At 60.0% G+C, this 113,459-nt stretch carries 110 protein-coding genes, 4 pseudogenes and 1 riboswitch (2 of these 115 cut by a window edge); of the genes and pseudogenes, 30 read left to right on the top strand and 84 right to left on the bottom strand.

Translation table 11 applies throughout. The annotated features are described in order from the left end of the window. Together KQ661_RS07145 and KQ661_RS07140 are read right to left on the bottom strand one after the other, a co-directional pair. A protein-coding gene (locus KQ661_RS07145) for a hypothetical protein (protein ID WP_216679987.1) crosses the window boundary here: on the bottom strand, window positions 1–343 show its start. The gene continues 386 nt to the left of window position 1, outside the view; the window shows 343 of its 729 coding nt (coding positions 1–343); it begins with the start codon at window positions 341–343; its stop codon lies off the left edge, out of view. Between the two features lie 24 nt (window positions 344–367). After that, a complete protein-coding gene (locus KQ661_RS07140; protein WP_168672096.1) occupies window positions 368–622 on the bottom strand; it encodes a hypothetical protein in 255 nt (84 codons plus the stop codon). Between the two features lie 289 nt (window positions 623–911). Here KQ661_RS07140 and KQ661_RS07135 point away from each other — a divergent pair, with 289 nt between their 5' ends. Beyond that, window positions 912–1,100, top strand: coding sequence for a hypothetical protein (locus tag KQ661_RS07135; protein WP_216679986.1), 189 nt, complete (start codon window positions 912–914; stop codon window positions 1,098–1,100). A gap of 99 nt (window positions 1,101–1,199) precedes the next feature. Here the strand turns inward: KQ661_RS07135 and KQ661_RS07130 are convergent. After that, window positions 1,200–1,607: pseudogene (locus tag KQ661_RS07130) on the bottom strand (class I SAM-dependent methyltransferase); the annotation flags it as partial. A 15-nt stretch (window positions 1,608–1,622) separates the two neighbouring features. Then, entirely contained in the window at window positions 1,623–1,853 is a 231-nt protein-coding gene (locus KQ661_RS07125) for a hypothetical protein (RefSeq protein ID WP_216686009.1), read from the bottom strand. Window positions 1,854–2,216: 363 nt separating this feature from the next. Between KQ661_RS07125 and KQ661_RS07120 the strand changes: the two genes are divergently transcribed. Further along, a complete protein-coding gene (locus tag KQ661_RS07120) occupies window positions 2,217–4,283 on the top strand; it encodes a S9 family peptidase (RefSeq protein ID WP_216686008.1) in 2,067 nt (688 codons plus the stop codon). A 227-nt stretch (window positions 4,284–4,510) separates the two neighbouring features. Here KQ661_RS07120 and KQ661_RS22515 read toward each other — a convergent pair whose 3' ends face one another. Further along, window positions 4,511–4,645 carry a hypothetical protein gene (locus tag KQ661_RS22515; RefSeq protein WP_262898295.1) on the bottom strand — a complete coding sequence of 45 codons (135 nt, stop codon included), beginning with the start codon at window positions 4,643–4,645 and terminating at the stop codon, window positions 4,511–4,513. Window positions 4,646–4,648: 3 nt separating this feature from the next. On the opposite strand from KQ661_RS22515, the gene KQ661_RS07115 reads away from it, so the two are divergent. The 3 genes from KQ661_RS07115 (at window position 4,649) to KQ661_RS07105 (ending at window position 9,788) form a co-directional block, all read left to right on the top strand. After that, window positions 4,649–7,759 (top strand): PAS domain S-box protein, encoded by a 3,111-nt coding sequence (locus tag KQ661_RS07115; RefSeq protein ID WP_216679982.1) that lies wholly within the window; start codon window positions 4,649–4,651, stop codon window positions 7,757–7,759. A 235-nt stretch (window positions 7,760–7,994) separates the two neighbouring features. Further along, complete coding sequence (locus KQ661_RS07110) at window positions 7,995–8,447, top strand: 7TMR-DISMED2 domain-containing protein (protein WP_317196148.1); 453 nt, start codon at window positions 7,995–7,997, stop codon at window positions 8,445–8,447. Beyond that, entirely contained in the window at window positions 8,448–9,788 is a 1,341-nt protein-coding gene (locus tag KQ661_RS07105) for a sensor histidine kinase (protein ID WP_317196076.1), read from the top strand. Between the two features lie 88 nt (window positions 9,789–9,876). Here the strand turns inward: KQ661_RS07105 and KQ661_RS07100 are convergent, their stop codons facing one another. The 4 genes from KQ661_RS07100 to KQ661_RS07085 all read right to left on the bottom strand — a co-directional run bounded on the left by KQ661_RS07100 (window position 9,877) and on the right by KQ661_RS07085 (window position 13,905). Further along, complete coding sequence (locus tag KQ661_RS07100) at window positions 9,877–12,030, bottom strand: FUSC family membrane protein (protein ID WP_216686006.1); 2,154 nt, start codon at window positions 12,028–12,030, stop codon at window positions 9,877–9,879. A gap of 84 nt (window positions 12,031–12,114) precedes the next feature. Beyond that, the gene (locus tag KQ661_RS07095) at window positions 12,115–12,402 is read right to left on the bottom strand and encodes a hypothetical protein (protein WP_216686005.1); all 288 of its coding nucleotides are present in this window, start codon (window positions 12,400–12,402) and stop codon (window positions 12,115–12,117) included. Window positions 12,403–12,473: 71 nt separating this feature from the next. After that, window positions 12,474–13,436, bottom strand: coding sequence for a bestrophin family protein (locus KQ661_RS07090; RefSeq protein ID WP_216686004.1), 963 nt, complete (start codon window positions 13,434–13,436; stop codon window positions 12,474–12,476). Window positions 13,437–13,494: 58 nt separating this feature from the next. Further along, complete coding sequence (locus tag KQ661_RS07085) at window positions 13,495–13,905, bottom strand: RidA family protein (protein ID WP_216679977.1); 411 nt, start codon at window positions 13,903–13,905, stop codon at window positions 13,495–13,497. A 429-nt stretch (window positions 13,906–14,334) separates the two neighbouring features. Here KQ661_RS07085 and KQ661_RS07080 point away from each other — a divergent pair, with 429 nt between their 5' ends. From KQ661_RS07080 to KQ661_RS07070, 3 genes are all read left to right on the top strand, one after another. Continuing rightward, window positions 14,335–15,150, top strand: coding sequence for an energy transducer TonB (locus tag KQ661_RS07080; protein WP_216679976.1), 816 nt, complete (start codon window positions 14,335–14,337; stop codon window positions 15,148–15,150). Window positions 15,151–15,225: 75 nt separating this feature from the next. Next, the gene (locus KQ661_RS07075) at window positions 15,226–16,752 is read left to right on the top strand and encodes a DNA integrity scanning protein DisA nucleotide-binding domain protein (protein WP_216679975.1); all 1,527 of its coding nucleotides are present in this window, start codon (window positions 15,226–15,228) and stop codon (window positions 16,750–16,752) included. A gap of 103 nt (window positions 16,753–16,855) precedes the next feature. Then, window positions 16,856–17,188, top strand: a complete 333-nt coding sequence (locus KQ661_RS07070) for a hypothetical protein (RefSeq protein ID WP_216679974.1) — start codon at window positions 16,856–16,858, stop codon at window positions 17,186–17,188. A gap of 5 nt (window positions 17,189–17,193) precedes the next feature. On the opposite strand, the gene KQ661_RS07065 is transcribed toward KQ661_RS07070, so the two are convergent. The 6 genes from KQ661_RS07065 to KQ661_RS07040 all read right to left on the bottom strand — a co-directional run bounded on the left by KQ661_RS07065 (window position 17,194) and on the right by KQ661_RS07040 (window position 30,897). Continuing rightward, the gene (locus KQ661_RS07065; RefSeq protein WP_226915749.1) at window positions 17,194–17,691 is read right to left on the bottom strand and encodes a PaaI family thioesterase; all 498 of its coding nucleotides are present in this window, start codon (window positions 17,689–17,691) and stop codon (window positions 17,194–17,196) included. Between the two features lie 56 nt (window positions 17,692–17,747). Next, on the bottom strand, window positions 17,748–18,275 hold the full coding sequence (locus tag KQ661_RS07060; RefSeq protein ID WP_216686003.1) for a PPC domain-containing DNA-binding protein: 528 nt from the start codon (window positions 18,273–18,275) through the stop codon (window positions 17,748–17,750). A 152-nt stretch (window positions 18,276–18,427) separates the two neighbouring features. Beyond that, on the bottom strand, window positions 18,428–27,712 hold the full coding sequence (locus KQ661_RS07055; RefSeq protein ID WP_216686002.1) for a beta strand repeat-containing protein: 9,285 nt from the start codon (window positions 27,710–27,712) through the stop codon (window positions 18,428–18,430). 430 nt (window positions 27,713–28,142) lie between these two features. Next, complete coding sequence (locus KQ661_RS07050) at window positions 28,143–29,414, bottom strand: hypothetical protein (protein WP_216686001.1); 1,272 nt, start codon at window positions 29,412–29,414, stop codon at window positions 28,143–28,145. Beyond that, window positions 29,411–30,190, bottom strand: coding sequence for a hypothetical protein (locus KQ661_RS07045; protein ID WP_216679970.1), 780 nt, complete (start codon window positions 30,188–30,190; stop codon window positions 29,411–29,413). Before KQ661_RS07045 ends, KQ661_RS07050 begins: the two co-directional genes overlap by 4 nt. A gap of 128 nt (window positions 30,191–30,318) precedes the next feature. Beyond that, window positions 30,319–30,897 (bottom strand): RNA polymerase sigma factor, encoded by a 579-nt coding sequence (locus KQ661_RS07040; protein ID WP_216679969.1) that lies wholly within the window; start codon window positions 30,895–30,897, stop codon window positions 30,319–30,321. 206 nt (window positions 30,898–31,103) lie between these two features. Continuing rightward, window positions 31,104–31,192, top strand: a riboswitch (SAM riboswitch). 267 nt (window positions 31,193–31,459) lie between these two features. On the opposite strand from KQ661_RS07040, the gene KQ661_RS07035 reads away from it, so the two are divergent. The 8 genes and pseudogenes from KQ661_RS07035 to KQ661_RS07000 all read left to right on the top strand — a co-directional run bounded on the left by KQ661_RS07035 (window position 31,460) and on the right by KQ661_RS07000 (window position 38,716). Beyond that, window positions 31,460–32,218 (top strand): phosphoadenylyl-sulfate reductase, encoded by a 759-nt coding sequence (locus tag KQ661_RS07035; RefSeq protein ID WP_216686000.1) that lies wholly within the window; start codon window positions 31,460–31,462, stop codon window positions 32,216–32,218. Between the two features lie 59 nt (window positions 32,219–32,277). Beyond that, entirely contained in the window at window positions 32,278–32,547 is a 270-nt protein-coding gene (locus tag KQ661_RS07030) for a transposase family protein (protein ID WP_216685999.1), read from the top strand. Window positions 32,548–32,809: 262 nt separating this feature from the next. Then, a pseudogene (locus KQ661_RS07025) lies at window positions 32,810–33,352 on the top strand (ISAs1 family transposase); the annotation flags it as partial. 74 nt (window positions 33,353–33,426) lie between these two features. Beyond that, the gene (locus KQ661_RS07020; RefSeq protein WP_216679964.1) at window positions 33,427–33,930 is read left to right on the top strand and encodes an elongation factor 1-alpha C-terminal domain-related protein; all 504 of its coding nucleotides are present in this window, start codon (window positions 33,427–33,429) and stop codon (window positions 33,928–33,930) included. 250 nt (window positions 33,931–34,180) lie between these two features. Beyond that, window positions 34,181–34,666: a flavodoxin domain-containing protein gene (locus KQ661_RS07015; RefSeq protein ID WP_216685998.1), complete on the top strand. Its 486-nt coding sequence runs from the start codon at window positions 34,181–34,183 to the stop codon at window positions 34,664–34,666. Between the two features lie 191 nt (window positions 34,667–34,857). Further along, a complete protein-coding gene (locus tag KQ661_RS07010) occupies window positions 34,858–36,564 on the top strand; it encodes an NADPH-dependent assimilatory sulfite reductase hemoprotein subunit (protein ID WP_216685997.1) in 1,707 nt (568 codons plus the stop codon). A 20-nt stretch (window positions 36,565–36,584) separates the two neighbouring features. Then, window positions 36,585–38,117, top strand: coding sequence for a TSUP family transporter (locus tag KQ661_RS22750; RefSeq protein WP_216685996.1), 1,533 nt, complete (start codon window positions 36,585–36,587; stop codon window positions 38,115–38,117). Between the two features lie 131 nt (window positions 38,118–38,248). Beyond that, on the top strand, window positions 38,249–38,716 hold the full coding sequence (locus KQ661_RS07000) for a hypothetical protein (RefSeq protein WP_216685995.1): 468 nt from the start codon (window positions 38,249–38,251) through the stop codon (window positions 38,714–38,716). 87 nt (window positions 38,717–38,803) lie between these two features. Here KQ661_RS07000 and amaB read toward each other — a convergent pair whose 3' ends face one another. The 10 genes from amaB to deoC all read right to left on the bottom strand — a co-directional run bounded on the left by amaB (window position 38,804) and on the right by deoC (window position 50,045). Further along, on the bottom strand, window positions 38,804–40,408 hold the full coding sequence (amaB, locus tag KQ661_RS06995) for an L-piperidine-6-carboxylate dehydrogenase (RefSeq protein WP_216679958.1): 1,605 nt from the start codon (window positions 40,406–40,408) through the stop codon (window positions 38,804–38,806). 142 nt (window positions 40,409–40,550) lie between these two features. After that, complete coding sequence (locus tag KQ661_RS06990; protein WP_216685994.1) at window positions 40,551–41,276, bottom strand: OLD family protein; 726 nt, start codon at window positions 41,274–41,276, stop codon at window positions 40,551–40,553. A gap of 39 nt (window positions 41,277–41,315) precedes the next feature. After that, a complete protein-coding gene (locus KQ661_RS06985) occupies window positions 41,316–41,729 on the bottom strand; it encodes an AAA family ATPase (protein WP_216685993.1) in 414 nt (137 codons plus the stop codon). Between the two features lie 347 nt (window positions 41,730–42,076). Beyond that, window positions 42,077–43,537 carry an IS4 family transposase gene (locus KQ661_RS06980; protein WP_216685992.1) on the bottom strand — a complete coding sequence of 487 codons (1,461 nt, stop codon included), beginning with the start codon at window positions 43,535–43,537 and terminating at the stop codon, window positions 42,077–42,079. 129 nt (window positions 43,538–43,666) lie between these two features. Next, window positions 43,667–45,175, bottom strand: a complete 1,509-nt coding sequence (locus KQ661_RS06975; protein ID WP_226915747.1) for a S1C family serine protease — start codon at window positions 45,173–45,175, stop codon at window positions 43,667–43,669. Between the two features lie 246 nt (window positions 45,176–45,421). After that, window positions 45,422–45,886: an Hsp20/alpha crystallin family protein gene (locus KQ661_RS06970; protein ID WP_216685991.1), complete on the bottom strand. Its 465-nt coding sequence runs from the start codon at window positions 45,884–45,886 to the stop codon at window positions 45,422–45,424. 623 nt (window positions 45,887–46,509) lie between these two features. Further along, a complete protein-coding gene (locus KQ661_RS06965) occupies window positions 46,510–47,328 on the bottom strand; it encodes a hypothetical protein (protein WP_216679954.1) in 819 nt (272 codons plus the stop codon). 93 nt (window positions 47,329–47,421) lie between these two features. Beyond that, window positions 47,422–48,612, bottom strand: a complete 1,191-nt coding sequence (locus tag KQ661_RS06960) for a M20 metallopeptidase family protein (protein WP_216679953.1) — start codon at window positions 48,610–48,612, stop codon at window positions 47,422–47,424. Window positions 48,613–48,838: 226 nt separating this feature from the next. Further along, window positions 48,839–49,375 carry a sporulation protein gene (locus KQ661_RS06955; RefSeq protein ID WP_216679952.1) on the bottom strand — a complete coding sequence of 179 codons (537 nt, stop codon included), beginning with the start codon at window positions 49,373–49,375 and terminating at the stop codon, window positions 48,839–48,841. Window position 49,376: 1 nt separating this feature from the next. After that, window positions 49,377–50,045 (bottom strand): deoxyribose-phosphate aldolase, encoded by a 669-nt coding sequence (gene deoC, locus KQ661_RS06950; RefSeq protein ID WP_216679951.1) that lies wholly within the window; start codon window positions 50,043–50,045, stop codon window positions 49,377–49,379. Between the two features lie 85 nt (window positions 50,046–50,130). Here deoC and KQ661_RS06945 point away from each other — a divergent pair, with 85 nt between their 5' ends. Both KQ661_RS06945 and KQ661_RS06940 read left to right on the top strand, forming a co-directional pair. Continuing rightward, entirely contained in the window at window positions 50,131–51,312 is a 1,182-nt protein-coding gene (locus tag KQ661_RS06945) for an AAA family ATPase (RefSeq protein WP_216685990.1), read from the top strand. After that, complete coding sequence (locus tag KQ661_RS06940; RefSeq protein ID WP_216685989.1) at window positions 51,305–51,862, top strand: hypothetical protein; 558 nt, start codon at window positions 51,305–51,307, stop codon at window positions 51,860–51,862. The genes KQ661_RS06945 and KQ661_RS06940 overlap by 8 nt, the downstream gene beginning before the upstream one ends. Before the next feature lie 70 nt (window positions 51,863–51,932). On the opposite strand, the gene secA is transcribed toward KQ661_RS06940, so the two are convergent. The 4 genes from secA to KQ661_RS06920 form a co-directional block, all read right to left on the bottom strand. Beyond that, window positions 51,933–55,343 carry a preprotein translocase subunit SecA gene (gene secA, locus KQ661_RS06935; protein WP_216685988.1) on the bottom strand — a complete coding sequence of 1,137 codons (3,411 nt, stop codon included), beginning with the start codon at window positions 55,341–55,343 and terminating at the stop codon, window positions 51,933–51,935. A 240-nt stretch (window positions 55,344–55,583) separates the two neighbouring features. Then, window positions 55,584–56,762 carry a UDP-galactopyranose mutase gene (gene glf / locus KQ661_RS06930; protein ID WP_216679946.1) on the bottom strand — a complete coding sequence of 393 codons (1,179 nt, stop codon included), beginning with the start codon at window positions 56,760–56,762 and terminating at the stop codon, window positions 55,584–55,586. Window positions 56,763–56,905: 143 nt separating this feature from the next. Beyond that, the gene (locus tag KQ661_RS06925) at window positions 56,906–58,198 is read right to left on the bottom strand and encodes a glycosyltransferase family 1 protein (RefSeq protein ID WP_216685987.1); all 1,293 of its coding nucleotides are present in this window, start codon (window positions 58,196–58,198) and stop codon (window positions 56,906–56,908) included. 175 nt (window positions 58,199–58,373) lie between these two features. Further along, on the bottom strand, window positions 58,374–58,889 hold the full coding sequence (locus KQ661_RS06920; protein WP_216685986.1) for a GNAT family N-acetyltransferase: 516 nt from the start codon (window positions 58,887–58,889) through the stop codon (window positions 58,374–58,376). Between the two features lie 123 nt (window positions 58,890–59,012). Here KQ661_RS06920 and KQ661_RS06915 point away from each other — a divergent pair, with 123 nt between their 5' ends. From KQ661_RS06915 to KQ661_RS06895, 5 genes are all read left to right on the top strand, one after another. Next, window positions 59,013–59,465, top strand: coding sequence for a MarR family winged helix-turn-helix transcriptional regulator (locus KQ661_RS06915; RefSeq protein WP_216679943.1), 453 nt, complete (start codon window positions 59,013–59,015; stop codon window positions 59,463–59,465). 35 nt (window positions 59,466–59,500) lie between these two features. Continuing rightward, complete coding sequence (locus KQ661_RS06910) at window positions 59,501–59,935, top strand: organic hydroperoxide resistance protein (RefSeq protein ID WP_216685985.1); 435 nt, start codon at window positions 59,501–59,503, stop codon at window positions 59,933–59,935. Window positions 59,936–60,031: 96 nt separating this feature from the next. Continuing rightward, window positions 60,032–61,030 carry an NADP-dependent oxidoreductase gene (locus tag KQ661_RS06905; protein WP_216679941.1) on the top strand — a complete coding sequence of 333 codons (999 nt, stop codon included), beginning with the start codon at window positions 60,032–60,034 and terminating at the stop codon, window positions 61,028–61,030. A gap of 185 nt (window positions 61,031–61,215) precedes the next feature. Beyond that, complete coding sequence (locus KQ661_RS06900; RefSeq protein WP_216679940.1) at window positions 61,216–61,524, top strand: putative quinol monooxygenase; 309 nt, start codon at window positions 61,216–61,218, stop codon at window positions 61,522–61,524. 44 nt (window positions 61,525–61,568) lie between these two features. Further along, window positions 61,569–62,249 carry a type 1 glutamine amidotransferase domain-containing protein gene (locus KQ661_RS06895; RefSeq protein ID WP_216679939.1) on the top strand — a complete coding sequence of 227 codons (681 nt, stop codon included), beginning with the start codon at window positions 61,569–61,571 and terminating at the stop codon, window positions 62,247–62,249. Between the two features lie 188 nt (window positions 62,250–62,437). On the opposite strand, the gene dapF is transcribed toward KQ661_RS06895, so the two are convergent. Both dapF and KQ661_RS06885 read right to left on the bottom strand, forming a co-directional pair. Further along, on the bottom strand, window positions 62,438–63,235 hold the full coding sequence (dapF, locus tag KQ661_RS06890; protein WP_216685984.1) for a diaminopimelate epimerase: 798 nt from the start codon (window positions 63,233–63,235) through the stop codon (window positions 62,438–62,440). A gap of 84 nt (window positions 63,236–63,319) precedes the next feature. Further along, entirely contained in the window at window positions 63,320–65,134 is a 1,815-nt protein-coding gene (locus tag KQ661_RS06885; RefSeq protein ID WP_216679937.1) for a peptidoglycan D,D-transpeptidase FtsI family protein, read from the bottom strand. A 463-nt stretch (window positions 65,135–65,597) separates the two neighbouring features. On the opposite strand from KQ661_RS06885, the gene KQ661_RS06880 reads away from it, so the two are divergent. Next, entirely contained in the window at window positions 65,598–66,482 is an 885-nt protein-coding gene (locus tag KQ661_RS06880) for a class I SAM-dependent methyltransferase (protein WP_216679936.1), read from the top strand. Between the two features lie 58 nt (window positions 66,483–66,540). On the opposite strand, the gene KQ661_RS06875 is transcribed toward KQ661_RS06880, so the two are convergent. Beyond that, window positions 66,541–66,891: a hypothetical protein gene (locus KQ661_RS06875; protein ID WP_216685983.1), complete on the bottom strand. Its 351-nt coding sequence runs from the start codon at window positions 66,889–66,891 to the stop codon at window positions 66,541–66,543. 16 nt (window positions 66,892–66,907) lie between these two features. After that, on the bottom strand, window positions 66,908–67,210 hold the full coding sequence (locus tag KQ661_RS06870) for a hypothetical protein (RefSeq protein ID WP_216685982.1): 303 nt from the start codon (window positions 67,208–67,210) through the stop codon (window positions 66,908–66,910). 94 nt (window positions 67,211–67,304) lie between these two features. On the opposite strand from KQ661_RS06870, the gene KQ661_RS06865 reads away from it, so the two are divergent. Then, a complete protein-coding gene (locus KQ661_RS06865; RefSeq protein WP_216679933.1) occupies window positions 67,305–68,261 on the top strand; it encodes a Ppx/GppA phosphatase family protein in 957 nt (318 codons plus the stop codon). Between the two features lie 137 nt (window positions 68,262–68,398). Then, window positions 68,399–69,460, top strand: coding sequence for an Ldh family oxidoreductase (locus KQ661_RS06860; protein WP_216685981.1), 1,062 nt, complete (start codon window positions 68,399–68,401; stop codon window positions 69,458–69,460). 92 nt (window positions 69,461–69,552) lie between these two features. On the opposite strand, the gene KQ661_RS06855 is transcribed toward KQ661_RS06860, so the two are convergent. Both KQ661_RS06855 and KQ661_RS06850 read right to left on the bottom strand, forming a co-directional pair. Beyond that, the gene (locus tag KQ661_RS06855; protein ID WP_216679931.1) at window positions 69,553–70,401 is read right to left on the bottom strand and encodes a murein L,D-transpeptidase catalytic domain family protein; all 849 of its coding nucleotides are present in this window, start codon (window positions 70,399–70,401) and stop codon (window positions 69,553–69,555) included. Between the two features lie 150 nt (window positions 70,402–70,551). Next, a complete protein-coding gene (locus KQ661_RS06850; RefSeq protein ID WP_216685980.1) occupies window positions 70,552–71,430 on the bottom strand; it encodes a murein L,D-transpeptidase catalytic domain family protein in 879 nt (292 codons plus the stop codon). 326 nt (window positions 71,431–71,756) lie between these two features. On the opposite strand from KQ661_RS06850, the pseudogene KQ661_RS23020 reads away from it, so the two are divergent. Both KQ661_RS23020 and KQ661_RS23015 read left to right on the top strand, forming a co-directional pair. Further along, a pseudogene (locus tag KQ661_RS23020) lies at window positions 71,757–72,896 on the top strand (alpha-amylase family glycosyl hydrolase); the annotation flags it as partial. Continuing rightward, entirely contained in the window at window positions 72,888–74,144 is a 1,257-nt protein-coding gene (locus tag KQ661_RS23015) for a T9SS type A sorting domain-containing protein (protein ID WP_394369643.1), read from the top strand. The pseudogene KQ661_RS23020 and the gene KQ661_RS23015, both read left to right, overlap by 9 nt. Before the next feature lie 125 nt (window positions 74,145–74,269). Here KQ661_RS23015 and KQ661_RS06840 read toward each other — a convergent pair whose 3' ends face one another. From KQ661_RS06840 to KQ661_RS06815, 6 genes are all read right to left on the bottom strand, one after another. After that, entirely contained in the window at window positions 74,270–76,582 is a 2,313-nt protein-coding gene (locus tag KQ661_RS06840; protein ID WP_216685978.1) for a TonB-dependent receptor, read from the bottom strand. Window positions 76,583–76,668: 86 nt separating this feature from the next. Further along, window positions 76,669–76,908: a hypothetical protein gene (locus tag KQ661_RS06835; protein WP_216679927.1), complete on the bottom strand. Its 240-nt coding sequence runs from the start codon at window positions 76,906–76,908 to the stop codon at window positions 76,669–76,671. Between the two features lie 146 nt (window positions 76,909–77,054). Then, complete coding sequence (locus KQ661_RS06830) at window positions 77,055–77,444, bottom strand: hypothetical protein (RefSeq protein ID WP_216685977.1); 390 nt, start codon at window positions 77,442–77,444, stop codon at window positions 77,055–77,057. A 71-nt stretch (window positions 77,445–77,515) separates the two neighbouring features. Further along, a complete protein-coding gene (locus KQ661_RS06825) occupies window positions 77,516–78,202 on the bottom strand; it encodes a HupE/UreJ family protein (protein ID WP_226930024.1) in 687 nt (228 codons plus the stop codon). An 83-nt stretch (window positions 78,203–78,285) separates the two neighbouring features. Next, window positions 78,286–79,614 (bottom strand): tetratricopeptide repeat protein, encoded by a 1,329-nt coding sequence (locus KQ661_RS06820; RefSeq protein ID WP_216685976.1) that lies wholly within the window; start codon window positions 79,612–79,614, stop codon window positions 78,286–78,288. Window positions 79,615–79,732: 118 nt separating this feature from the next. Beyond that, window positions 79,733–81,904: a DUF4331 family protein gene (locus KQ661_RS06815; RefSeq protein ID WP_216685975.1), complete on the bottom strand. Its 2,172-nt coding sequence runs from the start codon at window positions 81,902–81,904 to the stop codon at window positions 79,733–79,735. Window positions 81,905–82,234: 330 nt separating this feature from the next. On the opposite strand from KQ661_RS06815, the gene hscA reads away from it, so the two are divergent. Continuing rightward, complete coding sequence (gene hscA / locus KQ661_RS06810; RefSeq protein WP_216685974.1) at window positions 82,235–84,106, top strand: Fe-S protein assembly chaperone HscA; 1,872 nt, start codon at window positions 82,235–82,237, stop codon at window positions 84,104–84,106. A 71-nt stretch (window positions 84,107–84,177) separates the two neighbouring features. Further along, window positions 84,178–85,350 carry an anhydro-N-acetylmuramic acid kinase gene (locus KQ661_RS06805; protein WP_226930025.1) on the top strand — a complete coding sequence of 391 codons (1,173 nt, stop codon included), beginning with the start codon at window positions 84,178–84,180 and terminating at the stop codon, window positions 85,348–85,350. Window positions 85,351–85,397: 47 nt separating this feature from the next. Here the strand turns inward: KQ661_RS06805 and KQ661_RS06800 are convergent, their stop codons facing one another. The 43 genes and pseudogenes from KQ661_RS06800 to fusA all read right to left on the bottom strand — a co-directional run. Beyond that, window positions 85,398–85,898, bottom strand: coding sequence for a hypothetical protein (locus KQ661_RS06800; RefSeq protein ID WP_216685973.1), 501 nt, complete (start codon window positions 85,896–85,898; stop codon window positions 85,398–85,400). 83 nt (window positions 85,899–85,981) lie between these two features. After that, a pseudogene (locus KQ661_RS22005) lies at window positions 85,982–87,604 on the bottom strand (CARDB domain-containing protein). Between the two features lie 82 nt (window positions 87,605–87,686). Continuing rightward, entirely contained in the window at window positions 87,687–88,088 is a 402-nt protein-coding gene (locus KQ661_RS06785) for a CARDB domain-containing protein (RefSeq protein WP_216679920.1), read from the bottom strand. Further along, the gene (locus KQ661_RS22510; RefSeq protein ID WP_216685970.1) at window positions 88,085–88,393 is read right to left on the bottom strand and encodes a CARDB domain-containing protein; all 309 of its coding nucleotides are present in this window, start codon (window positions 88,391–88,393) and stop codon (window positions 88,085–88,087) included. The genes KQ661_RS06785 and KQ661_RS22510 overlap by 4 nt, the downstream gene beginning before the upstream one ends. Next, window positions 88,386–88,961, bottom strand: coding sequence for a CARDB domain-containing protein (locus tag KQ661_RS22505; protein ID WP_216685969.1), 576 nt, complete (start codon window positions 88,959–88,961; stop codon window positions 88,386–88,388). The genes KQ661_RS22510 and KQ661_RS22505 overlap by 8 nt, the downstream gene beginning before the upstream one ends. Beyond that, window positions 88,939–89,181 (bottom strand): CUB domain-containing protein, encoded by a 243-nt coding sequence (locus tag KQ661_RS06770; RefSeq protein ID WP_216685968.1) that lies wholly within the window; start codon window positions 89,179–89,181, stop codon window positions 88,939–88,941. Before KQ661_RS06770 ends, KQ661_RS22505 begins: the two co-directional genes overlap by 23 nt. Then, window positions 89,135–89,368 carry a hypothetical protein gene (locus KQ661_RS06765; protein WP_216685967.1) on the bottom strand — a complete coding sequence of 78 codons (234 nt, stop codon included), beginning with the start codon at window positions 89,366–89,368 and terminating at the stop codon, window positions 89,135–89,137. The genes KQ661_RS06770 and KQ661_RS06765 overlap by 47 nt, the downstream gene beginning before the upstream one ends. Before the next feature lie 110 nt (window positions 89,369–89,478). Further along, window positions 89,479–89,796 carry an FtsB family cell division protein gene (locus KQ661_RS06760; RefSeq protein WP_216679916.1) on the bottom strand — a complete coding sequence of 106 codons (318 nt, stop codon included), beginning with the start codon at window positions 89,794–89,796 and terminating at the stop codon, window positions 89,479–89,481. A gap of 75 nt (window positions 89,797–89,871) precedes the next feature. Next, the gene (gene eno, locus KQ661_RS06755; protein ID WP_168672163.1) at window positions 89,872–91,143 is read right to left on the bottom strand and encodes a phosphopyruvate hydratase; all 1,272 of its coding nucleotides are present in this window, start codon (window positions 91,141–91,143) and stop codon (window positions 89,872–89,874) included. 243 nt (window positions 91,144–91,386) lie between these two features. Continuing rightward, on the bottom strand, window positions 91,387–91,989 hold the full coding sequence (gene rplQ, locus KQ661_RS06750) for a 50S ribosomal protein L17 (RefSeq protein ID WP_216679915.1): 603 nt from the start codon (window positions 91,987–91,989) through the stop codon (window positions 91,387–91,389). A 186-nt stretch (window positions 91,990–92,175) separates the two neighbouring features. Continuing rightward, window positions 92,176–93,165, bottom strand: a complete 990-nt coding sequence (locus KQ661_RS06745; protein WP_168672165.1) for a DNA-directed RNA polymerase subunit alpha — start codon at window positions 93,163–93,165, stop codon at window positions 92,176–92,178. A gap of 90 nt (window positions 93,166–93,255) precedes the next feature. Next, entirely contained in the window at window positions 93,256–93,861 is a 606-nt protein-coding gene (gene rpsD / locus KQ661_RS06740; protein ID WP_168672166.1) for a 30S ribosomal protein S4, read from the bottom strand. A 26-nt stretch (window positions 93,862–93,887) separates the two neighbouring features. Beyond that, window positions 93,888–94,280 carry a 30S ribosomal protein S11 gene (gene rpsK, locus KQ661_RS06735; protein ID WP_035567868.1) on the bottom strand — a complete coding sequence of 131 codons (393 nt, stop codon included), beginning with the start codon at window positions 94,278–94,280 and terminating at the stop codon, window positions 93,888–93,890. A 133-nt stretch (window positions 94,281–94,413) separates the two neighbouring features. Next, window positions 94,414–94,791 carry a 30S ribosomal protein S13 gene (gene rpsM, locus KQ661_RS06730; protein ID WP_035567870.1) on the bottom strand — a complete coding sequence of 126 codons (378 nt, stop codon included), beginning with the start codon at window positions 94,789–94,791 and terminating at the stop codon, window positions 94,414–94,416. 111 nt (window positions 94,792–94,902) lie between these two features. Beyond that, window positions 94,903–95,019 (bottom strand): type B 50S ribosomal protein L36, encoded by a 117-nt coding sequence (gene ykgO, locus KQ661_RS06725; protein WP_035567872.1) that lies wholly within the window; start codon window positions 95,017–95,019, stop codon window positions 94,903–94,905. A 175-nt stretch (window positions 95,020–95,194) separates the two neighbouring features. Continuing rightward, complete coding sequence (gene infA / locus KQ661_RS06720; RefSeq protein WP_035567874.1) at window positions 95,195–95,413, bottom strand: translation initiation factor IF-1; 219 nt, start codon at window positions 95,411–95,413, stop codon at window positions 95,195–95,197. Between the two features lie 5 nt (window positions 95,414–95,418). Beyond that, window positions 95,419–96,204: a type I methionyl aminopeptidase gene (gene map, locus KQ661_RS06715; protein ID WP_168672167.1), complete on the bottom strand. Its 786-nt coding sequence runs from the start codon at window positions 96,202–96,204 to the stop codon at window positions 95,419–95,421. Between the two features lie 9 nt (window positions 96,205–96,213). After that, on the bottom strand, window positions 96,214–97,533 hold the full coding sequence (gene secY / locus KQ661_RS06710) for a preprotein translocase subunit SecY (RefSeq protein ID WP_216679913.1): 1,320 nt from the start codon (window positions 97,531–97,533) through the stop codon (window positions 96,214–96,216). Between the two features lie 16 nt (window positions 97,534–97,549). After that, window positions 97,550–97,999 (bottom strand): 50S ribosomal protein L15, encoded by a 450-nt coding sequence (gene rplO / locus KQ661_RS06705; protein ID WP_168672169.1) that lies wholly within the window; start codon window positions 97,997–97,999, stop codon window positions 97,550–97,552. A 12-nt stretch (window positions 98,000–98,011) separates the two neighbouring features. Then, on the bottom strand, window positions 98,012–98,191 hold the full coding sequence (rpmD, locus tag KQ661_RS06700; protein WP_168672170.1) for a 50S ribosomal protein L30: 180 nt from the start codon (window positions 98,189–98,191) through the stop codon (window positions 98,012–98,014). Between the two features lie 5 nt (window positions 98,192–98,196). Continuing rightward, window positions 98,197–98,688, bottom strand: a complete 492-nt coding sequence (rpsE, locus tag KQ661_RS06695) for a 30S ribosomal protein S5 (protein ID WP_035567955.1) — start codon at window positions 98,686–98,688, stop codon at window positions 98,197–98,199. A gap of 90 nt (window positions 98,689–98,778) precedes the next feature. Beyond that, a complete protein-coding gene (gene rplR, locus KQ661_RS06690) occupies window positions 98,779–99,129 on the bottom strand; it encodes a 50S ribosomal protein L18 (protein ID WP_168672171.1) in 351 nt (116 codons plus the stop codon). Between the two features lie 9 nt (window positions 99,130–99,138). Next, window positions 99,139–99,693, bottom strand: a complete 555-nt coding sequence (rplF, locus tag KQ661_RS06685) for a 50S ribosomal protein L6 (protein WP_168672172.1) — start codon at window positions 99,691–99,693, stop codon at window positions 99,139–99,141. A gap of 27 nt (window positions 99,694–99,720) precedes the next feature. Continuing rightward, the gene (gene rpsH, locus KQ661_RS06680) at window positions 99,721–100,119 is read right to left on the bottom strand and encodes a 30S ribosomal protein S8 (protein WP_168672173.1); all 399 of its coding nucleotides are present in this window, start codon (window positions 100,117–100,119) and stop codon (window positions 99,721–99,723) included. A gap of 370 nt (window positions 100,120–100,489) precedes the next feature. Further along, complete coding sequence (locus KQ661_RS06675; RefSeq protein WP_216685966.1) at window positions 100,490–102,034, bottom strand: aldehyde dehydrogenase family protein; 1,545 nt, start codon at window positions 102,032–102,034, stop codon at window positions 100,490–100,492. 433 nt (window positions 102,035–102,467) lie between these two features. After that, the gene (locus KQ661_RS06670; protein WP_216685965.1) at window positions 102,468–102,902 is read right to left on the bottom strand and encodes a hypothetical protein; all 435 of its coding nucleotides are present in this window, start codon (window positions 102,900–102,902) and stop codon (window positions 102,468–102,470) included. A 94-nt stretch (window positions 102,903–102,996) separates the two neighbouring features. Then, window positions 102,997–103,266, bottom strand: a complete 270-nt coding sequence (gene rpsN, locus KQ661_RS06665) for a 30S ribosomal protein S14 (RefSeq protein WP_035567891.1) — start codon at window positions 103,264–103,266, stop codon at window positions 102,997–102,999. A gap of 12 nt (window positions 103,267–103,278) precedes the next feature. Further along, on the bottom strand, window positions 103,279–103,833 hold the full coding sequence (gene rplE, locus KQ661_RS06660; RefSeq protein WP_216679910.1) for a 50S ribosomal protein L5: 555 nt from the start codon (window positions 103,831–103,833) through the stop codon (window positions 103,279–103,281). A 15-nt stretch (window positions 103,834–103,848) separates the two neighbouring features. Then, the gene (rplX, locus tag KQ661_RS06655) at window positions 103,849–104,193 is read right to left on the bottom strand and encodes a 50S ribosomal protein L24 (protein WP_216679909.1); all 345 of its coding nucleotides are present in this window, start codon (window positions 104,191–104,193) and stop codon (window positions 103,849–103,851) included. 3 nt (window positions 104,194–104,196) lie between these two features. Then, window positions 104,197–104,565: a 50S ribosomal protein L14 gene (rplN, locus tag KQ661_RS06650; protein WP_188561967.1), complete on the bottom strand. Its 369-nt coding sequence runs from the start codon at window positions 104,563–104,565 to the stop codon at window positions 104,197–104,199. 9 nt (window positions 104,566–104,574) lie between these two features. Beyond that, the gene (gene rpsQ / locus KQ661_RS06645; RefSeq protein ID WP_168672178.1) at window positions 104,575–104,874 is read right to left on the bottom strand and encodes a 30S ribosomal protein S17; all 300 of its coding nucleotides are present in this window, start codon (window positions 104,872–104,874) and stop codon (window positions 104,575–104,577) included. Between the two features lie 5 nt (window positions 104,875–104,879). After that, window positions 104,880–105,092, bottom strand: a complete 213-nt coding sequence (gene rpmC / locus KQ661_RS06640; RefSeq protein WP_035567897.1) for a 50S ribosomal protein L29 — start codon at window positions 105,090–105,092, stop codon at window positions 104,880–104,882. A 3-nt stretch (window positions 105,093–105,095) separates the two neighbouring features. Beyond that, window positions 105,096–105,521, bottom strand: coding sequence for a 50S ribosomal protein L16 (gene rplP, locus KQ661_RS06635; RefSeq protein WP_035567899.1), 426 nt, complete (start codon window positions 105,519–105,521; stop codon window positions 105,096–105,098). A gap of 106 nt (window positions 105,522–105,627) precedes the next feature. After that, the gene (rpsC, locus tag KQ661_RS06630) at window positions 105,628–106,518 is read right to left on the bottom strand and encodes a 30S ribosomal protein S3 (RefSeq protein WP_092676431.1); all 891 of its coding nucleotides are present in this window, start codon (window positions 106,516–106,518) and stop codon (window positions 105,628–105,630) included. A 6-nt stretch (window positions 106,519–106,524) separates the two neighbouring features. After that, complete coding sequence (gene rplV, locus KQ661_RS06625) at window positions 106,525–106,971, bottom strand: 50S ribosomal protein L22 (RefSeq protein WP_216685964.1); 447 nt, start codon at window positions 106,969–106,971, stop codon at window positions 106,525–106,527. Window position 106,972: 1 nt separating this feature from the next. Next, window positions 106,973–107,251 (bottom strand): 30S ribosomal protein S19, encoded by a 279-nt coding sequence (rpsS, locus tag KQ661_RS06620; protein WP_068191730.1) that lies wholly within the window; start codon window positions 107,249–107,251, stop codon window positions 106,973–106,975. 3 nt (window positions 107,252–107,254) lie between these two features. Next, window positions 107,255–108,082, bottom strand: coding sequence for a 50S ribosomal protein L2 (gene rplB, locus KQ661_RS06615; protein ID WP_168672182.1), 828 nt, complete (start codon window positions 108,080–108,082; stop codon window positions 107,255–107,257). A 51-nt stretch (window positions 108,083–108,133) separates the two neighbouring features. After that, window positions 108,134–108,421, bottom strand: coding sequence for a 50S ribosomal protein L23 (rplW, locus tag KQ661_RS06610; protein WP_216679907.1), 288 nt, complete (start codon window positions 108,419–108,421; stop codon window positions 108,134–108,136). Beyond that, window positions 108,421–109,059, bottom strand: a complete 639-nt coding sequence (gene rplD / locus KQ661_RS06605) for a 50S ribosomal protein L4 (protein WP_168672184.1) — start codon at window positions 109,057–109,059, stop codon at window positions 108,421–108,423. Before rplD ends, rplW begins: the two co-directional genes overlap by 1 nt. A gap of 8 nt (window positions 109,060–109,067) precedes the next feature. Then, window positions 109,068–109,688, bottom strand: a complete 621-nt coding sequence (gene rplC / locus KQ661_RS06600) for a 50S ribosomal protein L3 (protein WP_216679906.1) — start codon at window positions 109,686–109,688, stop codon at window positions 109,068–109,070. A gap of 187 nt (window positions 109,689–109,875) precedes the next feature. Then, the gene (locus KQ661_RS06595; RefSeq protein ID WP_216679905.1) at window positions 109,876–111,144 is read right to left on the bottom strand and encodes an O-antigen ligase family protein; all 1,269 of its coding nucleotides are present in this window, start codon (window positions 111,142–111,144) and stop codon (window positions 109,876–109,878) included. Between the two features lie 96 nt (window positions 111,145–111,240). Next, the gene (gene rpsJ / locus KQ661_RS06590) at window positions 111,241–111,546 is read right to left on the bottom strand and encodes a 30S ribosomal protein S10 (RefSeq protein ID WP_035567915.1); all 306 of its coding nucleotides are present in this window, start codon (window positions 111,544–111,546) and stop codon (window positions 111,241–111,243) included. Window positions 111,547–111,585: 39 nt separating this feature from the next. Beyond that, a protein-coding gene (gene fusA, locus KQ661_RS06585) for an elongation factor G (RefSeq protein WP_216679904.1) crosses the window boundary here: on the bottom strand, window positions 111,586–113,459 show its 3' portion. It continues 265 nt past the right edge of the window; only the last 1,874 of its 2,139 coding nucleotides appear in the window; the start codon falls outside the window, past its right edge; it ends in the stop codon at window positions 111,586–111,588.

Here is a 113,459-nt window from a genome sequence, read left to right as displayed (position 1 = left end):
CCACCTCCGCCACCGAATCCGACGGGGCGATGATGGTGGCGTAAAGGTCCACCAGCTTGCCCGAAATGGTGCTGGCGGGGGTTTGGCGGGCCACCAGCACGTCGCTTTTATTGAACCCCAGTACGCCGCCGGCCTTGAACTTCACGTTGTAGCTGCTCTTCATCCAATCCTGGAAAAACGCGCGCACATCGGTGGCCTTGCCATCAACCTGTACTTTGAGCGCGGCACGGGGCTTTTTGTTGTAGTTCACGTCGCCGGGGCGCACGTCGTAGAGCTGAGCCGAAGCCGGGGTGCCCGCCAGCAGGCTGGCCAGCATCAGCAGCAGAAAGCAAATTTTAGACATAACGCAGGGGGTAAAAAACGGCGGTTAGCGCAGCTCGTGGCGGTCGAAGGCGGCCTGCAAATCGGCGCGCATAGCCTGGAAACGGGCAATGGCGGCGGCCAGAAATTCGTCGTCAAGCAGCTCGCGGGCCTCGGCATCGGTGCCGGTGAGCAGGTCGAGCTCGGCCACTTTATAGGTCTGTTCCAGGTTGCCCTGCTCCAGTTTCAGCAGGAACTTGCCGTTCCAGGCCAGGAGCGTGATTTTGACGGCGGGATGGGGGATGTCGGCAACGTGACGCACAGGACCACAGATTTATCGGATTTTAACGAATGGGAACAGTTTTTTTGGGGTTCGCCACCCAACAGACTACCTCCAAAAGCTGGTCGAATCTAGCCCTTATTTTTGGGATGAAAGGCGATTCCGACTTAAATACACTTGAATCGGAACTCCAAAAAACCCGTTCCCATCCGTTAAAATCCGATAAATCTGTGGTCTAAGCTCGACCTAACACCTCTCCGCTGCCGTGCGTAAAAAGCCCGGTGGTCCGGTGCTACGGACCGGGTTTTTTCACTTTTATTTCACTACTGCCATGCCTCAGGGAGATAAATCGAAGTACACCGACAAGCAGAAGCGCCAGGCCGAGCACATTGAAGACGGCTACGAGAAGAAAGGCGTTTCGGAGAAGGAAGCCGAGGCCCGCGCCTGGGCCACGGTGAATAAAAACGACGGCGGCGGGAAACAACCCGGCGGCTCGGACCGTAAGAAAGCCGACAAATGATTTCTTGGTCAGTTCCAACGATGCCAAGTGGCTGTCACCCCACAAAAACAGCGCCTCCCGCAAACGATTACGGGAGGCGCTGTTTTGATATACCGACGGCTACAGTGGTTTCCGGGCCACCATTTTCACCAGCCGCAGCTGCTGCCAGGTAAAGTCGGCAGTGCCGATGAGCTCTTCGTAGCGCACTATTTTCAGGCCGGCGGCTTTGTATAAGGTAGGCAGCTCGTTGGTTTGGAAAAACACGCGGTAGTCGCCGCCCACTACCTGCAGCTTTTCGGTGGCATCCATGTGGAAGGCTTCGAGCACGACCAGGCCGCCGGGTTTCGGAGCGCGCCTGATGCGGGCGGCGTAGTCGTGGCCGCCGGCGTAGCTCAGCACAATGAGGTCCCATTTATTGGTACCCCAGTCGTACTGGGCCATGTCGGCTACTTCGGTGGTGATTTTGACGCCGAGGCTGGCAGCTCTTTTTTGCGCGTAATCCAGAGCTTTTTCGGCCACGTCAGCCCCCGTTACCTGCCAGCCCTACTGGGCCAGGTAAATGGCGTTGCGGCCTTCGCCCATGTCGGCGTCGAAGGCAGTACCGGGCCTGAGGTTTCTCACGGTTTCGACCAGCAGGGCATCGGGCTGCTCGTTGAGCACGCGGGCCCGCATCAGCGAATCGATGAGCAGGTAGTTCCAGCGCTGGCGGGTGCGCTCGGCCATTTCACGGTTGTAGGCGGCTTGCTGGGCGGCGGTGGGGCTGGCGGGCAGCACGGGGTCGGGGCCCAGCCCGGGGATAGGCGGTAGGCTGCGCTTGGCGGGCGCGGCGGGGGCAGGCTGCTACGCCCGGGCCGGGCTCAGTATCAGGAACAGGGCCATGCTCAGCAACAAGCTGGCCGGCAGAAGCCGCAGCAAGGAAGATGATTTCATAGTGCGTTCGAATTAAGTGGATTAGCCTAAAATTATTCATTAAATAGCGAATAATATATATTTAAGCTGTTTAGAAAGTCCCCGAACGGTCATGCAGAGCGCAGCGAAGCATGACCGTTCGGGGACATTTTGTAACTTTCTAAACAACTCCATTACCTCGCTCAGCGCTTTCACGCGCCATCCAGCCGGAGGCTGTAATTTTCGGGCATGAACAAGCTCTTTCTTGGCGCGCTGGCCTTGCTCCCACTCGCGGCGGCCGCCCAAACCCCTCCCCCATCCGCCGTGCTCACGCCCGAAAAGCTCTGGCAGTTGGGCCGACTGGGCGAAATGCAGGTGTCGCCCGATAGCAAAACAGTGGCTTACACCGTCACCAAATACAACCTGGCCGAGAACAAAGGCAACGCCGACATCTGGACCGTGCCCGTGGCCGGTGGCACGCCAAAGAAACTCACCGACACGCCCGGCTCGGAAAACACCCTGAACTGGCGGCCTGATGGCAAGCTGACCTTCATTTCGGGCGAAGGCGGCACCGACCAGCTCTACGTGATGAGTGCCGATGGCAGCGGCAAACAGAAGCTCAGCGACTTCCCCGACCAGGGCCTGAGCAACCTGAAATACGCACCAAAGGCCAATTTCATCCTCTACACGCAGGATGTGAAATCGAGCCCGACCACGCTCGACCTGTTCCCGGACCTGCCCAAGGCCGACGCCAAAATTATCGACGACCTGAACTACCGCCACTGGAACGTGTGGGACGACCACCTCGCCAGCCACGTCTTCTTTCAGCCCCTGAACGCCGACGGCAAGCCCGAAGGCTACGGCAAGGACCTGATGCCCGGCGAGAAATTCGACTCGCCGCTGATGCCCGACGGCGGCTCAGAGCAGCTGGCCTTTTCGCCCGACGGCTACCGCATTGCCTACACCAGCCGCAAGCTGACTGGCAAGGCCGAGGCCGAGAGCACCAACGCCGACATTTACCTCTACGATATTCACAACCAGCAAACCGTGAACCTGAGCGAGGGCCTGGGTGGCTACGACACCGAGCCCAGCTTCTCGCCCGATGGCAAGCAGGTGGCCTGGCTGAGTATGGCCACGCCCGGCTTCGAGAGCGACCGCAACGGCATTGTGGTGTATGATTTCGCCAGCAAAAAGCGCGTTGACATCACCAAAGGCTCGGAGCTGAGCGCGGGCAACGTACGCTGGAGCGCCGACGGTAAAACCCTCTACTTCCTGGCCGTGGTGACGGGCGCGGAGCAGCTGTTTGCGGTGCCCGGCAAAGGCGGCAAAATCCGTCAGCTCACCACCGGCGCGCAGAATTACAACGCGTTTGAGCTGGTGGGCCGGGACCAGGCCGTGGCCAACCGCACCACCCTTTCGGCCTTCGCCGACATCGTGCGGCTGGATTTGAAAACGGGCAAGGAAACGCCACTTACCACCATTAACCAGCAGGAGCTGGCGGGCATCAAATTCGGCAAGGTGGAGGACCGCCGCGTGACCACCACCGACGGCAAGCAGATGCAGGTGTATGTGATTTACCCGCCCGATTTCGACCCGGCCAAAAAGTACCCCACCCTGCTCTACTGCCAGGGCGGGCCGCAGGCCCCCATCACCCAGAGCCAGAGCTACCGCTGGAATTTCCAGCTGATGGCGGCCAATGGCTACATCGTGGTGGCGCCCAACCGGCGCGGCCTGCCCGGCTTCGGGCGCGAGTGGAACGACGCTATTTCGGGCGACTGGGGCGGCCAAGCTATCCGCGACTATTTCTCGGCGATTGATGCCATCAGCAAGGAGCCGTTTGTGGACAAGGACCGCCGCGGCTGCGTGGGTGCCAGCTACGGTGGTTTCGCGGTGTATTACATGGCCGGCCACCACGAAGGCCGCTTCAAAACCTTTATTTCGCACGACGGCCTCTACAACCTCACCAGCTGGTACCCCAGCACCGAGGAAATGTTTTTCGCCAAGCACGACATGGGCGGCGCGCCCTGGGACGCCACGCCCAGCAAATCCTACCAGGAATTCAACCCCCAGATGTTCGTCAAAAACTGGGATACGCCCATTCTGGTCATCCAGGGCGGCAAGGATTTTCGGGTGCCCGAGGGGCAGGCGATGGAGGCCTTCGGCACGGCGCAGCTGCGCGGTATTCCGAGCCGGTTTCTGTACCTGCCCAACGAGGGGCACTGGGTGACGAAGCCGCAAAACTCGGTACTCTGGCAGCGGGTGTTTTTTGAGTGGCTGGGCCGCACGCTGAAGCCCGGCGGGCAGGCGGGCAAGTAAGTTGGCTCAATCGTTTTTAGAAAGTCCATCCGGTCGTCCGGATGGACTTTCTGGCGTTGGGACTTGGGGGCGGGCGGCTTTCGGCGCGGGCACGCATTTTATCCGTTGGCTCAAACCAGATAGCCATCAAGGCGATGGCCGGGGCGGAACGGCAGATGAAGAGGCATTCAGCTATTGCCGGGCGAAAAATCGGTACCTTTCAAGCAGGTTGTTTTTCTGAAAAACAATTATTTATACCCCACGCCGTATACACCGGCATTATGCTGGTTTTTAGGGTGCGGCAGCGGTTTGCCGCGGATTTCAGGCCCGCCCGTATCATTATAAAAATAGCGAAAACTTGCCTGCCGGGCCAGTTCAACCACTCCATGAAGGAAAGCGAAAAGCGTTACCGCCGGCTTATTGAAGCCAGCCAGGATTTATTGGTCACCATCGACTTGCAGGGCAATATTACCGACACCAACGAGGCAGCAGTCAAGATGACGGGCGTGAACCGCGACGCGCTGATGGGCTCCAATTTCTTCACCTATTTCACGGAGCCGGCCGCGCTGGAGCAGGTGTACCAGCAGGTGCTGGCCACCGGGGCCGTCACCAACGTGGCCTGCACCCTGCGCCACGCCAATGGCACGCCCACGCAGGTGCTGTTCGACGGAACGGTGAACAAGGACGACCACGGCCTGGTGCTGGGCGGCGTGCTGGTGGCCCGCGAAGTGGCCGGTAAAAACTGGGCCGACGAGCTGAGCATTGCCAACGAAGAATTGGCTTTCCAGAACGATGAGAAGGGAAAACGCGCCGCTGAGCTGGTGATTGCCAACAAAGAGCTGGCGTTTCAGAACGACGAGAAGGAGAAGCGGGCGCAGGAGCTGAGCATCGCCAACACGGAGCTGGCGTTTCAGAATGACGAGAAGGAAAAGCGCGCCCAGGAGCTGAGCATTGCCAACGAAGAGTTGGCTTTCCAGAACGACGAGAAGGAAAAGCGGGCCCAGGAACTGAGCGTAGCCAACACCGAGCTGGCCTTTCAGAACGACGAGAAGGAGAAGCGGGCGCAGGAGCTGAGCATCGCCAACACGGAGCTGGCGTTTCAGAATGACGAGAAGGAAAAGCGCGCCCAGGAGCTGAGCGTGGCCAATACCGAGCTGGCTTTCCAGAACGACGAGAAGGAAAAGCGGGCGCAGGAATTGAGCGTGGCCAACACCGAGCTGGCCTTTCAGAACGACGAGAAGGAGAAGCGGGCGCAGGAGCTCATCATCGCCAACACCGAGCTGGCGTTTCAGAACGACGAGAAGGAGAAGCGTGCCGCCGAACTGGGCATTGCCAACATTGAGCTGGCGTTTCAGAATGACGAGAAGGAAAAGCGGGCGCAGGAGCTGGTGATTGCCAACAAGGAGCTGGCCTTCCAGAACGATGAGAAGGTGAAGCGGGCGGCCGAGCTGCGCATTGCCAACTACGCCCGCAGCCTGATTGAGGCCAGCCGCGACCCGCTGGTCACCATCAGCCCGGAGGGCAAGATTACGGACACGAACCTGGCCACGGTGTACATCACGGGCATTGAGCGCGAGCAGCTGATTGGGTCCGATTTCTTTGCCTATTTCACGGAGCCGCAAATGGCCCGCGAGGTATACCAGAAGGTGTTTGCCGAGGGCACCGTGGCCGATTCGCCGCTCACGCTGCGGCACAAAGACGGCAAGCTGACCGACGTGCTGTTCAACGGCTCGGTGTATAAGAACGACGAAGGGCTGGTGCTGGGCGTGGTGATTGTGGCCCGCGACGTGACCGACCAGAAGCGCATTGCCACCGAGCTGACGGAGGCCAAAATTGCGGCCGAGCGCGCCACCGTGCTGGCCGAGGAAGCCCAGGCCAAAGCCGAAAGCGCCACCCAGACGGCCGAGGATGCCGTGAAAGCCAAGCAGCAGTTCCTCAGCAACATGAGCCACGAAATTCGCACGCCCATGAATGCCATCATCGGCTTCACGAAGGTGGTGCTGAAAACGGAGCTCACCGACAAGCAGCGCGAATACCTGACGGCCATCAAGATAAGCGGCGACACGCTGATTGTGCTCATCAACGACATTCTGGACCTGGCCAAGGTGGATGCCGGCCGGATGACCTTCGAGCAGATTCCGTTCAAGCTCTCGGCTTCGGTGTCGGCCATGGTGCACTTGTTCGAAACCAAGATTCAGGAGAAAAATCTGGAGCTGGTGATGGAATACGACGAGAAAATCCCGGAAGTGCTGGTGGGCGACCCCGTGCGCCTGCACCAGATTATTCTGAACCTGGTGAGCAATGCCGTGAAATTTACCAGCGAAGGCAGCATCACGGTGGGCGTGCGGATGCTGGTGCAGGATGCGGAAAAGGTTATCCTGGAGTTTGCCGTGACGGATACCGGCATCGGCATCGAGCAGGCCAAGCTGGGCACAGTGTTCGACAATTTTCAGCAGGCCACCAGCGGCACCAGCCGCCTGTACGGCGGCACGGGCCTGGGCCTGGCCATTGTGAAAAACCTGGTGGAGCCGCAGGGGGGCACCATCAGCGTGCGGAGCAAGGTGGGCAAGGGCTCCACGTTCAGCTTCATTCTGAGCTTTACGAAAACGCTGGAAAAGGCCGAAATAGAAACCGGCCTGAACATCGAGCTGGAAGCCGGCTTTAAGGACGTTAAAATACTGGTAGTGGAAGATATTGCCCTCAACCAGCTGCTGATGAAGACCTTGTTGGAGGATTTTGGCTTTGAGATGGAAGTGGCCGGCAACGGGCAGATTGCCATCGAAAAACTGAGAACTACGCCCTTCGACATCGTGCTGATGGACCTGCAAATGCCCGTCATGAATGGCTTCGACGCCACCGAATACATCCGCAAGGAGCTGAAGCTCAAGGTGCCCATCATCGCCCTCACCGCTGACGTGACCACCGTGGATGTGGAAAAATGCAAGGCTGTGGGCATGAACGACTACATCTCGAAGCCCATCGACGATAAGCTGCTCTACAGCAAAATCATCAAGTACCTGAAAAGCTCGGGCTACAGCAAGCCCGCCGCCGCGCCGGGCCACCCGCCCGAGGCCGCGCTGCAGCCCCCACTCACCTGCGTCAACTTCGACTACCTGCGCCGCATCACCAAGAGCGACGCGCGCATGGCCGAGATGATTTACCTATATCTGCAGGAGATTCCGCAGCTGGTGCAAACCATGAAAAACGCCATTGAGCAGCAGCAGTGGCAAGCCCTGAAATCGGCCACGCATTCCATCATTCCCACCTTCGCCACCATTGGCATCAACCAGGAATTTGAGGACCACGCCAAAGACCTGCAAGCCCTGGCCGCCGTCCTGATTGCCCCCGAAGCCGCAGCCGACAGCACCGAAATCGTGGTCCAGGTGCACGCCCTGTTCTCCAAAATTGAAGCCGTGTGCGCGCTGGCCGCCCAGGAGCTGGAAGAGAAGCTGCAACGGCTTTCGCAAACGCTGCACCCAGCGCGGGCACAGAACTAAGCCGAATCAGCCGGATTTTTTCTTTTTAAATAAATGAATATTAAATGAATTAATTGTTATTTGCCGATTCAGCAGCCTGTTAGCATCGGCCTATGCGGTTTTGTCTATTCTTGGTACTGATACTGAGCTGCTGGCAGCCTGGGGCGGCCCAGGACGCGCCGCCCCAGGCCCTGCGCGACACGGCTGCTGCTGAAAGACCCCAAGGGCGCGCACCTCTCGGAAGCCTACCACTACTATACCGAGCCCTTCGGGCCCCGCGCACGACCCCGAGCGGACCGAGGCCGCGTGGCGCGCCGGCCGGTTCCGGCCCGGCCCCTGGCACAAGCCGCTCAACCTGGGCCTGATGCACCGCCGCGTGTGGATGCGCTTGCCCGTGCGCAACACCGAACCCCTGCGCCTGCGCTTCCTGTGGAGCATTTTCAACTTCACCAACAGTGCGGCGCTGTATTGCCGGCGGGCGGGCAAGGCGAAGTTTACCCGCCCGGCGGCCAGCTGCTGGGTGCCGGCCGCCGGGCGGGCCTTTCCGGCGCGGTCGCTCAGCTTCCCATTTGCGCTGGACCCCGGCGAGGCGGTCGTGCTCTACCTGCGCGTGGATGCCCACACGGACAGCATCTACCTGCCCACCCACATCGAAACCACCGAATATTTCCTGGCTTGGGAAATGGGCTTTCCGTTTGAGCGGCACTGAGTGTGGTTGCTGGGCTTTCACTTAAGCAGCGCCTTATTCAACCTGGTGCTTTTTGCGTTTCTGCGCGACCGTATTCACCTCTGGTACGTGGCCTACATGGTGGGTGTGACGCTGTTTCTGATGATGGAAGACGGGCTGGATGCCCTGCTGCTCCCGGCCGGACCGTACCGGCTGCTGTGGTCGGTGGGGCAGTATAATTTTATGCTGCTGGCGGCAGCGGCGGGTATTCGCATCATGCAGCTGTTTTTGCGGCTGCGGGCCAGCTGGCCGCGCCTGCACCGGGCCGGCAACTGGCTGGCGGGCGTGGTGGTAGGGTTTGTGGCGGGCTACGCCGGGCTGTTTCCATGGGCGGTGCGCCACAGCCTACCCACCGTGGAAGTGCTGAACGGGGTGCGCGAGGTACTGATGGTGCTGGTGTTCGGCTACGGCTGGACGGTGCTGCTGGCCCTGCTGCGGCACCGGCGCTGGCGGCGGCTGGCGGCATACTACGCCCTCACCTTCTTCTTCTTCTTCTTTGTGGGCTACGGCATCTTCTGGCTCAATCATCTGGGCCTCAACAGCTTCAACCCCATCCACCCCAATACCCTGGCTTGGGGCCTCATGCTGGAGCTGCTGATACTGAGCGCCCTGCTCACTGGCCGCTTCCGGCATACGCTACGCCACAATGCCCGGCTGCGCGTGCAGCACCTGCGCCAGCGCGAGCGCGACGTACACAGCGCCCGCCTCATCGCGGCGCAGGACGATGAGCGCGAGCAGTTGGCCCGCGAGTTGCACGACGCCCTGGGTCCCAACATCGCCGCCCTGCACATGGCCTGGCAAAGCGAGGCCATGCGCGCCGCCCTGGCTTCGGCCCCCGCCGCCGCTGCCGTGGGCCAGCTCAACGAGGATATGCTGCGCGAGCTCTACAACCAGGCGCGGCAAATCAGCCACGTCCTGCTGCCGGCCGAATCGGTTACCAACCGCCTCACCACCTCCATCACCACGCTGCGCGACATGCTCAACCTGCACGGCACGCCGCAGGTACACACCGATTTCGGCCCCGGCCTCAACGAGCTGCCGCCGGCCGTGCAGTCGGCCGCCTTCCGCATCATGGCCGAGCTGGTGAACAACGCCGTGCGCCACGCCCAGGCCCGTCAGGTGCACGTGCACCTACACCGCCTCCCCACCGCCCTGGAGCTGTGCGTGGCCGACGACGGCCGCGGCTTCGGCCGGGGCGAAGACACGCCACTGACGGGCATTGGCCTGCGCGGGGTGCGCACCCGGGCGGCCTACCTGGGCGGCAGCGTGAGCATTGAGGTGCCAAAGGTGGGCACGCGGGTAATAGTGCGCCTACCGTGCTGAATTACTGTAGGGGCGAAGCGGTGCTTCGCCCGTCGTTCGCGCCAAGACAACGATTCCGTGCACCCAGGGGCGAAGCACCGCTTCGCCCCTACCCCGCCAAAACCTCCGTCACTTTGCCGATATCTCCGCTTACTTTTTGCAGAAACGTGAGCTGCTCCAGCAGCAGCTTGTCGTCGGCGGCTTCGACGGAGATATTGGGCTCGGGAGCAGCCAGCTCCTCAACGGGCGCGGCGGTGGCGGGCGCAATGCGAGCCAGGCTTTTGCTGAGGGCCGCCACGGCGCTGGTGAGGGCGCGGCGGCTGTCGGGCGGGAAGGGCGGCACGGCGGGCGCGGCCTCGCGCAGGGTGCCGGTGAGGGCCGCGATGTTGGAGGAGAGAATGTGGTTCAGCACCACAAATTCGTGGGTTTCGGTGGGGCGGTGCTGCTTGCTTTTGGGCTCGGTGAGCATGCGCTGGAATGCCGCCGCGAGATTGGCCCCGCTCACGTACACGTTTTTGCGCAGCAAGCGGTAGTCGTTGGGCGTGAGGGGGCGGCCGGCGAGGCGGTCAGCCAGCTGGCGCAAGTAGGCGAGGTTGGCGCGCAGGGCGGCGGCCATGTAGTCGGTCAATTGCTCCGATTCCCAGCTGGGAAACAGCAAGTAACCCGCCGAAAACGCAATGGCGCAGCCCATGAGCGTATCGGTGATGCGCTCCTGCGCCACGCCCAGGTAGCTCAGCCCCAGAAACCGGAACATGATGAGCAGATAAGCCGTCAGAAACACCACCGTAACCAGGTACACGGTGCGCTGAAAGCTGTAGGCCACCACCATAAACACCACCAGCACGGCAAACCGGGCCTCGGGCCACGGCACGGCCCACAGCACGAGGCCACCCAGCGCCCCGCCCGCCAGCGTGCCGATGATGCGCTCGGTATTGCGCTGCCGCGTGAGGCTGAACCCGGGCTTGAGCATGATGGTCACCGTCATCAGAATCCAGTAGTTGTGCTGGCCGTGCCACAGGGTTTCGGCCACGGCATAGGCCACCAGGCAGGCCACGGTCATGCGCACGGCGTGGCGGAACACGGCCGATTTCATGGTAAAATTCTGGCTCAGGGCGCGCAGCTCGATTTCCTGGCGAGCCACAAACTGGGTATGGTCGGCGGCACGGCTGGCGGCGGGCGCGGCGGCCGAAAGGGCCTCATCAAAATAGCGACGGATGTTGCCCACGCGCTGGATGATGTCGCGCAGGTTCACCAGTATTTTCTTCAATACCAGCGCATTGGCACCGGAATCCGCATCGGTGTCGAGGGCACTGATGCGGGCCTGCAGGCGGTCCCACTCGGCCGTGAGCACGGGGCCGGTGCCGGGGTGCGCGTGGTTGGTCTGGATGGCCACGCCGAGGTGGTCCAATTCGGTGGCGACGTGCCGGATGAGCCGGGCCACGTCTTCCAGCACGCCGGTGTGGCCAAATGCTTCGCGCACGGCCGAGTAGTCGTAATACCCCACCGTGATGCGCTCGTACAGGTCCACCGTTTCCACGAAGGTGAGCACCAGGCGACGGCCGGTGCTGGTGGTTTCATTCACAATCTGGCGGGTGCGGAAGATGAGGTCGCGCACGGCTTCCTGCTTTTCATTCACCACCACTTGCTGGGCCACCAGCTGGCGGTAGTCCTCCTCCAGGGCCGTGGCGGGGTTGTAGAACTTGGCTTTGAGGTCCAGAAACCGCGCCAGGGCGTGAATACACTCACCCAGCGCCTGTTGGGCCGGGCGGTAGGGCCGCACCTGGTAGGCCACCAGGGCCAGCCCCGCGTACCAGATGCCGCCCAGCAGCAGCAGGCCCGCGTGGGCCGGCGCGGCGGCCAGGGCAGGTGGGTGGGCCAGCAGCAGCACCACGCTCAGCAAAGTAGCGGTGCCCACGGCCCCCGCACGCGCTCCCCAGACAAGCAGCATGGTCAACCCGAAACTCAGCGCCCCGATTTCGAGGGCCAGCGTCCAAACGTTGAGGGCGGCCGCGCCCGTGAGCAGGGCCGTGAGGCCCACCAGCACCAGGGCGGCCAGCATGCCGTTGCGGCGGTGCGCGGCCGGGCCGGGCGTGTCGGTCACGCTCACGCACACGGCCCCGGTCGCGATGCTCAGGCCCGCCTCGAAATGCCCCCACTGCCCCAGCAGCACCGCCGGCAACAGAATGGACACCGTGACCCGTACCCCATCGGAAAAATTCTGGCCGGAAAAGAAGTATCGGAGGCGGCGCGTCTGGTGGTTCATGCGGCGGGAGCGGGTAATACCGCAAGTAACGCGAAGAACGACCAAATGGGTTAGCAGGCCGGCGCGTGCACGCAGTATTTCGCGCTACAACTGCTGCAGCGACGGGCGTTCAGGCTCGTCGTAGGCCGTCGAGTCGCCGTCTTCATATACGACGCTTTCCAGGTCGTCGACGCAGGTTTCGAGCTCGGCTACTTCTTCTTCCTTGTCGGCCAGCTGCTGGCGCAGGCGGGCCAGCTCGCGGGTTTGCTGCTGCTGCCCGGCTTCGAGGCGGGCCAGGCGCTGCTGGTCGGCCTGGCATGCGGGCAGCGCAAGGGCCAACGCAGCCAACAGCGCGGCGCGGCGGCCGTGGGCCAAAGTCAATGGAAATTTCATTGCCCCAAAATTACGCCCCGCCGGGTGTAGCCCATTGGCTTTGGCCCACGGCCGCCCCCGCTCCATATAGACTAATACATCACATCATTCACCGCCTCGACTTTGGGCGGCAGCTCGGTTTCTTCGAGCAGCTCGCGCAGGTCGATTTCGATGCTGCGGCAGATGGCCGTCATTGGCACGTCGTAGATGTCATTTTCGAAGGGGTTTTCGCTGGTGTGGCCCGCCACTTCAATCACGTTAAATACCCACGATACGAGCACCGAAAACGGCACCATCAGCCAGACGTGGTACTGGCCCAGGGCCTGACGGCTATCAAACTCCTCCACCAAACCCAGCGGCAGAATGGCCGCGAACACCCACACAAACACAAAGCTGAAGTAGGCAAACTGGCGCGGAAACGGCGTATTCTTGATGCGCTCGCAGCCGCCCTGCGCGTTTAGCAGGTCCTGAATGGTCTGCATCATGGCCACCTGGCGGAACTCGGTGAGCAGGCCGCGCTTATAGAGCTCGCGCAGCTCCACGCTCTGGCGGCGCAGCAGGTGAGTGGGCGGGTTGCTGAGCATTTTGGCCATCTGGGCTTCGGCCGGGGGCAGGAACGGGGCTACTTCGGTGTCCCAGAGGGCGGCGGTCTGGCGGCGCAGGTGCAGGCACAGGGCGTTGCACCAGGCAATCTGGCGGTAGAGCAGGCGGCGGTGCAGCTCGGTGATGTAGCGCGGGTCGGGGCCCACGCCGTCGGGCATGGCCTGCACATAATCGAAGGAGCGGATGGCCCACACGCGGCTCGTGTTCACGATGCTGCCCCACAACTGCCGGCCTTCCCAGAACCGGTCGTAGGAGCCGTTGCTTTTGAAACCAATGTAGAAGGCCACCGCCGTACCGAGCAGCGCCACGGGCTGCCACGGAATATCGAGAACGTGCACGTTGAGTGGCCCGTAGAGCAGGCAAATCAGCGTGTTATAAACGGTAAAAATGAGCAGGCTGCGGCGTGTGAGCTGCCACACTACTTCCCAGCGGAGGTTTTTGCGAACGTACATGAGGGGGCAATAACTATTAATTTTCCCGGGGTGTTACGCCGCTGGCATTAAATCCCGATTAATTCCGCAGCGCGGCAATACACTTCAGCTCGATGGCGATGGGCGTGGGCAGGCAGTTTATTTCGAGGGTGGTACGGCAGGGCTGGGCCGTGGCGAAGTACTCAGCATAGAGGCGGTTATAGGTCGGGAAGTCGTCCCTCATATTGGTCAGGAACACGGTCACGTCCACCAAATCGTCCCACTCGGCCCCGGCTTCTTCCAGAATGTAGCGCACGTTCTGAAACACGGCGTGACACTGGCTCTCAAAGTCATAGCGCAGAATGTTGCCATCCTCGTCCACTTCCACTCCGGGAATGGCTTTCTGGCCGCGCTGGCGCGGGCCCACGCCGGACAGAAACAACAGGTTGCCCACGCGGCGGGTGTAGGGGTAGGCACCCACGGGCTCGGGGGCGCGGCTTTCGGTAGTCATAACGCTTCGCTTAATGAGGAATGAGAAGATGGTCAGCCCCAGCGGGGTCGTACCCGGAGGGCAACGTATCGGCAGCAATATCGGCCCAGATGGCACGTTGAGCCCCAGCGGGGTCGTACCCGGAGGGCGACACTCGTCGAACGAGTGCCGCCCAGATGGTACGACCCCGCTGGGGATTTGACGTTTTATCAAAGCGACCGATACTACCGACATACCGCACTCCGGGTACGACCCCGCTGGGGCTCCGTTTTTCGGTGTCGGGGTATGAGGTATTTCGCTTCAAAGTACATCATGCAACAGGGAAGGCGAAACCACGCGGGGCGCGGGCTGCCGTTCTTTGCAGAGCGCGCCAGCACTATCTTGGCAGGTATGGCCTTTGCGGTTCAACCGTCTTTTCTCATTACCCCTCCTCTGCTCCCTTTTCTACGCATGAAAACCTCGATGCTCCTGCTGCTTGGCGGCCTTAGTTTCTTCAGCCTGTCGGCCCACGCCCAGAAGCGCAAGATGCCACCCAAGCCCACGGCCAATGCCGTGTACGACTCGGTGCAGCAGCCCGCCGTGCCCCTGGGTGGCACCGAGCGCTACGCCCAGTTCCTAGCCGCGCACCAGAAATACCCCGCCACGGCCATGCAAAAAGGCATTCAGGGCACCGTGAAGGTGAGCTTTGTGGTGGAAAAAACCGGCACCGTGAATGAGGTGAAAGTCGAAACGCCCGTGGCCCCCGAACTTGATGCCGAAGCCATACGCCTCATCAAAAGCGGCCCAAAATGGACGCCCGCCAAGCACCGCAACCAGGTGGTGCGCCAGCGCGTGGTGGTGCCGGTATCGTTCGTGATGTCGCCGGGCAGCACCGTCACCATCGGCGGGCCGGCCAAGGAGCGGCCCATCACCACCTCCGCCGCCGACATTGCCGCCTCAGCCAATCCCGACCGCCCCGCCGTGGTGGCCCCCGACCGCCCCACCCAGCCCGTGGGCGGCAACCAGGCTTTTTTCGACTGGATTGAAAAAAATCAGCAGTACCCCGGCCTGGCCCGCAAACGCAATATTCAGGGCAAAGTCATGGTCGAATTTATGGTGCAACGCGATGGCAGTCTGACAGATGCTCGTGTTATTAAGAAGATGGGCTCCGGACTGGACGAAGAGGCTTTGCGGCTGATAAAGGCCGCCCCGAAATGGGAGCCAGCCATGTTTCAGGGCAAGCCCATGAAGCAAAAGATGGTGTTGCCGGTTCTATTCCAACTGTAAATTCAACCAAACGACAAACATCCCCTCCTTAAAATAAAAAGGAGGGGCGTTTTTTTAGTCTCTGCTGCCCCACCCATGCTCTCTTCCTGCTCCTTAGCTGCCTCAAAGTCGCCTGCCATCATCGTTCCGCCGGCCCAAATCTGGCCCTACCAGGTGCGCTACCGCGAGGGAGCCCAGGCGCTGGCCCAGGACTTGTTCGATGCCCTAGATGACGACCTGAAGCCGTTTGTGCTGCTGCTCGCCCTGCCCGCCGACGACACCCTGCCCGCCCGCTGCCTGGAGCCCGTCGACAGCGACCTGCCCGCCGCCGCATTTTCCGACGTGGTAGCGCGGGGCCGCGTGCGCCAGCTCACCACGCCCTGGCCCTTTCCCGACCGCGACGACGTGACGGCCGCCGCCATCCGGCGCAAGCACCAGGGCATCGGCATCCGCGATGCCGTGCAGGAAACCCTCAATGCCCTTGATGGGCAGGGCCAGTACCAGCACTTTGCCGGCTGGCCGGTAGAGATAAACGGATACTTTGTGACTACGGTGCTGCGCTTGCTGCGCAAGCCGCTGCGGGCCTACCCTTCACTGCAGCCCGCCCGCTACTACACCGATGGCAAGCCGCTGGCCCCGTCGCTGCTGCTGGCCGCCATGTACCGCTTCAACGAGGAAGGCGTGAAAGCCCTGAGCGAGCCCGAGCCGGGGGCCAGCATCTTCATGCGGCCCCGCGAAAGTGAGGAGCTACTGCGCGCCGCCGGCAAAACCTTCCTCGACACGCCCGCCCAGGCCCTGGGCCTCGACCCGGCTACTATCAAGCTGTTTGCCACCTGCAACACCATCAGCAGCCTGCGCTACGAGGGCGCCGAGGGCGTGGGCAACCTGCTGCTGGCCCGGCGCGGCCACCCCAACATCGAAGAGGTATTCGCCCTCACCTGCCCCACCGAGCTCACTGACTACCGCGCCGTGCGCAAGCTGCTGGAAATGGCCACGCCCGACGTGCACCTGCTCGCCGACGGCGAAAACGTGTACGCCCTGGGCCGCCAAATTGGCCACTACGATGCCGTGCGCGAGGATTTGTTCGTTATCAGCTTCGTGACGCACTACGCCTGGGAGCTTCAGCATGCCGGGCATATCCTCATGCGCTCGCACTACGGCCTGCCCGGCCTGCCGCGCCCGCGCCTCAGCCGGCCGGCCTTCCGCAAGGCCCTCAAGCGCACCTTCGCCCTCACCGACGCGCCCAAAGTAGAACGCCTCTGGGACGTGGTGCTCGAAGCCAGCCGCCAGAAGCACGGCACACTCCTGGTCATCACCACCGAGGCCCTGGCCGAAGCCGACCGCCTCAAGCTACAATGCATGCTCATCGAGCCCGTGCCGCTCACGCCGCTCATCACCCGCCTCGTCACCAGCATCGACGGCGCGGTGCTCCTCGACCCCGAGGGCTACTGCTATTCCATTGGGGTCATTCTCGACGGCCGCGCCTCGGGCCGGGGCGACGGTACGCGGGGCGCGCGCTACAACTCGGCCCTTCGCTACGTGGAAAGCTCCGACTATCCCTGCATCGCCATCGTGGTGAGCGAGGACGGAATGGTGGACGTGATTACTTCGGTGAAGGAATAAGAAAACAACACCCGTCGGGCGATATTCTTACGACAACTTACGTAACTTTATTGCCTCCTGCCCCCAAACTCACCAGGCACTTTTCCCTAGCCTTTCATATCCGATGACTGCCGACGACCGCCTCAATCAACTCGAACCGCTGCTTTCCGAAACGATGAGCATCCTGGACAGGCACACTGCTCAGCTCAAGCAATTGAGCTTTGCCATAAGCCAGGTAAGCACGGCAGTCGTTCAGCAAGGCGAAAACATCAGTTTCTTATTGCGTGAGCAACTGACGATGAAAGCGCAGCAGAATGACCTGAAAACCCAGCAGGATGTGATGAAAACCCAGCAGGACGTGATGAAAACCCAACTAGATGGGGTAGAAACCCAGCTGGATGGAGTAACTGGTAAGCTCGACCACATTCTGCAATTGCTGCAGAAGCCGGGCCAATAACCCGCCTACCGCTTTGCCCGAAACGACCAGGTGAGCTTGAACACCGCCACCACGTCGCCAGCCTCGTCTACGCCAGTGCTGGTACAGACTACGGTGCGGCCCTCGCCGGTGGCACGGCTCTCGGCCACGGCCTGAGCAATGAGCGGGCCATCAGGGCAGGTGAAGGCAATGAGGCCCACGGCTTTCTTCGTGAAGTCGCCCTGAATGCTTGTCACCAGCATCGAAACCGGCCCGCCCGCCTGCACCTGCATCATGCCCTGGATGCCGCTGGCAAACTCCCCTGCCATGGCCAGGCAGGCGAAATAGAGACTACGGAACGGATTCTGGGTGAGGAATTTGTAGCGAATGGTGACCGTGGCCGTTTCTGGCGTGAGCTGCGTGAGACGCAGGCCCGCCAGCCACGCCATGGGCAGCTTGCGCATCATGAACAGCCGCAGCTTCGTGGGGCTTAGCACCTGGCGGCGAAAGGCGGCGGCTTGCGGGGTATCGGTGGCAGTAGTCATGGGGCGAAGGTACGTTTTCGGGCCGTTGCTATTGCCCCGGCCGGCCAGAATATCGGCTAGTATTTGCGTGCTTTATCTTTTGCATCGGCCGGACTGGGAGCCGACCGCACCACCAGCTCCTGGTAGCCAAACGTGTCGTCCTTTTCGCGCCGGAACTCCAGCTGCGGCAGCTCGCCCAGCACAATTTCGGCGGTGGTGTACACCCGGCAGCCATCCAGCAAATGCCCGCCGATGGTGCGGCCCGTGCTGTCCGAAACCGCCAGGTGCAAATGCGAGCCATTGGCAGAAAGCGTACCCACCAGCGACACAATCTCAAAATGGCCTTTGTACACGCTGGGTCCTTCCTGGTTGGCCAGCCGCAGCGTGGCCACCGTGAGGCTGCCCACGCAGGTAATCATCGTGCCGGCCAGAATATGATTTTGCTGCGCGAAGGCCGTGAGCTGCTGGCGCAAATCATCGCCGGGGCGCAGGCGCAGGGCGTAGGTTTTGAGGGCGGAGGATTGGGCGGCGGGAAGCACGGGGCTGACAGATTGGGCCAGCGCGGGGCCGGCTGACAGAAGCAGGAGCAGAAGTCGTGGAAACATCGCCCAAAGAACGGCATACCCGGCTTACCAAAGCCTGCCGGACATGTTGGTTTCTGGTTACTGATTTCTGGTTGCTTGACGAATCAGAAACGAGCAAAAAAAAGCCTCCCGGTAAACTACCGGGAGGCTTTCCAAACACCGCGATGGCGGGGCTATTCCTTCACCACTTTCAGGTGCTGCACGGGCTGGCCGGGCACGGCCAGGTGCACGAAGTACACGCCGCTGGCCAACGGGGCCAGGTCGGGCAGCTCCAGCTGGCTGGTGCCGGCCGGCAGGGCAGGCGTGCGCTGCGTGAGCAGGCTGCGCCCGGCGGCATCGGTCAGGCTCAGTAGTGCCGGGGCGGCCACCAGGCCGGCGGGCAGCTCCACGGTCAGCGTCAGGCGCTCACGGAAGGGGTTGGGCGCGGCCGTGAAGGACCGGGCATCCTTGCCTTCGAAGCGCAGGATGCGGACCGGCGAGAAAGTAGCCGTACCGTCGAGGTCGAGCTGGCGCAGGCGGTAGTAGCGCAGGCCGGCTTTGCTGGCCTCCCGGTCGAGGTAGGCGTACTCGCGCGGGCTGGTGCTGGCCGCCGTGGGGCTGGCCACGAAACTCAGCACGCGGTAGCTGCGGCCGTCGGTGCTCACCTGCACCTCGAAGCCCCGGCTGTTTTTCTCACTGGCCGTGTTCCAGGCCAGAGCGGCATCGCTGCCAGCGCGGGTGGCCTCAAAGCGGGTCAGCTCCACGGGCAGCGGCGCGGCCTGATCGGTGATGGCAAGCAGGCCGAAGGCCGTCAGGTTCGCGGCGGCGTTCAGCGTGCGAGCGCCCGTATTCACCACCGTGCTGAAGTAGGTACCGTAACCGGTGGCTGTTTGCTGGGCAACTTTCTGGGCATTTTCCGAGGGAATGGTGCCGAGCAGGGCCGGGTCGTAGCTCAGGGTGGGCACGTAGCTGAAGCCGGTGCCATCGCCCGAGTCACTGAAGGTGAAGTAGGCGTTGTAGAACCGCGCCCCGGCTACGTAGGGAGCCGGCGGGTTGGTACCGGAGTAGTAGCGGGCCGTGAGCGTGGCGGGCAGCGTGCCGGTGTTGCCGTAGGTGAGGCTGGCTATCGTCCGGCCGTTGAAGCTGAACGTCTGGGTACCGCCCAGTGCATAAGTGCCGGTTGCTTCCAGGGGGTTGGGCGCAACCGTGGGGGTCACTTCGTAAGCGCCCAGGTCGGGAGCCCCGGCGGCGGCCGTCGTCGAGCGCGTAGCGCCGTTCAGGTCCTGCGTCACGCTGGCAATCTGCACACCCGTACCATTCACACTGTAGCTGCTGGGGCTGGCGGGGTTAGGCGTGAGGTCGGTAGCCGAGGTGAAGCCGGCCGTATTGAGCCCGGAAGTCATCATCGAGCTCCGGTCCTGCCCGGTGGCGGTTTGCCAGGTAGCCAGGGTGGCATAGTCAGCGCCCGTCAGGCGGCCCACAAACTGCGGTGCCACGGCCGCGATGCGGGAAGCAGCCCCCGAGCGCAGGTCGTACAGGTTGTAGTCGATGGTCGTGAACGGGTTGCCGGTGGGGGCCTGCGCGTACACCGCGTAGTTAGTACCCGTACCCGTCGCATCGGGGTCCGAAGTTGTCTGGACGTTGCTCAGTACGTTGTTCCGCAGGTCGATGCCCGTCACGGCCGTCGCCACGAATACCGGGGCCGATACCTTGTTGGTATAGGTGTTATCGGGCCTGTCGCCGCTCATCTGCACCGAGTTGTTGTACACATTATAGCCCGTGCCGCTGATGAATCCCATGCCCGCGATGATGTAGTTCAGGCTGTTGCTCGGGTTGTCGCCGTCGCTCAGAGTACCGCTCACAGCGTTGTTACGCAGCGTGATGTTGGCCGTGCCCGTGCCGGGGTCCAGCGAGATGCCCCGCGCCCCGTAGCCACCAGTAGTGGAGTTGTAAGTACCACGCACCGTATTACGGTTCACCAATGCCCCGGCCGTGCCGGTACTCAACGCAATGCCCCGTAAGCTTCCGCTCAGCGCGGCGGTTACGTTCTGCACCGTGTTGTGCGTTATCTGCACGCCGGGAGTCTGCACCGTGAAGATGCCCGTGCCCGTCACGTTGCTGGCCGCCGTGCTGGTAGCCAAGCCCACCACGTTGTCCACAATGAGCAGGTTATCGTAGGCCTCCGTGCTGGTTGCCTCCGCATCAATACCCACCGTCACCTTGCTGATGGCGTTGTTCTGAAGGGTATTGTTGTCGTTGTTCTGGCCAGCCGCCGTCACAGTAGTACCCGCCAGGGCAATGCCGCGCGACACGCTCAGGGTCGAGGTCGAGGTGGTGTTGCTGCCGCCGGTTAGGTTCAGGTTTTTCACCACGTCGAAGGTGGCCCCGTCGGTGGCGCTCACACTGGCCAGCCATATCACAACGGCACTGGTGCCCGTGCTGGTGTTGGTCACGCTCAAATCGCGGGTGGTACCACCGGTGGTATTCGAACCATCGATGGTCACGTAGTCAGCCCCGTTCAGTTTGAGGATGGCCGTAGTGCTGCTGCCCGAGATGATGGGGCTCACACCCGAAGCCGGCTTAATGGTCACCGTGTTGGTAGTGCTGCCGCCCAGCACGGTATTCACCGTGATGGGGAATGTTTCGGCCGTGGTGTAGGAAGCATCCGTGAGCGAGAACGTGACAGCCCCGGCCACGCCGGCCGAGTTCAGCGTGTTCACAGCACTGGTCAGGGTTGTGAACTGCTGGCCCGCGCCCACGGTGTAGGTGCCGATAAGAGCCGGCACCACCGTGCGGGTAAACGAGTCGTTGGCCGTGTTGATGTCGGTACTGCCGTTGGGCTGGCTCGTGGTGGCCACGATGACGAATGAGGGCCCACCCACCGAGAAGTCGAACGTGCCGAGCACCAGGTCCGTCGACGTAGCGCCGGGGGCCAGGTTCAGCGGCGTACCAGTACCGAAGGTGACCGGCGTCTGCGCCACGCCGTTGACGGTGTAGCTTACCGTCACCGTATTCAGCACGGCCCCGCCAAAGTTTTTCACCTGCACAGCGATGTTTTGCACGCTGGGGTTGAAAGGGGCAATGGGCTGGGTAATGGCGACTACGCCCGCGTCATTGGTGGGGGGAGGCGTGAACTCCAAGGCACCGATATCGGGCGGCGAAGTGCGCGTCGTACCAGCGTAGTCCAGCGTGATGCCGGCCAGCGTAACACCCGCCGCGTTGAGGAATGGCGCGGTCGGTGTCAGGTTGAAAGGCACCGTGCTGGTCTGCGTGAACTGCGGGTCCACCTGGAGCGAATGGGCCTCTTGCCCCGAAGCCGTCTGCCAGTTGGCCAGCGTGGTGTAAGGGGTGCTGTTGAAATAGGCTGTTCTAAACGTCGCGCTGCCGGTACCGTTCAGAAAATAGTCGTTGTAGTCGAACGTGGCTCCCGTCAGACTGGTGGCCGTGGTGTAAAAGCCGTAGTAGGTGGCGGTGGTCGACACGTTGGCCGTGAGGGCGAAGATGTTGTTGCGCACATCCAGCGCCGACGTGGCCGTGGAATTGTTCGTATCGCCGTTTGACAAAGCCGCCGACATGCCGGTGCCCGCCGTCTGGGCCACGTTCATCAGCAACGTGTTGAAGTAAATCTTGTCGCCATAGCCGCCGTTGCAGGCAATACCTATCGCGTTGGGGAACGAACCAGTGGAAGACACCGGAGCCGAGATGTTGTAGACGATGTTGTTGCTAATTTGGTTGGCGCTGGCATTGCCCGTCGTCGTATGCGTGGCATTAGCCACTTCAATACCGATGCCAGGGTAGCCCGAAGAAGTAGTGCCCGACTGCACGTCGTGAATCAAGTTGCGGTCAATAATTGCTCCTTTCACGGTTTGCAGGTTCAGCCCGAAGTGGTAAGCAGCCACCGTGTTGGTGACGTTCTGAACCTCGTTGCTCTGCACCGTGAGGCCCTGTTGGTAAACGGCGCGCAGGCCTTCCAGGCCAAAGCCGTTGCTGGTGCCGCTCTGCCCAATCTGGTTACCGCTGAACGTATTGTTCTGGTCCAGCACCGTGGTCGATACCCCGAACACGAACACCCCGTAATAGCCTTTCGAGATGACGTTGTTGGTGAACGTATTGTTGGAGTTGGCCGCAGGGGTGGCGGTGGTAGTGCCGGGGGTAGTGCTGGTGCTGCCCACAAACACCGTGAACTGCGGGAAGCCCGTGCCCGAGTTGCCGGTAATGAGCGTGTTCTTTACCGTGTTGAAGCTGGAGCCGGCCGAAGCCGAGGCGGCCGCCACCCACAGCACCGCATTGCCCGAGCCCGTGGCGCTGGTGTTGGTCAGCGTCAGGTTCTGGCTGGTGGTGCCATTGTTCGAGCCGTCGATGGTCACGTACTGCACGCCGTTGAGCTTGAGGATGGCCCCCGTCGCTACGCTGCCCGTAATGGTTGAGCTGATGCCCACAGCCGGCTTAATGGTGAGCGTGTTGGTGCTGCTGTTGCCGGGATACTGGTTGATGGTGATGCCACTGGTGGCCGGGTAAGTGGCATCCGTCAGCGTGAAGGTCACGGCGCAAGAGGCCCCACCAGCGTTCAGGGCAGTGACGGCCGCGTCCAGCGTAGTGAACTGCTGGCCTGTGCCCACGGTGTAGGTGCCACACAGGGCCGGGGTCACGGTGCGGGTGAAGGAGTCGTTGGCCGTGTTGGTGTCGGTGTTGCCGTTGGGCAGGCTGGTGGTGGCCACGATGGTGAACGAAGGGCCGCCCACCGAGAAGTCGAATGTGCCGAGCACCAGGTCCGCCGACGTAGCGCCGGGAGCCAGGTTCAGGCCCGTGAGGTTCTGCGGGGTTTGGGCCACGCCGTTCACCGTATAGCTTACCGTCACCGTGTTCAGGGTAGCCACGCCGAAGTTTTTCACTTGCACCGCGATGTTCTGCACCGACGCGCTGAACGGCGCAACCGGCTGGGTGATGGCCACGACGCCCGCGTCATCCGTGGGGGGCGTGAACTCGTCGGCCCCGATGTCGGGCGTGGTCGCGTCGCGGGTCTGTCCGTCAAAGTCGGTCGTGATGCCCGCGATGGGCGCGCCGGCCGCATTCAGGGCCGTGGAGCTGGTGTGCAGGTCGTTGGCCGCCGTGAAGGCCGGAGCGGCGGGGATGGAAGCCCCATCCTGGGTGGTGGCGGTTCTCAGCGCCAGCATGGTGGTGCCGTTAGTACCGTTTATGCGGAAGATGACCGGGTCCGTGGCCTGGGTACCGGAAGAATAGTAGTCGTTGTTATTAATCACTGTGTAGGCCGTGGCCGGGGCGTTGCTGAACAGCGAGAAAGGCAGCGAACCCGTAGTCGAGCCCACCAGCGAATTGGCCAGCACGTTGTTCTGCACCGTCAGGCCCGTCGAGCCGGTTTCCACAGCCAGCGCCGCCGTGTTTACGGCGCTGCTATAGGTCGAGGTGCCGTACATATTCACCGAGTTGTACACCAGGCTGATGCCGCTCTGCGTCCCGCTCAGGTAGATACCTGCGCTGGAGCTGTTGGTGAAGCCACTGAAGTTCGAGCCGTTGATGTCCGACACCATGTTGTTCGACAGCACGTCGCCGGTGCTGGCCGCACCCGTGTTCACGTAGAGGCCGTAGCCGCCGTAGCCGCCGGTGTTGGTGGTTTTAATGTTCGTAACCAGGTTGGCGTTCACCGTGGCCGAGGTCACGGCCGTGCCCACCCGGATGCCGGACAGTGGCGAAGTATTGAGGCTGCTGCCCGAAGTCAGCAGGTCGCGCACGGTGTTGTTGGCCACCGTGGCCGTGGTAATGTTGCTGGTCAGGTCAATGCCAATCAGCGTGGAAGCGCTGATGAGTGCCGTGCCGGTGGTCGAGTTGGCCCCGGCCGCGACAATTACGGGGTTGCGCACCACGTTGCCCGTTACGGTCAGCATGTTCTGGTTCGAGGCCGCGATGCCCAGGGCCGTGGCACCGCCGAAGCCGGCGGCGGCTGTGGTGGAGCCAATCTGGTTGCCCGTGATGCTGGTGTTAGCGTCACGCACCGTGTTCGACAGGCCCACGACCGAAATGCCGGTCTGGACCTTGGTAATGGCATTGTTCTGGAACGTATTGTTGCTGGCCCCCGTGGTGGCCGGCGAGGCCACCGCCATTTGGATGCCGTAGCCGGTGGTGAATGTGGTGGCGGAGGCCGCACCGGTCAGCACCATGTTTTTCACCGTGTTGTTGGCCGGGGCCAGACCCGCAGTGTTGCTGATGAGCTGCACCAGTTGGGTGCCGGTGCCGGTGTTGGTGTTGGTAATGGTCCAATTCTGCGAAGTGGTACCGGCATTCGAGCCATCCAGCGTGACGTACTGTGCCCCGTTGAATTGCAGCATTGCCCCCGAAGCCACGCTGCCGGACAGCACGGGGCTGATGCCCGACCCTGGCTTGATGGTGAGCGTGTTGGTGGAGCTGGCACTGGCCACCGCGTTGAGCACAATCGGGAAGGTTTCGCTGCCGCTGTATGTGGCATCAAGCAGCACGAAGCTCACCGCGCTGCTCACCCCCAGGGTGCTGTAGGCGTTGGCCGCCGCCGTGAGGGTCGGGAACTCTTTGGCCGGGTTGGGCGAGCTGCCCACGGTGGCCGTCACGTAGTACGTGCCGCTGAGTGGCCCTATGATGGTGCGGGACCCGGCAGGTCCGCTCAACGTGGCCGAATACGTGGCACTCGAAATGGTTACGCCGTTGGCCGCCACGGTCGAACTCACCGTATTGCCCGGCGTGGCTGTGGATGTGATGTCGTAGGTTAGCCAGAAGTAGTTATTGCCCGAGGCCAGCGTGGCCGGCGTGGTCAGCGTCAGGGTGTAGGTGGCGGCAATGGTACTGGTGCTGGGCAGCAGCATAGCCGAGGCCAGCATAAAGGTGCTGCCGCTGGTCGAGTACAGCTTGGCGTTGGTAATGTCGGCCACGCTGGTGCTGCCCAGGTTAAATGTGATACTGCTCAATGTGAGTGGGTTAAGACTACCCGTCGTCGCCACGTTCACGCCCGTTACCTGCTGGTTGGTGGCACTCTGGCCAGTATTAGTCGCGTTCTGAGTGTAGGTGATGCCCGACACGGTCATGTTGGCGGCCGGCGTGAAGGTGCCTTCATCAGCCCCGATGTCGGGCGTGGTGGCGTTGCGCGTGTCGCCGTCGTAGTCGGTGGTAATGCCGCTGACGGGCTTACCCCCACTCTCAACCTGCGTGGGCGAACCCGTGGCAATGTGCAGGAAGGTAGATGCCGAGCCAGTGGTGCTGGCAAAGGGCGAGTTCTCCGATACCGAGGCCTGGTCGCGGGTAGCCATGAAGGTCTTGTAGGCCGCGAACGTAGGATAAGTAGTGGCGCCGTCGTAGTAGATGGGCCGCGTAGCCGAAGGCGAGGACGCGGTGTAGAACAGGTTGTTGTTCGACGAGGCGCTGTAGGTGGTCAGCGTGGTGCTGCTGCGCTGGTAGGCTGACGCGATGCCAGCCCCGGTGGGTGTCGTGGCGTTCACCACGATGTTGTCGGTTAGGGTGAGAGTGGGCGTGGTGCTGGCGTAGATGCCCGCGCTGTTGCCGGCCGCCGTGTTGGTGGCGCTCAGGTACACCGTGTTGTAGTAGAGGGTAACGGTGGTGGCCCCGCCAACCCCAATCCCGGCCGCCGCCGTGCCGCTGGTCGAAGCGGTGGCGCTGACGTTGCCAATCAGGTTATTGTAAGCGTTGAGCGTAGTGCCTGATGATAAGTTCAGCCCGTAGGCCAACCCGGTAGCGCCCGACGTGGAGATGCTGTATATTTTGTTGGTGTAGCAGTTCAGGGGGCTGGCACCGCTGCCAATGTACATGCCAGCAACCGTGGACGAAGCCCCCGAAGAAGAGACGTTGCCCACGGTGTTGCCAAACACGTTGCCGCCCACAAATGCAATGCCTGTATATATCCCATACACCGTGCCCCCACCGCTCAGGTTGGTAACGGTGTTGCCCGAAATCACCGAGCCGTTAAATCCGTACGCACCGTATATGCCAGCGGTGGTGCCGGAGCCACTCGTGATGTTATTCAGAGTATTGTTGGTGATGTTCTGTAGCTGCGACGATGAGGTCAGCACGTTGAACCCGTAGAACGTGGTGCTGCCCGCCAACGTAATGTTGGAGAAGGTATTACCGCTAAAGTTGTGCGTACCCGTGGGGCTGCTGACGTTGTAGTAGCCGTACACCGTGCCGCTGGCCGCCGTGCGGTTCAGCGTCCACTGGTTGTTCTGGAAGTTAATGGCTCCCGTATTACTGTTCGAATTATAAAGAAATGCCAAATTCCCTATGCTGGCTACGCTATTGCCTGCATTCAGGAAGGTATTGCCATTCACCGTCAACGCTCCCGACAACACCGCACTGCTGTACACCGCGTAGTAAGTATGAGTACTGCCCGCGCTCACGAAGGTGAAGATGTTGTTGCTGATACTCACGGCTCCCGTGCCACTGGTGGCGTTGGCAATGCCATACACCGAGCTGCTTACCGCCGATTGCGACAATGCCACCGTATTATTGGTAGTGGTCGAGTTAGCATTGACGCTACTCGCCAATTGAATGCCGTACAACGTATTGGCGCTGGCCACTCCACCGCCAGCGGTATTGTTGATGTTGTTGTAGCTGGTCGTAACCCCGTTTTGGTAATACAGCCGGATGCCATAGGCATTGTTGGCAGTTCCTCCGAAATTCTGCACCGTATTGCCCAAGCCGCTGCTGTTGCCGCCCACTGCGTTATTTTGGTCGTAGTTAGTATAGGGCGAGGCATCGGTCAAGCCCAGCAGGTAAATGCCGGTGTTCACGTTGGTAAGCGTGTTGCTTGTAAACACGTTGTTAGAGCTCTGCCCCGCCGCAGTGGCGCTGGCAGGGCTTAGGGCCGTGAAGGGGGCGGTGGCCGTGCCCGAGGCGCTGCAAATACCGGCTGGCGTGTAGTTGGTGGTGTTCACCAGCGCCCGTTGCAGCGTTACGGTGCAGTTAGTAATCGTGTTGTTGTTGGCCCCGTTGAGGGTGGCACCAGTACCGGTGCGCCCCAGCAGGTAGCCTATCTCCATTGCCGTTGTGGCGGTGGTGTTCGTAGTTGGGTCGGTCAGATTGATACCATTGAAGGTCACATAGTCCGAGCCGGCCAGCGAAATAATGGCATCGCTGGTTGTACTACCGCCCACGCCGGCCGTGATTATCGGGTTGGCCCCACTGCCCGACTTCTGAAATACAATCGGGTTGGCACTCGTGCCGGTAGCCGTAATAGCCCCCGCTGTAGGGCTGGCAAACGTTTCGGTATAGCCCGCCGGTACATTGAAGGTAACACCACCGCTGCCCACGCCCTGCCCATTAAGCGCCGTAATAGCCGCCGCCAACGTAACGTAATCGGTACCAATATTTTTGGGGCCCGTGAGCTGCGCCCAGGCCTGCCCGGAACTCAATAGCAGCAATAGCGCCAGGCAAAGCCCGACCAGCCAACTGCCCCGTGAAGGAAGTAGTAAATTTTTTATCATGCTGTAAAAAAAAGGGGGGGGGGGGTAAAGAAGCGGAAGAATCCAAAAATGCCAAATCAGGCGGCCAGACATTTTGCCGCATATTTTGACATGATGCAAGCTACCCTGCTATCTCACGAACACAATCCCACTTTTCTGTCAATGGCTGTTTTACTACTAGATGGCTAATTTTACTGTCCAGAAGACTGCTATTTGTCGGCAGATGAATATTCAGGATTTTGTTCGAATCCCTATTAATTAACTAATGGCAATAAATTATAAAATAATTTCATACTAACGTAATCATACAATAACAGGCCAACGATTACCTGTCCCGGCTCTATCTCGGGTCGCGGCCATAATCCCCGCATGACAAAACAGCTTACCCGGCAAAAATGCCGGGTAAGCTGTCGCTGTGCTTTCCCCAAAAAAACCTATTTATGCCCCGCTCCTACTTGCTAAACCTAACCGTACCGTAGCGCACCTTAATATTCACATTGCCAGCCCGGCGGGTGGGGGCTACGGACCCGAAGGTGCCCAGCACGTCGCTGGTGCGGGGGCCGTTTTCCTGCGAGAGCACGCGCACCAGGTCTTTGTCAACCAGCAGCTGCCCCTGCTCCGTGCTCACGTCGAACCGGAAGGCCGGGGCCTCGGCAAAGCCCAGCCGGATGGTGCTGAAACCGCCGTCGAGGTTCACTTGGCGGAAATTGGCGCCCATATCGCGCACCACGAAATCGGGGCAGTAGCGCAGGGCCATATCGAGGGCCTCATCCAGCTTATCGATGGTGAAGCGCGAGTAACCCGACGAGCCGCGCAGGTTGCGCACGGTGCCCAGAGCCACGTCGCCGTACTTGCTATGCACGGTCAGGTCCTCCACCGTGCCGATGTCCACGTCGGAATAGTTGTTGCGCAGGTCCACGGTCGTGCCCGTATCGAGGCGCAGCTGGGCGTAGCTGGCGTCGATGCTGGCGCGGGCCACGAAGGCAATACGGCAGTCGCCGTTGACGATGCGGATGAGGTTGCGCGGGCCTTCGAGGCGGGCGGTGCGCAGGGTGCCGTATTCCATGGCCAGCTCGGTGGGGCCGCTTACATCGCCGGCCACGGTCACTTCACCAAAGCTATTGTAGATTTTCAGGGCCGTGGTGCGGGGCAGCCACACGGTGTAGTTCACCTCGTAACGGCAGCCGCCGGCCCGGCCGCGCAACGCGGGGCCAAACTGCGTGCTCACGGCCACGCCACCGGTTTTGGCGTCGTAATCGAGCCACTGCACGCCCAGCGCGTCGAGAATCTGGCGGGCCCCGGCGTCGCTTTCCGAGCGCGCTACCAACTCGGCATCCACCTTGATTTCCTTCTTATTCCAGGTATTGATTTGCACCCGGCCGTAGCGCGTATCGAGCGAAAACGGGCGACCGGATTTCGGTACCGCGTAGCTGCGCACCAAGTGGCGGCGCTGCTCTACCTGCAGGCTGGCACTGCCCTGGTCGTCGGTCTGGGCTATCAACGGGTTCTGCTGATGCTGCTGGGGCTCCTGTTCCTCGCCAAAAAGCGCGGCCTCGGCATGGCGCGCATCGGGCGTCAGAATATGAATGGCTACGCCGTGGCCCACTGCCAACCAGCGGGTTTGGCCATCCTGCGCCCGGGTGGGCTGCGGGGCCAGCAGGCTCAGCAGCCCGCCGCACAGCGCCACCCATCGGCTTACCCGCAAAGCCAGGGGCGGGTTCATTCGGCCTGGCGCCGGCTATCGGCCAGCACGTAAGAATTGTTGTTGGGAACTGCCTGGGCCGTATTGCCCAGGTTCAGCTGCCGGTCGAGAATGTCGAGGCGGATTTGCAGGTTGCGGTTCATGGCCGTGAGCACGGCATCGGGCTGCGGATGGTGCAGCAGCTGCTGCTTAAGCTCGCGGTAGCTGGAGTCGAGCGACACCAGCTCATGCTGCCAGTCGGCGTTCATGGCGGCCATGCCGGGGCCGCTGAGCTGGCTCAGCTCGGTTTGGCGGCGGGCCAGCTGGTTGGTGTAGTAGGTTTCCATGCCGCGCACGGCGCGCACCAGCTGGCTGTCGGCCCCGGTGGTGTGCTCGGCGGCGGTGAGGGAGAGCGGGTTGCCGCCCTGGTACAGGGCCGCATCGGGTTCGGTAGCAACGGTGCCAGGAGTAGCAGCGGCCGGCGCGGCCACCACGGCCGTTTCGGGCGCGGCCCGGTTGGCTTTCCAGGCCTCGCTGGCCCCGGCGGCAAATACGAGCAGGGCCAGCGCCGCCGCCACGCCGTAGCGCTGAAACCAGCCGGCGCGGGCCTTCGGTTGGGTTCCTGCTGCTACGGGCGCAATAAATGGCACCTCCGGCGCATCGGCCAGGCGCATAACCGGGGTTTGGGGCGCGGTGGCAGGGGCACCGAGCTGTTCCTCCAGCGCGGCCCAGAGGTCGGGGCGCGGCTCGTGGGTGTCGAAATCGGCGCGGTGCCGCTCAACGAAGGTTTCGAGGGAATTAATTTTCTTGGTATCCATGAATGAGTAGCAGACGCACGGTTCGTCCAGGTTCAGGGCGGGCCACGGGGCTATACGAAAACCGCGGCCGGGCGAAAACGGATGAAGGGTAGTGAAACGATTATATAATGATTGATAAGGGATAAATTTTAACTCAGGCCCCGTTGGGCGGCCAGCTCGCGCAGCCGGACCCGCGCCCGGCTGTACTGTGATTTGGAAGTCGATTCGGAAATACCCAGGATGCCCGCGATTTCGAGGTGGTCGTAGCCTTCGAGCAGGTAGAGGCTGAGCACCACGCGGTAGCCGTCGGGCAACTCCTGGATGCAGCGGCGCAGCACGTCGGCGCGGTAGTGGGTATCGGCCTCGTCCTCGGGCGAGAGGGCGGCGGCTTCGGCGGGCTCCTCGTGGTGCTGCTCGCCCAGAGGCACTAGTGCCAGCCGCCGCTGCCGCAGGCAATTGATACTTTTGTTCACCACAATGCGCTTGAGCCAGGCCCCGAACGATGAGTCACCCTTGTAGCCGCTCAGCTCGCGAAAGGCGCTCAGGAATGATTCCTGGAGTACATCTTCGGCCTCGGCATAGTCGCCGGTGATGCGCAGGGCCGCGTTGAACATGGCCTTGGAGTAGCGCCGGTAAATCTCGGCCTGGGCCTGGCGGTCGTTGAGGCGGCAGCGCTCCACCAGCGGGGCGTTGATGTCGACGTAGGCGGAAAGGGACAGGGCTTCCATGCAGAAAACGAGGTCTTAAAGGTGCTTAAGCAATCCATAGACCACGCGGCGGGTTCAGGGGTTGCATCGCCAAATTACGCAGTTTCCGGGCGCCGCCAAACGGTTGGAGCAGGTAACCAGCTGCACCACAGCAACATAAAATTTTGGCATTTCGCAATTTCATCCTTTACATTTGCGCCAACAACCCCCGTTTGGGACGCTACCCATTTTTATACAGAGGCGCGGAGAGACAGGCTCGACGAAACGCCGGCAACCCCCACTAGTTGGAACGGTGCCAAGTCCTGACATATAAAAACTGCCGTGAGCACATTGCTCAATTCCCGCCTGTAATCCACCACCCGCGCCGCGCCGAATGTGTTGTTGCATTGGCTGTTCCCTGGCCGCTATGCCGGGGAAGATTGCTGGTTGTTGAGCTAGGGCCACTCTTCCGGCGGCTGCTGCGGCAGCCACCCCGCTACTACCCTTTTGTGGTGATTGATTCATTGCGCGACGCGTAGCGGGTTTTTGCAGCCTTCGCGGCCCATTTCGATTTTTTCTGCGGAGAAAAACGCCCTCTTTCATCATGGCATTCCCCCTTGAAAGCCAGGTCGCGGACCTGCGCCGCTACTTGCCCGAGTGCTCGGCACCCGAAACGCTGGCCCTTCTGGCCGACCACTTCCCCGGCCGCGTCTCGTTCTCCACATCCTTCGGGCTGGAGGACCAGATTATCACCCACTTCATCTTCGAAAACGACATACCCATCCGGGTATTTACCCTCGACACGGGCCGCAATTTTCAGGAAACCTACTCCACTTGGCACAAGACCCTGCTGCGCTACCAGAAGTCCATCGAAGTCTTCGCCCCCAAAACTGCCGCGCTCGAAAAATTAGTCGCCCAGAAAGGCCCCAACAGCCTCTACGAGAGCATAGCGAACCGGAAGGAGTGCTGCAACATCCGCAAGGTGGAGCCGCTGAGCCGGACCCTGGCCGGCCAGCAGGTGTGGGTGACGGGCATCCGTGCCGAACAGTCGCAGAACCGCCAGACCATGCACCCGGCCGAGTGGGATGCCGGCCACGGGCTCATCAAAGTGCACCCGCTATTTGATTGGACCTGGGCCGAGTGCGAAGCCTTCGCGCAGGCCAACGGCATTCCGGTTAACCCGCTTCATCGGCAAGGTTTCGTGAGCGTCGGCTGTGCGCCCTGCACCCGGGCCATTGCGCTGGGCGAGGACTTCCGCGCCGGCCGCTGGTGGTGGGAAGACGCGGCGGCCAAGGAGTGCGGCCTGCACGCCACCGCCGCCCACCAGGGCCTCGACCCGGTGGTGGAACGAATGCCGGGCTAGGCCTCTCTCAGAGTTGATAGGTTCTGTTAGAATCGGTAGATTTGCTGGTAAAAAACGCAATGGAGCTAGCGGAATTTTTTCAGCAGGTGCGCGACCCGCGCCGCCCGCAGGGGCAACGATTCTCGCTGTCCGCCTTGCTGTGGATGACGTTTCTGGCCATTACCAGCGGGTACACGGGGCCGCAAAAAATGGCCCAGTTTGGTCGCAGCAACGCGGCTTTTTTTACCGCTTATTTCGGATTGCGCCACGGCCTGCCCAGCTACGGGGCCTTTCGGGACCTGTTGCAGGCGTTGGACAAAGACGCGCTGGCCCAGGCCTTTGACCGCTGATTCACGTCGCAGACGCAGGCTGGGGATTGGGTGGCCGGCGACGGGCAAAGCCTGCGCTCCACCGTGCAGGGGGCCCAGCAGGCTAGCCAAAGCGTTGTCTCGGTTGTGAGCCTGTATTGTCAGCGCACGGGCCTGACCCTGGCCCTGCAGGACTACACGGACCAGAAAACGGGGGAGATGAGCGTCATCCGCGACCTACTCGCCGGCTTGCAGGACCGGGGCGTGGTGCTGACGCTCGACGCGCTGCACGCCCAAAAAAACGGCCGATGCCATCGTGACCAGCGGCAACGAGTACGTGCTGCAAGTCAAAGGCAACCAACCTAAGCTGCGGGCCGCTATCGCCGCTTTACACGCCGCCGACCCCACGCCCGCCGGGGCGACCCACCGCCATGACGAGCGCCGCGACGGCCGCCCGTTGTGCTGGCAGACCAGCGTATACCCTGCGGCCCCACACTGGCAGGCCGACTGGGCCGGGGTGGCGCGCTGCGTGGTCGTCGTCAAAACCGTGGTGGGCCCGCACGCCACCACACGGCAAACGCGCTACTACCTCACCAGCCTGCGTAACCGTTCAGCCGCCGACTTCGCCGTCGGCATTCGCGGGCATTGGGGCATCGAAAACAAGCTCCACCGCACCCGTGACGTGCATTTTAATCAAGACACCAACGGTATCCGCCACCGCGTCGCGGCCGTCAACGCGGCCCTCTTCAATACCCTGGCCCTGAATTTCCTACTCACTAACGTCGATGCCTCCATCAGCTACGCCCAACTTTTCTTCGCCCAGAACTTTAAATATTTCATGCCCTGACAGAGAACGTATCAACTCTGGGGACCTACCGCCAGGGCGACCGGGTCCGCATCTGGCCCTCGGGGCTGGAAACGGTGCTTGAGGCCATCGAAGTGAACCAGCGCGAAGTGGCCACGGCCACGGCCCCGCAGGGCGTAATCCTGCGTCTGCGCGACAATGTGGACGTGAGCCGGGGCGATACCATCGTGCCCGTCACGGCCCACCCGGCCGTGGTGCGCGAATTCGAAGCCACGCTTTGCTGGATGGATGAGCGGCCCCTGCGCGCCGGCCGCAAGCTGCTGGTGCAGCACCATGCCGCTACCGTGACAGCAGCCGTGACCACCATCCTCCAAAAGACCAACATCGAAACCTTCGAAAGCCAAGGCACCGACGAGGCCCGGCTGAACGACATCGTACGGGTGCGCCTGAAAACCGCCCTGCCGCTGGTGGTGGACGAATACCGCCAGAACCGCGCGACGGGCGCTTTTATCTTGGTGGATGAGCAGACCGGGGCCACCCTGGCCGCCGGCCTCGTGGCCGCCACCGACCCGAAATATTTCACCGAAGAAGTACCGGCGGAGGCGGCGTTTTCCATCTGATGCCGTCCGCCGGTCTGACCGCCCTGGGCAGTCTGACAGGTTGAAGCACCACCGATTGCCCGCGCGCCACTCTGACGCGACGCCCTCCCCGACGACCGGTCAGACCGCCCAGGGCGGTCAGACCGGCGGACGGCCCCTCCCCTTCAACCTTCCATTAATCAGACGCAAATAACCATGCCTGATTTCCCCCTTTTTATCCCCCGCCTGACCGTAGTAGGCGCGGGCCCACCCCGACGAGGTGCGGGTGTTCGTGGAGCACAACGAGTACTTCAAGCTGCCGGCGAATTTTGAAACCGATATCATCATGGTGGGCGCGGGCGCGGGCATCGCGCCGTTCCGAGCCTTCGTGGTGGAGCGGGTGGAGCGGGAGGCCACCGGCCATAACTGGCTACTGTTCGGCAACCCGCACTTCACCACCGGTTTCCTGTACCAGGCCGAGTGGCAGCAGCACCTTAAAAAAGGTAGTCTGACGAAGCTCGACGTGGCTTTCTCCCGCGACCAGGCCGAGAAAACCTACCTGCAGGACCACCTGCTGGAGAACAGCAGCGACGTGTTTGGCTGGCTCGAAAACGGCGCGCAATTCTACGTGTGCGGCGACAAAAACCGCCTCGGCGGAGCCGTACTGACGGCCCTCACGCAGGTAGTGCAAAAGGAAGCCAGCCTCTCGGCCGAGGACGCGGCGGCCTACGTGAAGAACCTGCGCAAGCAGCGCCGCTACCTGGAGGACGTGTACTAACGTCGGTGCCGTATCCTCTCCGGCGGAGCGGGCAGCCTGATGCCTTGTAGCACATGCTTCAGCTTGTGCCTTTATCACCCTGACTTAACCCAACGCCACACAAGCTAAAGCATGTGCTACATATCCGCGCCGCCGTGGCTCCCCTCTCCTTTTCGGAGAGGGGCCGGGGGTGAGGCGAGCGCCACAACATCATGTCCACAACCCCACCACAACTCTCCGAAGTCGAGCACGTCAAAACTGCCAACCGCTACCTGCGCGGCACCATCGCCGAGAGTCTCAACAACCGCCTCGCCGGCGCGCTGAACCCCGACGACACCCACATCATCAAGTTTCACGGCTCCTACCAGCAAACCGACCGCGACCGCGATTCCGAGCGCAAGCGGCAGAAGCTGGAGCCGCTGTTTTCCTTCATGATTCGGGTGCGGGTGCCGGGCGGCGTGGCCACCGCGCCCCAGTGGCAGCGCATGGATGCCCTGGCCGACGCCTACGGCAACGGCACCCTCAAGCTCACCACCCGCCAGACCTTCCAGCTGCACGGCGTGCTGAAGCGCGACCTGCGCCCCACCATCCAGGGCTTTAACGATTCGCTGCTGGACAGCATTGCCGGCTGCGGCAACGTGAACCGCAACGTGATGTGCAACGTGAACCCGCACGAGTCCCGGGGGCACGGCGAGGTGCAGGCCCTGGCGGCCGCCATCAGCGCCCACCTCACGCCGCGCACCACGGCCTACCACGAAATCTGGCTCGATGGCGAGCTACAAAACACCACCGAAGCCACCGACGACGCGGAACCTGTGTACGGCAAAACCTACCTGCCGCGCAAGTTCAAAATCGCCCTGACCCTGCCGCCCTACAACGATTCCGATATTTTCTCGAACGACATCGGCCTCATCGCCATCGAGGAAAATGGTCAGCTGCTGGGCTTCAACGTGGCCGTGGGCGGCGGGCTGGGCATGACCTTCAATCAGCCCGAAACCTACCCCCGCCTGGCCGACCTCATCGGCTTCGTGCCCACGGAGAAAGTGGTGGATGTGTGCGAGAAAATCGTGACCATTCAGCGCGACTGGGGCAACCGCGCCAACCGCAAGCTCTCGCGCCTCAAGTACACCATCGACCGCGCCGGCCTGCCCGCCTTCGTAGCCGAGCTGCATCAGCGCCTGGGCTATGCGCTGGCCGGAACCCGCCCCTACCAGTTCCACAGCTCCAGCGACGCCTTCGGCTGGACCGGCAACGCCGATGGCCTTTCGCACCTGGTTTTGTTTGTGGAAGGCGGCCAGGTATTAGACTGCCCCGGCTACGGCCTCAAGTCGGCACTGCACAAAATTAGCGCCTTCCACACCGGCGAATTCCGCCTCACCGGCAACCAGAACCTAATTCTGGCCAACATCGAGCCCGCCCATCGCATCCGTATCCAGGCCATCCTCGAAGCCCACGGCGCGGGCCCAAAAGCGGAGCAGCTCACTGCTCTGCGCCGCAATGCGCTGGCCTGCGTGGCCCTGCCCACCTGCTCGCAGGCTTTCGCCGAGGCCGAGCGATACCTGCCCCAATTGCTCGACAAGCTCGATGCCATCATCCGCGCCCACGGGCTGGCCGAGGCGGGCATTCTGGTTCGGATGACGGGCTGCCCCAACCGCTGCGCCCGGCCCTACCTGGGCGAAATAGCGCTGGTGGGCAAAGCCCCCGGCCGCTACAATCTTTACCTCGGAGCCAACCACGCTGGCGAGCGCCTCAACAAGCTGTACCGCGAAATGCTCGACGAGGACGGCATTCTGCGCGAGCTCGTGCCCCTGCTGGCCGCCTACGCCGTCGAGCGCCAGCCCGGCGAAGGCTTTGGCGATTTCGTAGTGCGCACCGGCGTGGTGAAAGCCACGCTGTTTGGGCTGGATTTTCACGCTTAATTCCAGTATCTTTCTGAGCTATGGATTCTGACTCCTCCGACCCGACCGGCCCGGCGGTGGCTCCGCTGCCACCCGATACCGACCCGCCAGCCCTGCCGGCTAACAACCTGTTTCCCATCTTCCTGAAGCTGGAAAACATGCGGGTACTGCTGGTGGGTGGCGGCAACGTGGGCCTGGAAAAGCTGGGGGCCATCCTGCGCAACAGCCCCGCCACGGCCGTGACGGTGGTAGCCCCGCTCCTGCTGCCCGAGCTGCGCGAGCTGGCCGCCCGCCACCCCAAGGTGCAGCTGCACCAGCGCCCCTACCAGGATTCCGACCTCGACGGGGCCGACATTCTGTTCCTGGCCACCGACGACGTGGCGCTGCACCGCTACATCGGCAGCGCCGCCGCCGCCCGCCACCTGCTCACCAACGTGGCCGATACGCCCGCCCTGTGCGACTTCTACCTCTCGTCGGTGCTGCAAAAAGGGGATTTGAAGATTGCCATTTCCACCAACGGCAAGTCGCCCACCATTGGCAAGCGCCTGCGCGAGGTGCTGGCCGAAGTGCTGCCCGCCGAACTGTCCAACGTGCTCAGCCAGATGACCGTCATCCGCAGCCGGCTACAGGGCGACTTTGCCAACAAGGTAAAGTCGCTGAACGCCGTGACCGCCGAGCTGGCCAACGGCCCCGCTTACGAAACGCCCGCCACCACCTACTGGCGGCGCGTGGCCACAGCCGCGCTGTTCACCTTCGCGGTTTTCATCCTCCTCAACATTATCTCCTACTACTTCACCCCGGCGCAGGTCTGGCAGCTGGCGCGCTCGTCGGGCATGTTCTACACCTTCGTGGCCGTGGGCTTCGTGGCTCAAATGGTGGACGGCGTGCTGGGCATGGGCTACGGCGTGGTGTCGGCCATCAGTCTCATGTCGCTGGGGATGAGCCCGGTATCGGTGAGTGCCAGCATCCATACGGCCGAAGTGTTTGCCAGCGGCGCATCGGGCTACCACCACTACCGGTTTGGCAACGTGAACAAGCGCCTGTTTCGGGTGCTGCTGCTGCCTGGCATCGCGGGCTCCGTGAGCGGGGCCTTTTTGTTGGTGCATTTCGGCGAAACCTACGCCGGCTACATCAAGCCGGTACTGGCCGTGTACCTGCTCCTGCTGGGCTTGCGCATCATTGCCAAGGCTTTCCGCACAGCCTCGCAGCAGCGCAAAAAGGTGAAGAATGCCGGCTGGCTGGCCGGGGCCGGCGGCTTCCTCGATTCTTTCGGCGGAGGCGGCTGGGGGCCGCTGGTGACCAGCACGCTCATTGCCAACGGCCGCACGCCACAATTCGTCATCGGCACCGTGAGCCTGGTCGAGTTTTTCGTCACGTTTGCCAGCGCGTTCACGTTTTTCACCATGCGCGGGCTCTCGCACTGGCAGATTGTGGCCGGCCTCATCGTGGGCGGGGTGGCCGCCGCGCCCATTGCCGCCAAGCTGGCCGGCCGCCTGCCCACCCGCTGGATGTTCGTGGGCGTGGGCCTGATGGTCATCATCTGGAGCCTCTGGGCGCTGCGCAAATTGCTGTAGGCGCAAGCCGATTTCGGCTTTTACCTTTGACGCTTTCGCACCATCAATTCCTTTCCATGCGCCAGCGTTTTTTACCCATTCTGCTCCTCGCCACCCTGCTAGGGTGAAGCAAGTCCGACTCCAACCCCATCATGGATTTTGGGGAAGGCGAAGGCATTACCTATCGCACCAGCAATAACATGGCCGGTGGCCCTGCCGACCTTACTGACTGGACTTCCGACGGCGAGTGGAACAAGCAGGAGCGCGCTCTTTTCGCTGACCTTGGCCTCGACCTCAACGGGCCGCAGCAAGGCGCCACATCCTGCCACACCGGCCTTTTCCCCAACCCTGCGAGCAGCGCAGTCAATTGGACGATGCAGACCTATGCACCAACCAGTGGAGCGGGCGGCTACACCGTCAGCGCTACGTTGGTCGACCGCAACTACCACATTCGGCAACGAATTGACCATCAGAGTGTCATCAACGGCATCACTTATATACTCAATCTCACCCGAATTGGCCTTAGCCCCAACGAGCTATACCGTCTTTATTATGTGGCATCAAATACTAACGGCTTGGTATACAAGGGCCACGGCGACATACGCTGCACTCCTCAATAAAACAGTTGAGTCCAGACACAAAGAGGCCCCGCCGAGAGATTCGACGGGGCCTTTGCTTTGGGGTTACGGCGCAAGCTAAAGCAGGCGCTACACGTCAAACTTAATGCCCTGCGCCAACGGCAATTCAGTGGAATAGTTAATCGTATTCGTCTGGCGGCGCATGTACACTTTCCAGGCGTCGGAGCCCGATTCACGGCCGCCGCCGGTTTCCTTCTCGCCGCCAAACGCGCCGCCGATTTCGGCTCCGCTCGTGCCAATGTTCACGTTGGCAATGCCGCAATCTGAGCCGCTGGCGGACAGAAAGGCTTCAGCCTCGCGCATGTTCAGCGTGAAGATACTGCTGCTCAGGCCCTGACGCACGTCGTTTTGCAGCTCAATGGCGTTTTCCACGTCACCGCTGTACTTGATGAGGTAGAGAATGGGCGCGAAGGTTTCCTCCTGCACCGTGTGGTAGTGGTTTTCCACTTCCACCAGGGCCGGGGTCACGTAGTGGCCGCCGTCCAGCTCGGGGCGGCTCAGCACCTCGCCGCCGGCCAGCAGCTTGCCGCCTTCAGCCTGCACCGCTACTAATGCTTTTTCGAACATTTTCACCGCGTCAGCATCAATGAGCGGGCCGACCAGCGTACCGGTTTGCAGCGGGTGGCCGATGGGCAGCTTGGGATAAATGGCCAGCAGGCGGCTTTTCACGTCCTCAAACATGCTCTCTTCGATAATCACGCGGCGGGTGCTGGTGCAGCGCTGCCCGGCCGTGCCCACCGCCCCAAACACAATGGCCGGAATGGCGATTTTGAGGTCGGCGTTTTTGGTTACGATGATGGCGTTGTTGCCGCCCAGCTCCAGCAGGGCGCGGCCCAGGCGCGCGCCCACTACCTCGCCCACCTTGCGACCCATACGGGTGCTGCCGGTGGCCGAAATCAGCGGCAGACGTTTATCGGCGGCCATGGCGGCCCCGATTTTCGCATCGCCGATAATTACGCTGAACACGCCTTCGGCAATGTCATTCTCGGCCAGCACGTCCTTGATGATGTGCTGCACGGCCACGGCCGTGAGGGGCGTTTTCTCGGAGGGCTTCCAGATGCTCACGTCGCCGCACACGGCGGCCAGCATGGCGTTCCAACTCCACACGGCCACCGGGAAATTGAAGGCCGAAATGATGCCCACAATGCCGAGCGGCTGGTACTGGTCGTACATCCGGTGCGCGGGGCGCTCCGAGTGCATGGTGAAGCCGTGCAGCTGCCGGCTAAGGCCCACCGCAAAGTCGCAGATGTCAATCATCTCCTGCACTTCGCCCAGGCCTTCCTGGAGGATTTTGCCCATCTCGGCGCTCACCAGCTTGCCCAACGGCTCCTTGAACTCGCGCAGCTTATTACCAATCTGGCGTACGATTTCGCCACGCTTCGGGGCCGGTACCAGCCGCCAGGTTTTGTAGGCTTCCTGCGCGGCTTTCACCACCGCTTCGTAGTCGTCGGTAGTGGCGAAGGCGACGCTGGCAATGCGGCGGCCATCGGCGGGGGCGTTGATGACGCGGCGGTCGGCATTCTGGGCACCGCCCCAGGTGCGGCCGGTGCTGTAGGCGGCGTTGTCGGGCTGCACGCCCAGCTGGCGCAGCACGTCCTGAATGCCGTGGGGGTCGTGGTGAGGATGCGGAACGGTAACGTCGGCGGCGGTAGCTTCTTCGAGGGCCTGTTTCATGGGGCGGTTGGGGGTGGGATGTTGCTGCGGCAAAGCTACGGTTTGCCGGGGAGTTAGCCGGGACCGAGCCCCATTCTCGGGCATCCTCTGCCAACGCCTGTCATCTTGAGCATTCTGCGATTAAAGCAGAAGCGAAGCCCTTCTACACCTTGCGTGGCTCCTGGGCCAGCAGGTGCAGATTGTTGAACACGTCGATGCTATTGCGGCGCATTCCCCGCACCTCCTCGTCCGACAGCTGCCGGATTTTAGTATGGAAGTCCTTGTAATACACCACAAGTACAGCCAGCTCCGTCACCCGATTCTCATAAGGCACCATGTTTTCAAGCACCGAATCGAAAAAGGCGGGGCTGTGCGTGGTCACGAAATACTGGTTGTTCTGCTGGGTAGCAATGCGCTCGGCCAGCTGCGAAACGTAGAGCGGACAGGAGTGCACCTCGGGCTCTTCCAGCAAAATCACGGTGTTGCGGTTCGACTCCATGGCCGCCAAATGGAAGCCGTAGCGCTGCAACGTGTCGCCGCTGCTCGAATACGGATAGGCGAAGCTCAGGCCGTCCAGCTCCTTCATCACCTCGAAGCGGTTGGCATCGGGGCGCACGCGCAGGTTGTGGTCGGCAAAGAGGGCGGCAAATTCGTGGCGCAGGTCGGCATTGGCCTCCAGCACCTGCACCAGGTTGTTGCCGTGCGGCGGGTGCAGGGTGGCATCGGCGTAGCGCCGGTCGAGGTGGGCGTTGCGCTTGAAGCGGTAGGATTTCACGACCCGGGGCTGCCAGGCCGGCCGCGACGCCAGGTAGCGCCCGCCGGTACCCGGCCGGTCGGTCCGGCCATCGCGGTCGAACTCGGTGTAGATAAAGCCGGGCTCGGGCAGCACGGCGGCGCTGGCCAGGTGGCCGTGCAGGCGGGCCAGCAGCTAGGCGTCGTCGCTGGTGCGGGTGCGGCCCCGGCCTTCCAGCAGGGGCAGGCCCAGCTGAGCGCGCAGCAGCAGGTAGGCCGTCTGGCTGAATACTCCGTACTGGAAGCGCTTGCTCTCGCCCTGACCCACGCGGCCCAGCAGGCACACATCACGGTCGGTTTCGACGCGGATGGGAGCCGTCATCAGGCTGTCGTGGAACAGCTGCGCGGGCTTTTCATACCGAATAAAGCTGCGCATAAACCGCTTCTTCTGCTCAATCGGAAAGCTCCCCAGCAGGCTCATGGCCTCCAGTACCGTCGACTTGCCCACGTTGGGCTGCCCAATGATAAGGTTGACCCGCCGCGGGTGCAGCACGGCATTCCGAATCGACTTAAAATTCTGAATATAAAGGGTGTTGATTACGTTTTCCATTAACAGGGGAAAGCTGGGCACGCAACAGAAGGAATTCTGAATTCACAGTTATCCTGCTCCCGACTTGGGATAATACATACGTTAAAATGACCCGGTTCGGATTAGCCAAATACGCTAAAACCATTCATTTCAGCTCATTATTTTCCCTGACCATCAGCCTACTACCTTCTTTCGCACGCAGCAAACTGCCCCCTATGACTTCCCATTCCAACAGGCCCAAATCAGTCCCATAATGGAACAGCGCTACCATCCGCCCAACACCCACAAAAAAAGCCCCTACCGAGGCGGTCTTGTCCTTACCCAAAACTCAAAAAGCGCCGGCCGACAGGTCGGCGCTTTTTTGTCTGTTATTCGTCAAGTAGTTGCGCCGCCATGTTCACGCCCTCCACGAGCAGGCGCAGGCTCCGGCGGCCGAGCCAGAGGGTTTGCCAACCGGGTGGGCCGTCCCCTTTGCGGCCCAGGTGCCCACCCAGCGCGGCCAAGGCCAGGTAGACGGCGCGCACCGTGTCCAGGGGGCGGCGGCTTTGGTGGCGCAGCACCCGCAACTCGGTGGCCGTCAGGCCGGCCGCCTGGGCCGGCAAGTCCGGTTCGAGCCGGCTTTTCTCGCGTAAATCCACCAGGGCCAGGGCCACTACGCTCAGCAGGGCCACGGCGGCGAAGAGGCGGGCCGCCGTTTGCAGCTGCAGCTTTTCGGCTCCCAGCCCCGTTTTCAGGGCCTTGTGAAAGTCCTCAATGAGCCAGCGGCTGGCGTACTGCCGGGCGCACACCAGGGCCTGGGCGAAGTCGGTGACGGGCTGGTCGCAGAGCAGCAGCCACTCCAGGCCGGGTCCCGGGGCATCCGGCCCCTGTTCTTCCCAGACCCGCACCAGGCCGACGGGCACGGGCGCTCCCTTTCCCGTGGCCCCGCCCGGCCGCTGCGGGGCCCGCAGGGCCAGGGCCGGGCTGAAACTTACCTGCAACACCACCGCACGTGCCGGCTGGCGGGGCCGCCCGCGCAGGGCCAGGGAAAACGTGCCGGCGCTGCGCTGCGCCCGCGCCTGCTCGAAGAGGCGGCCGGCGGCCGTTTTGTCCGCCCCGGCCACCAGGGCCCGGTTTTGGGCGGCCCGCACCACGAAGCCCAGCCCCTGGGCCTGGCACTGCTGCAAGTGCTCGTAGATGTCGGCCCCGCGGTCGGCCACCACCACCCAGCGCGTACCGGCCGGTGGGCACCCGACGGCCCGCAGGCTCTGGGCCCACAGGGCTGACTCGCGGGGCCGCCCCTGGCGGGGGCGGGAGCCGCCGTGGGGGTGGGCCTTCTCGGCGTCGGGCACGGGTTGGCGCACGTGAAACTGCTGGTCGAGCAGGCCCAGCAGCGGCAGGGCCGGCCGTTTGGCCGCCGGGTCGGGGTCGGTGGCGGGCCAGGCGGCGGCCACCAGCGAGTGCAGCAGCACGCCCTGGCTATAGGCTTTGCCCGGCCCCACCGGCCCGAGGCCCGCCCGGCGCTCGGCCGCTTCGGGCCAGCTCAGCTCGGTCGTATCTTCGACCAGCAGGTAGGTGCCGGGCGCCTGCAGTTGCTGGCCCACGTGTTGGCGGTGAGGGGCTTGCAGCGCGTCCGGGGTCGTCTGCGCGTGGCCCAGCAACTGGTAGGCGGCTTTGCCGGCGTAGGCCTGCCCCTGGCTCAGGCACGGAATCGTCGCTCCCGGCTCCCGCGCCCAGCCGGCCGCCAGCGTCACCACGCGTCGGTTGCGGCGCACGTCGCCCAGTCCTACCCCACTAAAGTGCGTGTGTGCCCACTGCGGTGCGTTCCCAAAGTCCGTCGAAATACTCATGCGCGCAAGCTACCCGCTAAGCGCAAAAAAAGCGCCGGCTTACCGGCCGGCGCTTTGCAAAAGTTTTGGGTAAGGACAAGACCGAGGCGGTAGAGGCTTTTTCAGGGGTTAACTGTTAACTACGCCGGGCTATTCCTGCCCGATGGGGTAGTACGCCTTGCGGCCGTCGGGGTACACGCCCTCTACCAGCGCGCCCGAGCTTTCGCGGGCCTGGTCGAGGAAGTTTTTCACGTCGGCAGGCTTAGTTACCTGGTTTTTGTCGATGCGGGTGATGATAAAGCCATCGGCCATGCCCGTCTCGCGGAAATTGCTACCCTTAATGCCGCTGATTTTGGCTCCACCCTCCAGGCCCAGCTTGGCCAGGTCGCGGGGCTCCACGGCCGCAATGGTAGCGCCCTCGTACTTGATGGAGGCCGCCATGGCATCCTCGCGCACAATGCCCGTGGTGCCCGTGGCGTTGCGCAGCACAGCCTCGGCCAGGCCGGCGGTGCCACCCCGCAGGTAGCTCACCTTAATCTTGTCGCCAGGCCGGAAACGGGCCACCTGCTCCTGCAGCTGCGACGAAGTATTCACGGCCACGCCGTTGATTTGGGTAATGATGTCGTCCTTTTTTAGGCCGGCCTGGGCAGCGGCGCTGCCGGCCGTCAGGCCCTGCACGTACACGCCGTTCAGAGTGTTCAGCTTCTTCTCGGAAGCCAGCTTGGCATCCACTTCCTGAATCTGCACGCCGAGCAGAGCGCGCTGCACCACTTTGTATTTCAGCAGGTCATCGACCACCTTGCTAGCCAGCGAGCTGGGAATGGCGAAGGAGTAGCCCTCGTAGCTGCCCGTGTGCGAGGCAATGGCCGAGTTGATGCCAATCAGGTCACCGTTGAGGTTCACCAGGGCCCCGCCCGAGTTGCCGGGATTCACCACGGCATCGGTCTGGATGAACGACTCGATGCCCATGTTGTCCTTGCGGCGCAGAATGTCGATGTTCCGGCCCTTGGCCGAAATGATGCCGGCCGTCACGGTCGAGTTCAGGTTGAAGGGGTTGCCCACGGCAAGCACCCACTGGCCCACTTTCACGTCGTCGGAATTGCCGTACTTGATGAAGGGCAGGTTGTCAGCCTTCACTTTCAGCACGGCCAGGTCGGTGTTAGGGTCGGCGCCCACCAGCTCCGCTTCAAACTTGCGCTTGTCGTCCAGCACTACCTCAATCTTGGAGGCTTTGTCGATAACGTGGTTGTTGGTCACGATGTAGCCGTTGGCGGCGATAATCACGCCCGAGCCTGAGCCCTGGCCCCCACCCTGCGGCTGCTGGCCATGAAACTGCTCCAGCTGGTCGCCAAAAAACTGGCGCAGAAAAGGGTCCATCTGCTGCTGCTGCTGGCGCCGGTCGACAGCCGGTGCGGCATATTCGGTCATTACGTGCACCACGGCCGGAGTTGCAGCGGCGGCGGCGGCCACAAAGTTCAGGCCCTCGGGCACGGCGTAGGGCGTGCTCTTCATCTCGGAAGTATAACGCACCTGGGGGTCGGCGGCTACGGACTGAGGTGCCACGGGGGCGGGCTCGAGCAGCTTGTATCCCCCCACGGCCACGCCCCCGCCAAGAATGGCGGAACCGAGCAGGCCGAGCATCATTTGTTTTGCTTGCATGGGTAAGGGAAAAAATTGAAAAAAGGTTGAATGGGTGAACTGGAGAACTAGTCTAACATCAGCCGAATGAAAACCGAATGAGTCCGGCAAGGTTATTTTCGGCTTAACGCGGAAAAGATTCGCTTTCGCGTGACAAGGTTGCTTTTAGCAGAAAACAGGCCAAACCAAGCTTATCAGCAGCACAACGCTGGCGGCGGCAAAAAAGGCACCCCGAGAGGTACCTTTTTTTCATATATCATCCCGCGCTTAGCGAATTGCGATGTGCTGGGTGGTCACTTTTTCCATGTCGAAGGGCAGCGTTATGCGTAGAATGCCGTCGGTCAGCTCGGCGGCAATGGCCTTCACATTCACCGTTTCGGGCAGGCGGAAGGTGCGCAAGAATTGGCCGTAGCTGGTTTCGATGCGGCGGAATTTAGGCGTGGCCGGAGCCTCGGGAGCTGCCTCGGCGGGCGTGGCTTCGTTATCGTTGGCTGCAGCTTCCGTAGCGGGAGCAGCGGCTGCTTTAGCAGCAGCGGCCGGGCTAGGCCGGGTGCCAGACACCACAAGCTGACCGTCGAGGAAGTCGAGGGTGACGGCTTCTTTTTTCACGCCGGGCAGGGCCAGGTGCAGTTCAAAGCCAGCAGCGGTTTCGAGGATGTCGGCGGCGGGTACGAAGGCGGGGGTGGCCGGCGCGGCGGCCGTTTGCGGCTCGCGGAGCATGTCGGCCAGCATAGCGCTCAAAACGCGGCTGGGACGTAGGGAAGGGCGGTTGTTATAAAGCAGCGTTGCTATTGATATTAGGACTTACGCAGTTGAAACACTAACAAACTGAAAAACAGCAATATAACAAATATGCGTCTTGAATGCAAGTCGTTGATTTTCAGGTTACATAGCTTTTGAAGTGCGTAAGTCCTAGATATATAGAATGTTATAGGGAAGTGATAAAATCACAGCCGCCAGGCGGCACACCTTACTTCCCTTAAATTCTATACCAACCAGTTTATGCGCAATTTTTAAGACAATTTGTCTTATTATGATATATTATGAAATTATTAAATAATTATGTTAATGACAAAATCATCCAATAAAGCTATTCAGAACACTATTTAGCCCGAGTTGAAGCCTAAAATTTTGTCATCATCGCTGGGTTATTATTCCGGTACCGGCGGAATCTGAGCGGAACCGTTAGGCATATTCCATCATACTTCTCCAGTATCGGAATGACCGTTCTGGCTTAGGCTAAAAAGCACGTCATGCAGAGCGGAGCGAAGCATCTTTACCGCAGTAGCAACTGATTACTGTTGCGGTAAAGATGCTTCGCTCCGCTCTGCATGACGTGCTTTCTGGATAGGTTCTTAGTGCTGCGTGGGCAGTTGCTGGCGGGTTTCGGCGCTTTGGCCCTGAATGATGGTGAAGCGTAAATCGAGGCCCAGCACCGGGGTTACGGCATTAAGCTTGCCGCCGGAGGTCTGGACGCCCTGCGCGTTGTACTGGGGCAGCGTGACCAGGTAGTTGGTCTGATAGGCAAACCAAGGCGTGAAATCGAACAAGCCCGCCACGCGGAAGCCCACCTCGCCGCGCAGGCTGGTGAACTGGATAAACCGCTCGTCGGGGTCGGTGTCGGCTTTGAGGAGGCGAACGTGGGTGTCGGCCTCATAGCTCAGGCGGGGGCGCAGGGCAAAGCCGCCGGTGCCGACGGGCAGCAGCTTTTCGAGGTCGACACGGAGGCGGGCGTTGGTTTGGCTTTTGGCCCCGGTGGCGCTGGGAAAAACGCGCTCCAGGCTCAGGCGCTGGCCGAAGGTGAGTGGGCCGAGGGGGCTCCGGTGGCGCAGCAGCACTTCGGGTATCAGCAGGTAGTCTTTGCTGCTGGCGGTGAAGTAGCCGAGGGTGCCGCCCAGACTCCAGTGCTCGCTCAGAAAATGCTCGTAGGCCAGGTTCAGGCGCTGCTCATCGAAGCCCAGCACGCGCTTAGGTTCGGCCCCGAGCAGGTGGTTGTTATCGGTATTTTGCTGGCCGTGCGCGGTCAGGAGCAGGTAGTCGTTGCCGGGCAGGGCCAACTCGGCCTGCACTTCGGGCCAGAGCTGCAGGCCGGAGATGGAGCGGCGCGTTTGGGCGGCGGCGGGCTGGGCCAGCAGGGCGGCCAGCAGCAGGAAGCAGGAGAGAAATCGATTCATGAGGGAGAGGTACCGTGGACGCTGCGAGTCCGCGAATGGTGTATCGAGGATGGAGCAACCGACGCGCGGACTCGCAGCGTCCACGGTACGAGTCTACTGCCCCAACTCCTTTATTGCCAGCCAGGCCATGAGGCCGGGGCCGGTGGTGAGCGCCTGCTCGTCGATGTCGAAGGTGGGCGTGTGCACGGAGGCGGCGAAGCGGCCATCGGCGTGGCGTGTGCCAAGGCGGTAGAAGCAGGCCGGTGCGGCCTGCGAGAAGTAGGCGAAGTCCTCGGCGGCCATCCACTGGTCGAGCTCCACTACGTTTTCGGGGCCGAGGTACTCTTCGGCGGCGGCGCGTACGCGGGCCGTGAGGGCGGGCTCGTTTTCCAGGTACGGGTAGCCCACCCGGATTTCGAGCTCGCACACCGCGCCCATGCTGTCGGCCAGGCCTTCGCAGAGCTTGCGCAGGTGCTGGTGGGCCTCGGCGCGCCATTCCTCATTCAGGGTACGGAAGGTGCCTTCGATGTACACTTCGTTGGGAATAACGTTGGTGGCGCCGTTGGCAATGACCTTGCCGAAGCTCAGCACCGAGGGGATTTTGGGGTTGGCGCGGCGGCTCACAATCTGCTGGGCGGCCACGATGATGTGGGCGGCCACCAGCACGGGGTCAAGGTTCATTTCGGGCATGGCGCCGTGGCCACCCTTGCCCTTGATGGTGAGGTAGAGCTCATCGGTGCTGGCCATGTAGCGGCCGGGGCGCAGGCCAATTTTACCGGCCGGCAGGTGCGGAAATACATGCTGCCCAAGGACGTGGCCCACGGCCGGATTCTCCAGGACCCCCTCCTTTATCATCAGCGACGCGCCCCCGGGCAGGCGCTCCTCGCCGGGCTGAAACATGAGCTTCACAGTGCCTTTAAACTCGCCTTTCAGCTCATTGAGGATGCGGGCCGCGCCCAGCAGCGAGGCCGTGTGCACGTCGTGCCCGCAGGCGTGCATCACGCCGGGGTTGGTCGATTTGTAAGGCACGTCGCTGGCTTCGGTGATGGGCAGCGCATCCATATCGGCCCGCAGGGCAATGGTGGGGCCGCCAGGCAAGCCTTCGATGAGGGCCACCACGCCGGTATTGGCAATGGGCTGCGGCGTGAGGCCCAGCTTCGTCAGCTCCCGTGTAACGAAGGCGGCGGTGTTCACTTCCTCAAAGGAAAGCTCGGGGTGCGCGTGCAGGTGCTGGCGCAGGGCTACGGTATCGGCAGCGTGGGCAACGGCGAGCTGCTGGATGCGGGGGATGAGGGTGTCGGACATGGGCGAGATGGACGTTGGGCGGGCAAACTCCCCTCCTTACCAAGGAGGGGATGTTCGAGCCAAAAGCTCGGACGGGGGTGGTTAGGGGCGTTGGACGAATTGCATCGGTATTGTTTGGGCTGGCTGTCCGGATATCATCCAACGCCATAACCACCCCAATTTCAGCTTCGCTGAAATATCCCCTCCTTGGTAAGGAGGGGAGTTTTTGTTCTTTCCTCTACCTCCCCTACGGGGTCTTGTTCAGAAGCACTTGCGTGGTTTCGAGCTCCAGCTTGGGGGTGAGACCACGCAGGCGGGCCATGGCGCGGGCAGCCTCCAGCTTGGTGAGGTAGTCGCCGATATAAAGACGGTAGACCGGCGATTTGAAGGTAATGTAGTCCGTCTCATCGGGGTAGCGGCCGATAATGGCGCGCCGAATGGCCATCACCTGGTCGCGCTCCAGGCCGAGGTACACCAGCAAGCGGTAGCCCTGAGCATACTTCACGTTCTGGTTGGTGAAGGCCTGGTCGCGCAGGCGCTGCTCTACCGGGGCGTTGACGTGGTTGGTGGGCAGCACGGTTGTTTTGGCGGGCGCGATGGCCGCGATGGGCGTGACTTTGGGCGCGGCAAACGCGGGGCGATACTTCGTCACGTCCTCGGCGGGTAGAGCGGGCGCGGCAGCGGTTTTTTTGAGCGTGGTATCGACGGGCGCGCTGGCGCGGGGGGCCTGCGGGGTAGTGCCGGCGCAGGCCGTAAGCCCGAAAAGCAGGGAGGCAACGAGCATCTTAGGCAGCATTCGGTTCATCGGTTTCAGCAATCATGGCCAGGCTATTGGATGCGCCGATGCGGTCGGCCCCGGCCGCCACCAGGGCCAGCGCGGCTTCGCGGGTGCGGATGCCCCCGGCGGCCTTGATGCGTACGGTATCGGGCAGTACGCGGCGCAGAAGCGCAGTATCGGCCACCGACGCGCCCCGGCTGGCAAAGCCGGTGGAGGTTTTCACGAAGTCGGCCTCGCCTTCCACGCACAGGCGGCAGGCCAGTATAATCTCCTCCTCCGTGAGCAAGGCCGTTTCGATGATAACCTTGAGCAGGGCCTGATGGACGTGGCACAAATCGGCCAAATCCAGAATTTCGGCCTGAATGGCGTCAGCCTTGCCCGATTTCAGGGCCGAGATGTTGATAACCATGTCGAGCTCCGTGGCCCCGTCATAGAGCGCCACTTCGGCTTCCTTGAACTTCACAGCCGAGGTGGCGTAGCCCAGCGGAAACCCCACCACAGTGCAGATGCCCACCGCCGTACCTTCCAGCTTAGCCGTAGCCAGGGCCACGTAGCAGGGCGGTACGCACACCGTGGCGAAGCCGTGGGCGGCGGCCTCTTCGCAGAGCTGAATGATTTGCGCTTCCGTGCAATCGGGGCGCAGCAGGGTGTGGTCGATTCGGGCAGCGAGGGTCATGGGGCAAAGGTACGGCGGGCAGTAGTGCTGGCGTTGGCCTACACCTTACGCTTTGCCCGTACTTTTGGCCAAAGCTCCGCTCCTCATGGAAAACGACATCAAGTTCCTGCGCATCCAGAATTTCAAGTCCATCAAGGACGTCACGCTCCACCCCCGCCGCGTGAACCTTATTATCGGCGAGCCGAATGTGGGCAAATCAAACCTGCTGGAAGCTATGACGCTGCTGGGCGGCATCACCTACGAGCAGACCGAGAAGTTTATGGGCAGCTTCATACGATACGAGGAGCCCCGGCAGCTGTTTTATGATAATCTGGTGGGGAATACAATTAAGGTGGAGACGGATAGGGATGTGGCAGTTTTGCTGTTTGAAAGTAAGAGTAAACAGTTTGAATATTTGTTTTGCGATAAGGAACTTCATAACGAACTGCTTAAACGTTTCCCTCCCACAACTAGCAATAGAAGCACTTTGGCTAGTCATGCCAGTGTATTATCCAAGATTCCTTTTGAGCATATAAAACTGGAAATGCATAATGGGTTTGCTGCTAAAAACATCCTTTATACAACATTCAATAACGCAAGCTTTTCCAGCGTTAAAATCAAATCAGACTTTACTGATTTTGGTGCCAATCTCAATACAGGCTCACTTCCGCGCAATTACGCATTTATAAAAAACACTTTCATTAACCAAGAGACAGGTGATGCTTATCTAAACCCGCCTAGTGGCAATAATTTAATCGAAATCATCCAAGCTTACACCCTGTTACGGGCAGAAATTGCGCAAATGTTCGAGCGCTACGGCCAGAAGCTCCAGCTTCGCATGGACGAGCGCCGCCTCGAAATCATCAAGGACCAGGACGGCATTATCTACTCCTACCCCTATTCCAGCGTAGCCGATACCCTGCAACGCATCATATTCTACCTCGCGGCCATCGAGAGCAACGACGACGCAGTATTGCTGTTCGAGGAGCCCGAGGCCCACTCCTTCCCGGTGTATGTATCGAAGCTGGGCCGGCGCATCGTGGAGAGCACCAATAATCAGTTTTTCATCGACACGCATAGCCCCTACCTCATCACTGAGATACTGGAAACGATGCTCACCGACGACGCGCAGGCCGGCGAGCTGGCCATGTTTGCGGCCTACTACGAGGACCACCAGACCAAGGTGCATCAGCTCAGCGACGAGGAAATTCGCAGCATCCGCGCCGATGGCATCGATGTATTCTACAACATGAAGCGGTTCACGACCGGCGCGGCCTCCAATGCCTGAAAACGTCCTGTTCGTACCCGAGTGCCACGTCGATACCGCCCTCACCCGCATCCTCCTCGCCGACCGGCTCACCTTCATCAATCACCAGCACGGCATCTCCAAAGTAGCCAACGTGCTAAGCCAGCAAGCCGAGTCGGGCCGCGGGCGCTTCGTAGTGGGCATAGTGGATAAGGACAAGAAGTTCGCCGACGTGAAGTATCTGCGCCCGTTTGCCAACTCTCGGCCCGTGGCCGCCCGCCTCGGCCCCGACTGCCGCTATTGCATCTACCAGCACCCGGCGCACGCCAATCATTACCTCATCGTGATGGAGCCGGCCTGCGATACCTGGATATTCGAAGCCGCCCACGCCGCCGGCCTGTCCCCGGCTGACTTCGGTCTGCCCCCCACCCTATCGGCTTTCATCGAGCTAATGAAAGACGAAGACGCCGAAGACAACCCGCGGCTGATTCGCCTGCTCTGGGCCATTCAGCTAGCCCAGCCCGCTGCCTACCGCGAGCTGGCCGAGTTCGTGGCCGACATCATGGACCAGAACAGCAGGCTCTGGCAGTAGCGCTAACCGAAAAAAAGGCGGCCTCCCCAGTGGGAAGGCCGCCTTTTTCAATTTAGAACCGGACTGGGAACTAGTCCACCAGCACGGCGCGGCCGCTTTCCACGTCCTGCTCCACAGACTTGTATTTCACGTCGCGCTTCACGGTGCCGTCCATGTATTGCACGTTCACTTTATCGTTGCGATTGGCTATTTTTTGGCTGCGCACAGGCACTTGCTTCTCGGCTACCTGGGGCGATTGGTAATCGGGGCCGATATCTTCGGGGCCGGCCCCGAGCGAGTCGAGGTTGCTCTCGTGCTCCACGGTGAGCTGGGGCTGGGGCTCCTCGTCTTCGAGGTAGTAGTCCTGCTCCTCGTTCGTGCCCACGGCACCTTGCTGTACCGGCACGTCGGCGTGGAAGAGGAAGGCCGTCGTCTCCTCGTTCACCTTGCCAATCATGCGCTTAAACAGCTCGAAGCTCTCGAACTTATACACCAGCAGCGGGTCTTTCTGCTCGTACACCGCGTTTTGCACCACCTGTTTCAGGTCGTCCATCTGGCGCAGGTGCTGGGTCCAAGCAGTGTCAATTACGCTTAGCACCACCACTTTCTCCATCTGGCGGAGGATGTCGTGGCCGCCGGTAGCCTGGGCGCGGCGCAGGTTGGCAATGGCCTGAATCTGCTTCTTGCCGTCAGTGAAGGGCACGGCGATGTTCTCGTAGGGCGCGCCATTGCTCAGCAAGTCGTTCACCAGCGGCAGCGAGTTACTGGCGATGTGCTCGTTCTTGCTCTGGAAGTAGCCCAGGGCCTCGTCGTACAGCTTCTGGGTCAGGGCCGGCACCTGCAGGCTGGTCAAATCCTGCGCCGAGAGGTAAGTATCGTAGCCGAATACCTTAATAACGTTCAGCTTGAAATCCTCGAAGTCGCCCGTGATTTTGTGGCCGGCGGCGATGTCCTCGCTCACGTCGTAAATCATGTTGAGGATATCGACTTCCATGCGGTCGCCGTGCAGGGCGTTGCGGCGGCGCTTATACACCACTTCGCGCTGGGCGTTCATCACGTCATCGTACTCCAGCAGGCGCTTACGCGTGCCGAAGTTGTTCTCCTCCACTTTCTTCTGGGCGCGCTCGATGGAGTTAGTAATCATCGAGTGCTGAATCACTTCGCCCTCTTCCATGCCCATGCGATCCATCAGCTTGGCAATACGGTCAGAGCCGAACAGGCGCATTAGGTTGTCCTCCAGGCTCACGAAGAACTGCGAGGTGCCGGGGTCGCCCTGGCGGCCGGCACGGCCCCGCAGCTGGCGGTCTACCCGGCGACTTTCGTGGCGCTCGGTGCCGATGATGGCCAGGCCACCCGACGCCTTAGAGGTTTCGCGCAGCTTAATGTCAGTACCCCGGCCGGCCATGTTCGTGGCGATGGTTACGGTGCCAGGGTAGCCGGCGGCGGCCACAATCTCGGCCTCGCGCTGGTTTTGCTTGGCATTGAGCACCTGGTGCTGGATACCGCGCAGCTTCAGCATGCGCGACATCAGCTCGGAAATTTCTACCGACGTGGTACCTACCAGCACGGGGCGGCCGGCTTCTACCAACTTCTGAATTTCTAGGGCCACGGCATTGTATTTCTCACGCACCGTTTTGTACACCTGGTCGTCGGAGTCCTGGCGCGAAATCACCCGGTTGGTGGGAATCACCACCACGTCGAGCTTGTAGATTTCCCAGAATTCGCCGGCTTCGGTTTCGGCCGTACCAGTCATGCCGCACAGCTTGTGGTACATGCGGAAGTAGTTCTGCAGCGTCACGGTAGCGTAGGTCTGGGTGGCGTCTTCCACGCGCACATTTTCCTTGGCCTCGATGGCTTGGTGCAGGCCGTCGGAATAGCGGCGGCCTTCCATGACGCGGCCGGTCTGCTCGTCCACGATTTTCACCTTGCCGTCGTCGGTCAGGATGTACTGGTCGTCTTTCTCAAACAGCGTATAGGCTTTCAGCAGCTGGTTCACGGTGTGCACCCGCTCGCTTTTTTCGTTGTAGTCGCTCATCAGCTTTTCCTTCTGCTGGAGCTTGTCTTCGGCGCTGAGGCCGGTGTTCTTCTCGATGTCGGCAATGGCCATGCCGATGTCGGGCATGATGAACAGCTGCGGGTCTTCGCCCTGCGCCGTAATCAAATCCAGGCCTTTTTCGGTCAGTTCAATCTGGTTGTTCTTCTCGTCAATGGTGAAGAACAGCGTTTCATCAGCCTTGGGCATCTGGCGCGAGTTGTCGGCCAGGTAGTGGTTCTCGGTAGCCAGCAATATGGCGCGGATGCCGGGCTCCGAGAGGTACTTGATGAGGGGCTTGCTCTTGGGCAGGCCGCGGTGGGCGCGGAACAGCATGAGGCCACCCTCGCCGTTTTTGTCGCCCGGCTCCACCCCGGTTTTACCGGCTGCAATCTGCTTGCGGGCTTCCACGAGGTAGGCCTGCACCACCTTTTTCTGCTCATCCACGATGCGCTGGATGCGCGGCTTGAGCTGGTAGAACTCGTGCACATCGCCGCGCGGCACCGGACCCGAGATGATGAGCGGCGTCCGCGCATCGTCAATCAGCACGGAGTCCACTTCGTCGACCATCGCGAAATGGTGCTTGCGCTGCACCAATTCTTCGGGGTCGCGCGCCATGTTATCGCGCAGGTAGTCGAAGCCGAACTCGTTGTTGGTGCCGTAGGTAATGTCGGCTTGATAGGCGGCGCGGCGCTCCGGCGTGTTGGGCTGGTGCTTGTCGATGCAGTCCACGGTGATACCGTGGAATTCGAACAGCGGCGCGTTCCATTCGGAGTCCCGCTTGGCCAGGTAGTCGTTGACAGTAACAAGGTGCACCCCGCGCTTCGACAGCGCATTTAGGAACGAAGGCAACGTTGAAACCAGCGTTTTACCCTCACCCGTGGCCATTTCCGAGATTTTACCCTGATGCAGCACCACGCCGCCAATCAGCTGCACGTCGTAGTGCACCATGTCCCAGACGATTTCGGCGCCAGCAGCCAGCCATTTGTTACTCCAGATGGCCTTATCGCCCTCGAAGGTCACATTGCCGTGCGTGGTGGCATATTCGCGGTCGCGGTCATTGGCGGTTACCACGAGCTGGCCGTTGTCTTTGTAGCGGCGGGCGGTATCCTTCACAATGGCGAAGGCCGTCGGCAGCACCTCCAGCAGCACCGCTTCGAGGTCCTTGTTGCGCTGCTTTTCCAGCGCGTCAATCTGCTCGAATAATACTTCCTTCTGCGCCACGTCCAGCTGCGGCTGGGTGTCGATTTGCTGATGCAAGCCGGCAATCTGCCCGTCGAGACCGGCGAGGCGCTCGGCAATGCGAGCGCGCACAACATCGGTCTGGTCGCGCAGCTGGTCATCGGTCAAACCGGCCAGTTTGGCATATTCGGCATTAATCAGCGCCACGTAGGGCACGATTTCCTTTAAATCACGCTCCGACTTGGAGCCGAATATTTTGGCGACGGTCTTGCCTAGGAAGTCAAACATCAGGTAGTTTTTATAGCGAAATGCGTTTGCGCGCACCTCAAATTTACGGAGCGTTCTGCTAAAACCATCCCAAAACAAAAAGCCCCGCCAAATTGACGGGGCTCGCTCAGTAGCGTGGACTCTGCGAGTCCGCTTCTTGCCGCCATGCGGCGAATGGTCGTTGTAGGGATTTGCGCGACGGTTGGAGTCCGCATTCGCCGCTGCGCGGCGAGACGCGGACTCGCAGAGTCCACGCTACGGCTACTCTTGCTTCGGCGAGCGGCTTATCAGCTTCTCGACCAGCGCGGTGCTGCCGGAAATGGCGGGCAGGACGGGCTTGCTGACGTTTTCCTTCTCGGTCAGTTTCTTGTAGAGCGTTAGGGCCTGGGCCACCACCTGGTCCATGTTGTAATACTTATAGGTGGCGAGGCGACCGACAAAATGCACGCCCGACGTTTCGTCGGCCAGCTTCTTGTACTTGCTGTACAGCTCGGCATTTTCGGGCATCGGGATGGGGTAGTACGGGTCGCCTTCGGCCTGCGGGTATTCGTACACAATGGCCGTTTTGGGGTGCTCCTGGCCGGTGAGGGCCTTGAACTCGGTGATGCGCGTATAGAGGTTGTCGTTGGGGTAGTTCACCACGGGCGCGGCGAGGTGTTTCTCCTTGTTCAAGGTTTCGTGCCGGAATTCGAGGGAGCGGTAGGGCAGCTTGCCGAACTTGAAGTCGAAATACTCATCTACCGGACCGGTGAAAATCATTTCCTTAAAAGGAATGAAGTCCATGATTTCGTGGTAATCCGTGTTCAGCATCACCTTGATATTTGGGTGGTTGAGCATGTTCTCAAACATCCGGGTGTAGCCGTGCAGGGGCATGGCCTGATAGGTGTCGGTGAAGTACCGGTCGTCGCGGTTAGTACGGGTGGGCACGCGGCTGGTCACGGACTTATCGAGCTGCGAGGGGTCGAGGCCCCACTGCTTATTGGTGTAGTTCTTAAAGAATTTGTTGTATAGCTCGCGGCCTACTTTGCTCACCACCACGTCTTCCGACGTCTTGATGACATCGACCTGCTCGGCTACGGAGGCGAAGAATTCTTCCACCTCGAAGCTGGTCAGGTTCAGGCCGTAGAGCTTGTTGATGGTGTCGAGGTTGATGGGCATCGGCACGTGCTGGCCATCCACGGAGGCGAGCACGCGGTGCTCGTAGGGACGCCAGTCGGTGAAGTTGCCCAGGTACTCGAACACGTCTTTTGAATTGGTGTGAAAGATGTGCGGGCCATACTTGTGCACCAGAATACCGTCCTCGTTGTAATGGTCGTAGGCGTTGCCGGCAATGTGGCTGCGCTTGTCAATTATAAGGACTTTTTTGTTGCTGCGGGTGGCCAGCCGCTCGGCCAGCACGCTACCGGCAAAACCGGCTCCAACGATGAGGTAATCAAACATAGTGCAGGGTATGGAAAGCAGTAAGAAGGGAGCGTTATATATTTTTATTTTAACTAACTGATAATCAGAATTTATGCGTGTTTCGGAGGCACGCTACGCCAGCTTGCGGCGGCTTGGATCCGTCCATTATGACTACCAACAGGCTAGACGATGGGCGGCAGCGTTACTTCCGATACTTTGGTGGGCATGAGCGGCACACCGGTCATGGTGGTGGAAGCATCGGGCTTTTTGGCACCCAGGCGCGCCTGCATCAGTTTCACCATCTGCTGCCAGGTCTGGTCCCAGGAAATGGTGGCCAGGTAATCATCGGTGCGCTGCCGCCAGTCGGCGTCGGTGCGCTGGGTGAGGGCCTTGGCGATGGCGGCGCCGAAATCGGCGGCGTTATCGGCAATGTGCACCAGCTTGAGGTCGCCGTAGGGCCGCACCACGTCGCGGATGGGCGTGCTCACTACGGGGTTGCCGGCGGCGAGGTATTCGGGCGTTTTGGTAGGCGAAATAAACTTCGTGCTTTCGTTATCAGCAAACAGCAGAGTGGCTACGTCCCAACCCTTTAAATAGGCAGGCAGTTCCTTATAATCCTTGCCGCCGAGGTAATGCACGTTGGGCGTGCGCGGCAGGGTAGCCGGGTCAATCTTCACCACCGGGCCGATGATGACAAACTGCCACTCGGCGTGGTTCTGCGCCAGCTCGCGCAGCAGCTCAATATCCAGCCGCTCGTCCACCACGCCGAAAAAGCCGATGCGCGGGTGCGCAATGCCGGCCTGGTCGACGGGCTCGGCCATGGGGCCCCGCGCCTGGCCAAAATGGGCTTTGTCGATGCTGCTCGGGAAGGGGTGCGCGTCGGGGTGCTGCTTGCGCTTGGCTTCGTAGAGCGTGTGCCCGCCGGTGAACACCAGGTCGGCTTTGGCGAAGAGCTCCTGCTCGCGCTTTTTGAGCTCGGGCGGGGCAAACTTGAAGGCCGCCAGCTCGTCCATGCAGTCATACACGGTGAGCTTGGGCGTGAACTGGCGCGACTTGCCCAGGGCCATGGGCGTGTAGTACCAGAACACGTAGTTCGTGACGCTCTGCTCGGCAAAATAGTGACTCAGGACTTCGAACTGGGCCTGGTCGGCGGCGGCTTCGTCTTCGCGCAGGCGCGCGGGCAGGTGCACCACCACCACTTTCACGCCGTTGTCGCGAAGCTTGATTTCAACGTGCGGCTCAACCAGGTTGTCGTTGTGACAGAAAGCGTCTTCGACATAAAACACCCGGCCGTATTGGGCAAAGCGCGACAGCAAGTGCTGGGGGCGCTGCCACACGAAATCCCAATGCAAGTGCGCAAAGCACACCAGGTCGGGCAACGTATAAGGGGCGTTATTTTCGGCAGCTGATTCGCTGGGCCGGGCAGCGGTGGCAGAGGCGCGCAAAAGCACTTCCACCGTCGAAGAAGGGGGCATGAAACTTAGCAGGAAAAGGGGTTTCGCGCCGCGCCGGAGGGACTCTCTACCTACGCAGCCGCAACGCTTGCAAGCGTATACGTAGCCCTTCGGCCAAAGGATATACCCCGGCTTACTTTGCTAAGCACCTACTAACGCTACACGCTATCAGGCTAATATAAGTTTATCATATATTTTATATCCCGGCATAAAGCTGGAGCAGGCACTGCCATTCCACGGCATCCTGCCAGCCGGTGGCGGTGCGCAGCCAGCCGTGCCGAATGCCCACGCGCCGAAAGCCAGCGGCCCGAAACAGCTTCAAACTCGCGGTATTATCAGTGCCTACAGTCGCGTAAATCTGGTGCAGGCGCAGCAGCTGGCGGGCGTAGTTTTTCAGCAGCTCCAGGGCCTGGCGGGCATAGCCGTGGCGGCGCTCGCTGGCCAGAATGGTGATGCCCACACCCGCCCGCAGGTGCAGCGGGTCGAAGTCAAAAAGGTCCACCACACCCACGGCAAGGCTACCTATCTCAGTAGTAATCACCAGCCGCAGCTGGCGCACTACGTAGAAATCCGCGCCGGCATGCGCCAGGTATTCGCGCAGGGCGTGGCGCGACACCGGCGCCAGCGTATCCGACACGCCCCAGATGTCGGGGTCGTTTTCGAGGGCGTAGAGGAATTCGAGGTCGTCGGGTTCGAGGGCGCGCAGGTGCATGGTGGGGCAAAGGTATTGGGCGGTGGGGTTGTGGCGGGACGTTCTCGCGTTTAAGATTAAAAAAATAAATTGCACACAATCAAACATTACACAACCGTTATCCGTTTACCTATTCGAAACCCCATGGCAACTCCTCCTGAACCGTCCGCTAAGAACTCACTGCTGAAGCTAGAAAACCAGCTGTGCTTCCCGTTCTATGCCGTTTCGCGGCTGCTCACCAAGGCCTATCAGCCGCTGTTGCAGGCTCTCGACCTTACCTACCCGCAGTATCTCGTGTTTCTGCTGCTATGGGAGCACGAGAAGCTCACGGTGAAGGAGTTGGGTGAAAAGCTGCTGCTCGACTCGGGCACGCTCACACCGCTACTCAAGCGCATGGAGCAGAAGCAGTGGCTCAGCCGCCGCCGCGACCCGCGCGACGAGCGGTCGGTTATCATCGCGCTGCTGCCGGCAGGCCGGGCCCTCGAAGCCCGGGCCGACCAGATTCCGCTGCTCATGCTCGACAAGATGCAGATGTCGGAAGGCGAGATAACGGCCCTGCGCACCCACCTAACCCATTTACTTACCCAGTTGGCTTAGCGGCTAGCGCTTAACTTTTTTTCTTACCCAATCCGATGAAAATCGAAAAAATCTTCACTGCCCAGGCTTTGGCCAAAGGCGGCCGCGACGGCCACATTAGCTCCAACAACAACGTTCTTAACCTGACCCTGAGCACGCCCAAAGAGATGGGCGGCCCCGGCAAAACCGGCGCTACCAACCCCGAGCAGCTGTTTGCCGCCGGCTACGCAGCCTGCTTCGAAGGCGCGCTGGGCGTGGCCGCCCGCCAGGCCAAAGTGCGCCTGGAAAACGTGACCGTGGAAGCCCTCATTGGCTTCGGCCAAGCGGAGGACGGCGGCTACGGCATCTCGGCCGATTTGCACGTAAACCTGCCCGGCTTCGAACAGAAGCAGGCCGAGGAGCTGGTGGAAGCCGCTCACGGCATCTGCCCCTATTCGCGCGCTACCAAAGGCAACATTGAGGTGAGCCTTACCACCACGACCAACGCCTAAGCACGCTGGCTTTCGGGCCGGCCAGATTGAAATAGCCGTGCCGCCACCACGCTGGCACGGCTATTTTTTATTCGCTGAACTCACTACCTTATTCCTATGAAAACGCAAGCCATTCTGCTCGCCAGCCGCCCCCAGGGCGAGCCCACGGCCGAGCAATTCCAGTTCGAAACCCGCGAAACGCCTGCCCTTGCCGCCGGCCAGGTGCTGCTGAAAACGCGGTATGTGTCCGTCGACCCCTACATGCGGGGCCGGATGAGCGCGGCAAAATCGTACGTGGCACCGTTTGAAGTGGGCCAGCCGATTGCGGGCGGTGTAGTAGCCGAGGTCATTGAAAGCCAAAGCCCGGACTTGGCCGTAGGCACCACCGTAGTGGGCAACCTGCTTTGGCAGGAATTCAGCGTGGCCGATGCCAAAACACTGAACCCCGTGCCGGTAGATAAAGCCCCTGCCAGCTACTTCCTGGGCCTGCTGGGCATGCCCGGCCTCACGGCCTATTTTGGCCTGCTCGACATCTGCCAGCCCAAGGCCGGCGAAACGGTGGTGGTATCCGGCGCGGCCGGGGCCGTGGGCCTGATTGTGGGCCAGCTGGCCAAAATTCAGGGCTGCCGGGTGGTTGGCACGGCGGGCTCCGACGAAAAGGTGGCCCACCTCAAAGCCCTGGGCTTTGACGAAGCCATCAACTATAAAACCACGCCCGACATTGCCAAAGCCCTGGCCGCCGCCGCCCCCAACGGCGTGGACTGCTACTTCGACAACGTGGGCGGGGCCATCACCGACGCCGTGTACGACCTGCTGAACAAGCACGCCCGCATTGCCCTATGCGGTCAGATTTCGACCTACAACGCTACCGAAACGCCCACCGGCCCCCGCCCCGAAGGCAAGCTCCTGAAAACCAGCACCAAGCTGCAGGGCTTCATCGTGAGCGACTACTACAGCCGCTGGCCCGAGGGCGTGGCCAAGCTCACGGAGTGGTACGCCGCCGGCCAGCTGAAAGGCGAGGAAACCATTACGGAAGGCTTCGACCAGATTCCGGCCGCTTTCATGGGCTTATTTAAGGGTGAGAACACCGGCAAGGCCGTGGTAAAAGTGGCGTAATCAGCACATAGCCTAATAGGCGGTCATGCTGAGCATTCTGCGCATCAAGCAGAGACCGAAGCATCTCGCGTGCCACCACTAATCCTTTTCTCGCGAGTGAGTTACTGCCACACGCGAGATGCCTCGGCTGCGCTCGGCATGACGTTCTCAAAGCGTTTCAACATCATCCAATCCCCCACTATCCCATGTCCTCCAACAAATCCATTATCTGCGTAGCGGCCCACTTCCAGGCCCAGGCCGGCCAGGAAGAAACCGTGCGCCAGCTGCTGTTACAAGCCGCCGCCGCCGTGCGGGCCGATGAGCCCGGCAACCTGGTGTACACCGCGCACCAGGACCCGAAAGAGCCCACTAAGTTCTTCATCTACGAGCAATACGCCGACCAGGCGGCCCTCGAAGCCCACCGCGACTCGGCCCACTACCAAGAGCTGGTGGTGAAGCAGATAGGGCCGCTGCTGGCCGAGCGCGCCGTCACTTTTTACCAGCTGCTGGACTAACGCCGGCCGCTCTTTTTTTTCATTACCACTAAAACCCAGATACCATGAAAATTGCAATGATTTTGACCTCGCACGACGAGCTCGGCAACACCGGCCACAAAACCGGTTTCTGGCTCGAAGAATTCGCCGCGCCTTACTACACCTTCATCGATGCCGGCGCTGATGTTACGCTCGCTTCGCCCAAAGGCGGCCAGCCGCCCCTCGACCCCAAAAGCGACGACCCCAGCGCCCAGACCGATGCCACCAAGCGCTTCAAGGCCGACACCGCCGCCCAGCAAGCCCTGGCCAGCACGGTGACGCTCGACACCATCAAGGCCGAAGATTTTGACGCCGTGTTCTACCCCGGCGGCCACGGCCCCCTGTGGGATTTGGCCGAAGACAAGAAGTCCATTGCCTTCATCGAAGCCATGTACAACGCCGGCAAGCCGGTAGCCGCCGTGTGCCACGCCCCCGGCGTGCTGCGCCACGTGAAAGCCGCCAACGGCGAGCCGCTGGTGAAAGGCAAGTCGGTAGCCGGCTTCACCAACACTGAAGAAGAGGCCGTGCAGCTGACCAACGTAGTGCCTTTCCTGGTGGAAGACATGCTGAAAGAAAACGGCGGCCAGTACTCGAAAGGCGCCGACTGGCAGCCCTACGTCGTATCGGCCGGCAACCTGATTACGGGCCAGAACCCCGCCTCGTCGGAGAAAGCCGCTGAAGAGCTGCTGGCGATGCTGAAGAAGTAGCCTCACGGTTAACCTCACCCCTGCCCCCCTCTCCCGCAGAGAGGGGGCACCGGTTCGGAGCAGGAATAAAACGAAAATAGCCCGGCGCATTGCGCTGGGCTATTTTCATTAACGGCTTCATCTGTCTGGAGCAAAGCCGGTGCCCCCTCTTTTTTGGAGAGGGAGGTCAGGGGGTGAGGTGACCCGCCTTACACCTCCCCGCCGAAAACCCGCACCGCCGGGCCACTCAGCCACACGTTTTCGAAGCCACCATCGGGACGCTGCTCGAAGCTTACTTCCAGTTCGCCGCCCATGGTTTGCAGGCGCACGGGCGAGGCCGCGCCGCGTTGCGAGGCGGCCAGGGCCACGGCCGTTACGCCGGTACCGCAGCTCAGGGTTTCGTCTTCCACGCCGCGCTCGTAGGTACGCACGGGCCAGGGCTGGGCGGGGTCGACGGGAATTTCCACGAAGTTGACGTTGGTGCCGGCCGGGTCGTAGGCCGAGTCGTGGCGGATGTCGTGGCCGATGCCGTACACGTCGAAATCTACCAGTTTTTGACCGCCTTCAGGGTCGAGGAAATGAATGTGGTGGGGCGAGCCGGTGTGCAGGAAAACGTCGGCCTCCCCTACCCCGGCTTTCTGGGCAGCGGCTACATCAATCATGCGCAGGCGCACAGTGCCGTCGGGCTCCACGCGGGCTTCGTGGGGGCCATCCACGGCCAGAAAATGGGTTTCGTCGCCGATGAGGCCGAGGTATTTGGCAAAGGCCACGGTGCAGCGGCCGCCGTTGCCGCACATGGAGCTGGGGCGGCCATCGGCGTTGAAGTACACCATTTCGAAATCGAAATCAGGCTTGTTGCGCAGCAGAATCAGGCCATCGGCCCCAATGCCGAAGCGGCGGTCGCAGAGCTGGGCAATCAGCGGCTGGTCGGTTTCATTGAAAGCATGGACACGGTCGTCAATCATGACGAAGTCATTGCCGGTGCCCTGGTATTTATGGAATTGCATGATGCAAAAGTAATGAATGGCCCTGGCGTCGTCGCCCCCCGTGTGCGCCTCATGGGACCCCTGTGGGGCACGGCCCGCGTCGCCCTAATCCTCAATCTTAGCGCGGCGCTTGATGCGCGACTCCCAACGCTTGCGCTTGGGCGCGATGCTGCCCCTCAGGTATTTCTCCATCACCATCACGGCGCAGGGGGCGGCGGCGGTGGCCCCGAAACCGGCATTTTCGAGGTACACGGCCACGGCAATGCGCGGGTTGTTGGCGGGGGCGAAGCCGACGAAGGTGGCGTGGTCGTCGCCTTCGTCGTTTTGCACGGTGCCAGTTTTGCCGGCCACGGTGATGCCTACATCAGCCAGACTGGAGGTTTCGGCGGTGCCACCACGCTGCATCACGGCAATCATGCCGGGGACGAGGGCGGCCAGGTTGGCGCTATCGACCAGGGTGTAGTGCTTTTTGGTGAAGCGGGGCAGCGGGCCGCTGTCGCCCACGCTGCGCACCAGGTGCGGCCGGATGTACCAGCCCCGGTTGGCGATGATGGCGGCCATATTGGCCATTTGCAGGCCGGTGAGATTGATTTCGCCCTGCCCGATGCTGAGCGAATAAATGGAACGGTAGGTCCAGTGCGTGGTGCGGCGGACCTTGTCGTAGTAGGCCGGGGTGGGCAGGAAGCCGGGGGCTTCGTGCGGCACATCCACGCCCAGCACGGAGTCGAGCCCGAAGGACCGCACGTAGCGGCGCCACTGGGCCAAGTTGGCGTGGCGGGCGGCCACGGTGTCGGTGGCCAGACTGTCGGGCACGCGGCTGATGATATTGCGCATCACCTGGTAGAAATAGGGATTGCAGCTGTACTGCAGGCCTAGGGTGAGGTTTTTACCGGCCGGGTGGTGGTGCACGCAGCTGATGAGCGACTGGTCGCAGCGAAAGCCGGTTTGGGGCGTGATAGCTCCCAGCTGCAGGGCCACGGCGGCATTCACGAGCTTAAAAACCGAGCCCGGCGGGTTGGCCAGCATGGCGGGCCGGTTCATCAGGGGCATGTCTTCGCTTTCCAGCAGCTTGGCGCGCACGCCGGCCTGGTCGGGCGCGGTGAGGGTGCGGGCCGAAAACGTGGGGCCTGATACGAAGCAGAGAATTTCGCCGGTGCGCGGGTCGAGGGCTACGAGGTAGCCCTTGCGGCCGCCAATCAGGCTTTCGGCATAGGCCTGCAGCCGGGCATCGAGGCTCAGATGGAGGTCCTGGCCTTGCTGAAACGCGGTGTCGGCGGCCCAGTTGCCGCGCTCCTGGCCCGTGGAGTCGAGGAGCGGGTGCCGAATGCCGCGGCGGCCGTTGAGCAGGCCGTTGTAGTAGCTCTCGACGCCACCGTTGCGCAGGCGGTAGAACCGGCCCCGACGGTAACGTTGGGCCGAGCGCAGGAAAGCCTGCGCCTGGTCAGCGGCGTAGCCAAGCACGGGTGCTCCCGTGCTCGTGGTATAGGTGCGCATGGTTTGCTGCGTGAGCCTGAGCATGGGCCACTCCTTCTGGCGCTTGCGTATTTTTTCGGCTTCCGCGTTGGTAAGCAGCAATTTCACGCCTCCCTTGGGGCGGGCGCCTTCGTAGGGCAGAGCTGCGCTAATGCGGTGCCACAAGGCACTGTCGCGCCAGCCCAGCAGGCGGTTGAGGCCGGCGGAGTCGAGCGGCGGGCGCACCGGCAGGGTGAGCAGGTACACCGGCCGGGTGGCCACCAGCACGGAATCGTTGCGGTCGAGCACGCGGCCCCGCCAGGGCGCTTCCGATACGTCGCGGCGCGGGGTGAGGGGCCCCAGGGAGGAATCCGGCACCAGCACCTCGGCCTGCTGCGCCGGCGATGAACAGGCCGTCAGCATCAGCACGCAGGCAACGAGGCAGGTTTTCCAGGGGGCAAGAGTCATTAACATCTGCTAAAACTAGGCGGTACTCGCAAGGTGGGTCGCTACTTTTCGATGAACACTGCCAACGGCCTTTCAGAAGAGGGGTAATTGCCAAGTATCCACCTTTGGGTATTCATAATGTTCACGAAGTGGCCTGCGCCTGTTGAGACGCAAAATGTCGCGCGCAGATTTTAGTACCCGCTGCATTTAACAACCACGGCGGCTACCACGGCCACGGCGAGCAGCGAGCCCAGCCGCAGGGCCAGGAATACCCAAGCCGGTAATTCAGGGTCTTTACGAATTTTAAACATCTGATTTTACGCTGAAGTAGTTTGCTTATGAATCACTGCTTAACAACGAACAACCGACAACTAGCCGGAAGCTGGTTGTACCCCTATACGGCCCCAAACCCCAAAAGGCTCGGAGCGGGTTACTACCCAATTAGCCGACCCTGCCGGGCACGGCCCCTACCTTTGCGCGCTCTATGTACGATTTCCTCACCACCTCGCCCTGGCCCGACTACGAGCTAATTGATTCCGGCAACTTCCAGAAGCTCGAACGCTTTGGCCAATACATCCTGGCCCGCCCCGAGCCGCAAGCCATCTGGGACCCGCACTTGCCCCTCAAGGAATGGGAAAAGGCCGATGCGGCCTTCGCCCGTGCGCCCGGCTCCACCGAAAAGGGCCAGTGGCGCCTCAAGCCCGACATGCCCGAGCAGTGGGTCATTGCCTACGAGCGGCCCGATGGCCTGAAGCTGAAATTCCGCCTCGGCCTGTCGTCGTTCAAGCACGTCGGCCTGTTTCCGGAGCAGGACCCCAACTGGCAGTTCATCTATAATCAGACGAAAAAGCGCCGCGCCAAATTGCCGCGCGTGCTCAACCTGTTTGCCTACACGGGCGCGGCCACGCTGGCCGCCCGCGCCGCCGGCGCCGATGTCACGCACCTCGATTCGGTGAAGCAGGTGAACTTCTGGGCCCGCGACAACATGGAAGCCAGCCAGCTCGACGGCGTGCGCTGGCTCGTGGAAGACGCCATGAAGTACGTGCGGCGCGAAGTGAAGCGCGGCAGCAAGTATCAGGGCCTCATCCTCGACCCGCCCGCCTACGGCCGGGGCCCCAACGGTGAGAAATGGCAGCTCGAAGACGAGTTGAACGAAATGCTCAAGCTCAGCCAGCAGCTCCTCGACCCAGAGGACCATTTCTTTGTGGTGAACCTGTACTCGCTGGGCTTCTCAGCCCTGATTCTCGATAATCTGACTACCGCCATTTTCCCCGGCGAGAAGGCCGTGCGCGAGCTGGGCGAGATTTACCTGCACGATGCCGGGCAGCGCAAGCTGCCGCTGGGCACGTTCTGCCGGTTTGCCGTGTGAGGCAAACTTTAGCTTGCCGTTTTGGAAAAAAAGATGTTAAAACACGGCAGGCTAAAGCTTACCTCACGCGCTTATTCATCCACAGCTGAAAAATGAGCGCCCCGGCCGCGTAGGCCAACACGTCTGCCGGGTCGGCCACGGCCTGGGCCGACCAGAGCGGCAGCAGGCCTTCGAACCACAGCGCTACGCCGGCCCAGGCGGCCAGCACCCAGGTGCCGGGCAGCGTGGCCCCACGGCCGTACACGGTTTGGTGTGCGGCCAGGGCCAGGCTGAGCATTAGGGGGAGAAAAAGCACATCGTTCAAGTACGACGCCAGCCCGGCCGGCAGCGCCAAGTGCAGCCAGTGCTTGTTTAGCTGGTAGCCGCCGTAGAGCAGGGCGCTGCCTAAAAACAAAGGGTGGCGAAGCACGGCCGGCACCCGCATATCAGGCCGCCAAGGCGGTTACCAGCCACACAATAAACCCCAGAATGGCCACGAATAGCAGCTGCCCGCCCCGCACAATAGTCTTGAAAAACCGCACCAGGCCGCCATCTTCGGGGTATATTTCCACGAGCTGAATGCCCCCGCGCAGGTGCTCCGTAGCCGCGCGCTGCCGGGTTTCCTCGTGCGTGCGTGGGTCCAGCAGCTTGCCGCAGTGTTCGCAGCGGTCGGTGGCTTGCTGCTGCCAGTGCGACCACTGCTGGCAGACCGGACACTTCTTCGTTGAAATAAAATTTTTATCAGCCATCGCTCTTTCTTTACGTAGGAAGCAAGCGCATGTTTAGGGTGCTTCGGCACAGGCCCGTCGTACCCTTCGTTGCCATTGCCATATTTTCTTCTCAATGCATCACGCCCATCCTCACCCCCGCCGCCTTGCCCTGATTGATATGGGCACCAACACTTTCCACCTGCTTATTGTGGAAATACCCACCACGCCCGGCCAGAAACCGGTGGTCGTGCTGCGCACCAAAGCGGGCGTACGCCTGGGCGAGGGCGGCATCAGCCAGGGCATCATCGCCCCGGCGGCCTACGACCGCGCCCTGCACACGCTGGCCGGCTTCAAGGAGGAAATGGAGCTGCACTCCGTGACGGAGGTGCGTGCCACCGCCACCAGCGCCATGCGCGTCACGAAAAATGGTCCCGATTTGGTGCGCGACATTTTCGAGCAAACCGGCATTCAGGTCAACGTCATTTCTGGCGAGCGCGAGGCGGAGCTCATCTGCCAGGGGGTGCGCCAGGCCGTGGATTTGGGGAAGGAATCGCAGCTGATAATGGACATCGGCGGCGGCTCGGTGGAGTTCATCATTGCCAACCAGACTACCATTTTCTGGAAGCAGAGCTTCGAAATCGGGGCTCAGCGCCTGCTGGATATGTTCTTTCCCGACCCCAGCGGCGTATTTCCCGCCGCCGCCGTCGAGGCCGAGCAGCAGTACCTCGGCACAATGCTCACGCCGCTCATCGAAGCCGTGCGGCAGTACCGGCCGGTGGGCATCGTCGGCGCATCCGGCAGCTTCGACAGCCTGGCCGACATGCAAGCTGGCCAGTTGCGTACTGAGGCCGAGCTGCCGCCCTGCACCGAGCTGGCGCTGGAATCCTTCCAAAGCAGCTACCGCCACCTGCTCGGCGGCAACCACGAGCAGCGCAAGGCCCTGCCCGGCATCCTGCCCATGCGGGCCAATATGATGGTGGTAGCCACCGTGCTAATTGATTTCGTGCTGGGCATCACGGAAATTACGCGGATTCGTGCGTCGGCTTTCGCACTGAAGGAAGGGGTTTTGGCGGAGATACTGGCCGTATAATTTACTTTGAGCGTCATACCGAGCGCAGCGAAGCATCTTTACCGCCACCACTAAACCAATCGAATGGATTAGTGGTGGCGGTAAAGATGCTTCGCTGCGCTCGGTATGACGTTCCCATTTCTCCGATTCCTCAAGACATGACCTTCTCCTACAGCCAGCTTTTCACCTTCACCGAAAGCGTTTTTCTCGCCATGGGCTGCCCGGCCGAGGATGCCACCCTCGCCACCGAAACCCTGCTTTCGGCCGACCTGCGCGGCGTAGATTCCCACGGTGTGGCCCGCCTCGTGGGCTACGTGCGCCTGTGGGAGGCCGGCCGCATCAACGCCACGCCCCGCGTGGGCGTCACCTACGAAACGCCTAGTACCGCCGTGGTAGATGGTGACGGCGGCCTGGGCCTGGTGGTGGGCCCCCGGGCCATGCGCGTGGCCATTGAGAAAGCCCGGCAGGCAGGTACCGGCTGGGTTTCAGTGAAGAACTCCAACCACTTCGGCATTGCCGGCTACCACGCCATGCTACCGCTGGCGCACGACATGATTGGCATTGCCATGACCAACGCCTCGCCGCTCGTCGCGCCCACCTTCTCGCTCGACCGCCTGCTTGGCACCAACCCCATTGCCGTAGCCGTGCCCGCCGGCGAGCAGTCTGATTTCGTGCTCGACATGGCCACCACCACCGCCGCCAACGGCAAGCTCGAAATTGCCCAGCGCAAGGGCCTGCCCCTGCCCGAAGGCTGGGCCCAAACCGCCGACGGCCAACCCAGCACCGATGCCAACGCGGTGAAAAACGGCGGCGCGCTGCTGCCCCTGGGCGGGGCCACCGGCTCGCACAAGGGCTACGGCTTGGGCGCGGTGGTCGATATTTTCTCGGCCGTGCTCTCCGGCGCGAACTATGGGCCGTGGGTGCCGCCCTTCGTGGCCTTCCTACAGCCCTCGGCCAACCCCGTGGGGCAGGGCCTGGGCCACTTTTTCGGCGCCATGCGCGTCGATGCCTTCCGGCCTGCCGACGAGTTTAAGGCGCACATGGATAACTGGATTTCAACTTTCCGCCAAGCGCAGGCAGTGGAAGGCAAAAAAGTCCTCATCCCTGGCGACCCCGAGCGCGAAATGGCCGCCCATCGATTGCTGGACGGCATTCCGCTGCTCGATGCCGTGGTTAAGGATTTGGAAGGCGTGGGCGCGAAGTTTGGCGTGAAGCTGTAGCACTTCGTCTTTATTCCGACAGCCAGCCAAAAACAAAAAGGCTCCCTGCTTGCGCGGGGAGCCTTTTCCAATAATATCAGCAGTGCTGAAACCTACGAGATGCCGTGGGCCGTGGCGTGGGGCGCCATAGCAGCCATGGCCACTTGCTGGTTCAAAAACTGCGACGAGTAACCCGCGTCCGACTTGTTGAGGAACAGGCAAGTGCCACCGTTCACAACGTCGATAATCTGCGAATACTGGTCCATGGGCAGCGCCGGGCAGCCAAGGCTACGACCCAGGCGGCCATTCTGCTTAATGAAGTCTTCGCTGACATAATCGGCGCCGTGCATCACGATGGAACGGGCAGCGGCGTTGCTGTTCACGCCTTCGTCCATGCCTTCGAGGCGCAGCGAATGGCCGTGCTTGCCTTCGTATTCGCTGCCGGTGACATAAAAGCCCAGGCTGCTCATATTGCTTTGGTCGGTGTTGGAAAAGCTGCTGGCTTCATTCTCGCCCGAGTTGTGGCCGTGAGCCACGAGGGTATGAAAGAGGACTTCTTTCTTGCCCAAATCGAGCACCCAGAGGCGTTTTTCGGTACTGGGCAGGTCGAAGTCAATAACCGTCAGCACCTGCTTGTCCTCGGCCAGCTTGCCGGCCTGGCGCAGGTTGAGGTAGCCGGTCATGGCCTTGGCGAACGTTTCAAAGCGCAGCCCTTCCTGCTCGGCCCCGAGGGCATTGTAGGTGGTGCGCAGCTCCTGGTCGAACTGGGCTTTGGGCGAAAATTCTATTTTGGGCATCCGCAGCTCGTTGCGCGAGCTGCCCGCCACCGACTGCTGAATATTGCCGGCCATGGGCGTAGCCAAAAACAACGAGGCCAAAAACGGCAGAACGCGGCGCGCCATGCGCTGACGACGCAGGCCTTGGCGTTTGCGCTGAACGATGCTGGGCTGATGCGAATGCATAATCGAAGTGGCTGGTTGGAGAAGCAAAATCAGCCGGCGCACGGGCGACAGCTGTTTCGGATGCTTTATACGGAGTGGGAATTCCGGCGGCTACTTTAAACACGATTTGCCGAGCTAAATGATTCCGTTGCTTCTCCGGATGCAACCCGGCTAGCGCCAGCCGCGCTGCAAAAACCGGCGGCCGGCGGCCGGCCCATCCAGCCAGCGCGAGGCCAGGCCGGGGCCGCTCATGAGCAGCATGCTGCCCACCCGCAACGTGGCAATAATGGCCTTGAACTGCGCGGGCGGCAGCGCCGGACAGCCCCGGCTGTAGCCCAGGTGGCCGTATTGGCGCACGTATTTCGGGCTGACGTAATCGGCGGCGTGCAGCACCACGTAGCGGTCGAAGGCATTCGCATTTTGCCCTTTATCCAATCCTTCGATGCGGCGCGAGTAGCCATGAACACCATCGTAAGTACCCGCCGTGCGGTAGAAGCCCAGCGAGGTGCAGGCCGACGAATCTTTATCGGAAAAGCGGCGGGCGCGCAGGTGGCCCGAGCCTTCGCCGTGGGCCACCAGGCTGCGGTGCAGCACTTTCGCTTCCTTTAGGTCGATGACCCAGAGGCGTTCGGAGGTGTTGGGCAGGTCCATATCGGCCACGGCCAGCAGACCGGCGCGCTCGATGCGGCCGGTGGGGTGCAGTGTGAGGTAGCCAATGCAGGCCTGCTCCAGCACTTCGGGGCGTAGCGCGGCGGCGGCAGGACCAAGGGCGGCGTGCAGCTGCTCGATGGCCTGGCGCAGGGTATCGGGCACGGCGGCCAGCGCGGGCACCGGGGTCAGGCGCAGCGAATCGGGGACCGGGACGGCCACCGCCGGCACAGCGGCCGATGTGAGGGCAGCAGCAGTGACGCGTTTTTTGGCGGGCGTTTGCGCCTCCTCGGCGCGCAGCTGGCAGCCGGCGGTGAGCAGCGTGGCGGCCAGGCAACCAATGATGTGCGCCTTACCGGCAGACGCTCTGACAAACTCCCCTACTTCTCTCAACCTAACCATGGGCCAAAACTACGGCGCGCTGCTGCAGCAACCACTCGCCAACCGGCACTTTTACCAAAACGAACCAAGCCGGAGCCTGAGCGAAACCAAGGCCCGGAGCACAACGCCAGCACTCCTCCACGACCTGGTGAACAATAATTATTGACATAGCACAATTATTCAAAAAATGCAATCGAATGCACAAATAATATTTTGTCATTTCAAGGTTATACGAACCATTTTTTATACCTTGATTCACTTTAATAGCAGCAAAATCGCTGTTTTTGCGCTACTACTGATTGACAAGCCGTACTTCATTTTTTCCTCACAAAACCCAATTCCCACACATGATGCACTTTTCCCCGCGTTTTCCGTTCCGCAAACGATTCCGGTTTGCTTTAGCTCTGGCCATCGCGTTGCTGGGGGTCGGCAACCAAGCTGCCCACGCCCAAAAAGTAGTCATGCAGGGCTTCTGGTGGGATTTCTGGAACTCGAACTATCCTAATGGCTGGGCCAACTACCTCGCCGACCTGGCCCCGCGCCTGAAAAGCATGGGCGTGGATGCCGTCTGGATTCCGCCGACCATCAAAAACGCCAACCAGGGCAACGGCTACTCCCCTTTCGACAACTACGACCTGGGCGATAAGTGGCAGAAAGGCTTCCTGGCTACCCGTATGGGCACGAAGGATGAGCTGCTGCGCGCCGTGGCCGTGCTGCACGCCAACGGCGTGGAGGTAATTCAGGACCTGGTGTTGAACCACAACGACGGGGCCGGCTCATCGAACGGCGCAGGCGGACAGGACCCCGGGGCCTGGGAAGACGGCACGACCAGCAAGTACAAGAACTTCCGCTACGTGAGCTACGCTAAGCCGGTGACCGACGAGAGCGCCGCAGATTATTTCAGCCGCTCGGGCCGCTTCTCGAAAAACTGGGAGAATTTCAACCCCAACCAGGGAAATAATTCCACCACCGGCGACTGGAACGCCCCCTTGTTTGGGCCCGACATCAGCTACTACACCGGCTCCTACGGCCAAAGCTCCAACGCCACTACCTATAACCCCGTGCAGGCCAGCGACTACATGCGTACCGGCAACCGCAACTGGCTGATTTGGTACAAGAAGCAGGTCGGTTTCGATGGTGTGCGAATGGACGCGGTGAAGCACTTCCCCGACTTCGCCTCCGAAGACTTTCTGTATAATATGCAGAGCAACGCCGGCTGGGCCAACGGCGGGGCCACCATGTACGCCGTGGGTGAATGGGTGGGCTCGTCGAGCCAGATGGATGGCTGGGTAGCCAACGTGAACAACCGCTCGGGCACGTTCGACTTCTCGCTGCGCAACGGCCTGTACAACGTTGTGAGCCAGGGCGGCAGCTTCGACATCGGCACGCTGCCCAGCTACCAGCAAGGCACGCGGGTGGTGAACATCAACGGGACGTATGTGCACCGTACGGTGCCCTTCGTGAACAACCACGACACGATGCGGCCCCAGGTAGATGCCAACGGCAACTACACCGGCTGGAATACCGGCTCGGAGCTGGCCCCGCACATCGACCCGTTCGACCCGCGCCTCTCGGCCGTGTATGCTGCCGCGCTGGCCATGGATGGCTCGCCGATGCTGTTTTTTGAGGACGTGTTCAACGTGGGCAACACCAGCAAGCGCTACGTGCACAGCCCCAAAAGCACCGTGGACCTGCCCACCCGCGACGACCTCGTGAACCTGGTGTGGTGCCACCAGAACCTGCATTTCAAGGACGGCGCGTACAGAGTGCGCTACCAAGCCGCCGACCACCTCGTGATTGAGCGCAGCACCAAGGCCATCATCGGCATCAACGACAACTTCACCACCTGGCAGAACAACACGGTGAGCTGCGATTTCGCGCCCGGTACCGTGCTGAAGGACTATTCCGGGGCCAATGGCACTGCCACCGTCACGGTGAGCAGCACCCAGACCGTGGCCATCAACACCCCGCCGTGCAACGGCACGGCCGCCAGCGGCCGCCGGGGCTACTCGGTGTGGGCGCCCACCAACGCCGTGACCGACTACACCCGCCCCGCCCTGACCACCACCCAGGAGTGGGAGCTGGCCAACGACCTCGGCGACTCCGACAGCCGCAGCCTGATGCAGGGTGGTGAGCTGCCGGCCGCCTCCACGGCCTACCGCACGGCCGGCCGCATCTACGTGGCCGCCAACAAAGGCGTCACCTACACCCTTTTCCCCGTCGATGCCACGCGCAGCCTGACGGTGGCCGTGCTCAACAGCGCTGGCACCGTAGTGAGCAGCCAAACCGGCACCGGTACCCTCACGGGCACCTACACGCCCACCACCGAAGGCTGGTACACGCTGAAAGCCAAAAACGCCAGCACCGCCAACCCCAGCCAGGGCGCGTTCGTGAAGGCCACCTACACTGCTCCCACCGTGGTAACCGGCGCCATGACTGGCCGCCGCGATGCCGCCGTGCTGGCTAACACTAAGGAAGTACCCACCGCCGAGGTACTGGTGTACCCCAACCCCACCGCCGCCGACCGCATCGATATGGTGATTACCGCCAACCGCGAGCAGGCCGCCACCGTGCAGCTGCACGACCTGACGGGCCGCCTGGTGCACCAGGAAACTGTGCGCCTCTACAACGGCACGAACGAGCTGCGCCTCGGCGTGAAGAAGACGCTGCCGGCCGGTATTTACCAGCTGAGCGTACCCGAGTTTCATGTGAGCCAGAAGGTGGCAGTGCAGTAACGACCAGCCATTTTCAATCAAAAAAAAGCCGCTCCGATGAATCGGAGCGGCTTTTTTTTGATTGAAAGAGTCCCGCTGCCCGCTGGCGCGCGTCTGCGACGCGCGCCAGCGGGCAGCGGGACGACCTAAAAAAACACGCTCACATTCAGCTTCGCATAAAATGGCGTGCCGGGCGTGAAGTGCAGCTCATCAACGCCAACGGCAGGCTCGGCGGGCAGGCGGGTCTGGGTGGCGAACTGGGCCTGGTTCCACTCCACGTTCAACAGGTTTTCGGCCGAAGTCCCAATCTGGAAGCGCGGCGTGGTGTAGGCCAGCACAGCATCGAGCAGGAAGTAGCCTTTGGCGCGGATGCTGCCGTCGTCGTTGGCCGGGCGGGAGTCGATGTGGCGGTAGCGCAGGCTGCCGCTCCAGCCTTTCGGGACTTTGTAGGTGAGGCCGCCGGTACTGGTGAAGGTGGGCGCAAGCGGAATGTAGTTGGCCTTTTCGGGCGCGTCGAGCTGGCGGCCGTGGTTGTAGTTGAAGTCGCCATCGAGGAACAACCGGCTTCCCAGCTGGTAGCGCACCGACAAATCGAGGCCGTAGCGCTGGGTGGGGCCGGTACTTTCCACCACGGCATCATCGCCCACGTACACCAGCTCGTCCTGCAAATACAGGCTCCAGAGGGCGGCATTCACTACCAGACTGGGCAGCGGTTTAAACGTGCTCCCGATTTCGGAGCCGATGGCGCGGGGCAGCACATTGGCATTCACGCCCTGAATCACGCCCCGCGCATCATTCGAGTGGAAGCCGAAACCCGAACGGGCAAACAGCTGCACGGCCGGCGACAGCTGGTAGTAGAGGTTGAGCTTGGGCGACACGCGGGCCCGGGCCACGCGGCCCGCCAGCGGCGCGGTTAGGCCGGTGGCCTCATCAGTCCGCCGGCCCCGGAAATCGAAGGTGAAAAAGTCGGCCCGCACCGCCGCGTTCACCGTGAGGCGGTCGGTCAGGGTCAGGATTTCATCGAGGTATACGTTGATGTTCTGCTCGAACAGCCGGCCCGTGCTGATGGTATCAAGCGTTTCGCGCCGCACGGTGTGGCGCAGGCCCAGCGTCGAGAAATCGTTGCGGGTGCCCACGCCCAGCGTGCTGTGCAGCGCGCGCGCCCCAAGCTGGTCGTCGCGCTCATACGTGGCCGTGTAGCCGAAGAGGTTCCGGTCGTCGGTCTGGTTGATTTCGTCGCCGTTTATCGAGTCGTGCAGGAAGAAAGTAAAGTTGGAAAACAGGCTGAAATCGTACTTCGAATAATACGCCTGCTGGCGCAACACGGCATCGTGCGGCAGCGCGGTGGTGAGCACCACGCTGGCGTTGGTGCGGCTGGTGCGGCCGCCCTCGGTGGGGTCGATGCTGCCGTAGCGCGAGATAATGCCCTGCTCGATGCCGCGCTCCGGAATCTGCCCGCTGGCGTCCCAGTTCGAGGTGAAGTGCGAGCCCAGCACCGTGAGCGCCGTTTTGTCGGAGAGCTGGCCGGTGTATTTAGCCATGCCATTGAAGCGCTTGAAGTGCTGCGGCTGGTCGAAATACGAGTTGGTGAAGTTGTACTCGGCCGCCACGTAGGCGCTTTCAGGGCGCTTGCTGAGCAGGTGGTGGTCCGGCCCCAGCAGGTCCAGCATCACCAGCGCCCGGCGGGTAGCAAACTGGCCCACTTCGAGCTTCACCTGGCTGTGCTCCAGTCGGGTTTTGGTGCTGAACTCGCCCGCGCCAGCCGTGGCAAAATCGCCGAACCGGGCCGTATAAGGACCCTTGTACACCTTCAATTGCTCCACCGTTTCGGGAATTACGAAGTGAAAATCGGCGTAGCCCTGGCCGTGGGCGTGGCTCACCATGTTCACCGGCAGCCCGTCCACGCTCACCGCGAAATCGGTGCCGTGGTCGCAGTCGAAGCCGCGCAGGAAAATTTGCTCGGCCTTGCCGCCGCCCGCGTGCTGCGCAATAAACAGGCCCGGCACGAGGCGCAACAAGTCCTGCGCCGAGTTCACGGGCCGCAGCAGCTGGTCGATGTGCAAGATGGCGGCCAGGCTCTGGTTGGGGTCGCGGGGCTGGCTCACGGTCACCTCGGCCAGGCTGAGCGTGGTGGTGGCCACGCGCACGTTGAGGCGCTGGGTTTCGCCGGCTTTCAGCATCACGGGCACGGCCTGGGCGCGGTAGCCGAGGGCCCCCACCCGCAACGTGTAGGCTGCGGGCTTGAGGTCGCTCAGCCGAAAATTGCCCAGCGCATCGGTGGCTGTGCTGCCGGGCTGGCCTTGCAGCCCTACGCTCACGCCCGCCAGCGGCTGGCCCGAGAGGGAGTCGGCCACGGTGCCGCGCAGCGTGGCGGTGCCCTGCGCCCGCGCCGGGCAGGTCAATAAAAACAGCCCGAGAACAAGCCCCCAGGCCGATAAAGCAGTAAGAAGTTGTTTCATCTAGTCGGAAATCAAGGCGGCTGGCTGGCGGCGCCGAAGCACCGCCCACCAGCAGCTCATTTGAATAAAAGGGAAGAATAGGCCGACTAGAAATTGGCCTTGCTCATGCAGTTGGCGCGGCACTGCGCCCGGTGCTGTGCCTGCTGCTGCGCCAGGTGGCCGCGCTGCTGGTCGCGCAGGGCCGTCTCACTGATGGCTGGCAGTGTCCGGCTGTTGCCCGCATCAAACAACGAGCTGGCAATGCGGCCCGCCGAGGGCAGCTGCACGCGGGAGATAACGCCCGTAGCGCCCGCTACGGGTTGGAGAGAATTGGCCCGGAAAATCATGGAATGAGGAGTTGAACGCGCCCGGGCACGGTAGCCCGGCAGGCTGCGTCGGATTATTGGATAAGAGGAAGTGGCACGACCAGCTAATAGCAGCCGCGCCCGGTGGCAACAGCTGGAATCGAACCCAACCGCAGCCAAAACTCAACTTATCCCCGACGGGGCGGCAACTCAATCTGGCCCCGATAGCCCACGGGCACGGCCACTACGCGGGCTGCCCACCGGGCCCCGGCAGCAGTAAAAACCGGCCGTACAAACGCCACCCGCAGCTCCGTGAGGCAGTGCGTATCCAGGCCTTTGAGGGAGGTAAGCAGCTGTTGCAAAGGCGGCCGCTCGCCGGTTTTTTTCACGGTGTATTGCACGCCGTTGCAATCATCGAAACAGCCCAGACGCAGGGTGTGGCGCAGTTGGCAATCGTGGCTGTGCACGTAGGCAAAGGGCCGGTCAATCACCCGCGCCGGGCGCTCCACGAGGCCCGCTCCCACTACCAGCAGGTAGTTGAGCAGCAGCAGCAGCGTGAAGTACGGGCGGAGGGCCATGAGTGTGGGGTGGGCTTGCGCTATCTACGGCGAAAAGGCCCGGCGAGGGTGTGCGAATTTCAATTTATTATTCAGGCAAAAAACACCCGCTCTACGGTCCAGTAAGCCGCTATCAGGCCGATAACCACCGACACCGGAATCACGACCCGCTGCTTGTACCAGCTCTTATCGGCCACCCAGCGGCCTACCAGCGCCCAGCACAGCAATATCACCGAAACCTGGCCCAGCTCCACGCCCACATTGAAGGAAATGAGCGAGCCGAAATAGTCTTTCTGCGGCAGCCCCAAGCCCGTGAGGGCGCTGGCAAAGCCCATGCCGTGCACCAGCCCAAAGCCAAACACAATGACAAGCCGCCACGGGTTGAGCTTGTCGGTAATAATGTTCTCAATGGCCACAAACAGGATGGACAGCGCAATAATCGGCTCGATAACCGACGACGGTGGCTGAATAAACCCGTACATGGCCAGCCCCAGCGTGATGGAGTGCGCCACCGTAAACGCCGTGGCCTGCATGAGCACCGGCTTCAGGCGCGGCTCCAGAATGTAGAGACTGATGATGAAGAGAATATGGTCGAACCCGAGCGGAATGATATGCGTGAAGCCTAGCTGCAGGTAAGTCCAGAAAATCTCGGTGCGCGAGAGCTTGCTCAGGTCCGTGTTGAGGACGTGCGCGGCGGCTGGCAACGCCACCAGCAGCGGCAGGGCCACCAGGGCGCGGCGCGGCAGACGCATTCCTCGCAACGGGAAAAGGGTTGTCATAGGTAGGGTGCGGGGCTTGCCCCCGCCCGTCGTTGAACGGAATTATTATGGAGCGAACGGCGGGCGGGGGCAAGCCCCGCACCCTACCGCGCCGCCAGCAGCTTCTTGCCTTCCGCTTCTACTTCAGGATTGAGGTAAGGCGCGGTTTTCAGCGAGTTCTCAATCAGCGCCTGGCCCTCGGCCATCTTACCCATCTTACTCATAATGAGGCCCGCGCGGCACAGCAGCACCGGGTTTTTCGAGCCCGTGCGGCGGGCCACCTGCATGTACTTCTGGGCTTCGGCGTACTGCCCGCGCTTGTAGAGCACCCAAGCCATAGTTTCGTTCACATCGATGTTGTCGGGGCGGCGGGCGTACTCTATTTTAGCGTGCTCCAGGGCCTTGTCCAACTCATTGGTTTTCAGGTAGGCGTAAGCCAACTCGCGATCAGCATAGTGGCCCATCTCCTCGTTGCTGTCGGCCTCCTTGGCGGCATTGGCCAACATATCGATGGACTCCTTGGCCATTTTATCAGCTTCGTCGGGCTGGCCGTTCTGGCGGTACAGGTCGGTCAGCTCATCGGCAAAAGCATAGTCTTTCACCGTGATACGGGCTTCCTGATACAGCTTGATGGCACGCGGGTAATCCTTGCGGGCCGCCGCCATGCGGCCAAGGCCGGCCAGCGCATACGCGTAGCCGGGGCGGGCCGCCAGGGCCATGAGGTAGTAGCCCCGGGCACGAGCCGTGTCGCCGCTCACTTCGTAGAGGTGGCCGAGGGCCACGCGAGTCCATTCGGTTTGCTCCAGGCCAATGTAGCCGGCTTTGGCGGCCATATCCATAGCCTGAATGGCCCCGGGCACGTCGCCGTAAATCTCGCGCAGGTAGCTCACCCGGGCGTAGGCCGGCAGGTCGGGGCGCACCTGGTTCATCTTGTCGGCCATTTTAATGGCTTCCTCGTAATGGCCCATTTCCACATTGGCGTCGGTCAGCAGGCCATACACGAAGCCGCTGTTGGGGTTGAGCTTCTGGGCCTGCTCGGCAATGCCGAGGCCCTGGGCGAAGTGGTGCTGCGTGAGGCAGAGCGAGGCTTTGCAGCACAGGGCCTCAAAGTTTTCGGGCTCGGCGGCCAGCACCTGCTCCAGCAGGTTCATGGCGGCGCCGTCGTAATACGGGTGGTCGCCGGTCACGCGGCCCTCCTGCATGTAGGCCTGGGCCAGCAGCAGGCGGCTCTTCTGGTCCTTGGGGTTAGTGCGCAGCTTAGCCAGCAGGCCCTCAATGGCCGCTTTGGTGTTCAGCCATTCGTTGCCAACCGACAGGCTACCGCGCCGGTCTTTCAGCTCCGGCGTGCGAACCTCCGGCTTTTTAAAGAAAAAAATGGCGGCCGCCATTACGCCGAAAACGACTAATAGACTGGGGTATAAGTACTTTTTCAAGACAGAGAAAGATGACAGAGTGGAGGAGTAGCCGTAAAAATAACGCCTAAAGAAAGAGCCGCCGCCAGTCCAGACAAGGACTAAACGACGGCTCTTTTCAATTAGCTTCTAGTGCCGATTACTGGCGCTCGATGCGTACCGATTGTACCACGGTGCTACCGTTGTACAGCGTCGCGATGTACTGGCCGGGAGCCACATCGCGGCCCGGCGTCCATACCAACTCGTTGGCACCTGCGCCGAAGGATTTGTCCTTGGCAATAGTAGCCACCTTGCGGCCAGCCACGTCGCTGATAACAATGCTCATCGTGCCTTTGGTAGGCAGCTCAAAGCGCAGCGTGGTGCGGTCGGCGAAGGGGTTGGGGTAGGCCTGAGCCACGGTCAGATTAGGCGACAGGCCGAGGCCCGAAGCACGCTGAGCCAGAGCTATGCGCTGAGCATTGGTGCCGCTCCAGGGCGTCTGCGAGTACGGGAACGCAGCTTTGAACGTCGTATCGTTGGCAGTTACGCCAGCGTTGAAGGTCAGCACGTTGCCCAACTGTGGGGTAACGGGGTTAGCGGAGCCAGCAGCGTAGTCGTCGTACCACAGGCCGATGGCGGCCAGTACCACACCACCCACGGCTTGCAGCTCGATGCGGGTCACGTCATCCTCGAGGCGACGACCGTTCGGGAAGCCGTCCATGTTGGGGATGTTCTGCACGGCCGTGCTGCCGTTGTAGGTCGTGTTCGTCAGGCCCAGTACAGCGGCGGCCAGCAGGCCTTCCGAGCTGAAGTTAGCCGAGTTACGAGCCGTAGGCGGTACGGCCATGTTCAGGCGCAGCATGTCGCCACCGGGGTTGCTTGCCGAGCCACCCACCAACAGGAAGTTGTTGATGAAGGGCTTGCCAGCGGCCAGCGGGTTACCGTTTTTGCCGGTTGCCAGCTGATAAGGAGGGTAATTGGGTACACCAGTATGGAAAATCGGCAGGATATCGACCGAGCGCGGCTTGCCGGCACGTAGCAGGTACGCGCCATAAGGAGCAGGACCAGTAGTGGCCAGCGCCGTGCCGTTCAGGACAGCCTGGCCAGCCAGGCCGCTCAGGCCGGCAGCACCGTTGCGGAAGTCGAAACCAGCAGGGGGCAGACCGGCGGTGCCGGCCAGCGACTTGCTCTGAATACGCAGCGGGCCGAGGCCCGGTACCGCCTCCCCGTAGTAAGTCTGGCCAGCCGGCTTGGGAGCCGTCGTAGCCGAAGGCGTGTTATCGGCCATGTACAGGCCCAGCTCCGGGTTCGACAGGTATTCGTCCGTAGCGGCAACCTCGGCGTAAGGAGTGCCCGCGTTCCAGGCATCCTTAGCTCCGATGGGGTTGATTACTTCGTTCAGCAAAGGCATGCCGATGCGCGATACCTGCACATAGTTGCCCGATACGGTAGACGCAGCACCCGTGGCCGAAAGTACCCGGGTAGCCGGACGGCTGGCCGAAGCCCACACACCGATGATGTAGTTGGAATCGAGAATGTTGGTTGCGCTGGTCAGGGCAGCAGTGCCCGTCTTGGCCAGCACCGTTACCGGAATTTGCAGCGCAATGGCGTGGGTGTTCTTGCGAGCGAGGCCATCGCGGGCTGCGCCGGGGGCACGAATGCCGCCCAGGTCGAAGATGCCGCCCAGGTCAGCAAAGAACGGGTCGTCGGTGGCACCGCAGAAGATTTTGGTACCGTCCGGCAGCGTCATGATGGCGTTGTTCATCAACGTAGCATACGTGGCCGCCTGATTCAAGCCAGCAGCACCATTGATGGAGCGCGGGCCGACGTTGGGGGGAGGTACGATGCCTGTACCCACGGTTACGTTGGTGAAAGCACCACCACCTACGCTTTTTTCGACGATGTAAGTAGTCTTCAGGTTCTGCATACCCAGACGGATATTGAAGAACGTGGTGGGGTCCTGGTTGGCACGGGTGAACGTGAAACGGTACGTGATGTCGTCGCCGGCCGTAGCCGAGTTGTTTTTCACGTGAATTTCGTAGCGGATGTTCTCGCCGAAGGTGTTGTAGTTAGGTCCGCCCTGGGGCAGCTCCAACGGAATGTAGTTGGCAATGATGGTTACGCTGGCGGCACCGTCGTTGTTAGGCGAGTCGGGGCTACGGAAGGCGTACAGGTCGGTGTTATCAGCCAACGGGTCGTCGGCGATGAGCGGAGCTTCGCGGTGGCTGGAGGCCTCCAGCGTGTTGTGCTGGCTGCTTAGGGCCACCACACCTCCTGCCGCGGTTGCGAGCAGAGCAGCCTGGAACAGAGGACGAGTAAGTAAATTTTTCATAAAAAACTTTTGGGAAATGGGTTGGAGGTGTGGTGTAAGGAAACCTGAAATGAATTGTAAGCTAGACTGTACAACCATCAAAACCTTATGTCATGTGGCCTTTTCGAGCTTGACTACACAGCTGTTCTTTCTCTACGTTCAGACTCGCAACTTCGGTTTTGATTTTTCTAATAATAGTTCAATAAGATTTTGGCAAGTCCTGTTCATATGCTTTGAGGCCCTTTACCATCCCACAGGAGGGCGGGCTTTACCCCGTACTTTTGCAACGCGCTTTTTGGCACCTTTTATTTTCATTTTTCGGGTTACCGGTAGTGGTAGCCCCTCGTTTATATGGCTACAGTATCAATCAATCTGGCCACCGGCAGCTTTCAGCAGGAAGAAATCATTGTCGGCATCGACCTGGGCACCACCAATAGCCTTGTGGCCTACGTGCACCCCGAAAGCCGCCAGCCCGCCGCCATCAATGATTTGGGCCGGGGCACCATTGTGCCATCGGTGGTACATTTTCCCGCCGATGGGGCCGACCCCATCATCGGGGCTGCGGCGCGTGAGTACCTCCTCACCGACCCGCAGCGCACCATCTACTCCGTGAAGCGCCTGCTGGGCAAAAGCTACCGCGACCTGGGCCAGCACGCCAGCCAGCTCGGCTACAAGGTTATCGACGATAATTCCGAAGGCTTGGTAAAAATCCGGGTCGATGACCGGTTCTTCTCCCCTATTGAGCTTTCGGCGGATATCCTGCGGGAGCTGCGGGCCCGCGCCGAGCACGCCCTCAAAACCCCGGTAAACCGCGCCGTTATCACCGTGCCGGCTTATTTCAACGACTCGCAGCGCCAGGCCACGCGTGATGCGGGCCGTCTGGCCGGCCTCGAAGTGCTGCGCATCGTGAACGAGCCTACGGCGGCGGCCCTGGCCTACGGCATCGGCCTCGACCCCGACGAGGAGAAAACCGTGGCCGTGTACGACCTCGGCGGCGGCACCTTCGATATCAGCATTCTGCGCATTCAGCAGGGCATTTTTGAGGTACTGAGCACCAACGGCGACACCTACCTCGGGGGCGACGACCTCGACCGCGCCGTGGTGGACCATTGGACGGCCACCTTCGGCCTTTCGGATACCTTCCACACCAACCCGCACCTGCAGCAGCAGCTGCGCCTGGCCGCCGAGATAGCCAAGAAATACCTCAGCCAGCACGACGATTTTACGACCCACCTCACCGATGAGGCCGGCCGCAACATCCCCGTTACGCTTACCCGCACGCAATTCGATGCGCTGATTCGCCCGCTGGTGGACCGCACCATTGCCGCCTGCCGCCAGGCCCTGGCCGATGCTAAGCTCGAAACCAAACTGGATGCCGTACTGCTGGTAGGCGGCTCCACCCGCGTGCCGCTGGTGTACGACGCGGTTTCGGAGTTCTTCGGACAGCCGGCTAATAACTCGCTGAATCCGGATGAGGTGGTGGCCCTGGGCGCAGCCATTCAGGCCGATATTTTGGCCGGCAACCGGCGCGACGTGCTGCTGCTCGATGTGACGCCGCTCACGCTGGGCATCGAAACGCTGGGCGGCCTGCTGGACCCAATTATCCCGCGCAACTCGAAAATCCCAACCAAGGCCGGCCGCCAGTACACCACCAGCGTGGATGGGCAGGTGAACCTGAAAATCGCCGTGTACCAAGGCGAGCGCGACCTCGTGAGCCAGAACCGCAAGCTGGGCGAATTCATCCTCACTGGCATCCCGGCCATGCCCGCCGGCCTGCCCAAGGTCGATGTGAACTTCCTGCTGAACGCCGATGGCATCCTGCAAGTGGAAGCCATCGAGCTGCGCTCCAACACGCGCCAGCAGGTGGAAATAAAGCCCCAGTACGGCCTCACCGATGAGCAAGTGGAGCAGATGCTGATGGATTCGCTGGTGAATGCCAAGGACGATGTAGCCGCGCGCTTGCTCATCGAAGCCCGCACCGCCGCCGAGCAGCTGTTGTACCAGGTGAGTAATTTCACCCGCAAAAACCGCCAGCACCTCACCGAAACTGAGCTGACTGCCACCGCAGCCCAGGTAGCCATCGTGCAAGCCGCGCTGGCCAGCACTGAGCGCGACCCCATTCTGAAAACCATGGACGAGCTCGATGAGCTGACCCGCCCCTATGCCGAGCGCGTGATGAACATTTCCATTCAGCAAGCCATGGCGGGCAAGAAAATCGGTTAGCCCCCGGCCAATCGGCACAACGGGACACAAACTGCTTTTTATACTCTCGCAAAATTCTCAAAGGCCTACCCGTGAATCCCTACCTCGCTCGTCTTGTCGCCGTGGCGCAGCAGCCCAGCCGCCGCATCATCGGCCTCATGTCGGGCACTTCGCTCGATGGGCTGGACGTGGCCCTGTGCCACTGCGAAGGCCATGGTGCGGGGCTACAGACCACACTGGAGCATTTTACCACCCTGCCCTATTCTGCGGAATTCCGGCAGCGGCTGCGGGCCATCTCGCAGCCCACGGTGGCGTTGCAGGACGTGGCCATCCTAAACGCTGAGGTGGCTCGGCAACACGCGGAAATGGTGCTGGTCTGCCTGCAATCGTGGCAGGTGGCGGTGGCCGAGGTCGACCTCATTGCCAGCCACGGCCAAACCATCTGGCACGCCCCGCACCATCAGCATCAGCATGCTGAATTTCCATACCATGCCACGCTGCAAATCGGCGATGGCGACCACCTGGCGGCGCTCACCGGCATCAGCACCGTGGCCGATTTCCGGCAAAAACACGTAGCCCACGGCTTTGAGGGTGCCCCGCTGGCCGGCTACGCCGACCAGCTGTTATTTGCTTCGCCCACCGAAAACCGCCTGCTGCTCAACCTGGGCGGCATTGCCAACTTCACCTACCTGCCGGCCCAGCCCGCCGCCGGCCTGCCCCTCACCACCGACACCGGCCCCGGCAATACCCTGCTCGATGCCGTGACGCGGCAGCATTTCCCGGGCCGCGAGTACGATGAGAACGGTGCCATTGCGGCCAGTGGCACCGTTCATGCAGCCCTGCTGCGGGAGCTGCTGAACCATCCGTTCTTCGCCGCGCCACTGCCCAAAACCACCGGCCCCGAGCTGTTTGCCCCCGCCTACCTGCACGAGGCGCAGATTACAACCGGTACTTCCTCCCTCCCACCCGCCGATGTGTTGGCCACCCTGGTCGAGCTAACGGCTACCGGCGTAGCCACTGCCGTTCACCAGTGCTTCCCGGCCACCGAACAGCCCGACGCGACCTGCTACGTAAGCGGCGGCGGCAGCCACAATAGCGCGCTGCTTCAGGCCCTGCAACGGCACCTGCCCGCCGTCCGCATTGCACCCATCGACGCACTGGGCATCCCCGCCGATGCCAAAGAAGCCGTGCTATTCGCCGTGCTGGCTAACGAAACCATTGCGGGCAACCCCGACATCAGCCTGGGCAAAATATGCCTGCCATAAACTGCTTAGATTAGCAAACGCCCGCGCAGAGCCTGAATCACCAGCTGCTACCGGCCGTGCGGTTTTGTGCCGGTTGGCTTGTTTGGCACCGCTACGCCGTTGGGGCGCAGGCTAAAGCCCAGCACTGCCCGGCTGGCCGTGTCCCGAAACGTAACTTCCAGCAACTCCGATGGGATTCGCAGGCTCGAATCAGCCGCGAAGGAAAAGCTGTAGAACAGCCGCGAGCTGCCCTTATCGCCCAGCCGCATTCCCAGCTTGTATAGTTCGATGGCCGTGCCGCGACCGGGCCGCTGGCCGCTTTTCCAGAGTGGCCAGGCAGCAGCAACAAACCTCGGCAGGCTAATCCCCTGCCGCACTTCCGGTGCCAACCGGCCATAAGCCCCCGAATAATTGGCGCGCAATACTGCCCGCAGGAACTGGCCCGCTGCCTGGCTCTGGCTGGGCCGCCGTGCGTTATGCTGCATGCCTTTCAAGCCACTGCGGCCCATTCCCACGGCCGTGAGACTCAGCAGCAGCAAGCCTGCGCTGGCGGCGGGAAGCCACTGCATTCGGTTAGGGGTTGGGGGTGCTTGCATGGCCAAAAATAAGCGGGGGCGGCGGCCCACGGGTGAGGCCGGTTCGCTTGTGCAGGTTATTCGATTACCACGCGCCGGGTCACGTTCAGGTTTGGGCCGGTGAGGTGCAGCACATACACCCCAGTAGCCAGGCCACGCATCGAAATCTCAGCCTGATTGGCACGGCCGGTACCCAACTGCAGCTGCTGCGAGCTCACGCGCTGCCCCAGGGCATTGAACAGGTCCACCGAAGCCGTGCAGGTAGCGCCCACTCCGGTCATTTGCACGCGCAGGGCATTGCCATTGGCCACGGGATTGGGTGCCACGGCCACGCTGTAGCCAGCCGTTTGCTCGCGGGCAGCCAGGCCGGTGGTTACCGTCACGGCCAGCGATGCCAGGTTGTTAGTTTCGTTCGATTCAGCCACCACGTTCAGCGGGTCGGCCATAAATAGCACGTAGTACGCCCCGGGCGTCACGCTGGCCGGCACTGCGGCCACCAGCTGGTGGGTGGCGCTCGCGCTGACCGCCAGGGAAGTGCCGGCGCTGCTGCCCAGCAGAATGTCGCTGGCATCCAGCGTCTGGTTGGTGGAGAGGTAGTACCCCACGGCCGAGTTGGCCGCCGAGCCGCCGCCCTGGTTGGCCACTGTGGCACTCAGCGAGAGGTTGCCCCCGGCGGGTACCGACGAAGGCGAAGCGCCAATCTGCGTCAGCAGTAGGTCGGGCAGCACCACGGGAGCGGTTACGCAGGTCACGGCGGCATCAAAGCCCGCGTACGTCACGCTGCCATCGCTCGTGAACACCAGCGTTAGGACACCGGTCGAGTTGGTAGCCATGATGGGCAGCGACGGCATGGCCGTGAGCGTGGCCAGCAGCGGCGACTGGGCATTCGGGCCATCGTAAATCATTAATCGGTCGCAGCAGCCTTCCACCACAAATGAGTTGAACGAAAGCTGGATGCGGCTGTTGGCCGTGCCGGGGTTAATGGTCAGCGTACCGTTGGCATTGTCCGAGTAGTTGCCAAATCCACCGTGGTCATACACCGTCGTGTTGCAGGTGGTCACGGTATTGCTGCCGCTGTAAGGCACGATAATGCCCGTGAAGGGACCTGTCACCGTAAACTGGTAATAGCCCACGTTGTTATTTTCGTTGGTTTCACTCACCACGTTCGTGGGGTCGGCTACGGCCAGCAGGTAGTAGTTGCCGGCGGCAGTACCCGTGGGAACGGTTACGCTGCTATACGAGGTCGACGACTGGTTGGCCCCCAGCTAGCCGCCGGTGGTGGTGCTCATCAGCACATCGTTGGCATCCAAGGTGGTGTTGCTCGACAGGTAGTAGCCCACGTTGCTGCTCGGCGAGGCGGTGTTGCCCGAATTATAGATGTAGAACGTCACCCCAACCGAAGTGCCCGGGGCCACCGACGTGAGGTTCATGAACACCTGCGAAATCTGCAGGTCGATGCCCGGAGCCACTACCTGAATGGTGGTGCTGGCCACGTTGTTGTTCTTGTTGGTTTCGGCCACCAGGTTGGCCGGGTCGGCCACAAACAGCACGTAGTACGTGCCCGTAGCCGTGCCGGTCGGCACCGTAATATTCGAGTAGATGCTCAGATAGCCACCGCCGTACAGCGTGGTATTCGGCTGGCTGCCCACCAGCACATCGTTCGCGCTGAACACGTTGTCAGTCGACAAATAAAAGCCAATGTTAAGTGCAGAACCATTAGCTTTTAGCTGATAGCCTTTCTCTTTCTTGTTTGCTATCAGTTAGTTATGCCAAATGCATCAACTATTTAATTTGGAACAAGCACTTAGCCGGGCTGGCTACCGCATTGCCCAGGTTGTTGAGGTAGCACGAAGCATTGGCGCTGGCCCCTGCCGCCACCGTAGTCGGCGATACATATGGATAAGTCACCGACAGGTCCACCGTCGGCGCAATTACCGTCAGGGCCAGGCTGCTTACGTTGTTGGTCTCGTTGGTTTCCGTCACGGCGTTGGCCGGGTCGGCCACGAACAGCACGTAGTAACTACCCGCCGCCGTACCTACTGGCACCGTCAGGTTAGCCGAGCGGTACGACGACAAGTTGGCAGCCAATGCACCGCCCGTCACGGTCGACAGCAACACGTCGCTGACATCCAGCGTAGTATTGGTTGAAAGGTAAAAGCCCAGCGTGCTGCTCGTAGCAGTCACGTTGCCTTGGTAAATACCGATGCCGAGGCCTGCACCGTACCACCCGGCACGGTCGAGCTGTAGTAGAGCGAGGGCTGCTGCACTATCAAATCCACGCCGGGAGGGGCCACCGTAATTACCACAGAAGCAACGTTGTTGTTCTCATTCGTCTCCGCTACCTGGCCCTGATAATCCGCCACAAACAAAATGTAGTACGTCCCGGGCGTCAGGCCCGTCGGAATGGCCGCCGTGCCGTAGCGCGACGACAAATACGTCGTCGTGAGCGGCCCACTGTATTGCGAAGTCAGCAGGATGTCATTAAGCATCCAGCGTATTGTTCGTCGAGATGTAGAAGCCCACGCTGCTACTGGGTGCCACGGCATTGCCCGTGTTCAGAATGGAGCAGCTCATGGATATCGGCGTACCCACGGCCGTAGTCGTTGGCGTCACCGAAGGCTGCAGAATGGTCAGGTCAATGCTGGGCGCTACCACTGTCACGTTCACCGAAGCCACATTATTATTTTCGTTGCTCTCACTCACCTGGTTCAGGTAGTCGCCAGCAAACAGGATGTAATAGCTGCCCGGGGCAGTCGTAGCCGGAATGGTAACCGAAGCGTAACGGCTGCTCGACAAGCCCGGATTCAGCGCGTAGCCCGTCGAATTGCCCAGCAGCACGTCGCTGGCATCCAGTATAGCATCAGTCGAGAAATAATACCCTACGTTGCTGCTGGTAGCCACGCCCGCCCCAATGTTATAGATGGAGCAGCTCAGCGACACCGTGTTGCCGGCCACCGTGCTCAGCGGACTAACCGACGCCCCCTGCACGGCCAAATCGGCCAGCGGCATCGTCGTCACGCACGAAGTAACTGCTTCAATGCCGCTCAGGTAGTTCACTTTGGAGTACGACCGTCAGGCTGCCCGTGGCGTTGGTGGCATATACCGAAGCCGGGGGCAGGTTGTAGTTGGTGTACTCCCCAATGAGCGGGGCCGAAGTCGAGCTGCCGTAATAAATCCGCACCACATCGTAGTAAGGGTCAATGTTGAACTGGCTGAATTGCAGCCGGATTTTATTGCCGGCCGTGGCGGGCACCATCGTAGCCCCCCCCCAACGCATTGGCCGAATAAGGCCCCGCCGCCCCGCCATCGTCGTAGAGCGTACCCGCGCAGGTCGTTACAGTGGTAATGCCCGAAACCGGCAAAAGGTAGGTCTGCGCATTCGCCAGCTGGCTCCAGAGCAGCGCGGCCACCAATACGCACCAGCGCACAGGTTTCCGGGGAATCGCGTCGTAGGGTTGCTTCATGTGGAAAGGATTAAAAATAAAAGGAGAATTAGTAGAAATTCCAGCAATTCATAGGGACACAGATTTTACGCAACAATATTGCCATATCACTACACTTCCTGCGTTTCCCGTTATTGATTATCGCTTTGGGGCACCAACACGAATACGTCCTCACCGGGGCGTTTCATCAGGTATTTCTCCCGCGCAAATTTTTCCAGCAATGCTGGCGAGCTCATCAGTTCGGCCCGGTCTTTTTTCACCACCTCAATGTTGTCGAGGTAGTATTGCTTCTCATTGCGCAACTCCGTCCATTTCTGGTAGATGTCGAACTGCTTGCCCACGTCGTTGGCATCGAACACCAGCATCCAGACTAAAAAGCCCACGCCGGTCAGAAAATAGAAGCTGCGCACTACCCGAAGTATCGGGCTAATGAAGGAAGGTAGATTCATCGCTATAAAGGTAATACAAACGACCAATTCCGCTAATGCGAAATTGGCCGTTTGGTATCCTAACTAGGTGATTACTTACATCTTCTTGCCAGGGAAGTACGCCACCTCACCAAGTTCCTCCTCAATGCGGAGCAACTGGTTGTACTTCGCCATCCGGTCCGAGCGCGAAGCCGAGCCCGTCTTAATCTGGCCGGTATTCAGCGCCACGGCCAAATCGGCAATTGTGCTGTCCTCCGTCTCACCCGAGCGATGGCTCATGATGCTCTTGTAGCCATTGCGACGGCCCAGGTTCACGGCGGCGATGGTTTCCGTCAGCGTGCCAATCTGGTTCACCTTGATGAGAATGGCATTGGCAATATTCTCGTCGATGCCGCGCTGCAGGCGGTCCACATTGGTCACGAACAGGTCGTCGCCCACCAGCTGGGTCTGCTTGCCCACGCGCTCCGTCAGGCTCTTCCAGCCGCTCCAGTCATCCTCATCCATGCCATCTTCCAAGCTGATGATGGGGTATTTCTTAACCCAGTCAGCCCAGTAGTCCACCATCTGGCTCGAAGTCAGCTTGTCGCCGGTGCTCTTCTTGAAGTGGTACACACCATCCTCGTAGAATTCCGACACGGCCGCATCCATGGCAATGAACACGTCCTCGCCGGGGCGGTAGCCAGCCGTTTCAATGGCCTGCAACACAATTTTAATAGCGTCCTCGTTCGATTTGATGTTCGGCGCAAAGCCGCCCTCGTCACCCACGTTGGTGCTAAAGCCCTGCTTTTTCAGCACGTCTTTCAGGTGGTGGAAAATCTCCGTACCCCAGCGCAATGCTTCCGAGAACGACGAAGCGCCCGTGGGCATAATCATGAACTCCTGGAAGTCAATCGAGTTGTCGGCGTGCGAGCCGCCGTTCAGGATGTTCATCATCGGCACCGGCAGCGTCGAAGCCCCTACCCCACCGATGTAGCGGTATAGCGGCATGCCCGCATCCTGCGCCGCAGCACGGGCAGCAGCCAGGCTCACGCCCAGAATGGCATTAGCCCCCAGGTTAGCTTTATTAGGCGTGCCGTCCAGCTCAATCATTATTTTATCGAGCAAGGCTTGCTCATACACCGAGAAGCCCACCAGTTCCTCCGCAATGCGCGAATTCACGTTCTCCACGGCTTTCAGCACGCCTTTGCCCATGTACATCGACTTATCGTTGTCGCGCATTTCCACCGCCTCATGTTTGCCGGTGCTGGCACCCGAAGGAACGGCGGCGCGGCCTACCACGCCCGAGTCGAGCGTAACATCAACTTCTACCGTCGGATTACCGCGGGAATCAAAAATCTGGCGAGCGTGAATTTGCGAGATGAAGCTCATAGCAAGTCGTTTTGTTAACAGTTAAATATGCTGCAAACGTACGCGAATCAGCCGGCATAAGCACAATTCACCCGGTAAAAGAGCATATCAAAGCCTTCGCAAACGCGTCATCCCTTGCCTGTGCTAACGATTGAATCAGCCCCGACAAGCCGTAGGGTTTAGTCTGGCCACGGCAAAATTTCGCACAAAAAAAGGGACGCCCTTACGGAGCGTCCCTTTTCACTTTATAGCAATTGCTACGAATTAAGCACCAGCTTCGTCAGCCTTAGCCTCTTCGCGGCTCTCGCCATCCTTAACGGTTTCAGTAGCAGTGTCAGCCGGAGCCGAGTGCTCAACTACAGCGGCAGGAGCTACAGCTTCGCCGGTTACTTCGGTAGCCGAAGTAGCGTCGTCGCCAGCAGCTTTCTTACCACCACGGCTGCGCGAACGACGGGTCGTAGCAGTAGCCTTTTCAGCAGCAGCCGTCTTAGCGTCCATCAACGTTTCGTTGAAGTCCACCAGCTCGATGATGCACATCTCGGCGTTGTCACCCAAACGGGTATCGCTCAGCTTCAGAATGCGGGTATAGCCACCGGGACGGTTAGCAATTTTGCCCGAAATATTACCAAACAACTCCTTAATCGACTCCTTGTCCTGCAACGCAGCGAACACCATGCGACGCGAGTGCGTCGTATCGTCTTTAGACTTGGTCAGCAGCGGCTCGATGTACTTGCGCAGGGCCTTGGCCTTAGCTACCGTCGTGGTAACGCGCTTGTACAGGATGAGCGAAGACGACATGTTCGACAACATGGCGTGACGGTGGGCGGTAGTCCGGCCCAAATGGTTAATCTTTCTTCCGTGTCGCATTGGACGTTTGAAAAAGTGTGTGCTTGCGGGCGGCGACCACGGCGGGCCAAAAAGGCCTCATTAGAACCGCTGCCCCTTGGGCACACTGTGGATAAAATGTGAAAATAAAAAATGTGGAGATGTGAAAGTTGTGGGCTGAGCACGAAGCTCACATTTCCACATTATCACATCTCCACACTATAAAACCTAGTCTTCCTCCAGGCGATACTTGCCCAGGTCCATCCCAAACTCCAAACCACGTTCTTCAACGAGGTTTTCCAGCTCGGTCAGGCTCTTCTTGCCAAAGTTGCGGAATTTCATCATGTCGGCGATTTCGAGCTGCACCAGTTCGCCCATCGTCTTGATGTCGGCAGCCTTGAGGCAGTTCTTGGCGCGTACGCTGAGCTCCATGTCCTCCAAAGGAGTCTTGAGCATCTTGCGCATCTGCATGGTTTCCTCATCAATCGGCTCGTCCTCCGTTACACGAGGACCCTCAAGGGTCATCGTGTTGTCCGAGAACAACATAAAGTGCTGAATGAGAATATTGGCCGCACCTTTCAGTGCCTCCTCCGGGTGAATCGAACCGTCGGTCTGAATCTCGATAACGAGCTTCTCATAGTCGGTCTTCTGCTCCACGCGGGTGTTCTCAATGCTGTACTTCACGTTCTTAATAGGCGTGTAGATAGCATCGATGGCAATCTGACCGAAAACCTGGTCAGCCGGCTTGTTCTCGTCGGCGGGCACGTAGCCACGGCCACGGGCAATCGTCAACTCAAACTCCAGCTCGGTGCTGGGGTCCAGGTGAGCAATCACGTGGTCAGGGTTCAGTACTTCAAAGCCGCTGGCGAACTTGGCAATATCAGCGCCCGAAAAGGAATCCTGGCCTTTCACGCGCACCGTAATTTTATCCGAGATGGCATCGCTCACTTTCTTGAAGCGGACCATCTTCAAGTTCAGGATGATTTCGGACATGTCCTCAATCACCCCTTCGATGGTCGAAAACTCGTGCAGCACGCTGTTGGTGCGCACCGACGTGATGGCGAAACCCTCCAGCGACGACAACAGAATGCGACGCAGCGCATTGCCAATGGTGACGCCGTAGCCCTTCTCGAGCGGCTTAAATTCAAACGTCCCGGTGAAGTCGTCGGATTTCTCCATCACCACTTTCTCCGGCATCTGAAAAGCTAAGATTGACATATGTGGGGCGTAAAAAATGTAAAAAAATTGGGTGAAGTATAAGCACAAGAGCGGCCCGACAAATTGCCGGGCCGCTACCAGTAGCGCTATTTACTTCGAATACAGTTCGACGATGAGCTGCTCGGTGATTTTCTCCGGAATCAACTCACGGGCGGGGGCGTTGATGAACTTGCCAGCCAACTCCTTGCCGTCCCACTCCAGCCAGGAGAACTGGCGCGAGTTGCGAACCGAAAGGCTCGTGGTGATGGCTTCCAACGACTTCGACTTCTCCCGAACGGCAACAATGTCGCCGGGACGGAGGTGGTACGAAGGGATGTTCACCACTTCACCGTTTACGGTGATGTGCTTGTGACCAACGAGCTGGCGGGCAGCGCGACGCGTCGAGGCAATGCCCAAACGGTACACGGCGTTGTCCAGACGGGCTTCCAACAGCGCGAGCAGGTTATCGCCGGTGATGCCGGGAAGCGCTGCTGCTTTGTGGAACAGGTTTTCGAATTGCTTCTCCAACATGCCGTACATGTACTTCACCTTCTGCTTCTCCATCAGCTGGACCGCATACTCCGACTGCTTCTTGCGACGGCCACGGCCGTGCTGGCCCGGAGGATAGGCTTTTTTGTTGAGCGCTTTGCTCGGGCCGAAAATCGCCTCGTTGAAGCGACGGGCAATTTTTGAGGTTGGGCCGGTATAACGTGCCATTGTAATCTAATTTCTGAAGTGAAAAACTAAACGCGACGACGCTTGGGAGGGCGGCAGCCGTTGTGGGGCAGCGGCGTTACGTCGCGGATGGTGGTCACCTCAATACCCACGTTGCCGAGGGCGCGGATGGCCGACTCACGGCCCGACCCCGGGCCTTTTACGAAGACTTCGGCTTTGCGCATGCCCAAGTCGTGGGCTACTTTACCGCAGTCGCTCATCGCCATTTGGGCGGCGTAAGGCGTATTCTTCTTCGAACCACGGAAGCCCATTTTGCCGGCCGAAGCCCACGAAATCACTTGACCGTTATTGTTCGTAATCGAGATGATGATGTTGTTGAATGAGGCACGGATGTGTACCTGGCCAACCTGCTCCACCACGACAACGCGCTTCTTGGCTTTGTCTTTTCTTTTTTGTGCCATTTGGTTATCGCAAAAAATGCGGGAGGTGTTAGTGTGAATTAAGGGTTAAAAGTTGAGAGTTAAAAGTTGATTAAACAGCCAACTCTTAACTCCTAACTCTTCACTTTTAACTTACCCTGATTCCCGGTTAAGTTTATTTAGTTGCCTTCTTCTTGCCGGCCACGGTCTTGCGCTTGCCCTTACGGGTACGCGAGTTATTCTTGGTACGCTGACCACGAACTGGCAGACCTTTGCGGTGACGCAGACCACGGTAGCAGCCGATGTCCATCAAACGCTTGATGTTCGTCGTTACTTCCGAGCGCAGCACGCCTTCGGTCTTGTGCTCGGCAGCAATGATGGCGCGGACGGCACCCGACTCCTCGTCGGTCCAGTCCTTCACCTTCTTGTTGACATCGATGCCAGCTTTTACCAGAATCTTGCTGGCGTTGCTCCGGCCAATGCCGAAAATGTAGGTCAGCGAAATTTCGCCGCGCTTGTTGTCCGGGATATCAACCCCTGCGATACGAGCCATATTGGATGGTTATGTGTTTGCGGACAGAAACCCGGCAACTACTTGGAAGGCGGGCCGGGGGCTAATAACCAACGACTCAGTACCCAAGGTTCCGGGGTTCTAAAAATTGAATTAACCCTGACGCTGCTTAAAGCGTGGGTTTTTCTTGTTGATAACGTAGAGCTTGCCGTTGCGACGCACAATCTTGCAGTCAACGCTACGCTTTTTTATTGAGGTTTTGACTTTCATTGCTGAAAAGAGTTACTTGTTATTACTTGCGGTTTTGCTTCTAGAATTTCTGTGGAAGAAGTTGGCTGCTTTGTAATACCGAAAACAACCAAGGCAAGAACAAAAGTAACAACTGCTTTAAAACCATAAAAGAATGGCTTCCAGTTATCATTGAACTCGTCTAGAAGCAAGGATATTACTTGTAGCGATACTTGATGCGGCCCTTCGACAAGTCGTAAGGAGACATTTCCAGCTTCACTTTGTCGCCGGGCAGAATTTTGATGTAGTGCATCCGCATCTTACCCGAAATGTGGGCAATCAGCTGGTGACCATTCTCCAGTTCCACGCGGAACATGGCGTTGGAGAGGGCTTCCAGGATGGTTCCGTCCTGCTCAATCGAGGCTTGTTTTGCCATAAGGGCTACTGCTGCAATGCTTTTTCGATGTACTCAAAGGAGGTGAGAATCTCCGCCTTTTCTTTTCTAACAACAACGGTATGCTCAAAGTGCGCCGATGCTTTGCGGTCCTTGGTACGGATAGTCCAGCCATCCGCCTCCTGTACCACGTCTTTTTTACCCAGATTCACCATCGGTTCGATGGCTATGACCAAACCCGTTTGCAAAAGCGGCCCGGAACCCCGCTTGCCGTAGTTCGGCACCTCAGGTTTCTCATGCAACTTCGCACCAACTCCGTGGCCGACCAACTCGCGCACAACCCCGTAGCCCATCGGGGCCACATGGTTCTGGATGGCGTAGCTGATATCGCCCACGCGGTTGCCGCTCACGGCTTGTTCGATGCCTTTGTACAGCGAAGCTTTGGTTTCCCGCAGCAACGTGAGTATTTCCGGCGCTACCTCCCCGATTGGGTAGGTGTAAGCACTATCTGAGTGGAAACCATTCAGATAAACCCCGCAATCCACCGAGAGAATATCGCCACTCTTCAGGGGCTCGTCGGTAGCGAACCCGTGCACCACCACCGAGTTCGGCGAGAGGCACAGGCTGTAGGGAAACTTATTATACCCTTTAAAGGATGGCACTCCACCATGGTCCCGGATGAATTCCTCTGCGCGCTTATCAAGCTGCCGCGTCGTCACTCCTTCCTTCACCATGCTCGCGACTTCGCCGTGAGCCTTGGCCAGCACAAGCGCGCTGGCACGGATGAGGTCAATCTCTTCTTCGGTTTTGTATTGAATGCTACCGCTTGCCATTGCTGCTATTTACGAAGCGACTGAAATGGGCTGTGCCGTGCGACCGCGCAGCTTGCCCGATTTCATCATACCATCGTAGTGCTGCATCAACAAGTAGCTCTGCACCTGGTTCACCGTGTCGAGCACTACACCCACCATAATGATGAGCGACGTACCGCCATAGAAAGCCGAAAACGGACGCGTAACACCCAAGAGCAGCGCGATAGCAGGGAAGATGGCGATAAGAGCTAGCGCTACAGCACCCGGAAGGGTAACACGCGTCAGGATTTCATCGATAAACTCCGAAGTGTCGCGGCCTGGCTTCACGCCGGGCACGAAACCACCACTCCGCTTCAGGTCGTCAGCAATCTGATTAGGATTGACACTGATGGCCGTGTAGAAGTAGGTGAAGATGATAATCAGCAGGGCGAAAGTCAGGTTGTACTGCCACGAAGTGTAGTCCGAGAACTTCACGCCGATATAGCTGGCGGCATCACTCTGGTTCTGCCATACCGATGCTACGATGGCGGGAACGAACATCAGCGACTGCGCGAAAATGATGGGCATTACACCGGCAGCATTCACCTTGAGGGGAATGAACTGCCGTTGTGCATCCAGCTGTGTAGTGCCGCCAACCTGCTTAGCATACTGCACCGCAATACGGCGAACCGCCTGCGTGAGCACGATAACAGCCATTACCACGAGGAACAAAACCACCATTTCCAGCAGGAAAATCAGGGACTTGTTCACGCCTTTAGCCGCAGCCTCACCAATGATAGCACCGGGCAGACGCGACACAATACCAATCATAATCAGCATCGAGATACCGTTGCCGATACCTTTATCCGTGATTTTCTCACCCAGCCACATGCAAAACAACGTACCAGCCGTGATGATAATCATGGTCGAAACGGTGAAGAATGTGCCGGGGTTGATGATGGCCTCAGCGTTAATCGTGGCGATGAAGCCTACCGATTGGGCCAATACAATCGGAATCGTGAGAACCCGGGTGTACTGGTTGATTTTCTTACGGCCCGACTCGCCTTCCTTCTGGAGCTTCTGGAAGTAGGGCACGGCAATCGTGAGCAGCTGCAACACGATAGACGCCGAGATGTACGGCATGATGCCCAGCGCGAAAATCGACGCGTGGCTGAATGCGCCGCCAAGCAGCGTATCCAAGATACCGAACAGGCCAGCCGCACCCGTCTTTAGTTGGGTAGGGTCTACGCCCGGCAGCACCACGTACACGCCGAGGCGATAGATGGCAATGAAAAATAGCGTATTGAGGATTCGCGTACGCAAATCCTCAATCGCAAAAATGTTTTTTATCGACTCGATAAACTTATTCATTGCCGAAGGTAGCTTTTTAGAGCGTAACCGCTTTGCCGCCGGCCTTCTCGATGGCTTCAACAGCCGATTTCGAGAATGCGTGAGCATGGATTTCTACAGCCGTGGCGATTTCGCCGCGACCGAGGATTTTGATTTTGGCGTTCTTGGAAACCAGGCCGTTGGCAACGAAGTAGGCAGCATCCATAGTGGTAGCGCTGTTCTTTTCGAGGAGGGTAGCTAGCGCATCAAGGTTGATGGCTTTATACTCTACACGGTTGATGTTCGTGAAGCCGAACTTAGGCACACGGCGCTGGAGGGGCATCTGGCCACCTTCAAAACCGGACTTGCGCTTGTAGCCCGAGCGCGACTTGGCGCCTTTGTGACCACGGGTGGACGTACCACCACGCGTAGAGCCTTCGCCCCGGCCAATCCGCTTCTCGTTTTTAGTCGAGCCGTAGGCGGGCGATAGATTGCTGAGATTAAGCATGACGATAATAGCTTACAGTTCGGTTACTTGGAGCAAATGCTGCACGCTCTTAACCATGCCCATAACGGACGGGTTTACTTCGTGGGTAGCAGTGCTGTTGAGTTTGTTCAGGCCGAGGGACTGAACGGTGCGCTTCTGACGCTCGGGGCGGTCAATGGCGCTGCGCACGAGCTTTACTTGAATTTGTGCCATGTCAATTAACCGTTAAAAACGCGGGCCAAAGAAATACCACGGGCTTGAGCGATTTGCAACGGGTCACGCATTTTAGCGAGGGCTGCAAAAGTAGCTTTAACCACGTTGTGAGGGTTCGACGAGCCTTTCGACTTCGCCAGCACATCCTTGATACCGGCGCTCTCGAACACGGCGCGCATTGCACCGCCGGCGATTACACCCGTACCAGCCGCTGCGGGCTGGATGAGCACGAAACCACCGCCGTAGCGGCCTTCCATGAGGTGAGGAACGGTGTGCTTATACATCGGCACTTTCACCACGTTCTTCTTAGCGTCGTCAATACCTTTGGCAATGGCGTCGGTTACTTCGTTGGCTTTGCCGAGGCCGTAGCCTACGTTGCCGTTGCCGTCGCCCACTACCACGATGGCAGAGAAGCTAAAGCGGCGACCACCTTTCACCACCTTCGCTACGCGATTGATGGCTACTACTTTTTCTTTGAAGTCGGAGTCAGCACCCATGCGGGAGTTATCCTTGTTCCGGTCGCGGTCGTTGCTGCGCTGACGGTCTCCGCCAGGACGATTGTTGTCGCGTTCTTGCGCCATGATAATTTAGAAATTGAGGCCGCCTTCGCGAGCACCTTCAGCCAATGATTTTACGCGACCGTGGTAGAGGTAACCCGAGCGGTCGAACACCACTTTCGTGATGCCTTTCTCTTGGGCGACGGCGGCGAGCTGCCGACCTACGGCAGCAGCCAGAGCCACACCGTTACCACCTTCGGCGGTTACTTTTTTCGACGTTGCGGAGGCCAAGGTGTGGCCGGTCGTGTCGTCGATAATCTGAGCATAAATGCCCGTGTTGCTGCGGAACACCGACAGGCGCGGACGCTCCGTAGTGCCGGACACTTTCGTGCGGATGATGCGCTGAATCCGCTTGCGGCGAGTTGCTTTATCAAATGCCATGATGCGAATTTATTTAGAGGCCGTTTTACCAGCTTTGCGACGGATAATCTCACCCACGAAGCGCACACCTTTGCCTTTGTAAGGCTCCACTTTGCGCAGCGAACGAATTTTGGCAGCTACCTGGCCAAGCAACTGATTGTCGATGCTGTTGAGCGTCACAATCGGGTTCTTGCCTTTGTCGGTAACGGCAGTGGCGGTTACTTCGCCGGGGAGGGCGATGTACACGTTGTGCGAGTAGCCCAGGGCCAGCTCCAGCGTGCTGCCTACGAGCGAGGCTTTGTAACCTACACCTACCAACTCAAGCTTCTTCTCGAAACCAGCGCTAACACCGGTTACCATATTATTGATGAGCGAGCGGTACAGACCGTGCATGGCCTTGTGGCGCTTCTGCTCGGTTGGACGGGTTACGGTGAGAACACCGTCTTCGATGGCTACGGTGATGTCGCGGTCTACTTGCGTAGTGAGCGAGCCCTTGGGGCCTTTCACCGTCACCGCGTTGTCGTTGTCGACCGAAATAGCGACCCCAGCGGGGACGGAAATCGGCAGTTTACCAATACGTGACATAATTGAATTTGCTAAAGCGGTTCCGGACTAGTACACGTAGCACAGCACCTCGCCGCCCACGTTCTCGGTTTTGCACTCTTTCTCCGTCATCACACCCTTCGAGGTGGAAATGATGGCCACACCCAGGCCGCTGAGGACGCGGGGCAGGTTGTCGGAGGCCACGTACTGACGCAAGCCGGGCGTCGAAACGCGCTGCAGCTTGGTGATGGCGGGTGCCTTCGTGGTCGGGTTGTACTTCAGAGCAATTTTGATGGTGCCCTGAACCGACGAATCATCAAAACGGTACGACTGAATGTAGCCCTTGTGATAGAGCACTTTCGTGATTTCCTTTTTGATGTTGCTGGCCGGGATTTCTACCACCCGGTGGTTCGCCTTGATGGCGTTACGTACCCGGGTGAGGTAGTCGGCAATGGGGTCAGTGTTCATTATTTATTAAATACGTCCGCTTTTTTCGGAGCGCAAAGATAAGAAAATTTCGCCGGGTGCCCAACGGGACCAACGAAATTTCGGTTAAGACTACTTGGCACGTCCGGCGACGGCACGGCCAATGGTTTCTTTTGGCAACCTGCCAAATGGTTTTGAGGCAAGCCTCGATACTTTTTCGGAGTGCAAAGGTAGCAGGCTCACAGGGCTTTTGCAAGCTTTGCCCCGAAGTTTCCTTTGAGCTGGCTACAGTAGTGCACGGCCGACTTCTACATAACCGGTACATGAAGAAGCCCAGTCGCGTTAGCAACCGGGCTTCTTCATAGCTTTTTTCATCTTCTCTGCTTGCACTTAAAAAGTGAAGTACATGCTGCTAAGCTTTTTCGGGCAGATAAGTGGCATCGGGGTAATTTCCGAGCACAGGCTGACCGGCCGGACCGTTGGTTACGGCTTCCACCAGTAGCTTACCTCCCACAAATGCTCCCTTCCAAGATTCACCCAAACCACCGAATACTTCCTCACGGTCACCGCGCGAGCGCAGCTTGTTTACGCCCACTTTGAAGGAGCGTATTTCGCGGGCCGTGCGGCGGGCCAGCTCTTCGTCGTCGGAGGCAATCGCGGCCACCAAGGCACCATTCGAAATGTTCATTTCGCCTACCAGCTCCTCCATGCGGTCAACCAGCACGATGCTGTCGATGGGCCCAAAAGGCTCCTTGAAGTAAAGCTCGCTCTGACGGGGCAGATTCACCAGCGCACGGGGCATGGCATAGGCCGACCGGTCCTGGCCGGGCAGGAAGAGACTGTCGTCGAATTTACCTTCGTAAATGGGCGTAGCACCAGTTTTGAGAGCGTCAGCGTAGAGGCGGTCGAGGTCCTGGACCTGCGCCGTATTGATGACCGGACCAAAGGCGAGGTCGGGTAGCTTATCACCCGCATTGTCCACCAAGGTAGGATTACCCACTTTCAGGTTGCGCACGGCTTCGGTATAGGTTTCGAGGAACTGGGGAAACAGTCGGCGTTCGACTACGAAGCGCACATAAGCAGTGCAGCGCTGCTTGCCGTAGTCGTAGCCTTTTTTGAGCTGGTCGGCCAAGGCATTCCAGTCGCTGTAGTCCCAGATGCCGTAGGCGTTGACGCCCTCCATTTCGAGCATGTAGCGTTTGTCGGTAGTAGAAAGCGCATCGGCAATGTTGCGCGCATTTTTGCGCCCTCCCACAAAGCTGAGGCAGTCGATGGCAGGATGCTTTACCAGGGCGTCGCTTAGCTCGCCGCCGGCACCACTCACCAGCGTCACGGGCAGGCCGGCCCGGCGCACTAAGGCAAACGCCAGGCTCAGGGAAATGAAGCCACCGTCGGTAGGTGTTTTGGCGATTACGGAATTCCCGCAAAGGGCTTGCACCAGCACGGCATGGAGCAGCACCGACATGGGATAGTTCCAAGAGGCAATGTTGGACACCAGACCCAAGGGGGTGCGGCTGCCCAGCATCGAGTCAATGTTGTCGACGTACCATTGCGCCCCCTCTACGGCCCGGTCGATATCGGTGAAGCCCAACTTGTAGGTTTTCCCGATTTCCCACATCAGCAGCTTACCGATGAGCTCTACCTGCGGCCGCAGCAGGTCGAGCGCGGCCTGCACCCTGGTCCGGCGCTCATCGTGGCTGATAGCGGCCCAGGGCGCAGCTTCATTCTTGGCGGCCACCACGGCGCGGACAGCCGCATCCTGATTCAGCATGGGCAGGCTGCCCAGCACGGTACCATCAATGGGCGAGCGAAACTCCCGGGGCCGGCCGGGCTCCTGCCAATGCCCCTCCATCAGATTAAGGAAACCACCCTCGGCGGTGAATATTTCCGGAGTCACCTGCTTCACCTGAGCCAGCAGGGTGGCGTATTCTACCTGGGGAGAAATGATTTTGGGCATGAGCTGGGTACTGGTTTGCAAAAAACAGTAGGTGAGTGATGAATACTGACATCAAGCACGAGTTTAACAAATTGTTTTCCAGCAATAATTACCCATATGCATCCACTACTCCAATGAAAGCTATTTAAGCTGTTTAGAAAGTCCTCAAACGGTCATGCTTCGCTGCGCGCTGCATGACCGTTTGAGGACTTTCTAAATAGATTCTATGTCCTGCGAACTTCACGACACCGCCCAATTAGATTATCCTCTTTATACGCAATACTAAGCGCATTACTAAACGCATTTCACCGGCTTGTCGGCGGCCTAGTGATTTGAATACCGCAGCTGAAGCTTTTTTCACAAACGCGAATTAGCCACCAGTTAGCTAGCCCTACCCGCCCAGCCCGCACCTGAAGAAACTTGCAGTGGCGGGAGGCTCAGCAGATACAGTGCATCACTTATTCATTAGTGCCGTTTTCGCCACATGGTCATCGATGAAAGTCTTTCTATCCTTGACAAAATCATCTTCACTGATGCGGGTAAACTTACCGAAAGCACCGATTACCAAAGTATCGCTACTATCAATTCCTTGGTAAAGAGAAATAGGCATTATATAAACCATGCACCCTTGCCGCATAGTTAACGAGTCACCACTTAAATTGAGTTTGCAACTGAACCATCCGAAATAGTTTTCTGCAACTAGTTGGCCGCGCATTTTGGAAAGCATCATACGGTCATGATATAGTTTACCGTATCTATGATTTAGCAACATAATGTTTTCCCACGCGCCTAATATTTCGGCCTCTCCTACTCTACGCTTTTCGGCACATCCTGCCCCAAACAGGAAGGTCAACAGACATATTGAAGCAAGCTTTACGGAGAAGTGCATTTGAATCATATTTACAGGTCTGGAAACAAAAATAGGCGCTCCCACCAAAGTGGAAGCGCCTATTCAATTGCTTAGCGAAAAGCCTAACTGGATACTACCAGCTCGACTTGGTCACACCAGGAATCTTCCCAGCGAGGGCCATTTCGCGGAAACGCACGCGGCTGATGCCAAACTTGCGCATGTAGCCGCGAGGGCGGCCGTCAATCATGTCGCGGTTGTGCAGGCGCACGGGCGAAGCGTTTTTGGGCAGCTTGTCGAGACCTTCGTAGTCGCCGGCAGCTTTCAGAGCCTTGCGCTTCTCAGCGTAGCGGGCCACGGTGGCAATGCGCTTGCGCTCCCGTGCTTTGATGGATTCTTTAGCCATAAGAGGTAGGGATTAAGCGTCTTTTTTAGCGTTGGCGAAAGGCATACCGAAAGCTTTCAGCAATTCGTAGCTCTGCTCATCGTTCTCAGCATTGGTCACGAACGTGATGTCCATGCCCGAAATGCCTTTGATTTTGTCAATTGAGATTTCGGGGAAGATGATTTGCTCCTTCACGCCGAGCGTATAGTTGCCACGACCATCGAAACCTTTGTCGTTGATGCCTTTGAAGTCACGTACGCGGGGCAGGGCCACCGTCAGAAGACGGTCCATGAACTCGTACATACGCTCGCCGCGCAGCGTCACTTTCGCACCGATAGGCATGCCTTCGCGGAGCTTAAAGTTCGACACCGATTTCTTGGCGATGGTGGCAATGGCTTTCTGGCCGGTGATAACCGTCAGTTCTTCCACGCCGTTGTCAACCAGCTTCTTGTCAGCTACCGCAGCGCCGATGCCACGGTTGATGCAGATTTTGGTGACACGGGGTACCTGCATGATGCTCTTGAACTGGAATTTCTCCTGGAGCGCGGGTACGATGTCTTTTTTATAAATGTCTTTGAGACGGGCCATGATGCGGGGGGCTGCTTAAGCCGTTTTGGCAGTGGCACGCATGGCTTTAGCAGGAGCAGCAGCCGGAGCTGCGTCAGCTGCGGCGCCCTTGCGCACCCGCTCACCAGTGGTGGGGTTAATAGCCTGCACGTTGCTCACGTGCATGGGCGCCTCCATCTTGGTGATGCCGCCCTGAGGCGATTTGGCGCTCGGCTTATTGTGTTTCGTCACTAGGTTCAACCCCTCAACGGTTACGCGCTGGGTTACCCGGTTTACCGACACGATTTTGCCGGTTTTGCCCTTTTCGTCGCCAGCAATCACCTTCACGGTATCGCCCGACTTTACGTGCAGCTGCACGGGGTCTGCTTTTCTGATAGCCATGATTTAGAGTACTTCTGGTGCTAGGGATACGATTTTCATGAACTGACGCTCACGCAACTCACGGGCCACTGGGCCGAAGATACGCGTGCCGCGGGGCTCGTCGTTGTTGTTGAGCAACACGGCGGCGTTGTCGTCGAAGCGGATGTACGAACCGTCTTTACGACGAATCTCCTTCTTCACACGCACCACTACGGCCTTGCTTACGGTGCCTTTCTTAGCGTTGCCCGAAGGGATAGCCGACTTGATGGCCACCACAATCTTGTCGCCAACGCTGGCGTATTTCTTGCCCGTGCCACCCAAAACGCGGATGCAGAGGACTTCCTTAGCGCCGCTATTGTCGGCCACCGTCAGGCGAGATTCTTGCTGTATCATCGAGTTAGTTTATTTAGCGCGTTCAATAATTTCCACCAGGCGCCACCGCTTGGTTTTGCTCAGCGGACGGGTGCTCATGATGAGGACCGTGTCGCCTTCGCCGCACTCGTTTTTCTCATCGTGGGCGTGGAATTTCGTGGTTTTGGTCACGAACTTGCCGTACTTGGGGTGCTTCTGTTTCTGCACCACAGCCACGGTGATGGACTTGTCCATCTTGCTGCTCGTCACCTTGCCAGTGATTTCTTTGCGCATGTTGCGCGAAGCTTCATCAGCAGCAGTTTGGTCTTGGGTTGTTACGTCGGTTGCCATCGGAATTAAGCGGGGTTAGAGGCCTGCTCGTTGTTCCGACGAGTCTGCTCGGTGAGCAAGCGGGCGACGTTTTTACGGTTGGCCTTGAGGCGGGCCGGATTTTCCAGGGGCGAAATCGCATGAGCGAAACGCAGCTGCTGACCCGTAGCCTGCTCGGTTTTAATTTGCTCTTTCAGCGCGTCGGCGGAAAGGCCTTTGTGGTCGGTCTTGTTCTTCATGACTTAGGCGGCGTCCGTGTAGTCGCGGCGAACCACGAATGAAGTACGAACCGGCAGCTTCTGAGCCGCGAGACGCAGCGACTCTTTGGCTACTTCCAGCGATACGCCGTCCGACTCGAACATGATTTGACCCGGCTTCACGCAGGCTACCCAATACTCGGGTGAACCTTTACCCTTACCCATCCGCACTTCAGCAGGCTTCTTGGTAATGGGTTTGTCGGGGAAAATGCGAATCCATACTTGCCCTTCGCGTTTCATGGCGCGGGTCATGGCAATACGGGCAGCCTCAATTTGGCGAGCCGTAATCCAAGACACTTCCAGCGACTTGATAGCGAACGAACCGAAGTCGATGGAGCTGCCGCGGTAGGCGAGGCCTGTTACGCGACCCTTTTGCATCTTGCGATACTTGGTCCTTTTCGGTTGTAACATTTGATTTTAAATAAAGAGAGTGTTCTGTAAGAGAGAGGGTCGAACAGCCGAACATTTCGCTTCGTTCACCAAAGCGGCAAACGAAGCGAAATGACTAGGCTTGGTTCTAGCGACGCGGGCCGCGAGCGGCACCGCCAGCAGCACCACCACCTTGGGCGGGGCCGTTGCGGCGGGGACCAGCGTTGTCGCCGCGGGGAGCACCACCGCCGGCGTTGCCGCCACGGTCGTTGCCACCACGGCCACCAGCACCACCGTCACGACGCGGGCCGCGGTCGCCTTCACGACGCTCGCCACGGGGGCCACGGTCGTCACGACGTCCACCGGCATCGCCACCGGGGTTGGTGAGCTGCTGGTTGGGCGAGAGGTCGGGCTTGCCGAACACCTCACCGCGCATTACCCACACCTTAATGCCGATTTTGCCATACACGGTCTGAGCTTCCGACAAAGCGTAGTCGATATCGGCGCGCAGCGTGTGCAGCGGCGTACGACCTTCTTTGTACTGCTCCGAACGGGCAATTTCAGCACCGCCGAGACGGCCACCGCACTGAATCTTGATGCCTTCAGCACCAACACGCATTGCAGCCTGAATCGACATTTTCATGGCGCGACGGAAGGAGATACGAGCGGCCAGCTGCTGGGCGATGCTCTCGCCTACCAGCTTGGCATCCAACTCCGGACGCTTGATTTCGAAGATGTTGATTTGAACGTCTTTGCTGGTGATTTGCTTCAGCTCGTCCTTAATCTTGTCAACCTCCTGGCCGCCTTTACCAATTACCACACCCGGACGAGCCGTATTGATGGTGATGGTGATACGCTTCAAGGTGCGCTCAATCACAATGCGGCTGATGCCACCTTTCTGAATGCGAGCGTTGATGTACTTGCGGATTTTCTCGTCCTCCACCAATTTCTCGGCGAAGTCCTTGCCGCCGTACCAGTTCGAGTCCCAGCCTTTGATGACTCCCAAGCGGAAGCCAACCGGATTTACTTTCTGTCCCATATTAAATTAGGATTTGGCGTCGGCCTTAGGGTTATCGGTAGTACCAACTTGCTTTGCGTGCTCGGTGGTAGTTTCAGCTTGAGCACGAGCAGCTTTCGAACCGGCTTTCTCCACTTTCGTGTCGATTTTCAGGGTTACGTGGTTGCTGCGCTTGCGGATGCGGTGGCCACGGCCCTGGGGGGCGGGGCGCAGGCGCTTCAGCTGGCGTCCTTCGTCCACGAAGATTTCGCTGATGTAGAGGTTTGCGTCCTCAATCCGCTCTTCTTCGTTGTGCTGCTGCCAGTTGGCCAAGGCCGAAAGGAGCAGTTTCTCAATCTTCTCAGCGCCGATATTGGCTTCGAAGCGCAGCAGGCCCAGGGCCTGCGTTACCTTCTTGCCGCGCACGAGGTCGGCCACCAGTCGCATCTTACGAGGCGAGGTCGGCACATTGCGGAGTTTTGCTACTGCTTCCATCTTAGCGCTTGCCTTTATCTTTTTTGGCGACGTGACCACGGAAGTTACGAGTAGGAGCGAATTCGCCCAACTTATGTCCTACCATGTTCTCGGTCACATACACCGGGATGAACTTATTGCCGTTGTGAACAGCGAATGTGTGGCCAACGAAATCGGGGGAAATCATCGAGCGGCGCGACCAAGTCTTCACCACTGATTTTTTACCGGCCGTTTCGAGTGCCGTGACTTTCTTTTCCAGCCGGAAGTCAATGTACGGCCCTTTTTTGAGTGAACGTGCCATATATTACTTCTTGCCTTTACGGCTCACAATCAGGTTCTCCGAATACTTGTTCTTGTTACGGGTCTTCTGGCCCTTAGCCAAAATGCCGTTACGGCTACGCGGGTGACCACCCGACGATTTGCCTTCGCCACCACCCATGGGGTGGTCGACAGGGTTCATTACCACACCACGAACGCGGGGACGACGACCAGCCCACCGGTTACGGCCAGCCTTACCCATCACGGTGTTCATATGGTCGCCGTTCGACACGGTACCAACGGTAGCCATGCAGGTAACGAGGACCATGCGCATTTCGCCGGAAGGCAATTTGAGCGTGGCGTACTTCTCTTCGCGGGCTACGATTTGGGCGTAGGTACCAGCCGAGCGGGCCATGGCCGCACCCTGACCGGGCTGCAATTCGATGTTGTGGAGGATGGTACCGAGGGGAATCTCGCGCAGCGGCAAGGTATTGCCCACTTCGGGAGCCACGCCGGGGCCCGATACAATCTTCGCGCCTACCTGCATGCCGGCGGGAGCGATGATGTAGCGCTTCTCGCCGTCAGCGTAGCTGAGCAGGGCGATGCGGGCGGTCCGGTTGGGGTCGTACTCGATGGTCTTCACCGTGGCAGGCACACCGGCCTTGTCACGCTTGAAGTCCACGATACGGTACTGGGTTTTATGACCACCGCCGATGTAGCGGTTGGACATTTTACCGGAAGAGTTCCGGCCACCCGATTTGGGGAGGGAAGTCATCAAAGACTTCTCCGGGGTCGACGTTGTAATCTCGTCGAACACCGGCGCAACGCGATGGCGTTGCCCTGGGGTTGTTGGTCTGAGTTTTTTAAGTGCCATTACTAGCTAGTTGTGCTTTTGCGGCGAGAGAATCTTTTGCTGGCGAAAGGCCTAGAGGTTGCTATAGAAGTCGATTACATCGCCTTCTTTAACCGTTACAATGGCTTTTTTGCCATTGGAACGACGGCCGGAAACCTGGCCGCCTTTGGTACCTTTCGACTTGATTTTGCCGATGGTGCGCATCGTGTTGATGTCGGTTACCGTCACGCCGTACAGCGATTCGATGTCCTTCTTGATTTGCACTTTGTTGGCGGTACGCTCCACTTCGAAGGTGTAGCGACCTTTCTCGTTGAGGCCAGTGGCCTTTTCGGTAATGATGGGGCGTTTCAGCGTGCTCATTATTCGGCGGTGCTATAGAGTTCAACCAATGAAGCCATGCCGTCTTCTGAAATCAGGAGCGTGTCCGTATTCAGCAGGTCGTGGGTGTTGAGGCCGATAGGCGTCGACACTTTCACTTTCTGCAGGTTGCGGGCGCTCAGGAGCACGTTTTTATTGACCTCACCGGTCACGAGCATGGTCTTTTTGCCAGTGTTCAGCTTGAGGCCGTCCATGATGGCAACGAAGTCCTTGGTGCGGGGAGCAGTCATGGCAATGTTCTCCACGATGGAAATTTTGCCATCCTTCGCCAGGCTCGACAGGGCCGAGAGGCGTGCTACACGCTTGGTCTTCTTGTTCAGCTTGAAGCCGTAGTCGCGGGGCTGGGGACCGAACATGCGGCCACCACCAACGAACACACCCGACTTCATGCTGCCGGCGCGGGCGCCGCCCGTACCTTTTTGTTTCTTGAGCTTCTTCGTGGTGCCGTGCACCTCGTTGCGCTGCTTGGACTTGTGCGTGCCCTGGCGCTGGTTGGCCAGGTACTGCTTCACGTCCAGGTACATCACGTGCTCGTTTACTTCGAGACCGAAGATGGCGTCAGACAGGGTCACCTTGCGGCCGGTGTCTTCGCCTTTGAGGCTATATACTGCGAGTTCCATCGTATCGTCTATTTCTCGATTACCACGTAAGAATTCTTAGCACCGGGAATCGAGCCGCTCACCAGAATCAGGTTCTTGTCGCCTACTACGCGCATCACCTTCAGGTTCTGCACTTTCACGCGGTCGTTGCCCATCCGGCCACCCATGCGCATTCCTTTGAACACGCGCGAAGGCCAAGAGCAAGCACCAATTGAACCGGGGTGACGCAGGCGGTTGTGCTGGCCGTGGGTCTGGCCACCAACACCCTGAAAGTTGTAACGCTTTACAACACCCTGGAAACCCTTGCCTTTGGAAGTGCCTACTACGTCCACAAACTCGCCCTCTGCGAAGAGAGTCGCGTCGATGATAGCGCCAGCGGCGTAGGTCGATTCAGCGTCGAGGCGGAATTCAACCAATTTTTTCTTGGGAGTTGTACCGGCTTTAGCGAAGTGACCAGCCAATGCTTTGGTGGTGTTCTTCTCTTTTTTCTCGCCGTACCCAATTTGAATGGCGGTGTAACCGTCATTCGCGATAGTCTTAACCTGCGTCACTACGCACGGACCCGCTTCGATGAGCGTGCAGGGAATGTTTTTCCCATCCGGAGTGAAGAGGCTTGTCATACCGATTTTTTTACCGATGATGCCAGGCATTCTATTTGGTTATTAATGAACACTAAAAGAAAACGGCCGAGTGCCGTTTTCGCTAAGGGAGTGCAAAGATAGGAAAAAAGGCTGGGGCATCCCAATGATACAGAGAAATATTTTCTCAGTGAGGCTGTTAGCTCTTTTAGAAGGCCCCTCCCCTGCTCACTATTATCCTTGCAGGGAATTGGGAATATCAGGCGGGACGCCAAGTTGGGTCTGGGTCGTCGTGGGGTAACGAACCCTGCAGAGCCAAGAGCAGGAAGAATACCGCGAAGGCAAGGCCAATCTGCGTTTCCAGCGTGTATTCGACCAAGAAGGACAAGGCAATACTAACATACTGGGCCAATAGTAGTGGGGCGTGTTTCTTTCGGGCCCACCAGGCGGGGTAGAACAGACTCAGGCAGAATATCAGCAGCCCAATACTACCGTAGGCCGCAAGGTTATACAAGTATTGGTTGTGGGGCATGATGTAAAAATCCGACGTGAGCTGGGGGTACAACGCTGCATAGCGCTTGGCCATCTCACCTTCCAGATTTGGCTTCCCTACTCCGGTCAGCTTATTATCACGCCACACCGCAAGCGCCGCCTGGTATGAATATACCCGAGCCGAAATAGAGAAGTTCTTGCCTTCGGAGCTCTCCTGTACTTTGCTCACATCTTCCTGGGTATTGTAGACCCTATTGCGGAAAGTGGGAAAGGTGAAATAGCTTACTACTGGCAACATTATCAGCACAGTGGCCAGCACTATAGCTTTTCGCCATTGCTTTTTACCAAATGCCAACCACAACACTGCTAGTCCGCCCAAAGCATAGAAGGTCATTTCTCCGCTTCGTACGGCCAGCAAGTGTAAGAAAAGTGCCATTCCTACGATGGAAGCCTTTGCCCAGGTGCGCCACCGTGGTGCCACCGTATGATGAGCAACCAGCAGTACGGCAGCGGCAATTGCCATGGTAATCATGATGCTGAACCGGATGTGGTCCGGCTCCGTCGGCATCACTTTGGAGTGCATGTATGACTCGTTGATTTGCTGTGCATGCAGCAAATAGTTAATTGTAGCTCCCGAAGCTGCCAGCACCGTCATGGCAATAAATATCCACCACAGCCCACGCAGGTAGCGGCTGGGTAGCGGTGGCAACAACCAGAAAGAGAGCGGCAGCATCAGAAAAGGCAGCTGCATTCCCAGGTCAAACCGATATTCATCCATGTTTACCGCCTGGGTGTGAATTCCAGCCAGTAGGTGGAGTACAAATACCATTGCAATGCTTCCGAACACGGGCCACAATGAACGATTGGCAATACGCTTATGCACCAAGGCGAAAACCACACTTGTCACCGCCAGCCCTCCCATGGCAATACCCAATGCTACCCTCAGCCAATTGACCAGGAAAATACTGATGATAATGCAGGCACAGAAGAAGAAAGCTGAACGATGTAGGCGCGCAATGGAAAATACAGAAAGCATGAATGGTATATAGTGGCACCGCAAGTTCGAAAGAAAAAGCCCCACCACGACGAATCATGGTGGGGCTTTAACTCAATTAATACTGAAATCGAATCCTCAGACTTTGATTTCTACGTCAACGCCGCTGGGCAATTCCAGCTTCATGAGGGCATCAACAGTCTTCGACGAAGTCGAGAAGATGTCCACGAGGCGCTTGTAGGTACAAAGCTGGAATTGCTCCCGGCTCTTCTTGTTCACGTGGGGCGAACGCAGGACGGTGAACTTCTCCTTTTGGGTCGGCAAAGGTATCGGGCCGCTTACGATGGCACCGGTGGCCTTCACAGCTTTCACGATTTTCTCGGCCGATTTGTCTACGAGGTTGTGGTCGTAGGACTTCAGCTTAATGCGAATTTTCTGGTTCATTGGGGGTTTTGGTCCGATTGACCAAGTTAGTGACCGGTATTATTTACTTCCTTTTACTTTAGCGATGATGGCTTCGGCCATGTTGGTCGGCACCTGCTCGTAGTGCGAGAACGTGAGCGAAGCCGAAGCCCGACCCGACGAAATCGTACGGAGTGCAGTTACGTAGCCGAACAGCTCCGACAACGGAACGTCAGCCTTAATCAGTTGGGCACCGCCTTTGGTGTCCATGCCTTTCATCAGACCGCGACGACGGTTCAAGTCACCAGTTACGGGACCCGTATACTCGTCGGGGCACACCACTTCCACGCTCATGATAGGCTCGAGCAATTTCGGACCAGCCTGGCGGGCAGCTTCGCGGAAACCACCACGGGCGGCGAGTTCGAACGACAGGGCGTCCGAGTCAACGTCGTGGAAGGAACCGTGGTAGAGACGCACTTTCATGCCCTCAATCGGGAAGCCGGCCAACGGACCTTGCTTCATGGCTTCTTCAAAACCCTTCTGGATGGGGGCAATGAATTCGCGGGGGATAACACCGCCCACAATGGCATTATCGAACTCGAAGCCGGGCTTTTCCGGGTCGGTCTCTTTCGGACCGAGCTCAAACACGATGTCGCCGAATTTACCGCGGCCACCGGTCTGCTTCTTGTAGGTTTCGCGGTGGTCGACTTTCTTGGTGAGAATCTCCTTGTAAGCCACCATCGGGGCACCCTGGTTAATTTCCACTTTGAATTCACGACGCATACGGTCGATGATGATTTCAAGGTGTAGCTCACCCATGCCACGGAGAACGGTCTGGCCCGTTTCAGGGTCGGTGTTCACTTTCAGCGTGGGGTCTTCCTCGATGAGCTTGGCGATGGCCATGCCCATCCGGTCAACGTCAGCTTGGGTTTTTGGCTCAATAGCGTAGCCAATTACCGGCTCGGGGAAGCTCATCGACTCGAGGACGATGGGGTGCTTCTCTTCGCTCAGCGTATCGCCGGTGCGGATATCCTTGAAACCAACACCTGCCGCAATGTCGCCCGCCTGGATTTTGTCAATCGGGTTCTGCTTGTTGGAGTGCATCTGCATGAGGCGCGAGATACGCTCCTTTTTGCCGGTGCGGTTGTTGAGCACGTACGAGCCAGCATCCAGCACGCCGCTGTAGCAGCGGAAGAAGCACAGACGGCCTACGAACGGGTCGGTAGCAATTTTAAACGCCAGTGCGGTGAAAGGCTCCGTGTTATCGGGGTGACGCTCAATTTCGGCCCCGGTGTCGGGGTCGGTACCGATGATGGCGGGCATGTCGAGGGGCGACGGCAGGTAGGCCATAACGGCATCCAGCATCGTCTGCACACCCTTATTTTTGAAGGCTGAGCCGCACAATACGGGCGAGAACTTCATGTCGATAACCGCCTGGCGGATAACAACCATCATTTCCTCTTTCGTAATGGAATCGGGGTTGTCGAAGAATTTCTCCAGCAACGCGTCATCATACTCGGCTACGCTCTCAACGAGCTTCTGACGCCACTCGGCTACCGTCTCAACGAGGTCCTCAGGAACGGGGATTTCGCTGTACGACTTACCTTCGGTAGCATCGTCCCATACAATGGCTTTGCCAGTGAGCAGGTCAACTACGCCTTTGAAAGTATCTTCAGCGCCAATCGGAATCTGCAGCGGCACGGGGTTAGCACCCAGCTTCTCCTTAATTTCGTTAACGGCCTTGAAGAAGTCGGCACCGGCGCGGTCCATCTTGTTCACGAAGCAGATACGGGGCACGCTGTACTTGTCAGCCTGACGCCATACGGTTTCCGACTGCGGCTCAACGCCCGAAACGGCGCAGAACAATGCCACGGCACCATCGAGCACACGCAACGAACGTTCTACTTCTACCGTGAAGTCAACGTGGCCGGGGGTGTCAATGAGGTTGATTTTGT

The organism is Hymenobacter siberiensis (assembly GCF_018967845.1).
Taxonomy (GTDB): domain Bacteria; phylum Bacteroidota; class Bacteroidia; order Cytophagales; family Hymenobacteraceae; genus Hymenobacter; species Hymenobacter siberiensis.
The sequence above is the reverse complement of the archived record's forward strand: the minus strand, read 5'-3'. Positions and strand labels throughout refer to the sequence as shown.

Bases quoted from the DNA above. Each gene is read 5' to 3' on its own strand.
- KQ661_RS07135 (WP_216679986.1), top strand. From the start codon at position 912: ATGCCTCAGGGAGATAAATCGAAGTACACCGACAAGCAGAAGCGCCAG.
- KQ661_RS07120 (WP_216686008.1), top strand. From the start codon at position 2,217: ATGAACAAGCTCTTTCTTGGCGCGCTGGCCTTGCTCCCACTCGCGGCG.
- KQ661_RS07115 (WP_216679982.1), top strand. From the start codon at position 4,649: ATGAAGGAAAGCGAAAAGCGTTACCGCCGGCTTATTGAAGCCAGCCAG.
- KQ661_RS07100 (WP_216686006.1), bottom strand. From the start codon at position 12,030: ATGAACCACCAGACGCGCCGCCTCCGATACTTCTTTTCCGGCCAGAAT.
- KQ661_RS07095 (WP_216686005.1), bottom strand. From the start codon at position 12,402: ATGAAATTTCCATTGACTTTGGCCCACGGCCGCCGCGCCGCGCTGTTG.
- KQ661_RS07090 (WP_216686004.1), bottom strand. From the start codon at position 13,436: ATGTACGTTCGCAAAAACCTCCGCTGGGAAGTAGTGTGGCAGCTCACA.
- KQ661_RS07085 (WP_216679977.1), bottom strand. From the start codon at position 13,905: ATGACTACCGAAAGCCGCGCCCCCGAGCCCGTGGGTGCCTACCCCTAC.
- KQ661_RS07080 (WP_216679976.1), top strand. From the start codon at position 14,335: ATGAAAACCTCGATGCTCCTGCTGCTTGGCGGCCTTAGTTTCTTCAGC.
- KQ661_RS07075 (WP_216679975.1), top strand. From the start codon at position 15,226: ATGCTCTCTTCCTGCTCCTTAGCTGCCTCAAAGTCGCCTGCCATCATC.
- KQ661_RS07070 (WP_216679974.1), top strand. From the start codon at position 16,856: ATGACTGCCGACGACCGCCTCAATCAACTCGAACCGCTGCTTTCCGAA.
- KQ661_RS07065 (WP_226915749.1), bottom strand. From the start codon at position 17,691: ATGACTACTGCCACCGATACCCCGCAAGCCGCCGCCTTTCGCCGCCAG.
- KQ661_RS07060 (WP_216686003.1), bottom strand. From the start codon at position 18,275: ATGTTTCCACGACTTCTGCTCCTGCTTCTGTCAGCCGGCCCCGCGCTG.
- KQ661_RS07055 (WP_216686002.1), bottom strand. From the start codon at position 27,712: ATGATAAAAAATTTACTACTTCCTTCACGGGGCAGTTGGCTGGTCGGG.
- KQ661_RS07050 (WP_216686001.1), bottom strand. From the start codon at position 29,414: ATGAACCCGCCCCTGGCTTTGCGGGTAAGCCGATGGGTGGCGCTGTGC.
- KQ661_RS07045 (WP_216679970.1), bottom strand. From the start codon at position 30,190: ATGGATACCAAGAAAATTAATTCCCTCGAAACCTTCGTTGAGCGGCAC.
- KQ661_RS07040 (WP_216679969.1), bottom strand. From the start codon at position 30,897: ATGGAAGCCCTGTCCCTTTCCGCCTACGTCGACATCAACGCCCCGCTG.
- KQ661_RS07035 (WP_216686000.1), top strand. From the start codon at position 31,460: ATGGCATTCCCCCTTGAAAGCCAGGTCGCGGACCTGCGCCGCTACTTG.
- KQ661_RS07030 (WP_216685999.1), top strand. From the start codon at position 32,278: ATGGAGCTAGCGGAATTTTTTCAGCAGGTGCGCGACCCGCGCCGCCCG.
- KQ661_RS07010 (WP_216685997.1), top strand. From the start codon at position 34,858: ATGTCCACAACCCCACCACAACTCTCCGAAGTCGAGCACGTCAAAACT.
- KQ661_RS22750 (WP_216685996.1), top strand. From the start codon at position 36,585: ATGGATTCTGACTCCTCCGACCCGACCGGCCCGGCGGTGGCTCCGCTG.
- KQ661_RS07000 (WP_216685995.1), top strand. From the start codon at position 38,249: ATGGATTTTGGGGAAGGCGAAGGCATTACCTATCGCACCAGCAATAAC.
- amaB (WP_216679958.1), bottom strand. From the start codon at position 40,408: ATGAAACAGGCCCTCGAAGAAGCTACCGCCGCCGACGTTACCGTTCCG.
- KQ661_RS06985 (WP_216685993.1), bottom strand. From the start codon at position 41,729: ATGGAAAACGTAATCAACACCCTTTATATTCAGAATTTTAAGTCGATT.
- KQ661_RS06980 (WP_216685992.1), bottom strand. From the start codon at position 43,537: ATGAGTATTTCGACGGACTTTGGGAACGCACCGCAGTGGGCACACACG.
- KQ661_RS06975 (WP_226915747.1), bottom strand. From the start codon at position 45,175: ATGCAAGCAAAACAAATGATGCTCGGCCTGCTCGGTTCCGCCATTCTT.
- KQ661_RS06970 (WP_216685991.1), bottom strand. From the start codon at position 45,886: ATGCTGGCCGACATGCTCCGCGAGCCGCAAACGGCCGCCGCGCCGGCC.
- KQ661_RS06965 (WP_216679954.1), bottom strand. From the start codon at position 47,328: ATGAATCGATTTCTCTCCTGCTTCCTGCTGCTGGCCGCCCTGCTGGCC.
- KQ661_RS06960 (WP_216679953.1), bottom strand. From the start codon at position 48,612: ATGTCCGACACCCTCATCCCCCGCATCCAGCAGCTCGCCGTTGCCCAC.
- KQ661_RS06955 (WP_216679952.1), bottom strand. From the start codon at position 49,375: ATGCTCGTTGCCTCCCTGCTTTTCGGGCTTACGGCCTGCGCCGGCACT.
- deoC (WP_216679951.1), bottom strand. From the start codon at position 50,045: ATGACCCTCGCTGCCCGAATCGACCACACCCTGCTGCGCCCCGATTGC.
- KQ661_RS06945 (WP_216685990.1), top strand. From the start codon at position 50,131: ATGGAAAACGACATCAAGTTCCTGCGCATCCAGAATTTCAAGTCCATC.
- KQ661_RS06940 (WP_216685989.1), top strand. From the start codon at position 51,305: ATGCCTGAAAACGTCCTGTTCGTACCCGAGTGCCACGTCGATACCGCC.
- secA (WP_216685988.1), bottom strand. From the start codon at position 55,343: ATGTTTGACTTCCTAGGCAAGACCGTCGCCAAAATATTCGGCTCCAAG.
- glf (WP_216679946.1), bottom strand. From the start codon at position 56,762: ATGTTTGATTACCTCATCGTTGGAGCCGGTTTTGCCGGTAGCGTGCTG.
- KQ661_RS06925 (WP_216685987.1), bottom strand. From the start codon at position 58,198: ATGCCCCCTTCTTCGACGGTGGAAGTGCTTTTGCGCGCCTCTGCCACC.
- KQ661_RS06920 (WP_216685986.1), bottom strand. From the start codon at position 58,889: ATGCACCTGCGCGCCCTCGAACCCGACGACCTCGAATTCCTCTACGCC.
- KQ661_RS06915 (WP_216679943.1), top strand. From the start codon at position 59,013: ATGGCAACTCCTCCTGAACCGTCCGCTAAGAACTCACTGCTGAAGCTA.
- KQ661_RS06910 (WP_216685985.1), top strand. From the start codon at position 59,501: ATGAAAATCGAAAAAATCTTCACTGCCCAGGCTTTGGCCAAAGGCGGC.
- KQ661_RS06905 (WP_216679941.1), top strand. From the start codon at position 60,032: ATGAAAACGCAAGCCATTCTGCTCGCCAGCCGCCCCCAGGGCGAGCCC.
- KQ661_RS06900 (WP_216679940.1), top strand. From the start codon at position 61,216: ATGTCCTCCAACAAATCCATTATCTGCGTAGCGGCCCACTTCCAGGCC.
- KQ661_RS06895 (WP_216679939.1), top strand. From the start codon at position 61,569: ATGAAAATTGCAATGATTTTGACCTCGCACGACGAGCTCGGCAACACC.
- dapF (WP_216685984.1), bottom strand. From the start codon at position 63,235: ATGCAATTCCATAAATACCAGGGCACCGGCAATGACTTCGTCATGATT.
- KQ661_RS06885 (WP_216679937.1), bottom strand. From the start codon at position 65,134: ATGACTCTTGCCCCCTGGAAAACCTGCCTCGTTGCCTGCGTGCTGATG.
- KQ661_RS06880 (WP_216679936.1), top strand. From the start codon at position 65,598: ATGTACGATTTCCTCACCACCTCGCCCTGGCCCGACTACGAGCTAATT.
- KQ661_RS06870 (WP_216685982.1), bottom strand. From the start codon at position 67,210: ATGGCTGATAAAAATTTTATTTCAACGAAGAAGTGTCCGGTCTGCCAG.
- KQ661_RS06865 (WP_216679933.1), top strand. From the start codon at position 67,305: ATGCATCACGCCCATCCTCACCCCCGCCGCCTTGCCCTGATTGATATG.
- KQ661_RS06860 (WP_216685981.1), top strand. From the start codon at position 68,399: ATGACCTTCTCCTACAGCCAGCTTTTCACCTTCACCGAAAGCGTTTTT.
- KQ661_RS06855 (WP_216679931.1), bottom strand. From the start codon at position 70,401: ATGCATTCGCATCAGCCCAGCATCGTTCAGCGCAAACGCCAAGGCCTG.
- KQ661_RS06850 (WP_216685980.1), bottom strand. From the start codon at position 71,430: ATGGTTAGGTTGAGAGAAGTAGGGGAGTTTGTCAGAGCGTCTGCCGGT.
- KQ661_RS23015 (WP_394369643.1), top strand. From the start codon at position 72,888: ATGCGGCCCCAGGTAGATGCCAACGGCAACTACACCGGCTGGAATACC.
- KQ661_RS06840 (WP_216685978.1), bottom strand. From the start codon at position 76,582: ATGAAACAACTTCTTACTGCTTTATCGGCCTGGGGGCTTGTTCTCGGG.
- KQ661_RS06835 (WP_216679927.1), bottom strand. From the start codon at position 76,908: ATGATTTTCCGGGCCAATTCTCTCCAACCCGTAGCGGGCGCTACGGGC.
- KQ661_RS06830 (WP_216685977.1), bottom strand. From the start codon at position 77,444: ATGGCCCTCCGCCCGTACTTCACGCTGCTGCTGCTGCTCAACTACCTG.
- KQ661_RS06825 (WP_226930024.1), bottom strand. From the start codon at position 78,202: ATGACAACCCTTTTCCCGTTGCGAGGAATGCGTCTGCCGCGCCGCGCC.
- KQ661_RS06815 (WP_216685975.1), bottom strand. From the start codon at position 81,904: ATGAAAAATTTACTTACTCGTCCTCTGTTCCAGGCTGCTCTGCTCGCA.
- hscA (WP_216685974.1), top strand. From the start codon at position 82,235: ATGGCTACAGTATCAATCAATCTGGCCACCGGCAGCTTTCAGCAGGAA.
- KQ661_RS06800 (WP_216685973.1), bottom strand. From the start codon at position 85,898: ATGCAGTGGCTTCCCGCCGCCAGCGCAGGCTTGCTGCTGCTGAGTCTC.
- KQ661_RS22510 (WP_216685970.1), bottom strand. From the start codon at position 88,393: ATGCTTAATGACATCCTGCTGACTTCGCAATACAGTGGGCCGCTCACG.
- KQ661_RS06770 (WP_216685968.1), bottom strand. From the start codon at position 89,181: ATGCGTTGGGGGGGGGCTACGATGGTGCCCGCCACGGCCGGCAATAAA.
- KQ661_RS06765 (WP_216685967.1), bottom strand. From the start codon at position 89,368: ATGAAGCAACCCTACGACGCGATTCCCCGGAAACCTGTGCGCTGGTGC.
- KQ661_RS06760 (WP_216679916.1), bottom strand. From the start codon at position 89,796: ATGAATCTACCTTCCTTCATTAGCCCGATACTTCGGGTAGTGCGCAGC.
- eno (WP_168672163.1), bottom strand. From the start codon at position 91,143: ATGAGCTTCATCTCGCAAATTCACGCTCGCCAGATTTTTGATTCCCGC.
- rplQ (WP_216679915.1), bottom strand. From the start codon at position 91,989: ATGCGACACGGAAGAAAGATTAACCATTTGGGCCGGACTACCGCCCAC.
- KQ661_RS06745 (WP_168672165.1), bottom strand. From the start codon at position 93,165: ATGTCAATCTTAGCTTTTCAGATGCCGGAGAAAGTGGTGATGGAGAAA.
- rpsD (WP_168672166.1), bottom strand. From the start codon at position 93,861: ATGGCACGTTATACCGGCCCAACCTCAAAAATTGCCCGTCGCTTCAAC.
- rpsK (WP_035567868.1), bottom strand. From the start codon at position 94,280: ATGGCACAAAAAAGAAAAGACAAAGCCAAGAAGCGCGTTGTCGTGGTG.
- rpsM (WP_035567870.1), bottom strand. From the start codon at position 94,791: ATGGCTCGTATCGCAGGGGTTGATATCCCGGACAACAAGCGCGGCGAA.
- ykgO (WP_035567872.1), bottom strand. From the start codon at position 95,019: ATGAAAGTCAAAACCTCAATAAAAAAGCGTAGCGTTGACTGCAAGATT.
- infA (WP_035567874.1), bottom strand. From the start codon at position 95,413: ATGGCAAAACAAGCCTCGATTGAGCAGGACGGAACCATCCTGGAAGCC.
- map (WP_168672167.1), bottom strand. From the start codon at position 96,204: ATGGCAAGCGGTAGCATTCAATACAAAACCGAAGAAGAGATTGACCTC.
- secY (WP_216679913.1), bottom strand. From the start codon at position 97,533: ATGAATAAGTTTATCGAGTCGATAAAAAACATTTTTGCGATTGAGGAT.
- rplO (WP_168672169.1), bottom strand. From the start codon at position 97,999: ATGCTTAATCTCAGCAATCTATCGCCCGCCTACGGCTCGACTAAAAAC.
- rpmD (WP_168672170.1), bottom strand. From the start codon at position 98,191: ATGGCACAAATTCAAGTAAAGCTCGTGCGCAGCGCCATTGACCGCCCC.
- rpsE (WP_035567955.1), bottom strand. From the start codon at position 98,688: ATGGGTGCTGACTCCGACTTCAAAGAAAAAGTAGTAGCCATCAATCGC.
- rplR (WP_168672171.1), bottom strand. From the start codon at position 99,129: ATGGCATTTGATAAAGCAACTCGCCGCAAGCGGATTCAGCGCATCATC.
- rplF (WP_168672172.1), bottom strand. From the start codon at position 99,693: ATGTCACGTATTGGTAAACTGCCGATTTCCGTCCCCGCTGGGGTCGCT.
- rpsH (WP_168672173.1), bottom strand. From the start codon at position 100,119: ATGAACACTGACCCCATTGCCGACTACCTCACCCGGGTACGTAACGCC.
- KQ661_RS06675 (WP_216685966.1), bottom strand. From the start codon at position 102,034: ATGCCCAAAATCATTTCTCCCCAGGTAGAATACGCCACCCTGCTGGCT.
- KQ661_RS06670 (WP_216685965.1), bottom strand. From the start codon at position 102,902: ATGCACTTCTCCGTAAAGCTTGCTTCAATATGTCTGTTGACCTTCCTG.
- rpsN (WP_035567891.1), bottom strand. From the start codon at position 103,266: ATGGCTAAAGAATCCATCAAAGCACGGGAGCGCAAGCGCATTGCCACC.
- rplE (WP_216679910.1), bottom strand. From the start codon at position 103,833: ATGGCCCGTCTCAAAGACATTTATAAAAAAGACATCGTACCCGCGCTC.
- rplX (WP_216679909.1), bottom strand. From the start codon at position 104,193: ATGGCTATCAGAAAAGCAGACCCCGTGCAGCTGCACGTAAAGTCGGGC.
- rplN (WP_188561967.1), bottom strand. From the start codon at position 104,565: ATGATACAGCAAGAATCTCGCCTGACGGTGGCCGACAATAGCGGCGCT.
- rpsQ (WP_168672178.1), bottom strand. From the start codon at position 104,874: ATGGCAACCGACGTAACAACCCAAGACCAAACTGCTGCTGATGAAGCT.
- rpmC (WP_035567897.1), bottom strand. From the start codon at position 105,092: ATGAAGAACAAGACCGACCACAAAGGCCTTTCCGCCGACGCGCTGAAA.
- rplP (WP_035567899.1), bottom strand. From the start codon at position 105,521: ATGTTACAACCGAAAAGGACCAAGTATCGCAAGATGCAAAAGGGTCGC.
- rpsC (WP_092676431.1), bottom strand. From the start codon at position 106,518: ATGGGACAGAAAGTAAATCCGGTTGGCTTCCGCTTGGGAGTCATCAAA.
- rplV (WP_216685964.1), bottom strand. From the start codon at position 106,971: ATGGAAGCAGTAGCAAAACTCCGCAATGTGCCGACCTCGCCTCGTAAG.
- rpsS (WP_068191730.1), bottom strand. From the start codon at position 107,251: ATGGCACGTTCACTCAAAAAAGGGCCGTACATTGACTTCCGGCTGGAA.
- rplB (WP_168672182.1), bottom strand. From the start codon at position 108,082: ATGGCACTTAAAAAACTCAGACCAACAACCCCAGGGCAACGCCATCGC.
- rplW (WP_216679907.1), bottom strand. From the start codon at position 108,421: ATGAGCACGCTGAAACGCCCCATCATTACCGAAAAGGCCACTGGCCTC.
- rplD (WP_168672184.1), bottom strand. From the start codon at position 109,059: ATGGAACTCGCAGTATATAGCCTCAAAGGCGAAGACACCGGCCGCAAG.
- rplC (WP_216679906.1), bottom strand. From the start codon at position 109,688: ATGCCTGGCATCATCGGTAAAAAAATCGGTATGACAAGCCTCTTCACT.
- KQ661_RS06595 (WP_216679905.1), bottom strand. From the start codon at position 111,144: ATGCTTTCTGTATTTTCCATTGCGCGCCTACATCGTTCAGCTTTCTTC.
- rpsJ (WP_035567915.1), bottom strand. From the start codon at position 111,546: ATGAACCAGAAAATTCGCATTAAGCTGAAGTCCTACGACCACAACCTC.